We start from the raw sequence: 102436 nt of genomic DNA, 5'->3' as shown, positions 1-102436 counted from the left end.
CCGCGTGCGCGGGCACGACGGAGGTTATTTGAAGGTGGGTTGTAGCGGTTAGCTCCGAACGTTGAGGCGGGCTCGGCAGCAAGTGTTCCACAACCCCCAAAACGTGTCGCCCTTGCGAATGCGAGGGGCCAGTGTCTTTGGTTCTGCTGCGTGCCCAAAAGCTGTTAAAGCATCGGGTGGGGCCTTAGGTAACGGGCGAAGCGGGGCAGGCCGGCGTCGGTGGTGCCGTTGTAGCGGTAGGTGATGACGGTGCCGATGGCGGGAGGGTTCTGGCGTTCGGCATCGCTGAAACCACTGCCGATGCGAAAGCGGCGTCCATCCTGGGTTTCTACCTCTACCGCGCCCAGCATGCCTTGGTATTTGCCTTTGCCTTCCTGGTGGGCCACCACTACCGCCTCGGCATCCTGATAGCTCTTGTATTTCAGCAGTTGGCTGGAACGGCCGGGCAGGTACAGGTTGTCTTTGTGGTGCAGCATCAGTCCCTCGCCCCCTAACTCGGTTACCAGTTGCAGTTGTTGCTGTAATGCTTCGGGGCTGCTGATCGGTCGCTGCTCAACAACCTCAATGAAGGAACGGTCGATGCCTCGAGCAATGGCTTGAAGCCGTTGATAGCGCAGTTGAAACGGTTCGGTGCCCATGGGCAGATCAAACAGGTACAACCCCACCTGACGCCACTGTTTTTCGTCGGGTTGCTGGTCGCGCACGATGGACATCAGGGTCTGAAAGCGACCCCGGCCCATCCACAGTTCGCCTTCCAGTTCGATGGCCGGCAGCGGGGCGGTAAACCAGCTTGGGGCGTGGATGCGTTCTCCGCTGCGACTCCATAGGGTGCTGCCATCCCAATAGGCTCGAATGCCATCGAGCTTTTCGCTGACCAGGTACTGACTTAAGTCCAGGGACTGTGGGTAGTCAGAAGCCAGCATCAGTGTCGGGGCCTGGGCGGTGGCGGTGAAGGGGTAGTGACTGAACGTCAGGCTCAGGCTGACAGCCAAAGCCAGAGAGTGGCGATTCATAGGGTACCTCCTTGTACACCTAAGCGTGATGTTGCTGGCCTCGAGTCGAGGTGTCTTACCGAATCAGTGTAGTCGCTTTTACTCCGTCCGCTTACGCGTCAATGGCAAAGGGGTCGTTGTTTGGGTCGTCGTTCCACTGATACTCGGCCAGGGTGGCAATGCGGTCTGCTTCGGCACGGCCACGGTATTGGCTGATCAGGGCCAGGGCCGCGTCGGTGCCGGCAGAAACCCCCGAGGAGGTGATGAATTGGCGATCATCGACCCAGCGGGCCCGGGTTTGCCACTGTACCTTGTGGTTGAGGCTACGCACCCACTCAAACGCCTGCTTGTTGCTGGTGGCCTTGTAACCTTCCAACAGCGGAGTGGAGGCCAGCAGTGCCGAACCGGTGCACACCGAGAAGACCTTGTTGGAGACATGACACTGCCGGGTCATCCACTCCAGAAACACTTCATCTTTTACCAGGGCACGGGTCCCCATACCGCCGGGAATAATAAACAGATCGCAGTGATGCACCTGGTTGGTGTCCAGGTCGGCCACGACCTTTGGCCCCTGATAGCTGCGAATGATGCTGCGGGAGCCGACCAGCTCAATGTTGACCCCTTTCATGTGGCCCAGCATCTCGATGGGGCCGTGCAAGTCCAGGGTTTCATAGTCATCAAACACCAGGGCGACAATGCGAAATGTGTCGTGATTGCTGCTGGCATAGAGAGGCAGGGAAGCGGCGGCCATTGAGGCGGAGGTCGCCATAAGGAATTGTCGTCGGTTCATGCTGATGTCCTGGTTGGGTACGATGTGCCCCTGTATTCAGGGTGTTGTCAGCGAAGAGAGTAGCCTAGTGCGTTCAGCCTGGGTACAGGCGTGGGCAAAAAACACGCGGTTTTTCAGGCGCCAAAGCGTTAGTGAATGTGTCGAATTGAGGGGATGTTTCACAAATGTAGGCGGATAACTCCATTTGTTCCGCCTTTGGGGGGTTAATCGTTACTGCAGTTGTCTCGGCTGACAAAGCTCTGCAGAACCAGAGGGCCGAACTGATCACCGGTATTCAGAGGCACTGAGCAGGAGGTATGCAAATCCAGAGTCTGCTGCAGGCCATCGGCAGTCAGCAACAGCTTGGTCTGAGCCGGCAGGCGTCCTGCTCGGCCACCGGTACCGTTCGCAACCACCACCAGGTTACCGCCCTTGGCGACGCTGGGGGTTAGCACCAGGATGTCACGCTGCGGCTGATCGAGGCGGAACTTGTGTTGGAAAGTGGCCACATTGATGTTGTCGACGTTGTTGAGATCGCCGGTGCACTTGAAGTCGTCCCCTTGGTCATTGTCTGAGGCCGCACAACTGCCACCGACGTAGGTAAAGGTAAGTTGCTTTGGCCGACACTCACAGGCGTTTTGCTGCTCCTGAGGCGTTGACAAACCCGCGGCCACCCAGACAAATGACGCCGGATCGATGGTTTTGCTGCCGTCCGGGTTCAACACGGCGAGGGGATCTACATAGGGATCGGTTTCCGACAGAATCTCAATCTCGATGAAATCGACGCCGGCGGGAATGGGCACGTTACGAATGTAATCGTCCCACTCGTCGCCTTGGTTGCTCATCAGAGCGTCGGCGTCACGAATTTCGTTGGCCGGATTGTCTCCCACGCGAATCACGACCACCGAGGGGCGATCGTTACCGGTCTGGCCGTCACCTTCTACGCTGGCGACGAACATCGACAGGTTGGCGAAACGTTCGCTGCCGCTGGGGGCGAACTCAAACCGCACTGGAACGGTTGAGCCCAGCGTCTCGGAGAACTTGTCGGTGCCCGGGTAGTTGCGTTCCCACCACGCGGCGTCGTGGCCATCTTTCAGTTGCAGGGCATTGGATGAGCTATCGCTGTAAATCAGCATGATGCCTGCACCATTTTTACCGTCATCACCAAAATCCGGATTGGGTAGAGCGATGTCGTCCAGGCCAGAGATCAGCAGGGTATTACTGCCCGGCTGTACCAGGTTCAATGCGGTAATGTCGGCTCGAATGGTGGCGCTGTAGGCGTTGTAGAACGAGATGCTGGGGCTGCCGCCAAACCCTTCGACATACTCACCAATCACCTCACCGGTGACCATGGTTGGGGCGCCGGAGCCGACCCGCTCCACATCAATATCAAGATCATAGCCGGTGTCTTCATCGAACACTTGCCAGTACAACAGAACCCGTTCGATGGTTTCGCCGCTGTTGACGGTAATGCTGATGCTGCCGGGAGTTTCCGGCAGCGAGTGCAGCCCGGTGCCGGCGATGCGGATCTTGCTGCCCCGTTGCAGGGCCTCTATTAACATCTGATTACCGGCGGTGTTGGCCACATCCCCCAGCATCTCATTGCCTTCTGAGAAGCTGGACGGGGAGAGAAGCAGAGTGGAAGAGAGTAGTAGGGCTGATATGGACCCTTTAGATAAGCGATAAAGGGTTGAATTCATAACATACTCCTTTCAATGCGTGACGTTGGTACGTCTGAAAAGACCCAAGGAGTATAGTCATTGTCTTACTTTTGGCGAGGTGAATGGCTTACTTTTTTGTGGGCGTGAATTTCGGGCTCGGCAAGGATGTGTCGCAGCACGCTGGCGCTCGGCAAAATACCAATTGCTGATATTGGATTATTTAATATCAACCTGAAAATACTGCACTCCATTGGAATTATTGAAAGCGGATTTTTGATGTAATTTTCGTCGTGAGCAAGATCACTAATTGTTTTTTATCCGACCATAGAATGAACTCAACACTTAAAACAGGGTTGGGAAATAAAATGAAAAAACTCATTGTCGCATTATCCATGGTTATGGCGTTTGGTGCTTCTGCCGCTAATTATAAAGAGGGGGTTCATTATCAGGTTTTAAAATCGGAGTCTTTTAATGCGCCTGATTCCGTTGTCAAAATCTATTCTGTAAATTGCCCATTTTGTTATAAATATGAATTGGGCGTTATTCCAAACATGGTTAAAAACCTGCCTGAAGGAATGACTTACGACGCTTATCACATCACCACTAAACCGCCCTTTGGCAAAGAGAAAGCCAGTGTGATTGCGGTGGCCAAAACACTGGGCCAGGAGCAGTACAAGAAAGTGAAGATGGCCTACTACGCCCGTTATCACGATCAGAAGCTCAAGTTCGACACCGCCGGCGAAGTGATCGACTTCGGCATTAACTTGCTGGGCATCAGCCACAGTGAGTTCGACGCCAAACTGGCTTCAGACTCGGTGGTGGCGCTGCTCAAGCAGTGGGACCAAGGGGTGGAGATTGCCAAGATTCAGGGCATTCCTGCTCTGGTGGTGGATGGCAAATACCTGATTAACACCAAGTCCATTACCTCGCTGACCATGTTGGACGACCTGGTTGCCGAGCTGGCCCAGAAATAGGAGGCGGTATGGAACTCATTAAACAAGGCTTTTCTGACTTGAAAGCCTCTCCAATGGACACCCTGATGCTGTGGCAGCGACAGCGATGGATATGGCTGTTGATGAGCTCGGCGGCGGCGTTTCTGATTCTTTCGGCCATGTTCTATTTCCAGTGGTTTTTGGAGATGGACCCGTGCGAAATCTGCGTCTACATCCGTTTCAGCCAGTTTTGCATCTTCTTTGCTGGCTTGCTGATTGCCATTAAGCCCGACAACCAGATTCTAAAGGCGTTGGGGCTGCTGCTGGCCTGGTACGGGGTGGTGCGAGGCATGGCCTGGTCCATTGAGCTGCAACAACTGCATATTACCGCCCACGCCCTGGCGGATGCCATTAGCCAGGGGGGCGACCTGTTTGCCGCCGGTGGTGGCGGTGCCGCTTGCTCTACCGAGCCAACGTTCCCACTGGGACTGCCGCTTAATGAATGGTTCCCGTATGAATTCCAGCCTTCCGGTATTTGCGGTGAAGACGACTGGAGTCTGCTGGGCATGAATATGGCTGACTACTGCGTTATTGCCTATAGCGTGTTTATGGTGGCGCTGGCCTCGGTATCGGTTGCCTGGATTAAAAGCATCATCAAAAAACAACAATAAGCTCGTCCCTGCACTGCTTGGCGGGTCCGCCCGTCCTTTTTATACCCGCTGTCGATGACTGTTCTTTGTCTCACTGTGCCATTCAGTGGGGCTGGATAAGTGCGGCCGGTCGACAGCAACAGACTCAATATTAAAACTGGATGACTATTATGAAAAAACACTTAATTTCACTTTCTGTTGTGGCGGCATTGGGAATGTCGACGTTGGCCACCACGGTGAATGCGGCAGGGTTTAAACCTGCCCCGGCGGCGGGCAATCTGGGCGCCATGCTGGTCAACCCTTATGGAAACTCACCGCTGACCGCCATCCTGGATCTGGGTGGCAAGTTCCCCACCGACGTTAAGGTTGAGGTACAGGGCAAAGGCAAAAACGGCGTGGCGATTCGCTATCCGGTCGGGCCTCAGACCATCAACACCTACGACGGCATTCCGGTGTTTGGCCTGTATGCTAACTTTCAAAACACCGTGACCGTGTCTTACCAGCTGCAGGGCAAGCCGGTGTCGGAGACCTATCAGGTACTGACCGGCGCCATCAGCAACGACTACCTGGACAACCGCAACATCACCGCCATGCAGGAAGTGAAGGTGAAAACCGTGGCCAAGGGTTTTGAAGACCGGCTGTACATGGTGAACTCGCACACCTACAACCAGCAGGGCTCCGACATTCACTGGGCCGGGGAAAAGGGCAAGAGCGCCGACATGTTCCAGTCCTCGCCCGCCAAAGGCGCACTGCCGTTTGAAAACCCGCCGATGACCTACGTGGTCGACACCCAGGGTGAGGTGCGCTGGTGGCTCAACCAGGATGCGGTATACAACGCCGCCGACATCGACATCAATAAGCGCGGTTACCTGATGGGGTTCCACGACACCGGCCATGGTGGTTACTCCTTCGTGCAGGGTCAGCGTTATGGCTCCTTTACCCTGCTGGGTAACGTTAACTCCCGCCGTTTGCCTCGCGGTTACATCGATGCGTCTCACGAGCACAACCTGATGCCTAACGGCCATTCACTGGTGCGGGCGGCCAAGTCGAACTACGTCAACCAACAGGGCGACCTGGTGCACACCGTGCGTGACCACATCCTGGAGTTGGACAAGGACGGTAACCTGGTGGACGTATGGGTGCTGCCACAGATTCTCGACCCCTACCGTGATGCGCTGTTAGAAGCGCTGGACATGGGCGCGGTGTGCCTGAACGTCGACATGGACCATCAGGGTGAAACCGCCGAGATGAAGATCGATGCCCCCTATGGCGACATTCCCGGCGTTGGCGCCGGTCGCAACTGGGCCCACGTCAACTCGGTGGATTACGACCCTGCGGACGATTCCATCATCGTGTCACTGCGACACCAGGGGGTGATGAAGATTGGCCGCGACAAGCAGGTGAAGTGGATCCTGTCGCCGTCTGAAGGCTGGAACAAGGCGCTGGCGCCGAAGCTGCTGACGCCAGTGAATCACAAGGGCAAGGCGATCTCCTGCACGCCTAAGGGTAAGTGTGAGCAAGGCTTTGACTTTACCTACACCCAGCATACCGCTTGGCTGAACCGCGACAAGCATCGCCTGACGGTATTCGATAACGGTGACGGCCGCGGTCTGGAGCAGCCGGCACTGCCCAGCATGAAGTACAGCCGCTTCGTCGAATACAAGATTGACGAAGCCAAGGGCACGGTGGAGCAGACCTGGTCTTACGGTAAAGACCGCGGTTACGAGTGGTACAGCCCGATCACCTCCAACGTGGAGTACCGCAAAGACCACAACACCATCTTCGGTTTTGGTGGCTCCATCAACCTGTACTCTCCGGGGGAGCGCACCGTGGGTAAGATCAACGAAATCGATTACGACACCAAAAAGGTCAAGGTCGAGATCGACGTGCTGTCAGACAAGCCCAATACCCCGCACTACCGGGCATTGATTGTGAACCCCACCAGCCAGTTTGGTCAGTAACCGTCGGAGAGTCACCCCGAGGGTCTGCGACGGCCCTCGGGGGCTAGAACAACAATGAAAAAAACAACTGCACTGTGTATTGCACTGGCGTCGACCGCCTTGATGAACGCTTCGGCCCAGGCTGAGGTGTTGTACCAGGAAAACAGCGTACGGGTGGGGTATCAAACCCTGCTGGATGCCGAAGACAAAAATGCCAACCGTTATGACCAGGGTTACCTGGCCTATTACCACACCACCCTGGCCGACTGGGGCAGCGCCCTGGGCTGGTTGTGGCTGGAAAACCCGCTGGATAACGCCGACAACCAGCAAGGCGACGATGCCGGCGCCACCACCAAAGGCTGGCTGAAAATCGATTACGCCCTCGGCGACACCCCGTTTAACCTGTGGCTGCAATCGTTCTTTATGGGTAACACCACCTGTATGGAACAGAACCTCTACTTTGGCGGCTCCTACTCGATTCGGGCCGACAACCTCAACGGTACCTTTGGCCTGGGGGCCAACTACTCCTATGGCTCGTTCCGCCCGGCCAACAGCAGCTTCAACGGTGCCAATGGCTATGCGGCCGTGGTGGCGCTGGCCTACAACCTGACGCCGTCACTGGTGGCCCGAGGCTACTACGAGGCCCAGTTCGACCGCGACGACGAGTTTCAGACCGCCCTGGGCTACGACCAGTTTGGCTACCAGGTGCAACTGGGAGTGGACTACCACATCAACAGCAGGCTGATGCTCAGCTCCTCCTACATGTATCTCGACAGCTGGGGCGCCACCAAGCGTGACGGCGGCGAGATGCTGTTTGAACTGGGCGTGAAGTTTTAAGGTCGCAAATAGGGAGAGAGACGATGCGAATCAATACAGTACGCAGTGGGCTGGCCCTGGCGATGGGGCTACTGCTGGCGCAGCCGGCGCTGGCCGATGTGAAGGTGCAACGCACCAGCGTCAAGGTGGGTTACGACACCCTGCTGTCGGCAGACAAAAATAAGAACCTCGGCGACCAGGGCTATCTGGTGGTCAACCACATGACGGTCTCAGACTGGGGCAGCTTCATTGGCTGGTTCCGGTTTGAGAACCCGCTCGACAGCGCCGAAAACCAGTTGGGTAAGGATCTGGGACCGGCCACCAAAACCTGGATGAAACTGGATTATGGTTTGGGCGAGTCGCCGTTCAACCTGTGGCTGCAGTCGTTTACCCTGGCCAAGTCCACGGCGGTGGAGGAGAACTTCTACCTGGGTCTGTCTTACGATTTGTCTTATGGCAAGTTGCTCGGCACCGTGAGTATGGGGGCGCAATACGCCTACGGCTCGTTCTCGCCCACCAAGGAAAGCTTCTCTGGGATCAGTGGAATGGCAACATCGTTGATGCTGGGGTATAAGTTGACGCCAAAATTGATCGGTAAGTTTTATTATATAGGTCAATTTTTCCGGTCGGATGATCATCAAAATACCTTTGGCTATGACAGTTATGGGCATCAATTGATCACCGGAGTGGAGTATCACGTTAATAAAAGAGTCTTTGTCGGAACATCTTATAAACACAGAAAGAGCTGGGGCGGGGCATTAGAAGCCGGCGACGAACTGCTGTTCGAGGCTGGTTATAAGTTCTGATTATTACTGACTCATATTAACAGATGGAATCAGTCGCCGTATTTGGTTCATGGCGGTGGGCGAATAAGCCTCGATCACAACTGTGGGCCAAATACGCTCTTTATTAAAAAAGCGAATTGAATTAGAACTCAAATTAACCGTAATTTAGTTTCACCTGCCACCCAAATTAGTATTAATGGTTTGCCTATGAATATTAACCAGAATGTTAGAGATTTGTCGGTGGCTCATCTGCAGTTAATTCTGTGCCTGCTTAAGTGCGGCAACGCCAGCGTGGCCGCCGAACAGCTGGGCATGAGCCAGTCGTCGGTCAGCTATCAGCTGCGTCGCCTTCGGGTGATGTTTGAAGACGAGTTGTTTCTGCGCACCGGCAGCGGCCTAAAACCCACCGAGCGCTGCCAGCAGATTGGCTTCATTGCCGCCGATCTGGTGGTGCGCATTGAGGAAGACCTGCTGCACGCCGGCCACTTCGAGCCGATGGCGGTACGGCGGGACTTGTCGGTGGTGGCCGACGGTACCATTACCGGCTGGTTTGCGCCGCTGTTTCTGGAGTTTCAGAAGCAGATGCCCCGAGCCCGATTGTGTGCCCGCAACTGGCACCTGAATTCGTTCCAGGATCTGGACAAGGGCGAGGTGCACTTTGGGGTGCACGTGATGCCAGCCGACGGCGCCGGCGTGTGCGAAGTGGAGATGGACCCCTGCTACCGAGTGTTTGTGGTTCGAAAATACCACCCGCTGGCGCAAAAAGGCGCAGTGGCGCTGGAAGACCTGGCCATGTACCCGGTGCTGCTGCACGACCTGTGCGGCATGAACAGCCACGGCAATTCGCTGATGGAGCGGGTGATGAGCGATCGCGACCAGAAACTGAACCTGGTGTCGAAGATAGGGGAGGTTCACAGCATCTTCGAGATGCTGCGCTACTCCAATGCCATTACCTATGCGGCGGTGGCCAGCCTGCCCCGGGACCTGAGCGACTTCACCCTGCTGAAGGCGCCGGACTGCTTCAGCGCCATTCAGGGCTTCTATCGCTTGTATGTGTGCCGCTCACGCTACGGCTCTCAGGAGACCAACTGGCTGATCGAGTTTCTGCGCGACTCATTTTGCCGCTACATTCAGCTCAAGCACAGCCGCCCGGAGCTGGCGGGGCTGATTCCCGATGATGCACGGCGGTTGTCGACCGAAGCCAGCAGTGCCCTGTGAGCGCCATCGGTTCCCGGCAGGGATCAGGCGTAAATCTTACTGCTGAGGCGATCTTCGCTGCGGCGGCCGGACAGATGACGGCGATCGGCCTTATCCTCTTCGAAGCGCACTTCACCGCGACGCTCTTTGTGGCTGCGGCGGTCGTGATCTCGGCGTTCGGTAGTGGGTGATTTCATGGCGGCTCTCTCCCGGTGGCTGATGATTTAGTTATAGGAGAGGTTGTCGGGGCTAGCCAGTCTGCGCCGTGATTGGTCTGAGCAGTACGGCGATGGTGAGGGTGGGCGCGGCCTGGGGCCGGGCTTTCTTGACCGCAGCTGACAAATGATCGCGATAAGATCGATACAATGCTATACAAGTGAAGAAAGTGTGTTACCATCTGCCTCGGCCTGAAATCAGACCTATTTATATGAAACGCAATATTATGCTTTAGAACGCTTCGTCCGGACGCTTACGCATCCAGCATCATGAAGTTTTTCCTATCATAAGTTTTAGCTCACATAAGTAATTCATTTCTTGGCTATATCTGCGCATAATGCGAATTATTTTTTGAAAAATTAGGATTAATCATGTCTAAGTCTACTGGTATCGTTAAGTGGTTCAACGAAGAGAAAGGTTTCGGTTTCATCACTCCAGACAACGGCGGTGCTGACGTATTCGTTCACTTCCGTGCCATCGCTTCTGAAGGTTTCAAGACCCTGGCTGAAGGTCAGCAGGTTTCTTTCGAAACTGAGCAAGGCCAGAAAGGCCCTCAAGCTGCTAACGTAGTAGCTCTGTAAGTCAAAGCCTCGCTTTGAACTTCAAAAATGCTGGCTGAGGCCGGCATTTTTTGTGCCTGGCGTTTGCCGCCAGGCCAGCCAGACAAAGGCGCAGCGGTGGTTACCGGCTGCGCCTTTTTGGTTTCTCTCCCCGCCGTTTTTCGAATCCCCTTCAGCTGATCCGCCTCAGTAAAGCGTCACCTTAACGGTGTAACTCATTGGTATTTATGGTGATATGCCGTAGATTAGTTAGCAATGACAGGCCAATACAGCCCTTTAGGTTCGCCCCATGCATTCCCCGACTGCCGAGTTTTATCGCGACAATGCTCAGTCGCTGGCTGACAGCTACAACGCCTTGCCGTTCACCGAGGTGCATCGGTCGTGGGCGAAGTTCTGGCCTCAGGAGCCGGCAGACAACTTGACGGTACTGGACGTAGGCGCCGGCAGTGGTCGCGATGCCCACTGGTTGGCTCGGCGCGGTGCCCAGGTGGTTGCGGTAGAGCCCAGCCCGGGATTGCGGATGGTCGGCCAGGCGTTCACCAAAGGCATGGCCGTGAACTGGCTCGACGATACACTGCCAAAGCTGAGCACCACCATCGAACTGGCGATGCGCTTCGACCTGATTCTGGTCAGTGCGGTGTGGATGCACATCGCCGCCGGTGAACGGGAACGCGCTTTTCGTAAGCTCGCTCATCAGCTAAAAGCCGGTGGTCATCTGGTGATTACCTTGCGCCACGGCTCCTTTGATGATGTGCGTAAGGCTTATGGCGTATCGGCCGAGGAGCTGGAACAGCTGGCGGGCCGCTATGGCCTAGTGGTCAGCCTAAGATCAGACCCTCAGGTTGATGCCATGGGTCGCGACGGTGTGCAGTGGCAGACCGTGGTGCTGACCAAGCCAAAAGACGGTAGCAATAACCTCGTTTTTATTGCGCCTAAAGTATTGAGTAGTTAAATTCTAACTATTCAGGTGGCACATACACTTATGACAATTTCTACCGGACAGTTTATGAACGAAACACCTCAAAAGGAACGTGGACACACGTTCCTTGAAGCATTGAGTGTGATGTCGAAATCATCACCATATGCAGTCTCGACAGAACGAAAAGAAGCTCTCTCTCAAGCTCTCGATGAAGTCAAAAAGTACTTGTACATCAAAACCGAGATCGAGCTTGAGTTTGAGCGCATCCTAAAGGGGATCTCGACTCAAGGCGAAAAAAAGCTCATTTTTCTGTGTGGCAGTAGTGGTGACGGCAAATCCGAGATCCTAACCAAATATAATCTTACGTTTGCACAGAGAGCCGACTTCCACCTAGATGCGACACACAGCTTCCGACCAACAGACAGTGCAATTCAAACCTTGGACGAACTCTTTTCCAATTTTGAGCAGGAAGAAAAATCGCTGGTTGTCGGTATCAATGTTGGGATGATGGGCAACTATGCAGAAGAAGGTGATGTAACTTCAGTTCGGACTTCGATAAAGAACTATCTAGAGCGAAAAGCTACGCCGGATAGCCACATCTATCTCAACTTTGAAGACTACCCAAGATTTACCTTCAAAGACGAAGGACATTGCTCTCAGTTTGTCAGCGACTTGCTAGCAAAAATCACAGCGCCAGAAGACAACTTGATTCGCCAGTACTTTGATAAAGAACTGCAATCAGTAAAGCCGAATCGACGCCTAGTATCTAATTATCAGCTCCTTAGCCGAGCAGAGGTTCAGGCAGTCATTATCGACGTGCTGTTCAAAGCCAGATTGATGAAAGATCAGTTCTTAACTGCACGCTCTTTGCTCGATTTTATCTTCCACTTACTGGCCGGTCCCGGCCCACTTCAAGACAACCTGTTTGCATCCCAAGAAAACGAACTTACCAGTAAGATTGCAGATTTTGACCCGGCTAACATTCGTTCTAAAGAGCTGGATGCCTTCGTCCTGGCCCGCAACCTAAGACTGGAAGACTCAGAATTCGACGCCTTTCGTGCGGAACTGGTGGAGCTAGGGACACAAAGCAATATCAATGCAAGTTCCTATGTCAGGTTGTTCTATCTATTGCGCCATGCTCATTTAAGCAACAACTATCATCATCAGTTTTCCAATGACTTTGACGAGCCTCTCTTGTCGCAGTACTCGAATCTTTGGCAAACCCATGTGAATTACAGCAATGAGGGAGCTGAGCGTAAGATGCTGCGTGAGTTCTATCGAGATACTGCTGTCGCAGCCATTCACAAGTACATCAACCGTAATGCGCCAGAACTGAGCAAAGGTGAATACTTTGTTTCTAGCCATAACGGTATTCAGCTAGCCGCTGAATTGGACATAAAACCATCATTTGAAAAAATTCAGGCTGATGGCGAAAACAATACCGGGCATTTTAATGCGTACTTCAAGATCGGTGAGGCGACCATTGTAATGCCGATAAGCATCAACCTGTTGAGCTTGATGCAGCGCATCCTCCAGGGTTACATGCCCAACAAACACGATAAAACAACTGTAGTTATGTTGGACGAAGTAACCGACCACATCGCTGAGGTTGCCAGTAAGGCGAAGTCTCTCCATGTTTTGGTTAATGGAAAGAAAGTAAAAGTCAGCAATATCGAAGATGAAGATTTTGAGGTAAGTGGACTATGACGGTTGCAGCAATCAGGGCGGATCTCCCTCAGACAGGTGAAGACGTGAGCCCAAGCAACTCCTTAAACAGTTACTTTCCTATCCGGACAAGTGACAGGAAAAACAAAGATATTTTTGATTGGGATGCCGTACTTGGATTCACAGTAAAAAATGCTTATCGCAAGCCCCAAGAGCTCGATATTGAGGCCTTTAAAGCCGAAGTGGAAGCCCGTTTTGTCGACAAGCTCGATGAAGCGGAATTTTGGCAAGTTCTCGAACAAATGTACTTCGAATGTGAAGGATTTTACAAAATTGCACCTGAATTTTTGTTGTTCAAAGCAAATAAGAAGTCAGGAGCAACCGCCAGCTCCCGTCTGGGTGACATGTACTCAAGTTTGATGCAGGACTTTATTCCAACTGAGAAGCTTAACGTGTCGATGAACTTTCTCGAACGGCAGCTTTACGAAGTGTTGCAAGAACAACTTAATAAGCCTCTAAAAAGCAAGAAAAATGGTCAAGTTTATGGCAATAATGAGCACCCGTACCTGCCCTTCTTGACTAAGCAGTTCCAACAAGATCTTCACTTTCTCGAAGAACACCCCAAGTACCTTCTTTCTACTTTTACGGATTTTCTGCGCCTGTATGCTGCGCTCTATACCTCTCAACTGGCATTAAATTTAGGCAGCTGGCGAGACGGTGAGCCTAAACCTAAGCCTTGCTACTTCATTTTAGACAGTGAAAAAGCCAGTGAAGAGCGGATCAAAGTGAAGGATTTTGGCTTTGGCCAGTTGAATCGTGCAATGCACAATATCTTCCCCTACTTGGCGATGAACGATAGTTTGCAGATGCCAAAAGAGCGCAAGCAACCTATCTGGAGGCTCGCGCAGCAGCTTCAGGAGTTTCCGGGTTTTACCGAAAAATTGAATAATTACGCAGAAGCTTTCAACGAACGCCGAGGCCTCAACCAGCAACTAGTGCAAACGGAAGATCCCTTGGCCGCCTTGCAACAATTGCTCAAATTATCGAAAGATGAGTTTGGTCGAACCATGTCCAAACACTCAATTAACATTGAGTATGTCCGAACGATTCAAAAAGAGCTGTGTTCAAACTTTATCTATACCCGAGGACGTATCGGTAAAGTTTTAGTGATCAATCAAGATTATTTGATGCTGCTAACCAACCTTGCCATCGGCAGCCAAGATAAAGTGCGTTTCCACGAGCTGGTTTTAGCATTTGAGTCTCGTGGTGTGTTTTTCGATAAACAAAGCCATGCCGCATTAATCGCGTTCTATGAGCGCATTGGGAATGTAGAGAGAATGAGCGACAGTGGAGACGCAGTTTATGTCCGTAAAACCGTTTGAAGAGTTCCTGGCAAAGCTGTTTCTAGCGGACAGCAAATCGACCATAAAAGCCGGGTTTCGCTATCAGTTTCAATCGCCGAATAGTGAAAATAGCGCCCACCTATACGAAGCATTGTTAGCAAAATCGACAAGCAACATTGAAGCATTTGACGTTCGTTTGCCCGTGCTAGATTGCGGAGCAGTAAAACTGGTGCCAGTGTTGCACCGAGATGAAACGGTCGAACGGCAAGGTAAAGAGGAAGTCGAATCAAAGCCTGCAATCAATTTGGATCAACAGAGCAGCTTTTCAGAGAACTTCATCTCTCGCCTGCGGGACGATATTGCTGGTCAAAATGGCATCTTTAGAGGCTGTGCTCTGCTGGTTATCCACAACAGTATGCTCGATACACTCATCAACTCAGCCGAAGACATCGCACAGCCCGGAGCAATCTGGTGCCCGGAACGAATCAAAAAAGCACTGTCAGACCTGATTGATGTCGACTGTGAGTCTCGTAAGGTTTCAGAGTGTTTGCTAGAGCAGCGCTTCGCACAGATCACCGAAGATGGCGCAACCATGTTTGGCTTCGAGGAGCTGTATAAAGTTATCGAAGATGGTGACCTACAGTTCCGAGAGTTGAACCTGTTGAATGATCCCAAAATATTAGATTGGCAAGACAACCCAAAACAAATCGAAGAGCGGCTAGAACAAAACCGAAAGCTACACGACCGGATTGACGCCATCACTCAGTACTACCCGACTGAGCTGAAAGATAAACTCGCTGAACTCGACTTTAGCGACAAGTTTATTACTGACCACTTTGGTGGCAATGATACCTCTAGCTGGAGAGACAGTCTAACTCTTGGAGAGTGCTTTCAAGAGCAACAAAAAAACAAACAGAATGTGCTGGAGCTGGAAACCGAAAGTCTTGCCTTGGGTGAACTCATCCCAAGGAGCAAAGCGGATACCAAAGCGGGACAACGTGAACGCCACCTCATCCTGCTACTGGAAGATGAACAGCAAACCTTCAATCTCGAATTAAGCTTCTTAAATGGCCGGGTGGAGAAGAAACAATGCTTAATCCAGCATGATTACGATGACGCTGTTGAATTCACCGACATCATCAATGCTGGTGGTAAACGCAGTCGGGTTCTATTAAAAGGGGCTTACACTGGCAAGCCCGTTTTCTTTACCCTGTCATTAAAGCGAGACAAAACCGCAGAGCGTTTTAAATTTAAAGTTCTAGCTATCCGTGCAAGCGATTTCCATGTTGATGCGTTTCGTACCAACTTCTTAATTCAGCCAGCAACTTCAGCAAAGAAAACACCTCAGGTAGTGCTGCAGACTGGAGAGCACTCCTTAGTTATTGCAGAACAAGGCTCAAAAGTCGTACTAGACACAATTGGGCAGGTTTTCGACCGTACCGAGGTTGGAGCCGTTGACTTTCAAAAGGTCGCGAACGAATCCGATGAGCTTCATTTCACTGTCAGCAGCGGTGAAGCTTCTCTTACCTTCAATATCGAGGGAGCCATCGCAACCGACTCGCTAACACTACCTTTAATGCTCGATCAAAGCCGACACGTCAAGCTGTTTAAGCACGATGATTACTTTGGCCAATTCCGAGCAAACACCAAGGTTGTACTCGATAACAAAGAGACCTCCCCGAAGGGCCGCCGCTTAACTCTATTACAGTGGGAAGCCCAGCTGGTTGATCAGCGCTTGCTTAGTGGTGAGATTGTCGATGGGAGCCGAGAGAGAGAACGGCTCAGCGTTTTAGACCTTGAAGCCAGTTATCCCTATTTGCATCTGGCCTACCGTGAGCTGTTCGATTACTGCGAGGACAACCGCACCCTGATTAGCTTGGCTGGATGGGGGCCTGAATTCCGTGAGCTAGTGAAAGCGGTCGTCCAACACTACTATGACGCACTTGAGACCATCGATAATGATGTGTTGCTGACCAAGCAGCAAAAGCAGCTGATCGCGATCGGTTTTGTCAACGCGGAAGGGCGAGAGTTTATCTCACCATTTAGCCCGCTAGTCCTCGCTCATTCGCTTGAATTAGCTCAACGAATCGAAGCTGATAGTGCAGATAGTTTTAAGGAGCTACCACCGGTTACCGTCGAACGATTGAATGCCCGTGGCCTATTGCCCTACCTCTATGATGCACGCAATGGTTTTGCATTTAGCCAAGAAGAAAAGGACAACGCCTTCTGGATGGCACTGATGCCACAACAGGAAACTAGCTACGCCTTTGTCCGACGCCTGGTGAAAGATAAGGTGACTGAGTTTAAAGAGGCATTTTCTGCACTGTTCTCTGCGGGCTCGCAATCGACCCTGATCATCAACTCCGTCAACAACCATAAGAACCGTGAATTGTTCTTGGGCTTGGTCGATTACGTTAAAAGTCAGAAAGACAAAGTCTGTCAGATCCACGTAAACCTGTATGACGATAAATTGCTCTATAGCGAATTCGACCGGTTTGCCGAAACCGGTAGTTATGACGAACTGAAAGCTCTGTACGATCTGGATAAGGGCAGCGCTAAAGCCCGTGAGCAGGCCGATATGGTGGTCGACTTACTCCGCTCTCGCATCACTTACAGCAAGTTCGAAAATGGTAAAGTCGATGGTGAACAGGCCTATGCTCACCTAAGCTTTTTCCGCAACAACAGTAAGGTTGAAGCCCGCGATGTTAACGTTGAAAAGCAGCTTAGCGGCATTGTGTGCCATGGCCTGATGGCTGGCGAAGCCTCCGAGTCAGAGGAAGGCAGTTACAACACCGCCTTTGGTCTGCGTGGGGTAGATTGCGCCAATCAACCACATTTACAAATAGCACAAAAACTAAATAGCCTGATCAAACCGGCTCGACGCTCTGGCGAAAAAACCAGTAACGCCAAGTCGATGAGTTTGATGGTCAGTGATGACTTCAAGACGTTGCTAGACCGTTCTTATCAGAACTCTATTTGGACTACCATCATCGATCCAAAAGTCACTTTGGACTTCTTTGATGCCTCCAAGGACATCGTGCTTATCCATTACTCGGATAATTATACGAACTCCACCAATTACGATGCCATCACCGTCACTAAGCAAACCGAGCTCTATAAAAAGGTCTTAGAACAAGGGGAAGGCGGTATCATCGAAGAGTTCAATGCCTTCAATGGTGAGTGGCTACTGAAGATGGTTGCAGCAACGGGCAATCCAACGGCAATAGCCAACAGCCGCAAAGAGAAACGCGGCATCATTGGTGCCTACAAATTTGTAAACTGCCTATTGGCGCAGTCTGACATTACGTGGGTACCAATGTCTGTCGCCGAGATGCTACGTGTCGCCGGTAACATAGGCCTCAACATGTCGGACAGTGACTTTTCTCGTAAAGCACAAGGCTATAAGTCTGGTGCCATTTCAGACGATGTGCTGTTTGTTGGCTTTAAAGATCAACAAATGTATTTGCTACCACTTGAGGTAAAAGCAGGCCAAAAGCAAACTCATAGCAAAGGGGTGAAGCAAGCGCTTGAGCTGAAACGCTACTTATCGGAAGACATTCTCGGCAGAGATGACTTAGCCGGTAACCTCTATCGTGGCTTGTTTGTCCGCCAAGTGCTGATGCAGGTAGATAAGTACCAGCTTTACGATCTGTACCAAGACAATTACTTCGACCCATTCCTCAGTCAACGCGAATGGTGGCTTCAAGGTGATTATGACCTAACGGACATTGCTGAGTACCCGAAAGGCTTCTTGGTCTCAATGGTTGAAAATGACACCTTCATCTGTGAAAGCTTTGAAGAAGTAGATGAGATTCTTAAGATCGAACTGCCCGTCAGTGACGTGACCAAGTTTATTGTCACGCCATTACAGACACTCATCAACGACATCCGCCCGGAAAAGCTGTGTGCGATACCGGAGCAGTACATCCTAAAAGGAAAAACTTCCAGCAATTCTGCGGATTCAAAGTGTAGCAGCGCAACGCCGGATGCTTCTGAAGCTCAACATGAGCCAGGGTCTGCCACCGAAGTCGACACAATTGATCCAGCTCTGCCTGCCACAACAAATCCAACACCCTCAGTCGATGTTCAGCCGATGATTAAAGACGGCGCGGAATCGCTAAAAGTATTGGTTGGTCACGACGTTCGTAATCAAGAGCCGATGTTGTGGGAGCCGACCAATACTGCCAAGTTCATGAATACCAACACCGGCATTATTGGCACCATGGGTACGGGCAAAACTCAGTGCACTAAGTCTGTGGTGACCCAATTGCATCGCAATCAGCACTTAAACGTGGATGGCAAGCCAATTGGCCTGCTGATCTTTGACTACAAATCCGACTACGTTGATGACAAGTTCCTTAATGCCACAAACGGTAAAAAATTCAATCTGTACAAGCTGCCCTACAACCCGCTAAGCCTGTTTGGTGATATGCCGATGCTGCCGGTACACACTGCACGTGGTTTTGCTGAAACTATGACCAAGGCCTTTGGTCTCGGCAAAGTCCAGCAAAACAAGCTGCAGCGGTTAGTGGGTGAAGCGTATGAACTTGCAGGGATTAAGAAGGCCGATAAATCAACCTGGAGCCGACCAGCCCCAACCATTGCTGATATTTGGGCCTTGTTTGAAGCCAGTGAGCCTGCTGAGGATTCGCTCTATGCCGCTCTGATGAGCCTGCAAGAGTTTGAGATTTTTGAAGACGATATCACCAAGTGCACCAGCCTCTATGAGTTGGTCGAAGGCATTACCGTTATCGAGTTAGCCGGATACCCTGGCGAGATCCAGAATCTGATTGTGGCACTGACCATGGACTTGTTCTATTCGCAAATGCAGAAGATGGGCAAACCAGAGGTTCGTGGTGACTTCCGCCAGATGACCAAGATGATTCTTGTGGATGAAGCCGACAACTTCATGTCGCAGAACTTCCCAAGCCTGCGTAAAGTACTTAAAGAAGGGCGAGAATATGGCGTCGGTGTAATCCTCTCGACACAGGACATTACCCACTTTAAGACCAGCGAGAACGATTACTCATCTTACGTCTTAACTTGGATTGTTCACCGGGTCTCGCAGATCAAGAATCAGGACATCAAATCGATATTCAATATCGATGCGAAAGCTGAACAAGATGCCTTGATGAAGAGCATTGGTGTGCTTGAAAAGCACCACAGCCTCTATGTAGATGGGGATAAAAGGGTCAAGAAGATTAAAGATAAGGCGTTTTGGGAAATCACATAACTTAATTTTTAGACTAATGGCTTATGAAAACAAGCCATTAACACTTGATAAAAATCCAATAGGTAAAAAATGTCCCATCAAAAGATAGATTTCATTAGCTTGAGTAAGCTAGAGTTAGACAAAGATAATCCAAGGCTTCCATCTCAATTTAGGAAAGGAAGAGTAACTCAGGAAAAAATTGTTAATTGGATGCTTGAGGACGCATCTATTATTGAATTGATGCTTGCTATTGGTCAACAAGGCTTTTTTATTGGCGAGAGTCTCCTTGTAATAGAAGAAAAAAATAAATATGTGGTCATTGAAGGAAACCGAAGACTAACTTCAACCATTTTGTTAAGTAATCCAGATATTGCTAAAGTACACAAGAAGAAGATTTCAAAGGTTTTAAGCGAGACCCCCCATAGACCACAAGAAATTCCTTGCATTGTGTTCAAAAATCGAGCCGAAATCACTAAATATCTTGGTTATCGACATGTAACAGGAATAAAGTCCTGGGGGATCTTACCAAAAGCCAGATATCTAAATCAGCTAAAGTCAGAGCTTGATGCTCAAGATTTTATTGACCAGTGTAGGGAGCTGGCAAAATCTATAGGGAGTCGAAGTGACTATGTTAGAAAACTATTAGTAGCATATGCTATATATGAAATAGTGGAGGATGAAGCATTTTTCAGAATTAGAGGGCTAGATGAAACAACAATTTACTTCAATTATTACTCTGATTCACTCTCCAGAGACAATATTAGAAATTTTATAAATGTTGATATGGCATCTTCAGACCCAACTGCCAATGTTAACGTTGAAAATCTAAAACTTCTAACAACATGGTTTTTTGAAAAAAATGAGAATCAAAGAACTCGATTGCTAGGTGATAGTAAGCATTTATCAATGCTTGATAAGGTACTATCCGATGAATGTGCAACTGAATACTTCAAAACCGGTAGCGGCAGTATTCAAGATGCTTACGATACAATTTCTGTAACAACAGATTCTTTTAATCAAAAAATTGATATTGCCTTATCGACGCTAAAACAAGCAAATGACATTATTCACAAAGTGGATAAGCACCACGAATCAGTAAATGGAAAATTAAAGGAGATTTTCCGACTAGCCAAAAACATGAAGGTTGCAATTGAATCTATGGCTGATGGTGAATGGGATGATTGAGCTAAAATCATTATCTAATACGCCAGACTATCCTTACTGTAATACACATTATTATTGTGACTACATTGAGCTACTAGCACTTGTTGATGGTGATGATGGCACATCTCAACATGACGTATATGACCGATTTTATGAGAACGAAAAAGTTACACAAATTGGAGAGGCCGATGGGGCCTCATCAATAGAAGATTGGCGTACCAGGATACAACTGTGGTTCACTGAGTTAGAAGTGAGATCAAATAACTATCTAGAGTATTACCCTTTTTATTTGGAAAGTTCTAGAATAAAGTTGAAGTCAGACCTTACTGTTGGTCAAAAATTATATTTGGGGTTACTGTTGTGCTCATCTCTTTCTTATATATCCAAAGGAAGAAATATCTTTACTGACTCTTTTGAATTAGTGTCTTACTTTGCAATGAAGGCTTATTTGCCAGAAACCTCTGAGGTTCATATTTTTGGTACTTCTAGTTTTTCAAACAAAAAATTTATAGGTAGCTTAAAAGATAAAGTTACATCACTATCGATTGAACTGAATTGCAAGATAAAATGTGAAGATAAAACATTCATCCAGTATGACAATGGAGATGGTGGAGTTGATATCGTTGCTTGGGTACCATTTAAAGGCGATATGAACCAGAACAGGAAACAGATATTTTTTGGTCAAAGTGCTATAGGTAAAAATTGGTCCAATAAACAAGGAAGTGTTGACAGGATGGATAACTATTTAACACTTCCAAAAAAAGTACAAAATGTACTCTATATTTCATATGACCTAAGGGATTCCGATAGGGATTTTTCTGAAGATGGAAAAATCACAACAGATATTATATTTGACCGACAAAGAATATTAGAATTAGTAGATGCTGATGCGATATTCGATACAGCTTCTGGAAGCAATCTTATGAAAGCTGTCGAATTTTCTATTCTAGAAGAAGAGGATATTATTTGATTATTCAATTTATAGGGGCAATTAATGCCCCTATCGATTACAGCTTTTGGAAAATGTAATTAACAAATATCTCTGAGTTACCCTTTTGACTGTTAGTTTCCCAAGACTCCACATGCTTTAAACTTAATTTGTTTTCAAATATTTCTGAAATCTCACTTCTCGAGTAAGTATAAAACGTTCTACCATCAAAGTTTGAAGGCTCCTGTTTTTTCAATGAGAAATAAAGGTAACCTCTAGGCTTCAATGACCTATGTAACTTATGGCCTGCACTGATCATCTGCTCTTTACTTAGATGGAGCAAAGATGCACATGCCCAAACTAAATCAAACTTCGGAGGAAACTTTATACTTCCGAATGTTTCATTTATGCAATATGAAAAAGGATATTCATTACATAGTTCAACCATTCTTTTTGAGGCATCAAAAGAAACAACCTTGAATCCGTGTTGGATAAAATAACGCGTATCTCTTCCTGTACCACAACCAGCGTCCAAAATATGCGAACCATTTTTCACATACTTCCTAACTTTATCATAAACTTCTTTCATATCTAGTTCATGAGTTTTGTAGTAGTAATCTAGATGATTTCTATCGTAAAAACTGACTGTATTATTAAGAGAGAACTCACTTTGTTTGGCGCCCGAAATGATATCCAACAACCGGTTTATCTCACTTTCGATTGCACCATTAATCTCTAATGGGAAAACAATATCCTCAAGCTCTTTACCTAGTCCATCAAGTCCACCCTGATGCGCTAACGCTAGTGTTCGATAATGAGCCGACAGCTTTCCTAATAAGCTATGTAGAGATGGGTTGTCGACATAACCACTTTTTTCTTCAATAAGCACTCTAACTTTTTCTGATATTTCAACTATTTGTCCCAGCAACTTTTGATCGTATTCACTTAGCTTGCTTGACCCCTTAAGTCCGTCATGAGTATTTTCGGTTAGAAAACGTAAGGTTCTAAAGTAACCACCATTTTTACGTTGTTCTTTTTTTTCTTTTAAAGCAAAAAACTCATATATCGTAGCCGATTCTTCTAATAAAGCCTTGCAAGGACCAAAGAAATTTTCAATCTTCTCTTTCGCAAAACGAATCCTTGAGTCTGCTAATTCCTTCTCATGTGATTTCTGCTGCATTTTGTAATCCCGCGAATATTTTCTAATTGTGTGGGCAGTTAGAATAATAGATCCTAAAACTGCTAATATAGATCCTATCGCTGTGATCTCTGAAGCATGCAGCCCTCCAAAGGACTTCGGAACATCAGGCTTTGAAGTATTGGAATTTATTTCGATATAGCATTTATCTGAACGAATCTCAGAATTACTACTCTGCATATCAATAAATTTAACTTTATCCTTAGAAGTTGATTCAAAAATTTCAACGTGCTCACATAATAAAGGCGAGAAACAAGAACCCTTATCAATTTGGCTCATACCAGCCTCACCGAAAGTTCTACTATTGATTTGCTGCTCCTGATCGAAGATATTCCATCTTCAACATGTGCTGACCAAGCTTTCATACTCTCTTTGTCATCCAGCTCAGGATACTCTAACTGAAGCATCAGCTCGGTGACTTGACTGGTTTCCCCCAGCCAAGTCACTTTATCGAGAACTAAAGCTCCGTCTAGCTTTCGGCCATCATCATGATAACGGAAGCCGGACTCAATTGAGCGGAAAAAAGCAATACGGGCGGCTACGTTGGGGGTCACGCCTGTATATTGTTTTAGCCTTTTCAACTGCTCTTCCACTTGCTTGGGAAGGTTCATGCGATTGGGTAGCATCTTAGTTGGCTCCTACAGCTTGAGCGTTATCACGCTCCCAAAAGTAGCCTTCACGAAGGCTAGAGGACTTAGTCTTGGCATCAAAGACGATCTCAAATGCATGTGAGATATCGTCTTTCAAGTAACTATCACCAAAGTAGGTTTCATCGATCTCAGTATCTGTAGACAAGATAATGACCTGATGACTGGCTTCTGGGAAGTAATGTTCAATCAACTTGTCACGGTGCTTCGAATCCAGTCGACCCAATGGGGTATCGATAATAATCGGCAGTTTTTTACCGGACGTCTTAGCTAGTGCCTCAAGAATGGAGATAGCATAAATCTGCTTTTCGCCTGCTGATAGGGCCTTACGGTTAATGACGCGCTCATGTTCATCGATTAACTCCACATCAAAGGTGGTGGTATTAATACGGGCAGAGAGCTGTAGATCTTCTTTGCGTGCAAGCTTCTGGTAGCTCTTAATGAACTCTGATTCCAGCTGCTTTACTCGAACCTGAGTTAGGCTGTCGCTGAACTCCGCCAGCATCGCATGAGTATTCTGTGCATTAACTAGTGATGATTCGGCATTGGCCGCAACCTTATGCTTATCATGTAGTCGCTGAATCTTACGAGCTAACTCAACAGCAACACGATACTGCTTTTTCGCTTCTTCGGTCTTGGCTTGGTGCTCCAACAATATTTCAGCGCGCTTTGCATTAAGCGCTTGCAAAGCGTCCACTTTGTCCTGAATCTGCTCTTGCTCCGGAGCTCGAGCAATGTTTACCGACAGCTCTGCAATAAGTGCTTCCACTTCGGATAGTCGCTTGCGAGCTTCATCAAATCGCTGAAAAGAGCCTTTCGCCGAAACGTTAATTTGAGCATCTAGCTGGCTAAATTCTCGGTCAGACAAGTCCAATTTAATGTCATTACGGCTAAGACCTTTTGCTTGCTCAGTGGCCAGTAAACGAGCGGCTTTAAGCGTACTCAAATCGTCAGTTTTTGCTTCCAGTTGACTCAAAAAGCCATCCAATTCCGCTTGAAACGTTAACTTTTGCTTCAATGCTTGCTCAGCTTCCAACTGCGATAACAGTTTTGCCATTGCCTTTGGAGCCAAGGCCAAAGGCAAACTGCCATCCATTTCAGCTCTGAGGGTTTTCTCCAGTTCTTTGCGTTCGGCTTCAAGCTCTAGCTGGCGCTTTTGCTCTTGCTCACGACTTTGCGCCCAGGCACCGCCTCGAGCGGAAAGCTCATGCTCAGCCTTATGAATTTCTGCTGCAACCAGATCAATACGAGCTCGACTCATGGCCACATCGTTTTTCATAGACTCAGCTTTCTGAGCGGCGTCCTGATGCTCAACTTCCAATTTTTCGATCTGTGCTTTAATGCTGTCGGGCATTGCCGCAGCATCATGGCGTTTAAGGTAGAGCGCCAAATCATTACGCAAGCGCTCTGCGACGTCGATACCCAACAAACGACGCACAGCCGTTTGCAAGACCTGCCCTGACTCATCCTCAGCCAACTCAGCTATCTTCTCACCGTCAAAGAAGAACAATTCAGAGATCCCTGTTGGAACCAATTCATTCAAGAAGCTTTGACACTGTTCAGGTGACATATTGGATAACTCGTTACCATCTTGGATAAGCAATAACTTATCTTTGTGGTTGCGTTTCCATCCACGTACAACACGATATTCACTCTCAACTCCATTTTGGCTGTGGGTGAACAATAGCTCAATTGAGGTTTTCCCTTCACTGATGCCAACACCTTTGTGGATTAGGGCATTGAGCTGCTCCTGATAATCGGCATTATTCAGGCCTCGACCGAATGCGGCGCGGCCATATAAGGCAACCCGTACGGCTGTCAAAATTGACGTTTTACCTGCACCATTTAGACCGCCAAAAAGCACGATTGGTGCAGCTTTAGACTGTCGTACGCTCGCTTTTCTCGGCTCAAGATCGATCTCATGGACACCACGAAAAACACGAAAGTTATTTAGCACTAAGCTTTTGATAATCATATTACAGCTCCACCGTCGCTTGCTTATTTAGCTCCGCAATGGCGTTTTCATATTCTTCAATCTGACCTTTAAAGGCATCAAACTCAGACTTACCCTGAACTTGGCTGGTTCGCGCTTTGATCTGTTCATACGAACCCCAGTCTTGCCGTAACAAAGTGCCAATTCGCTCAAAGACACCGGTACGACGGCTCAAGCCTTCCATAGAGACTTCTAAGTCCAACAGTTTCTGTACCATCTCTGGTGCCACAGCGTATTTTTCGCCCAGCTCTTCAAGGATCTGAACCTCGATTTCACCGAAGGCAGCGTTATCGTTAACGACCCAGTCTAAGTCTCTGCCATACACCTCTCGGTAGATTTTTGGTAACGAATCTGCCCAATCTGGCTCGTTTGGGTCGTTCAACCACTCTTGGCGAATGGCATGCAACTCAGGCTCTGTAATTAGCGCTACTTGGTAGCCATCTTCATTGAAGGCCTTTTCTTTCTCCAATAGTTCTTTCAGCCATGCTTTGCGGTATTTCAGCCAGTAAGGACCTGGAATATATCGGAATAACTCCCAGATCTTTTTCTCGCTATTGCGTTGAACCATCGCAATAGTCGTTTCGCCATCTTTCAGCTCAGCAATGTCACCATTTTCAGCTAACTCAAATTGTTGAGTTGGTAAAAGCTCCAGATAGTCATTTCCAGCTTTGCGTAGAAGCGCTTCAACTTGCTCTGACGATTTAATGTCCTTTGGAAGCGCTTTACGCTGCTCATGAACTTTACCAGTGCGGCGCTTAAAGTTCCGGTAGGTATCTTTGTTCTTGGTTTCGTTGGTTGCAGCCAGTTTATTGCGGAACGTCAACAGAGGCTGCATCCAGCCTTCGCCATTTTGGATCAAGCTTTCCATGGCGCGATCCTTGGTTACAACGGTACAGGTCCAACAGCCGAAACGTGAATTACCACAGGAAGGTGTACTGTCATCGATAACCAGTGGGCACTCGCCTTGATCTGATGAATCTTTATAAAGATTCCATAAGGTTAGGTTTTTAGAACCCCACGGGTTTTCCCACTCTAGGTCGTAGTCATTTTTCCATTTCTTACCAATGCCCATTGGTGAAATTGTCACGTCAAGGCTGCACTGACGAATTACCTTCCAAACGTCATCCATGCTCCAAGTATCAATTGGGGTATAGATAAATGCGTTTGGCAATGTGGTATGGCGAGCCAAGCGAGAGTTTTCAATCTTGTGTTTCGCAATTACCTGAGCACGCGACGCACTTTCTTGGCTACGAGAACCAAGAACAACAATCACCTCATCGTGGCGAGAGATCTTGTCTTTGATGAAGTCACTTACAGGATCGATCTTCATCCGCTCAGTACACCAACGAAAGCTTTGGGTTGGCGCAGGGTAGCCTTTCCCCAACAAGCAAGACCAAAATGTCTGGTTGGGTTTAGGTAATACCTTGTGGGTCGTCATTGGCAAGTTATCGCGCTTCGCTTGAGTGCCGATTGCATCCAATGAACGGTTTACATGGTCAACCACTAATGGAGTTTCAACCAGTGTGTCCGAGGCAACTACGTATACTGGCTTGGTACGTTTTTTTTCATCAAGCGCCTGCAGCGCTAGGTAAACCAGAATCACCACCGCAGTAGAGTCTTTTCCGCCACTGTAGCCAATCACCCAAGGGCGATTGTCAGCGCTATACACAGCTTGAACATCATCAATAAAATGACGAAGTGGTTTACCTTCTACTGCGCTCTCGCGAGCAAGTTCACGACTCAAGGCGATACTATTTGGGTGCTTCAGATCCTCACCAAGGTTATCGAACCCTTGAAGAGCAGAAGGAAGCTTTAGATGGTTGCCGTAACGTTTAAAACCAGCAAAGAACTCATTTTGAATGTATTGATACTGTTCTTCGTCCAGCGCCTCGGCCTGAAATAACTCAGCCATGGAATGCCTCGCTGTTTAGAATGTGTTGCTGCTCTAACGCACGCTCATCTGGCGATAGCGGAAGAGAGAGAATTTGTTTTAATGCGTTGGTAGTCAACGCAATGTTTGTCGAGGCCTTGCTCAGCTTTCCGTGAAGCATACTGCGGTTGGCCCATAGAGGGTTTGCCTTACGCCAATCAACTTTCCGAAGCTGCTTGATAGTGTCTTGCCACGAGTCTGGCTGGGCGGTAATCAAGGCACACCCGAGGGCGCCAAGGGCGTGAAGACCAACGCCGTGTGCATGGATAAATTCTTGCCGTAATTGATATGGCGAGAGCTCTTTGTTCAAGACCATTTGCCATTCTGGCGTCGCATCAAACACCGCTTGCCAGTACTCTGCAGCGAGAGCTCTTTCCTCATCAGTAAAACCATCTTTGGCACCTTTACCGAGTAGGGCACGATTTGCTTGCTTTAAGCTACTCAAAGTGAACAACTTACCGCTTTTCGAGCTAATACTGGATTTCTCCATCTCCGTGAAACCCTTAAATGGCATCACATTACTTGCAAGGTGGCGGGCAAGTTCTGCACTCTCATCTCGGTGGTCATACAATGCCGACAAGGATGGACTTGGCTTGACTGCGTACTTATTTAGGTCCGCAAACATCTGCTGGCTGCGCTCTAGCCCCTCATCAACGAAAAACAGGACAGGAATGTTGTCGTGCCCTAGCTCAGGCTTTTCTCTGAGCGCGGCTTCAATCGCTGCCCGACGATGTTGCCCATCATTGATAAGAATCTGCGCATCCATAGGCACCTTTAAGGTACCTAGGTTTGGCATGTCTCCTTGCGATGCTTCCTCGAAGTCTACTCCAGTACCAACAGATACGGTTAATGCAGAAAAAACGTAATCTTTGGGGTTTTCTACAAGATAACGTACCATATCGGGAATTCGTGATTTATTTAACGTACGTTGTGCACGTAACTCTGGTGGCACTTCATATTCGTTGAACATGAATATTTTGGGAATAGTGCTGAGTGGGCAAGTCGCTATGTAGAAGGGCTTTCCTGCTTGAAGGCCTTTAACAGCAGGGAATGAATAGCAGTAGCCGTCTTTTGCGGAGGTCATCTTAGAAGCACCGTTAATCAAACGTGACCATAGTTATGGTTCGTTATCTTGATAATGTCAAATGACGTTCATTACGTTATCGGAATGACGTAGGGGATTGTTTCATTCTACGTTGATGCCGAACAATTCGAAAGAGAAATTTGACTAGCTTTGTAACCTACTGAACTACCTTCCTAATTCAAATCGTAAAACCGGCTCGTCCTCACATAGTTTCCTGCCTGATTGAGCCTGAAGACGTCTTTTGAAGTTGCACTATTCAGTTATGTTTGATGCCTGTTAACCCAAGGCCTGTGCATTCGCAGCACAAACTAAAAAGGCGCAGCGGTTACTAACCGGCTGCGCCTTCCTGTATATGGTGGCCCCTGGGGGACTTGAACCCACGACCAAGCGATTATGAGTCGCCTGCTCTAACCAACTGAGCTAAGGGGCCTTATCTGTTTAGCGAGCTTAGAGGCCCACTGAGCTGCTGAGTATATCCAAGCCAAATCCCGTTGTCATCCGCTCTGTGGGCGTGAAAAGCCGTTGCCAGTGGCGTTTGCTTAAGAAAACGCCAGTGAGGGCGAATTGGGGTTCGAACATGGGTAAAAACCAGCTGTGTTTGTGGTGGCCAAGTAGCGGCGCCGGCGTTGATTAGGATCATGGTTTGCCAGCGGTCACTGTGGTGCTATGGCGGTGAGGGCAGGGTCTGCGAAGGAGTGTGTTAGCTTAGGCATTTACTTCGTACCGTTTCACTAACCGATGGAGAATCAGGATGAACGCATACAAAAAGGTATTGATGCCACTGGATTTTCACAGTGATAACGATCAGATCATGGCCAAGGGCCGGCAGATGGCCGAAGCCAATGACGCTGAGATGTACCTGCTGCACGTCAACGAACCCATGGCCGGGGTCTATACCTTCGAGGCGGTCAGCTTTGGCGATCAGATGGAAGAGTTCAAAGAGCGAATCCGCAGTGAAGCCAGAGAGCGTCTGAACCAGTTTGCCGGCGATCTGGGCATTGCCCCGGAACGGCAACTGATTCGTGAAGGCAAGGCGTCGCGCGAGATTGAAGAGGTGGTCAACGACTTTGGCATCGATCTGGTCGTTATGGGCACCCATGGTCACTCCGGCCTGCAGCGGCTGCTGGGCTCCACCGCCAACAGCGTGCTTAACCACGTCGATTGCGACGTGCTGACGGTGCGCATTAAAGAGTAAGCGTCAGGCGCGCTTCGAGCGCGGATTCGGCGGTGAATGGCAGGGGAAGTGGGCGTTGGCTCTCGGCCCCTTTAGCGCCACCGGTTTGCCGCCATCTAAGGCTGTTTTCTCAATCCCCTTTGTTTGTTGATTGCGCCGCTGTCGATTCAATCACCTACAATTAATGGGGATTAACAGGGTTTTCGCTGTTGCCGTGGTCAGGCTAGGGCTGTTGTCTGGCCAAAGCCGACACTGGCGCCGCCGAAGCCAGCCATCGCGGGAGGTTTGAAATGAGCGTTTACAGCAAGGTTTTAATACCGCTCGATTTTCATGGTGACAATGAGTGGATCGTTGCCAAGGGCATGAAGGTGGCGGCCGATCATGGCGCCGAATTGTTTCTGCTGCATGTGGATGAGACGCTGGCGGAGCGCTACCTGTTTGAGTCGGCCAGTTTCAGTGGCCACCTGAAGGGGTTTAAGCAGGAGATCTGCCAGGAGTCGCAGCAGCGAATGCGGGCACTGGCTAAGGATATGCAACTGGACGACGACCACGTGCTGGTGCGAGAAGGCAAGGCTGCCAAGGCGATTGAGGCCACGGTCACCGAGCTGGGCATCGACCTGGTTGTGATGGGCACCCATGGCCACTCCGGCCTGCAGCGGCTGCTGGGCTCCACCGCCAACCGGGTGCTGCACAGCGTCGACTGCGACGTGCTGACGGTGCGTAGCAAAGAGTAACGGCCGGTGCTGGCTCAGTAAGCGGTTAGAGCATTGGTTCAGGGGCTGGGGTGTCGGCTCAGGAGGCGGTGCGCGCGACCCGAGTTACCAGTTGCAGCTTGTGTGCCAGCAGCACGATCAGCGCGTAGCAGCCGAGGCTGGTGGCCACCACCAGGTGCCAGCCGCCGTATTCCCAAATCGGCAACAGCACAAAGCCACCGAGGCTGGCGCCCAGGTAGTAATGCACCAAATACAGGGAGCTGGCCTTGGCCCGCTCTTTGACCGCGTTTTTGCCCACCCAGCTGTAGGCCAGGCTGTGAATCTGGAAAAAACCCACCGAACACAACAGCAAGCCAACAATGATGATGCGCAGGTCCGCCGACAGGGTGATCACCGTGCCCATGATCAGGAACAGGGCGCCGGTCTGCATCCCCGCCGGGGCGGTGTAGTAGCGCAGCCAGCGGCCCGACAGCTGGGCCGAGATGCTGCCGGCCAGGTAGGTCAAAAACAGCAGTGACAGCTGAAAGGTGGTCAGGCTCCACGGGGTCTGAGACAGCTGGAACGTCAGCACGGTAAACAGGTTAACGAAGGTGCCGAAGGTCAGCCCGGCAATCAGGAACGCCGGTTGCAGCTGCGGGTTTTTCAGGTGGGCTATCAGCCCCTTGGCGGCGTGGCGCAGCGAGGTGGTGCTGGGCTGAAAGTTGCGTTGTTGCGGCAGCATTGTACTGAGCATCAGTGCGGCAGCGCAGCTGAGCACCACCAGGGTAATAAACGGCACCTGCCAGTCGTCGAAGTAGCTGGCCATGCCGCCGATCAACCGGCCGCTAAGGCCACCGATGGCGTTGGCGGCCACGTAGCTGCCCATGGCGGCGGGCAGGCGCTGGGCGCCAATCTCTTCCGACATCCAGGCGGCGGCCACCGCCACAAAGCCGGCCAGCATAATGCCGTGAACAATGCGCAGCACAATGAACCACTCGACGCTGCTGGTGTTGAGCAGCGCCAGGTTGATCAGCGGCAGGCTGGTGAGCGACAACAGCATAATGGGGCGGCGACCGATGGCGTCGGAGACCATGGCCCAGGGGATCAGGAATATTGCCAGCGCCAGCGGCGCCCCGGCGTGCAGCCAGTTGGCGGTGGCGGCGTCCAGCTCAAAGGCTTCGGCCAGCATCGGCAGCATTGGCTGTGCCACGTACAGGTTGCAGAACACCACCATCGCCGCCAGGGTGAGGGCGGTCAGGGCTTTGAGGTAGTTGCGGCCGGCGAGGGTTGCCATCTATGGGTTACTCTGTGCTGTCAGTGTCCACAGAATACTCTCGTTTCAGAGTGTGGAATAATACAAATCATCAATGAAGTCTTAGATTTGACCTTATCCGGTAAACGCGGTAGAGCGCGCAGAAATCCTGCTGAGGGTTGCCGATAATGGCGTCATCTCTGTGGTATTGCCTTCGGGCAGAAGAATAAAAAACGAGTCTACTATGTCGCAAAAGATTATTTTTGATACCGATCCGGGCATCGATGATGCCATGGCCCTGCTGTTTGCCCACGCCCACGACAACGTCGATATGGTGGCGATCACCACGGTGTACGGCAACGGCGTTATCGAAGATTGCACCCGTAATGCCTGTTACATCAACGACACCTTTAACATGGGCGCCACGGTGGTGCAGGGCGCGGCTGGTCCGCTGACCCGCGAGCCAGTTGGCCCTACGGTGGTGGTGCACGGTGAGCATGGCCTGGGTACGGTGGAGGTGCCGCTGGATTACCCCATCAACATCGACCCTCGCCCGGCCCACGAATACATGTGCGATATGGCTCGCGAGAACCCCGGTGAGATCACCCTGGTGGCGGTGGGTCCGCTGACCAACCTGGCGCTGGCGCTGCAGCACGACCCGGAGATCGTCAACAACGTTAAAGAGGTGGTGATCATGGGGGCGGCCTTTGGCGAAGGCGGCCATCGCGGTAACGTGTCACCGGTGGCCGAGGCCAACATTCACGACGACCCTCACGCCGCCGATCAGGTGTTCTGCGCCGACTGGCCGGTGACCATTGTCGGTCTGGACGTAACCCACCAGACCTTCTTTACCGGCGACTACCTGGATAAGCTGCGCCACAGTGCCGGCGAGGTGGGGGAGTTCATCTGGCAGGTGAGCCGCTTCTACCTCAAGTTCTACTCCGAGAAAGTGGGCGTCGATGGCTGCCATGTGCACGATCCATCGGCGGTGGCCTACGTGGCCGATCCGAGCCTGTTCGGGGTGCGCAAAGGCCCGGTACGGGTGGTCACCGAAGGTCCGGCCATCGGCATGACCATCCAGAAGAGCGACGAGCGTTTCTACCATCACGACGAGTGGTCTTGCTTCCGGGCGCAGCAGGTGTGCGTCGAGGTCGACAACCAGCGTCTGCTGCAGATGTACCAAGACAGCATCAACTCGCTGGCGTAAATTCGTGCGATAGAATCGGTTGGCTTAAAGTTTGCCTTTTCGGGGTCGCTTTAAGCCAACTATTGCTGGAGATCCCATTACCGGATGCGGTATTTTAGGTGGGTGTCACAATAGGTTTTTGAAAAGGCAGTTTATTTGAGGCGGAGATTACAAGGACTCATGGTATGTCGCATCGCCTGATCCAGTTGAGTCTGGCGCTGTTTCTGGCGGCCAGTGTGCTGTTTCTACCCTCCTGGCTGGTGTCGTCCAGCAATGAAATTCAATGGTTGATGCAAAACCTGCCCTGGGTGCTGCTGACCAGTGCCTGGATCGTCAGTCGCATCTATCGCCTGCAAAAACTCAGCTTCATGGTGCTGGTGTCGCTGGCCAGTTATTTGGTGATCCAGTGGAAGCTGCAGGTGCCGCTGCCGCAGGGCAACACCGAGCTTATTTTCTGGGGCCTGTGCCTGCTGGCGCCGCTGCTGGTGTTCCTGTTTGATGTGATGCCGGAGAAGTGGATCGCCACCGGTCATAACGGTTTCGCTTACGCACTGCTGCTGGCTCCGGTTGCCCTGTTCTCGATGCTGCTCAGCTCCAGTGCCGAGGCCACTCACCAATGGCTGGCGTCCTGGGTAACGGCGCTGGGTGGCTACCCGCTGCCCTGGGTGCTGACCCTGATGATGGCCTGCTATTTTGTCATCTCCACCCTGATTCAGACCCGCCGCCGCGATAAAGGCGACTCGGCGGCGCTGCTGTGCCTGATGGCACTGGGCCTGACCTGCTATCAGTTCGACACCCCTGGGGTGTCCTCCTCCATGTTCACCATTTTGGGGCTGTGCCTGCTGGTGTTGCTGGTACTGCACAGCTACCGGCTGGCGTTCTTCGACTTGCTGACCGGGGTGCGCAACCGCCGCAGCCTGGATGCGCTGATGCAGGGGTTGTCCGGCCGTTATCAACTGGCGATGGTCGATATCGACCACTTCAAGAAATTCAACGACACCTTTGGCCACGACGTCGGCGATGACGTATTGCGACTGGTGGCGCAGATGCTGACTCGAGTAAAGGCTGGCGGCACCGTTTACCGCTATGGCGGCGAGGAGTTCACCATCGTGTTCCGCAGCCGCGAGCGCAAACGCTGCCTGGCGGCGCTGGACGCCATTCGTGAAGAGATTGCCGCCTACCCGTTTTACGTGCGCAGCCCGCAAAGTGCCGGGGTGGCCCGCCGAGGCCGCAGCCAGGCGCCTAAGGTGGCACCGCAAACCATCACCGTTAGCATGGGGCTGGCACAGCCCCGGGCCGACGATGCCAGTGTCGACCAGGTGGTGAAGCGCGCCGACGAGGCCTTATACCAGGCCAAGCAAGCCGGTCGCAACTGCATCAAGGCCGATCGCCTGCTCAACCGGCGTCCCAGCCGTCGCCGGGTGGCGGCGTAAGCCATTACCCCTGATTTTTATATGCCTTTGCCTACTCCTTAGGCGATAGTCGACTACCCTTTACTGATTGGATACAAAACGCGGCCCATCAGAACCGCGACAATCGGATAGGATGTCCTTATGGTTTTTCGTTCAGTGCAGCTGCTGTTGCCTGTGCTGTTGGGTGCATTGGCGGCGCTTTTGCCGGCGCTGGTGGCTCAGGCACAGCCGCTGGTGCATCAGGGGGTGCTACTGCTGCCGTGGCTGCTGCTGCCCATCGCTTGGGTGGTCAGTCGCCTGTACCGCCAACCTAAAGTCAGTTTTCTCATTCTCATCAGTCTGTTGACCTACTCATTGTTGCAAAGTCAGCGGCTGCACCCTGAGCTGGCGATCAATACTGAGGTGGCATTCTGGTTGTTGTGCCTGCTGGGGCCGCTGTTGATCATGGTATTCAGCTGGCTGCCGGAGGAGATGACCGGTGAAGCCAATAACTGGCAGTGTTACCTGATCATCGCCACCATCGGGGTGGTGTCTCTCAACCTGTTGCAGCAGTTTCCGCAGCAAACCTCGTACTGGATGCAACAACTGCTGGCGTTGGAGCCGGGCATGCCCCCGGTGGTGCCACTGCTGCTGCTGACCCTGTACTTGCTGGTCACCGGGTTGTCGCTGATTCGCCGCCAGGAAACCAGTGACGGCGTGGCGCTGCTGGCGTTGCTGAGCATGGGGTTTGGCTTCTGTGGTTTTAATACCGAGTGTGGGCCCGAGGTCAGCTTCGGCTTGTTTGCCCTGATGGTGGTCACCATGCAGGTGCTGCACAGTTACCGATTGGCATTTTTCGATCCGCTCACCGGTTTGCGCAACCGCCGCAGCCTGTTAAGCATGCTGCTGGACCATCCGAAAGGCTACCACCTGGCGATGGTCGACATTGATCATTTCAAACACTTCAACGACGCCTTTGGTCACGACGTCGGGGACGAGGTGCTGCGGGCGGTGGCCAAGGTGCTGGAGCGAGTTGGTGCTGGCGGCAAGGTGTTTCGTCTCGGCGGTGAGGAGTTCGTGGTGGTGTTCGTCAGCCGTGACCGTAACGCCTGTATCGGCGCGCTGCAGGCGGTGCGGGAGATGGTGGCCCATTATCCGTTTACGGTGCGCCAGCCGCTGAATGCGCCAGCGCAGCAAGCGGCGACGCCGTTGCAGCCCCAGCAGATTACCGTCACCATCGGTCTGGCTCAGCACAGCCCTCAGGACGACAGCGTCGATGCGGTGCTGGCTCGGGCCGATAAGGCGCTGTATCGGGGTAAAAGTCGCGGCCGCAACTGTCTGGTGGTGGACGATGGCAAGCCGGTGCCTTGGGTCACCATCGGCGGCGAAAAGCGGCTGGTGTAGTCGCGTTACCAGATTCCTTTCGATTTCACTTTACTGGCCAGCGCCAGTTGGGTATCCAGGCTGGGCGCCTCGGCATCGGCTTGCACCGATGCCGAGCTGCCACTGCTGATCTGGCTGCGCAGTGCTTTCAGTTGGGTCATCAACTTATCCTGCCCCTGCTTCAGTGCCACAAACTGGCTGCCAAGGTCGACATGCGCATCCGGTTGAGCCGTCGGTGTGTTGTTACTCTGGCTGGCCAACTGCTGTAGCTGGGCCAGAATCTGCTGCTGTTGCTGCTCCAACTGGGCCAGTGCGCCGGACAGGTCGCTGCCGGATTGTGCCGGTTGCGGCCGGTTAACCAGCTGCTCCAGCTGTTGCTGCAGCGGTGCCAGGTTGACCTCGGCGCTGGCCTTGGGGGCCGCCATGGAGGTCTTGAGCATCGAGGTCAGCTTGGTCCACTGGCCCTCAGACAGGCCGGCGCCGCTGTCGCTATCGACACTGACGCCGCTGGCGGCCAGCAGTTGAGTCAGGGTCTGCCCCTGCAACCGCTCTTCCACCAACGCCTGGGCCAGCATCGCCGGCAACTGCGGCGACAACTGCTGCAGAAACAGGCCAGACAGATACAGGTCGCGATGGAAGCCATTGCGGCGCAGCTGTGCCACCTCATTGCTGTCGCCGCGCCCCTTCTCCTGCTGCTGCCATTGGCGCAGGGTATCCACGGCGTACTGGTGTGAGCCGTGGAGCTCAGGTTCCAGGGTAAAGCTGCATCGAATGCGCATGGGCTGCCCTTATTAAACCGCTTCGGCCGGCTCGGCGGCGTGGTAGCAGCAGATCTCCCGAGACAGGGCTTCCTGCGGCTCCTGAACCAGCACAATCTTGTCGCCCAGGGTCGGGTAGGCGGCGCGAATGGCGGTTTCGATCAGCATGGCGCCACCGCCCACCAGGTAGATGCGGTTGGGGTTGCGGGTGAAGGTTTTGGCTTCGTAAGCAACGGCGGCGCCCAGTTCGGTGATCTTGTCTTCGATGCGCTCCAGTACCCAGTCAACTTTGGACAGGTCGTTGATCACCTCGTTGACGAAGTCGCGGTCGTGGCGGCGCTTAATCAGTTCGTTGGCGACCAGGTAACTGGCGTCGCTGTCGGCGGCGGCCAGTGCCTTACGGGCGGCATTGGTGACCATGGACACGCCAATTTCGGCATTGCCGTACACCGCCGACACGTCATCGAATTCACCGACGATCACGCCCATGTCCAGGGTGGTGCCGCCGCAGTCGATGACCAGTGATTTGGTGAATTCGTTGACGCCGGAATCCATCAGGGTGGTCAGTACCGCCGGCAGGCTTTCTGGCAGCACTTCGACGTCGACAATTTCAAACAGCTCGCCCTTGTTGAGGCTGATGTCGCGCATCAGGTTGGCTTTCTTACGAGCGATGTTGTCTTCGTTCTTCTGACAATCATCAGCTTTGTAGTACTCGGTGATTGGCAGGGTCACCAGAATGCTGACCGGGCCGGGTTTTACGCCGGTTTGCAGCAGAGCGTGGTGTACCGACAGCAGGTTCAGATCGTCGTACTGAAAGGCCACGTGAGTGGTGGACAGGGCTTTGTCGGAGGTGGCGTCGTAGGTGTATTTGGTGGCACCAATCTGGTAGTTGAAGACCTTGCGGTCGCTCAGCAGCGCGGCGCTTTTCCAGTCTTTTCTAAAGGAGTTGGGGGAGGTGACACTGCGCACCAGGCCCTTTTCGATCCAGCTGATTTTAACGTTGGTGGAGCCATCATCGATGGCGAATTTCATGTTGGCTGACTGCATCCCAGTTCCTGTAAAAAAAGCCCACTACCGTGGGCTAATGCGACCCCTGAATCCACAAACTTAAATCGAATTTTGAAAAAAGTGAGGTTGATGCGCCGGAGAAGAGGGCTGATTGCGGATGCGAGAGGTCAGTGTCTCCACCCCGTCGCCCTTGCGAACGCGAGGGTCCAGTGACTTTGGTTTTGGGTTGGAGTAACAAAGCAACTGGGTACCCGCGTACGCGGGCACGACGGAGGGATGGTTGGAGTACGTGGGTAACGTCAACACCGAGCGCTGCCGAAACCGCAATAACTGCTCAGTTAGTACCAGCCCTGCCCATGAGCACCGTCGCCCTTGCGAACGCGAGGGGCCAGTGTCTTCATCCCGTCGCCCTTGCGAACGCGAGGGTCCAGTGTCTTCGGTTTTGGGTTGGGCGCAACAAAGCCACTGGATACTCGCGTGCGCGGGCACGACGGAGGGATGGTTGGGGTACGTGGGTAACGATAAGCGCCGAACTCTGCCGAAACCGCAATAACTGCTCAGTTAGTACCAGCCCTGCCCATGAGCACCGTCGCCCTTGCGAACGCGAGGGGCCAGTGTCTTTGGTTTTGGTTGGGCGCAACAAAGCCACTGGGTACCCGCGTGCGCGGGCACGACGGAGGGATGGTTGGGGTACGTGGGTATCGGTCAGCACCGAGCGCTACCGATACTGCAAGAACTGCTTACTTAGCAGAAACCCTGCCGATGAGCACTGTCGCCCTTACGAACGTGAGGGCCCAGTGTCTTCATCCCGTCGCCCTTGCGAACGCGAGGGCTCAGTGTCTTCATCCCGTCGCCCTTGCGAACGCGAGGGCCCAGTGTCTTTGGTTCTGGTTTAGTGCAACAAAGCCGCTGGGTACCCGCGTGCGCGGGCACGACGGAGGGATGGTTGGGGCACGTGGGTAACGAACTGCACCGAGCTCTGCCGATACCGCAATAACTGTTCAGTTAGCACCAGCCCTGCCCATGAGCACTGTCGCCCTTGCGAAGGCGAGGGGCCAGTGTCTTCGGTTTTGGGTTGGGTGCAACAAAGCCACTGGGTACCCTCGTGCGCGGGCACGACGGAAGGGATGGTTGGGGTACGTGGGTAACCATCAGTACCGTGCTTTGCCGAAACCGCAATAACAGCTCATTTAGCACCAACCCTGCCCATGAGCACCGTCGCCCTTGCGAACGCGAGGGGCCAGTGTCTTTGGTTTTGGGTTGGAGCAACAAAGCCACTGGGTACCCGCGTGCGCGGGCACGACGGAGGGATGGTTGAGGTACGTGGGTAACGATCAACACCGAGCTCTGCCGAAACCGGAATAACTGCAGGTTTACTACCAATTCATCCAATTCGCACCGTCGCCCTTGCGAACGCGAGGGGCCAGTGTCTTAGGTTTTAAGGCGTTAAAGCCGCTGGATTCTCGCTTGCGCAAGAATGACGAGAGGCACAGCCACTGGATACCCGCGGGCACGACGGAGGAGCGGGCACAAAAAAAGCCACCGCATGCGGTGGCTTTTTGGTCTCTGCAGTCAGAGTTTACAGCGCTTTGAGCTGCTCTTTCTGCTCTTCCAGCTTGCTGATGTCGCGCTTGGCTTCATCCAGCTTGGCTTGTTCCTTGGCCACCACCGCTTCCGGTGCCTTGGCCAGGAAGCCCTGGTTGGAGAGTTTCTTCTCCACTCGCTCGGCGTCCTGGGCCAGCTTGGCGATCTGCTTGTCGATGCGGGCCACTTCGGCAGCCACGTCGATGAGGCCGGCCATGGGGATCAACAGCTCCATTTCGCCAATCAGCTGGGTGGTGCACATCGGCGCGTCGCCGGACAGCACCTCGATGGACTCCAGGTTCGCCAGACGGTTGAGGAAGGTGCGGTTGGTTTCCACTCGGGCCAGATCCTGCTCGCTGGCGTGCTTCAGCAGCACGTTCAGCGGCTTGGAGGGGGCCACGTTCAGTTCACCGCGGATGTTACGAACCGCGACGATGAACTGCTTCACCCACTCCAGGTCCGCTTGCGCGTCGGCGTCCACCAGGGCGGCGTCGAAGCTTGGGAATTCCTGCAGCATGATGGTGTCGGCCTCGATGCCCACCAGCTTAGAGACGGTCAGCCAGATCTCTTCGGTGATGTACGGCATCAGTGGGTGCAGCATCCGCAGCATCCCTTCCAGAACGGTCAGCAGAGTGTGGCGGGTGCCACGCTGCTGGGCGTCGCTGCCGGAGCTCAGAACCGGCTTGGTCAGCTCCAGGTACCAGTCACAGAACTGGTTCCAGGTGAACTCGTAGGCGATGTTGGCGGCGATGTCGAAGCGGTAGCCTTCCATCGCTTCGCGGATGTTTTTCACGGTGTCGTTGTACTGGGCCAGGATCCAGCGATCCGCCAGAGACAGCTCCAGTTCGCCACCGCCAAAGCCACAGTCGTGCTCTTCGGTGTTCATCAGCACGTAGCGGCTGGCGTTCCACAGCTTGTTAGCGAAGTTGCGGTAACCTTCCAGGCGGTTCATGTCCCAGTTGATGTCACGACCGGTAGAGGCCATGGCGGCCAGGGTGAAGCGCAGGGCGTCGGTGCCGTGAGGGGCGATGCCGTCAGGGAACTGCTTGCGGGTGCTCTTCTCAATCTTGGCGGCCAGTTGCGGCTGCATCATGTTGCCGGTGCGCTTTTCAACCAGGGCTTCCAGATCGATGCCGTCGATCATGTCCAGCGGGTCCAGGACGTTGCCCTTGGACTTGGACATCTTGTCGCCGTTCTCGTCGCGGATCAGACCGGTGACGTACACGGTTTTGAATGGAACCTGAGGCTTGCCGTCTTCATCTTTGATGAAGTGCATGGTCATCATGATCATCCGGGCAACCCAGAAGAAGATGATGTCGAAACCGGTGACCAGCACGTCGGTGGGGTGGAAGGTCTTCAGATCTTCCAGGTTGTCCGGCCAACCCAGGGTGGAGAAGGTCCACAGGGCGGAGGAGAACCAGGTATCCAGCACGTCGTCGTCCTGGCGCAGCACGGCGTCGGCGGCGATGTCGTTGTTGGCACGCACTTCGGCTTCGTTGCGGCCGACGTACACCTTACCGGATTCGTCGTACCAGGCCGGAATGCGGTGGCCCCACCACAGCTGGCGGGAGATGCACCAGTCCTGAATGTCGCGCATCCAGCTGAAGTACATGTTTTCGTACTGTTTTGGCACGAACTCGATGTCGCCGTTCTCCACCGCTTCGGTGGCGGTTTTGGCCAGCGGCGCGGCGCGCACGTACCATTGGTCGGTCAGCATCGGTTCGATCACCACACCGCCACGGTCGCCGTAAGGCACCTGCAGCACGTGGTCTTTGATCTCTTCCAGCAGACCCAGCTCTTCAAACTCGGCAACCACGGCGCGGCGGGCGGCAAAGCGCTCCATGCCGTGGTATTTGGCCGGCAGCTCGTCGCTGTAGACGTCGGAGGCTTCACCGTTGAAGTCGAACACTTCGGCGGCGTCACGAATGTCGCCGTTGAAGGTCAGGATGTTGATCATCGGCAGCTTGTTGCGCTTACCCACTTCGTAATCGTTGAAGTCGTGGGCCGGGGTGATCTTCACACAACCGGTGCCCTTTTCCATGTCGGCGTGTTCGTCGGCGACAATCGGGATGCGACGGCCAACGATGGGCAGTAGCAGCTCTTTGCCGATCAGATCTTTGTAGCGCGGATCTTCCGGATTCACCGCCACACCGGTGTCGCCCAGCATGGTTTCCGGACGGGTGGTGGCTACCACGATGTAGTCTTTGCCATCGGCGGTTGTAACGCCGTCGGCCAGCGGGTAGCGGAAGTGCCACATGAAGCCTTTCTTTTCCTTGTTTTCCACTTCAAGGTCAGAGATGGCGGTGTGCAGTTTCGGATCCCAGTTAACCAGGCGCTTGCCGCGGTAGATCAAGTCGTCTTCGTACAGGCGCACGAACACTTCCTGAACTGCTTTGGACAGGCCTTCGTCCATGGTGAAGCGCTCACGATCCCAGTCCACAGAGGCGCCGAGGCGACGCAGCTGCTTGGTGATGGTGCCGCCGGACTCGGCTTTCCAATCCCACACCTTGTCGATGAAGGCGTCACGACCCAGCTGCTGGCGAGTCTGGCCCTGAGCAGCCAGTTGGCGCTCTACCACCATCTGGGTGGCGATGCCGGCGTGGTCGGTACCTACCTGCCACAGGGTGTTTTTGCCCTGCATCCGCTGGAACCGAATCATGGTGTCCATGATGGTGTCCTGGAAGGCGTGACCCATGTGCAGGCTGCCGGTGACGTTCGGCGGCGGGATCATGATGCTGTAGGCGTCTTTGCTGGTGTCGCCGTGAGGCTTGAAGTAACCCGCATCTTCCCAACGCTGATAATGGCGCTGTTCAATCGAGTTAGGATTGTAAGTCTTATCCATGGGTGTTCCGAAATCAGTTAAAACGAAAGCGGCTGCTTGGCCAGGTCATGGGTGGTTAGGGCCACCTTAAGCTGTCGGTAGGCGCGAAAGCGCTCCCGAGCCTGAACCTTGGCATCGTCTGCAGCCGGCACAAAATCGAAAATTTGGGCAAATTCTACCGCAAATTGCGGCACAGTGGCGGACAGGTTTATTAAAACTGGCCGTTTTTTTGAGCTGAACTGGTCATTATGACCGATTTCCACCGGAGCGCCACCCCTGGGGCCCTCGCCAACCAGGTTGTGGGGCACGAATCGCTGTGGGTCAAATTGCCATAACTTCTCGTCGATCTCATGGCTCTGGCCTTGATCCTGGCAGTGAATGTACACCGGCTGGCCGCGGCGGTAGCAGTCGGATGCCAGCAGGCAGGCCAGGGTCAGGTGATCCGGCTCGGCGTCGGGCGCCATTACATAGAAGGTGGCATTGGCCATGTTCGCGGGGCTTCCTCTGGTGGTGAAGGCGTTATTCTACCCGGTTCATGCGGCCAGGGACAGGCAGTCGCACCGGGGTGGTGTGGCGATAAAAAAAGGGCGCCCAACGGCGCCCTGATTCGGTGTCGAGACCAATTACTCGGCGTCGAGTTCGCCTGCCTTGGACAGCAGGAACTGGGTCAACAGCGGTACCGGACGACCGGTAGACCCCTTGTTGGCGCCACTTTCCCAGGCCGTACCGGCGATGTCCAGGTGAGCCCAGCTGTACTTCTTGGTAAAGCGGGACAGGAACGCGGCGGCGGTAATGGTACCGGCCGGGCGGCCACCCAGGTTGGTCATGTCGGCAAACGGGCTCTTCAGCTGCTCCTGGTAGTCGTCCCACAGCGGCATGCGCCAGCAGCGGTCACCGGCTTGATCGCCGGCGTGTTGCAGGTCGTGGGCCAGGGAGTTCTGGTTGGACAGCAGGCCGGAAGCATGCTTACCCAGGGCGATGACGCAGGCACCGGTGAGGGTGGCGGTGTCGATCACCAGCTCAGGGTCGAAGCGCTCGACGTAGGTGAGGGCATCACACAATACCAGGCGGCCTTCGGCGTCGGTGTTGAGCACCTCCACGGTCTGGCCGGACATGGTGGTGAGGATGTCACCGGGGCGATAGCTCTTGCCGTCGGGCATGTTTTCGCAGCCGGCCAGTACGAACACGATGTTGATGTTCAGGCCCAGTGCGCACACTGCCTTCATGGTGCCCAGGACACCGGCGGCGCCGCCCATGTCGTACTTCATCTCATCCATGCCTTCCCCGGGTTTCAGGGAGATACCGCCGGAATCGAAGGTCAGGCCTTTGCCCACCAGCACGATGGGGCGCTGTTCGTCGCTGCCGCCGCGGTAGTGACACACGGTCATCAGCGATTCGTTTTCACTGCCACGGCCCACGGCCAGGTAGCTGTTCATGCCCAGTTCGGCCATCTGCTCTTCGCCGATCACTTCCACCCGCAGGCGGTCGTATTGCTCCGCCAGTTGGCGGGCCTGGCTGGCCAGGTAGGCCGGGTTGCAGATGTTCGGTGGCATGTTGGCCACGTCGCGGCACATCTTGCTGCCGGCGGCCACACCCAAACCATGGGTGATCGCCTTTTCGCCGATGGTCAGCTCGCGGCGGGTTGGTACGTTGAATACCATCTTGCGCAGGGGCCGACGGGTTTCGTCCTTTTTGCTCTTCAGAGCGTCAAAGGTGTACAGGGTGGACTGAGTGGTCTCAATCGCCTGGCGCACCTTCCAGTAGGTGTCGCGGCCCTTAACGTGCAGTTCGGTCAGGAAGCACACCGCTTCCATGGAGCCGGTCTCGTTGAGGGTGTTGATGGTTTTTGCGATGATCTGCTTGTACTGGCGCTCGTCCAGCTCCCGCTCCTTGCCACAGCCAACCAACAAGACCCGCTCGGACAGCACATTAGGTACATGATGCAACAGCAGCATCTGACCGGGTTTTCCCTCCAGGTCGCCCCGACGCAGCAGGTTGCTGATGTAGCCGTCGCTGATGCGATCCAGCTGCTCACCTACGGCGGACAACCTGCGCGGTTCAAATACGCCTACGACGATGCACGCGCTACGTTGCTTCTCTGGGCTACCGCTTTTTACACTGAACTCCATGCCATCTCCCGGTTTCGTAAAGACAAAGCGTGTTAATTGTTAGATAATGGTCCCTTTATCGGCTTCTGAAAGCTTCATTGCAAGGTGGGTTTTGCTAAACTCCCTGCGGTATTGCTTGTTCCCTTCACTGGGATCAGAAGGCCCGGGCTGGTTACAAAAACATCTGAAAGTAACCAGTTTACTTAAATAACTTCTCGTTTCCAGAGAAATTACAAGTTTGCAAGTTGAGCTCCGACTTTGATTATCTTTCGCTACTTGTTGAAGGAAGCGTTTAGAGCACAGATTGCCGTATTGGCTGTGCTGGTTTCCATTTTTGTTAGTCAACAATTTGTCCGCATTCTGGCGGATGCCGCCGAAGGCCAGTTGCCAGGGAAGCTGATCGCTACTCTGGTGGCCTTAAACATGCCTGAATTGTTGTCATTAATCCTGCCTTTATCGCTGTTTTTGGGCATTTTGCTCGCTCATGGGCGTTTGTACGCCGACAGCGAGATGACCGTGCTGCACGCGGTGGGGGTGTCCGAGTGGTACGTGACTCGGGTGACCCTGGTGCTGGCGGTGATCATGGCCATACTCTCCGGAGTGATCGCCATTAACGTGGCGCCCTGGGCCAAAGAGACCGAATACCAGGTGTTGGAGAAGGCGGAATCGGAAGCGGGGCTGGCGGCACTGGTTCAGGGCCGGTTCCAGCAGGCGTCCAACGGCAAGGCGGTGATCTACGTCGAAGGCCTGTCCAAGGGCAAGCTGGAGAACGTGTTCGTGGCCATGCTGCCGCCGAACGACAAGCCCGACAGTGAAACTTCCATCGTGATCGCCGAGGCCGGTTCCATGGTGGAGGAGCGCAATGGTTCGCAGCGGCTGCAGCTAAGCCAGGGCACCCGCTACAACATGTTCTCGGGCACGCCGGAGTCCAACCAGATCACCTTTGATACCTACCAGATGGAGATCAAAGAGCAGGAGGTGGACAAGAAACGGCGCAAGCTGTCGGCCTATTCCATGACTCAGTTGCTGGAAGAGGGCACCCCCCACGCCTGGGCGGAGATCCACTGGCGACTGGCGGTGCCGCTGGCGATTCCACTGCTGACGTTGATCGCGGTGCCCATGGCCCGAACCAATGTGCGTCAGGGTAAGTTTGCCAAGATGATGCCGGCGATCCTGATGTATCTGGGGTACTTTGCCCTGATGATGGCCGGGCGTAAGGCCATCGAAGATGAGGTGATTCCCGCCACCTTCGGCATGTGGGGCATCCATCTGGCGGCGCTGGTGATCGGGGTCATTCTCGTCGGTAAGGGACGCCCAACCGGTAAGAAGATTGCCGCCAAACTGGTGAGGACCAAGTGATGCTGAAGATCCTCGACCTCTACATTGGCCGTACCATCATCAGTACCTCGGCCCTGTGCCTGTTGGTGCTGACCGGGCTGTCCGGTTTGATCAAGTTTGTCGACCAGTTGCGCTACGTCGGCCGTGGTGATTTCGACATCTTCGATGTCGGCCTGTACGTGCTGTTCCTGGTGCCGCGAGACATCGAGATGTTCTTCCCCATTGCCGCCATGCTGGGGGCGCTGATCGGCGTTGGTATGCTGGCCTCCAGCTCCGAGCTGGTGGTGATGCAGGCGGCGGGAATGTCCAAGTTTGAGATCACCATGTCGGTGATGAAGACCGCCATTCCGCTGATGCTGACCATCATGCTGGTGGGTGAGTATGTGGCGCCGGCGTCAGAGGCCACCGCCCGTGAGATGAAGGCGCAGAAGATCTCCGGCGGTGATCTGATTGGCGGTGCCCGGGGCTCCTGGGCCAAAGACGGCGACAGCTTCGTCAACATCGGCCGGGTTCAGGACACCGGCCATCTGGCCAACATCACCATCTACCACTTCGGCAAAGACAAGCACCTGGATGAGGTGACCTTCGCCAAGCAGGCGGTGTTTGACGGCGATGCCTGGCGCATCATCGACATCACAGATACTCGGCTGACCAAGCCGCAGGTGACCGTGACCCATCGCGAACAGGGCCGCTGGAAGTCGACTTTGACCCCAGACAAACTGCAGGTGGTGACGGTGCATCCGGAATCGTTGTCCATCAGCGGCCTGCTGGATTACCTGGATTACCTCAAGGTAAATCAGCAGGACCCGACCCGCTACGAGCTGGCGCTGTGGCGCAAGGTGGGGCAGCCGGTGACGGTGGCGGTGATGATGCTGTTGGCGTTGTCGTTTATCTTCGGTCCGCTGCGCTCCGTGACCATGGGCGCCCGGATTCTGCTGGGGGTGATCACCGGTTTTGGATTCTACCTGACCAGTGAGATCTTCGGCCCCATGAGCCTGGTGGCCAACCTGCCGCCGTTTTTGGGGGCCTTCCTGCCGGCGATGCTGTTCGCGGCGGTGGCCATCTATTTGCTGCAGAAACGCTAGCTGTATGGTCCATCAAAAAAGGCGCCCTGAGGCGCCTTTTTTGATGATGGTCTACTTCATTTTGTTGTAGATAAACAGCACCAGCAAGGCCCCCAGGGTGGCCACCACCAGGCTGCTGATGTTGAAGCCGGTGACGGCGCCAAAACCCATCAGGGTCGCCAGGTAGCCGCCGACCACGGCGCCGACGATCCCCAGCAGAGTAGTCATGATAAAGCCGCCGCCGTCTTTGCCCGGCATGATCCATTTGGCCAGAATTCCCACCGCCAATCCCAGCACAATCCAGGTCAGTATGCCCATGGTGTTTTGCCTCTTTGCGTTGATTTTCCAACACTAAGCGTAGCCGAGTGGCGTCAGGGCAAGCGGGAAATTGTGGCGTTGGGTTACTGCCCCAGGCGGGCGCGGTTCTGCTCGATGCTCAGCTCCACCAGCTCGGTGTGGCTCCACTTATCGTGCAGGCTGCGCTTGTCGTCGCTGAAGACCATGGTCAGGGCCATCAGCCCGAAGCCGGAGGTGATGAGGCGGATCAGTGCCTGGTGCCAGCTGATCAAACTGCCGTCGATGTTCTGCAGTTTCAGCCGCCAGGCACGCATGCCGATGGTCTGGCCGCTTTTCTGCCAGAAGTAGCTGAAAAACAACATCACACCACCCCATTTGAAGCCTTCGTTGGCCAGAGTCCAGCCGGGGCTGCTCTGTAGGATATCGATGGCATGCTGCTGCTCGGGATTGCTGATGATCCCCTGTGACACCAGGGCACCGAACAGCATAAAGAACACCGCCCCAAAGGCCATGTACACCGCCAGGCCCAGCAGGCTGTCGTAGAGCAAGGTGGCCAGTCGACGCTTTAGGCTGGCCCGGGGGGCATTGGCGTGAGGGTGCATGAACAACTTCCTTATTACTGAATTGGCAGCAGTGTATCAGAGATAGAGGCGGAGGCTGAAGTTGTGGCGCCGATCACGCGGACTGGCAATCTGGTGTGCGCCGAAAGCACAGAACGCCAAGGTTCTGTGAGTAGGGTTACAAGTCACTGGTGATTTTGAGAGATTCGCTTCAGTAGGTGGCTGTTTTGTGACAAATTACACTCGCTTCGGTTTCGGGTCGCTTTGAGAAGTAGATAGCTTCTTATGGCCATTTTTTTGAGTCTTTTAGTCGTACTTGACTCGAATCGGTGATCTGGGATTTATTTCTTTATTATCAATGTATTGAGTTTTAATCGGCGATGCTGACCAGGAACCGGGCAGCCGTTTACGGTCGAACAGGCCGAATCTGTATCAAGTTCAGTGCTTGCCAGCCGATAACAGGGCTATAACCGGGGCAGGAGATCCGGGCGTCAGAATCACAAGGTTGTGAAGTTCAGTCACCTCGAACACGTTTTTGTGATCGGGGAGGGGCAATGGTTGCCATCTAAGGGCGTAGACCCGCACAACATAACTATGTGGTTAATGGAGAAAGTGTATGAAACGACTCGGATTAATGGGCAAGATGTTGTTATTGGCGGCGTTGCCGTTAATCATGACCATCGTGGTCGTTTCGGGCAGCTCGGTGTACTTCAAGACTCAGACGCTGGAAGAGCAGGTCGCCACTTTCACCCAGGATCTTCGCGACCAGAAGATCAAGCAGGTGGAAGATGCGGTGACCATCGCCGTTGGCGTGGTCCGCAACCAGATTGCCGCTCAGCCCGGTCGTGATCCGCTGGAAGTGGTGAGCGAAACCCTGGCCAAAATTGAGTTTGGTGATGGCGGCTATTTCTTTGTGTACGACATGGCCGGGACCAACCTGTTCCATGGCCTCAAGCCGGAGGTGGAAGGTAAGAACCTCATCCACCTTAAAGATCCCAACGGCACCGCCTTTATTGTGGATCTGATCAACGCCGCCAAGCGTGGCGGTGGCACCTCCTCCTATTTCTATCAGAAGCCCGGCGTTGCCAACCTGGTTGAGAAGATCAGCTACGTGAAACCGCTGGATGAATTCGGCTGGTGGCTGGGCACCGGTGTTTACGTGGATGAAATCGATGCCGCGGTGGCGTCATTCAAGTCCGATGCCGAAGCCATGGCTCAGAAAGAGACCACCACCAACATCCTGGTGTCCATCGTGATCATGGCGCTGGCGGTGGTGGGCATCATCATCATCTCCCGCCGCACCGTGCGGCCGGTGAACGACATGCTGGAGAACCTGCAGGAGATTGCCCAGGGTGAAGGGGATCTGACCAAGCGGCTGGTAGTGACCGGTGAGGATGAGATTGCCCAGTTGGGGCAGGCCTTCAACCAGTTTACCTCCAAGCTGCAGGAGACCATCAGCCAGGTGGCCGATGCCACCGAGCAGGTGGGCATGGCGGTGGACAACATCAACAGCCAGACCTCCACCATTACTCAGCAGTTGGCGGTGCACAACGACGAAACCGAGCAGGTGGTGACCGCGGTCACCGAGATGAGCACGGCGGCGGCACAGATTGCCGGCAACGCCAACCAGGTGGCCGATGCCACCCAGGCTGCCACCGATGACGCCAACACCGCCCAGGACAAGCTGGGCAACTCGGTCAACTCCATCAACGAGCTGGTGGGTGAAGTGGACCTGGCGGCTCAGCATATCGACCGCCTCAGCGAGCAGTCGTCCAAGATTCACAGTGTGCTTGGGGTGATTGGCGACATTGCCGATCAGACCAACCTGCTGGCGCTGAACGCCGCCATCGAAGCGGCCCGCGCCGGCGATCAGGGCCGTGGCTTCGCGGTGGTGGCCGATGAGGTGCGTGGCCTCGCCAGTCGCACCCAGACCAGCACCCACGAAATTAAAGAGATGCTGGATGAGCTGCATCAGTCGGTGTCCAAGGCGGTGGTAACCATGGGCAACAGCCAGTCCAACTGCGAAACCACGGTGCAGTCGTCGTCGGAGATCACCACCAGCCTGAACGCGGTGTCCGGGGCGGTGACTGAGATCAACGACATGACCAGCCAGATCGCCACGGCGGCCACCGAGCAGAGCTCGGTGACCGAGGAGATCAACCGCAACATGGTTTCCATCCGCGACATCGTGACTGAACTGGTGCACGCCAGTGAAGAGTCGGCGCAGATCTCCGAGCAGCTGGGTCACTCCGGCAATCAGCTGCGGCAGTTGGTGGGTCAGTTCAAGGTTTAATGCCGACAGGACCGGGGCGTTGGCCCCGGTTCGGCGGATTTCTATGCAATTGAATCAGCAAGGGGTTGCGCTCAACGCTGAGCTGTCTATAATGCAACTCCACTAAGCCGAGGTGGCGGAATTGGTAGACGCAGCGGATTCAAAATCCGCCGGTGGTGACACCTTGAGGGTTCAAGTCCCTCTCTCGGTACCAAATTAAGAGAAAGGCCCAGTCGAAAGACTGGGCCTTTTTCGTTTGTGGCATTTGTGCCGCTAGGCGGGCGACGCTTCTCCCTAGCGGCGACACCTTTGACACACTCCTTCCTGTTTGCCCCCTGTTTTCATCAAGCCGTTAAAAATTGCTCAAGAAATAGGGAATCATCAGTGCGTTGGCCAGATCGATGAAGAAGGCGCACACCAGCGGTACCACAATGAAGGCCAGTTGCGAGTTGCCGTACTTGTGCGACACCGCCGACATGTTGGCCATGGCGGTGGGGGTGGAGCCCAGCGAGATGCCGCCGAAGCCGGCACACACCACCGCGGCGTCGTAGTTTTTGCCCATGGCGGGGAACACCACCAGCAGGTTGATGGCGATGGCCACCAGGAACTGCGCGCTCAGAATGGCGAAGATCGGCCCGGCCAGATCCACCAGTGTCCACAACTGCATGCTCATCAGCGACATCGCTAGGAAGGTGCCCAGAGAGATGTCGGCGATCAGCGCCAGGGCGGGCTTGCGCGCCGGCCACTGAGTTCCGGTGATGCGGGGAAAGCCGTTGGGCATGATGTTGGTGATCAGGATGCCGGCAAACAGGCAAGTGACAAACAGAGGCAGCTGCAGACCCAGTTGCTCAACCCCTTCGTTGAGCAGGAAACCGACGATGATGCACATGTGGATGGCGAAGATGGCGTCCAGAAAATCGAAGGCGTTGATGGTGCTGTCGTCGTCGTTGGCCAGGCCGACATTGGGTTGATCATGTTTGGCTGGCTTAAGGTCATGCTTGTTGATCAGATACTTGGCGATGGGGCCGCCCATCAGGCTGGCGAGGATCAGGCCAAAGGTGGCGCTGGCGATGCCGATCTCCATGGCGTTGCTGATGCCGAACTGTTCGCCAATGGAGGGGGCCCAGGCGATGGCGGTGCCGTGGCCACCGATCAGAGAGACGCTGCCGCCCAGCAGGCCAACCGGGGTGCCTAAATCAAACAGGCCGGCGACGCCGATGCCGGTGAGGTTCTGCAGCACCATGTAGCCGATGGTCACCGCCAGCAGAATCAGCAGTGGTTTTCCGCCTTTAAGCAGATCGCCCAGGCTGGCGTTGATGCCGATGGTGGTGAAAAAGTACACCAGCAACACGTCGCGGGCGTTGAGGGTAAACTCGATCTCGACGGCGGTCAGCAGGTACACCAGGGTCAGCAGCAGAGAGACCAGCAGGCCGCCGGTTACCGGCTCGGGAATGCTGAACTCCCGCAAAAAACCGACGCTGGCGTTGAGGCGTCGCCCCAGAAACAGCACAAAAATGCCTATGGTGATGGTAAAAAATGGGCTGATGGTCAGGACGTTGTTGTCCAGAATGAGATCCATAGGCTGTGCTCCGACTCCTTGGGGACAGTGGTTATTTTGCAAGCTAACACAAATTGTATTGAAGTGAAGCTTGTCGCAGCATGAATCAGTTTCACAATAAATATCATATCGATATCGCCGATTAAGGTGGCGCTTGTTGCCCTCGGTTGTGCGTTGATTGGTACTCTGCGGCGTTAGAATGCGGTTTCGAAGCGGTGGCAGGTCTTCGTCGGGTACGGGTGAAGCCTGAATCTAACTCATGCTTCAGGTCACAGATTCGACATAAGCCTGTGCAGAAACTGCGCCATTAAATTGTATGAAGATTTTCGTAAGAGTAATATTTTCTCCAGTAACCCTGATACTGGATTGTGTTGATGAACCGCTTTTCTCGTACCCTGCTGGCCGCGCTGGCGCTGATCTCTTGTTCTACTTCGGCCCATTTTCAGGAGCTGATTCCCTCGTCGAGCCTGGTCACCGACCAGGGACCGGCTGAGTTGGAGCTGGCCCTGACCTTTACCCACCCGATGGAGCGTGGCCCGGCCATGGCCATGGGCCAGCCGGTGCAGTTCGGCGTACTGGGTCCGGCAGGGCATCAGGACCTGCGTGATCGGCTGGTGCCGCACCAGGTCGACGGTCAACCTAACTACCTGGCCCGCTACCGGGTTACCCGCCCCGGTGACTACCTGTTCTATGTCGAGCCGGCGCCTTACTGGGAGCCGGGTGAGGGCAAGATGATCGTCCATTACACCAAGGTGGTGGTCGATGCCTATGGCTATCAGGAGGGCTGGGACGCCGACGTGGGTTTCCCGGTGGAGATTGAGCCCCTGGTGCGGCCGTTCGGGTTGTGGACCGGCAACCTGTTCCAGGGCATCGTCAAGCAGGATGGCCAGCCGGTGCCGTTCGCCGAGGTTGAGGTGGAGTGGAAAAACGACGGCAGCGTTGAGGCCCCGGCCGACGCCTTTGTGACCCAGGTGATTCGTGCCGACGCCAATGGCCTATTCAGTTACGCCATGCCTCGTGGCGGCTGGTGGGGCTTTGCTGCCTTGCTGGAATCCGAAACACCGATGACCAACCCGGAAGGGGATAAGGTACCGGTGGAACTGGGGGCGCTGATCTGGGTCAATGCCCGTGACATGAAGTAGGAGCAAACCATGGCACACATCCCTGACGGAGTGTTGTCGCTGCCGGTGCTGATCACCGGTGCGGTAGTGACCGCAGCCACGGTGGCGGTGGCGACCCGGCGCATGGATTACGATCGCATTCCTCAGGCGGCGGTGTTGGCGGCGGCGTTTTTCGTGGCGTCGCTGGTCACGGTGCCGGTGGGGCCCTCCAGTGTGCACCTGATCTTGAATGGCCTGATGGGGGTGCTGCTGGGCTGGGCGGCGGTGCCGGCGGTGCTGATTGCGCTGTTGATGCAGGCGATGTTCTTTGGTTATGGCGGCCTGATGGTGTTGGGGGTCAATACCGCCAACATCGCCCTGCCGGCGCTGTTGTGCGGGGCGCTGATCGCGCCCAGGTTGCACGCCAGCGAAGGCCGGGCCACCCTGATGTGGGGGGCGCTGGCCGGAGGGCTGGCGGTGGCCCTGACCGCGGTGATGGTGAGCCTGTCGCTGCTGCTCAGCGGACCGGAATACCTGCCGGCAGGCAAGGTGGTGGCGCTCACCTATCTGCCGTTGATGGTGGCCGAGGCGGCGGTGACCGCGGCGGCGCTGAGTTTTATGCAGCGGGTAGCACCTGAGTTGCTGCTGGCTGGGAGAGTATGATGAAACGACGAATTTCGATGATGGCCGCACTGTTGATGCTGGTCAGTGGTGCCTGTCAGGCCCACCTGCTGAAGGTGTTTGCCTACGTGGAGGGCGAGGCCCTGCACGGCAACGCCTATTTTGCCGGCGGCGGCCCGGCCACCGGCGCCCGCATTGAACTGCATAATGGCAGCGGTGAGTCGGTGGCGACACTGGTGCCCGATGCCAACGGTGAGTTTGCCCAGATGTCGTTGCCCGCCGAGGTCACCGAAGTGGTGGCGGTGATTGGTGATGGCCATCAGGCTCGCTGGCCATTGCAGCGGACTGCGGCGCCGACGGTGTCGGCGCCACAACCTGTGACCCCGGTGAATGCGGCCCTGGATGCGGATGCGTTGGCCAAGTTGGTGGAGCAGGCCGTCGCCCGCCAGGTGGGGCCGCTGCGCCAGGAGTTGCAGGCCAGTGAGGCCCGGGCGCGTCTGTCTGACATTGTCGGCGGCCTGGGAATGATCTTTGGCATCGCCTTTGGCCTGATGTGGTGGCGCGGGCGCCGATGAGTCTGCTGCCCGCGACCGGGGCATCGAGCTGGCCCGCCTGGGCCGCGGCGCGGGATCCGCGCCTGCCGACCCTGTGCGCGCTGCTGGCGGCGGTTACCGCCGTGTGTCTGAGCCAGTTGCCAGCGCTGCTGTTGCAGTTGGCGTTGATGCTGGCCCTGGCCGCCCTGCTGGGCACCAACTGGCGCACTCTGGGACGGCGGCTGTTGGCGCTGGAAGGCTTGATGATCATGCTGCTGCTGACGCTGCCATTTACCGTGCCTGGCGACCCGCTGTGGCAATGGCACAGCCTGACGCTGAGTCTGCAAGGGCTGGAACGGGCGGCGGTGGTGGCCTTGCGGGCCAACATTGTGGTGATCGCCATGGTGGTGTTGCTGGGGGCATTGGCGCCGGAGCAGCTCGGTCATGCTCTGGGTCGACTGCGGTTGCCGGATAAACTGGTGCACCTGTTTCTGTTTACTGCTCGTTACCTGGTGGTACTGCAGGAGGAGTATCGGCGCCTGCGTACGGCGATGCGGGCGCGCGGGTTTGTGGCCCGATCCAATCGCCATAGCTGGCGCAGCCTGGGATGGTTGGTGGGCATGCTGTTGGTGCGCTCGATGGAGCGGTCGCAGCGAGTCACTCAGGCGATGAAGTGTCGTGGCTTCAAGGGCCGGTTTTACCTGCTGAATCCGCAATCCTGGTGCCCGGCTGAGACCGGATTGTTGTTGTCCTTTGGTGGCCTGATGTCGCTGCCGCTGTTGCTGGAGTACCTGTTATGAGCGAGCCGTTGATCCAACTTGAGGAGATCGCCTTTGGTTACGCCGGACGGCCGGTTTTCTCCGGCGTGAACCTGAGCCTGCAGGCCGGGGAGCGACTGGCACTGGTGGGTGGTAACGGCGCCGGCAAGTCGACTTTGCTGGAGTTGATGGTGGGGCTGCGTCAGCCCAGTTTCGGTTCGGTACAGCTGCTGGGGCAGCGCTGCAGCAGCGAAGCGGAGTTTCAGCCGATGCGTGGCCAGGTGGGGCTGCTGTTTCAGGATTCCGATGATCAGTTGTTCTGCCCGACGGTGCTGGAAGATGTGGCCTTCGGGCCGCTGAATCAGGGCCTGGATGAGACCCAGGCCAAGGCGGTGGCGATGCGCACCCTGGCCAGCCTGGGGATGGAAGCTTTCGCCATGCGCATTACTCACCGCCTCTCCGGTGGCGAGAAACGCCTGGTGGCCCTGGCCTCGGTGCTGGCGATGCAGCCTAAGGTGCTGCTGCTGGATGAGCCCACCAATGGCCTGGACGACAACGCCCGCCAACGGTTGCTGGCCCACCTGCTGAGCCTGCCCCAGGCGATGATTCTGGTGTCTCACGACTCCGGCGTCATCGGTACCCTGGCGACCCGGGCGGTGTTGCTGCAGGAGGGCACCCTGACCGAAGGGGTGTTGCACCGTCACCCCTATCAACACAGCCACAATCAGCTGCACATTCACCCCACTTCCTGAGATCGCAATGGCCCGGCGCTGAGCCAGGTTCGTGGCGGCGATCACTAAACTCACTTTATAACTGGCATATGCCAATAACTGGGCGTAGAGTAATTGGCAAATGCCAACTACGAGGTGGTTATGCCAAGACCAAAACTGACCCGCAATGTGCGTTGCCGTGCTCCCTACAGCCTGTATAAGCCCAACGGCGTTCCCGGTAAGCAGCTGCAGAAAATCGATCTGGGTGCCGATGAGCTGGAAGCGATGCGACTGGCGGACATGGAGGGGATGAGTCAACAGCAGGCCGCCAACGAGATGGGCGTTTCACGACAAACGTTAGGCAACATACTGGCTTCAGCGAGAAAGAAAGTGGTCTGCGCCCTGGTGCAGGGTCACGCCCTGGAGATGGAGTCGTCGTTGCCCTACCCACAAGATTCAAGTGAGGAATAACATGACTCTAGCGATTGCTGTAACCCCGGATTTCCGGGTTGCCGGCCACTTTGCCAAGGCCCCCGGGTTCGCCATTTACGACGCCAGCGGCGCCCTGGTGGACACTCTGGATAACGACGCCAACGCCAGCGGCTGTCAGCAGAAGAAAAAGATGATGGCGCAGTTTCGTCACCTGGGGGTGTCCCGGGTGGTACTGAAGAACATCGGTGAACGTTCCCTGGCCAGACTGCTGGGCGCCGGCATTCAGGTGGACAGTGTCCGCGGCCGGGCGACGGTGTCTGACGTGCTGGCCGGAGCGGTGTCGGTCTCGACCCTGACCGAGGCGTCTCAGGGCCGCCCCTGCAAACCCAAGTCGTCGTCGCACAAGTGCTGTGGCAGCCACAGTCACGACAATAAGATCATCAGCGGTGGCCTGGCCAAGGGCGACGCCAAACTGAAGCGGGTCAGCCTGAGCTTCTAACTCTCCCCGATCGGTTGGCACCAGGACGGTGCCGGCCGATCAATCCACCCTGACGTCGTCACGCACCAGCTTTTTCAGTATCCCCATTAATTGCTGCTGTTCCTGCGGAGTGACGCCGGCAAAGAACTCCTCTGACATCGCCTGAATCACCGGGGTACAAGCCTCATTGATACGATGACCCTCGGCGGTCAGCGATAGCATGCGCGCCTTCTTGTTGGTGTCGCTCTTACTGGCTTCAATCAACCCTCGTTTAATGCCATTGTCCACCAACCGTTTGGCCACCGAGCGGTTGCGCTTCAGTACGTCTGCCAACTGTTGCTGAGGAATGCAGCCCAGCTGTTGCAGCGCCCGCATTGCCCCTACCATCTCCAGGCTAATATCGAATTCCGCCATCAGTCGCTGAGTGCACAGGGCCCGGTATTGCTTCTGGGCCAGGCTCATCAGAAAGGTCATGCTGTTATCCAGCGCGGTGATTGAGGTGATGCTCTGTGTCATGGTGTGTGCGTCCGTAAATCAGCCCGCTGAGGGCCAGTAGCAAAAACAGGGTCACCGACAATTGCCAGCCGCGCAGGAAGGTGTCCTGCAGGCCGATGTCGGAGGTGCCCATGTACAGCTGAATGGGTAAGGCTATCCCAAGCAGGGCGTCGCCGTGAAGATCTTTTTCTGCGCCTTGGCTGCGGCCGATGAGCCAGGCCAGGGCCAACACCAGCAGAAAAACGCTCAGGCTGTAAAACAGCACCAGTTGTTGGTGCCACAACAGCAGCAGCTGAAACAGCATGGCCAGGGCGCAGCCTCCAACCTGGGCGGTGAAGCGGGCCCGAATCACCGCCAGGTAGCCAGGCTTGCGGGTCTGGGCGGCGGCGATGATCACCGGCACCATGCAGAAGGTGGCCGAGATCAGATCGACAATCATCAGAAACGCCAGCCCGGCTCCCAGTAACAGCAGGTACCAGAGTCGATCCCGATAGCTGACCGGCTGCGGCGGCGGTGCGCAAGCGGCCGCTTGGCTGGTGCGGGGAAACAGGCCGTTCATCGCTTTCATCACCACTATGGTGATCACCAGGCTCAGGGCGATCTCTCGAATTCGATCCGCCATGACGAAGCTGGGCTGCTGAGCAAAGACCACGATCATCATCCAGTTAAAGGTCGGCAGAATCAGGCCGCCGAGCTTGGCCGGGGTGGTGGCCCGGCGCCGAAGCTGATCGAACCCCACCAGGCTCAGGCTCCAGACGATGAAGGGGTGATCGCTGAACAGCTCTACGGTCAACAGGGCCAGGGTGGCGGCAACCACCACCGGCAGAAACATCTTGATCAAACCGGACCAACGGTAATCGCGGGCCTTGGTCACCGACAGGATCGGAAACAGGGCCAGGTACACCGGAGAGCTCAGGTGCAGGTAGCGGCCGGCCAGCATACACAGGGTGACCGTACCGGCAATGCGGCCCACTTCGTTCCAGTCGGTAGTGCGTTTCATTCGGGGCTCCCCTTAGTACAGATAGCGCAAATTGCTGACTACTTGCATCCACAGCCGGGCGCCGCTTCCCCACAGGCTGTCGGAGCGATGAATCATAATGCTGGCTCGGGAGCCGGAGAACAGGCGCGGATCCAGCTGTGGCACCTGGATGCGGGTGCGCACCTTCTGTTGTTCGCGGATCCAGCGGCTGTCGTTGGTGATGTTTGCCAGGCCACTGGTCTCGGAAGAGGCGTCGTAGATGGCCTGTTCGCGGCTGGTGATGGCCCCTTCAAACAGTTTCCCGGGAATGGCATCGAAGGCCACCAGCACTTTGGCCCCCGGTTGCAGCAACGCCAGGCCTTTCTCGTTGAAGTCGGCGTTGATCCAGCTGTCGTTGTCGTTAACCAGAAACAGCACCGCGGTGCCGCTGCCGACGTAGGTGCCCGGGCGCAACTGCAGGTTGGTGATGGTGCCATCGGTGGGGGCGGTGATGCGGGTGCGGATCAGGTCCAGCCGGGCAGTTTCAAGTTTGGCTTCGGCCAGGGCAACGGCGGCGTTGCCGTCGTGTTCGGCCAGCTGTACCCGCAGCCGCTGAATGTCAGCCTGTGCGGCGACCACGGCCGAGTCGGCCACCGCAGCCGCGTTAAGGCTGTCGTCGACACTTTCTTGAGTGACCAGGCCCTGGGTGACCAGAGTCTGGTGACGATCCAGTTTCAGGTGGGCATTACTGGCCTGTTGCTGCTTCTGCACCAGGGTGGCTTCGGCGACGTGCAGTTCTTCAAATTTGGCCTGATGATCCTGGCGAGCCTGCTTCAGCTCGGCCTGGGCTTGCTTGAAGGCCAGTTGGTAGCGGCTGTCATCGAGCTGCATCAGCAACTGGCCCTGGTGGACATGGTCACCGTTGTTGACTGCGATGGCGGTGATCTCCGCCGACACTTCCGGGGCGATTTCGGCGATGGATTTTCGGACTTCTGCCTGTGTGGTAAAGGGAGCCTGGTTATCGGAGCTGATCAGAAACAGCGAAAAAGTCAGGGCGCTCCCCAGCACCAGGTACAGGCCCCATTGATAGATGTATTTGCTCATTATGTTTCACCTGCAACAATATTGGCAGTAAGGATAGCAGATTTTGTTTCATTAGCAACAAAAATTGAATTGAGCAGGACGTCAGCCCGGGATTCGGCTATGGTGAAGTTTTCACCAGCAGGGAATCGCGACATGAAGACAGCCCTTATCTGGGGGGCATTGCTGTTGGCGGGATGCAGCAACCTCAATACCACCTTTAATCGCCCCTATGCGCAGCCGGAGTCGGTTGCGGCTTCGGCCGCGGAACCGCCGCCCGAGCCGTTGTCGCAGACTCGTGCCGAGGCCGGAGAGGTGCAGGTGGTGGCCGTGTTGGGGATGACACCGCAGCGGCAGATGCGGTTGCAGCTGGCGTCATCGGCGACGGAGCAGTGGGTGACTCTGACGGATGTGGACTTGCCCGGGCTCAGTGACCGCTGTCCGCTGGAGAGGAATCTGGCCCGGGGACTGAGCTACTGGCTGCAGCAGCAGTTGGACCAGGGCGCTCGGCTGGTGCTGAGCCAGCAGCGCCGCAGTGGCGATCGCAGCGTGCTGGCTCAGGCCCACCTCGATGGCCACCAGCTCGGGCCGCTGTTGCTGGCCGAAGGGCTGGCGCAGCCGTTCGGCAGCGGCCGCTGGTGCCCAGAGTCAGCGCCCTAGGCCCATTGCAGCTGGAAGCGGAATTCGGTGCCCTGCTGTACCTGACTGGAAACCTCAATCTGGCTGCGGTGCAGGGCCAGCAGTCGCTTGGTAATGGCCAGTCCCAGGCCACTGTGGGCGCTGTCGCCGCGAATGCTGTTGGCGGCTTTGTAGTGGGCATCGAAGATGTGGGGCAGGTCTGAGGCGGGGATGCCGATGCCGCTGTCGCTGACCGACACCTCCAGGGCGTCGCTGGCGGCCACAAAGCGGACGGTGATGGTGTCGCCGGCCTGGCAGTGGCGCAAGGCGTTATCCACCAGATTGGTGAATACTCGCTCCAGCTTTTCGATGTCGGCCACCACCTGCAGGCCGGGATCCTTGGGGTGCAGATCCAGCAGCACCTGTTTGGCCTCGGCGGCGGGGCGGTATTTCTGCAGCACATCCTGAACCAGCTCGGCGATGCCGACGGACTCCATCTGCATCGGTACCTGGTCGCTTTCCAGTCGCGCCAGCTCCATCAGTTGGTCCACCATCTTATGGATCTTACCGGCATTCTGGTGGGCGATATCGATGTAGGTGGGATCGGGCTGTTGGCCCTGTCGGTGCTGCATCATCCAGGTTTCCAGGTAGCCCTGCAGCGATGCCAGCGGCGTGCGCAGATCGTGGCTGACGTGGGCCAGCAATTCCCGCCGCATCTCATCGACGCTTTTGACCTTCTTATATTGTTTCTGCAGTCGCTGCGACAGGGTATTGAACGCCTGTTCCAGTTGCTGAATCTCCCGCGCCGGGGCGCGGCTGTCCAGCTGCAGCGCCGGGGCGTGGAAGCCCTGGCGCTGCAGCTGGCTGATGGCGCCACTGAGCCGACTCAGGGGCCGGGTCAGCCAGGCAAACAGCCCCAGGGTGGTCAGCAGCAGAAACAGGGCACCGCTGATCAGCATCAGCATTGCCAGTGGCAGCCAGCCACTGGCTTCCACCTCCGAGGCCAGCGAATCGTAGATCTCGCCGTTGATGATGATGTACAGGTAGCCCTGCAGGCGCTCGTCCATCACCACCGGCGCCACCGAAAAGATCTTGTTGCGATCGCCAGAGCGGGGATCCGGTCCCCGCAGCGGCAACCTGGCCTGGCCGGACAGCGCCTCATGAATGGCGGTCATCGGTAGGGTAAAGCGTTGAATCTTCTCCTTGGGGGCCGAGTAGTTCAGCACCTTTCCGCTGGGAGAAAGCAGGTAGAACTCAAACCCCTTGCCGAGAATCATCATGTTGTGGAACGCCTTTTCCACCGCCACCGGGTCCGGCTCATCGCCTTTAAACAGCGGCCCTTCATGGACAATGTGTTCGGACAGGGAGAAGTGCAGCCTTTGGGTAACCTCATCCTGAAAGTTGTTGTCCAACTGGCGGCTGAACCATACCAGCATCAGCGCCAGCAGCAGGAAACTGCTCAGCAGTACCAGTGCCAGTCGGGAAAACAGCGAGTTAAATCGAAAGCCTGTCATTGAATTTGTACCCTATGCCCCACACGGTGAGGACGTACCTGGGGTTGCCGGGATCGTGCTCCAGCTTGGCCCTGAGTCGGTTGATGTGGGAGTTGACGGTGTGCTGATAGCCGTTGTGCTGATAGCCCCAGACCGCTTCCAGCAACTGATCCCGGCGGTATACCCGGCCCGGGTGTTGCGCCAGGTACCACAGCAGGTCAAATTCGGTGCTGGTGAGATCCACCGGCTTACCTTGCAACTGCAGTTCGCGCCGCTCCGGATCCAGCTGCAGATCGCCGTGGTTGACCAGGCTGGTGCTGGGGGGCGCCTGGGTCAGTTGGGCCCGCCTCAGGTGGGATTTGACCCGGGCCTGCAGCTCGCGAACGCTGAAGGGCTTGCTGAGGTAGTCGTCGGCGCCGCTCTCCAGCCCCACCACCCGGTCGGTCTCGCTGTTGCGGGCGGTCAGCATCAGGATCGGGGTGTTGCAGCCTTCCCGGCGCAGGGTTTGACACAGGGTCAGACCGTCCATCCCCGGTAACATCAGGTCCAGAACAATCAGGTCGAAATCGCCACGGCGGGCTTGCTGATAGCCGTCGTGGCCATCGTGACAGCGGTGGATATCGTGATTCAGCGCTTGCAGATGCAGGGACACCAATGCGTTGATGTCGGCATCGTCTTCAATCACCAGTAATCGTGCCATACGGCCTCCCTTGCCAGTCGGTTGCCGTTGCCCCGGGCGCGGCGCCGGGGCAACAGCAGAGTAGACCGGGGTTACTGGCTTCGCATTACAGTCAATCTTGCTACCGGGGCGTCGAAGCTATGGCGGCCGTCCAGAGCCGAGTCGGCGGCGCCGTCCTGATTACCGACCACGCCGGGGTGACGGGCGACGAAGTCGACGTCATCGCGGCTGCTGTCGAACCCGGCGCCACCGCCTGCCGGACCGGGAATGGTGGCCGCCAATTCCGAGTTGGCTTCGGTGCCGGCGTCGTACACCGGCAGGGTGACGGTCATGCTGTCACCCACCGCCAGATCGGTGAGGTCCCAGCCGTTGATGCCGGCAAAGGCATCATTGGTATTAACCAGCATGGTGGCGCTGGTCAGCATCAGGGTGTTGCCGGTCTCCAGGGTCAGGCTCAGGGTCTGGCTGGCCCCGGGCATCAGGATGCCGTCACCGCTGGCCGTGGCGAAGGCGCCGTTGTCAGTGGCACGGCTGAGCCAACCACTGCCGTCACCGGCTTCCGCCAGTTGCTCCAGTTCGACGCTGGCGGCTTGACCGAAGCGCCAGCCACTGGCGGTGCCGTTGTGCAGGTAGGCGGCCACCGGCGACATCGGTTGAGCCGCGGTCAGGTTGATCACCGTGACCTCGAAGGTGGCCATCTCGGGCTCCTGCGGCTCGGGAATGATGGCGTTGCTGTCATTGTCGCTGCAACCGGCCAGCAGGCTGGCGGCGGTCAGGGTGAGGATGGGGAGCGAGCGATTCATGCCGACCTCCTTACTGTACGGTAACAGTGATGCGGGCGACGGGGTTCAGCCAGCGATGAATGCGGCTGTCGACGTCGCTGATGCCACCACTGGCATTGCTGTCACCGAGGTTGCCGCGGTGAATGTGCACCTTGGTGTTGGGTTCTTCGGTGGTGACGCCGCTGGCACCGCTGCCGCCATTGGTGCCGGGAATGGCGGGCATTCCCGGTGTGCCGGGTGCGCCACCGGCGCCGGCGACCAGCACCTCATCATTGGCTTCGGTACCGGCATCGTAGGCGTTGAGGTTGATGGTGTAGGTGCCGGGCTCGGAGGGAATCGGCCAGCTGTCCAGGCCGACAAAGCCGTCGTTGCTGGGCAGGATCATGGCGGTGACCGACAGCACCATGCCGCTGTCCACCTCCAGGCTGGCATTGGTGCTGGCCGCCGGCGCCAGCAGGCCCTGAGCCGGATTGGCCGCGGAAACGGCGCCGATGCTGTCGGCCAGGGTCACCAGTCCGGTAATGTCTCCGCCCTCGGCCATGGCGGTCAACTCGGCAGAGGCGTCGGTACCGGATTGAAACAGGTGGTATTGGGCGTCGTGGGCACTGACGAGCAGTGGGGTAAAGTAGATGCCCTGAGTCAGGTTGGTGATTTCAACGTTGACGGTCTGGGCGCCGGCGGCCGGTACGGCCAGCAGGGCGGCCAATGCGAGGGGTTTGAGGGTCATGGTTTTCCGTCTCCTGGGTTAAGGTTCACTCCAGTCTAGGAGGGGGATCTCAACAAGGTTTCACGGATTTATCACAATTTGGTCACGATTTGTCGGGGCGGGCGAGGGCGGCGGAGGAGCGTGCACTGTCGCCGATATATTATTGCCAGCGACACTGGACAAGTTGTCGAATTATCCTCGTAATACAGTAATTAATCATTGTGAGAATAAAAGCGAGCGCCTGAATCTGGCCGAAAAAAACAAATTGGTTGTCATTTGATAATTGCAGATAATTAGTTTTGCTCTTGGTTAAGAAACGGGAAAAATTGTTAATGACTGCGGTTATTTCCTATTTTCACCGTCTCTCGGCCACCGCAGTGGCAGGCCCCTGGCCGGTGGTCGCAGACTGGGATCGACCGCATGCCGGTGTCTGAGTGGGATGTGACGTGGCCCCGTTTCGGGCCCGCAAAGCGGCGCCAGGCGGCGGATGGCGGGGCTGAGTCGGTTGCCCTTCGGCGGTTTCATTTTGTCGTTGAGGGCGAATTGTTGTTATTGAATGTGCGGGCCTTCAAAATTTTCGTTACTGGCTTTCATTAAACGTGGTGTAGCTAACATTCGGTTTCAGTTTAGAGGCGTACAGTTGCTTTAGATTCAAAAATTAAGGAGTTCTAGTATATGGAGCAGGAAGCCAAGTCAGGGCTTAACTCGAGCCATTGGGCTTCGCCTGTGCATGCGCGTTTCCGGCAACGGGACCAGGCACTGCTGAGATTGGGAGAAAGCCTGGTTAAAGAACAGGGCATTGTTTCATTTCGTTTCTCCGAATTGGCACCCCGCGCGGGATGCAGTGCCGGCACTCTGTACAAACATTTCAACTGCAAAGAAGATTTGCTGGTGGCGATCTTCGCCAAGCACGTTGAGTTGTTAACAGAGCGTCAGCCCGAGCTGATGAGTGCCGACCTCAACCATGCCGAGCGTTGGCTGGCGATGCACCTGTACGGTGCCATGGCCGTCAAACAAACCAGCTGGACCCTGGGGTTCAATGCGCTGGCTGGGGCGCACGGCATTGTCGATAAGGTCAGTGACTATCGGCTGCAGGAGATGCAGATGTTCGTTGAGCAAGCGTGCTCGACGGCGAAACGAGTAGTGGAAGCGGCGCGAATCGAAGGGCAACTGGTGTCCGACGATTCGGAAATCGAGGTGGCCCATGCCACCATGGTGGCCTGTCAGCGCGGTGCGACCACCATGATCAACAATCCAATGATCGCCAAGAATCTGAATTTTGATGAGATGGCGAAGCTGTATCAGAGTCTGGCTCTGATCACCAACACCTTGAACTGGCGGGTCGGCTTGACCAGCGAGTCCCGAGAGCGGGTCATCAAGGCGGTGGAAGAGCAGCTATTGGCGCTGGAACAGGAGCATGAACTGGCCGCAGCCTTTTAAGCGGCGTGGCGGCCACTGCGATTGAGGTTCGCCGCAAATTCCGGTCGACTGGCCAGCAGCCGTTCCCGCTGCTGGTCGCTCAACTGCCCTTCCGGTAGCCGCAGTACTTTGCGGGTCAACTTGGTGCGTGCCGCCGCGGTGATCTTCAGCGGAGCCACCGGTCCTTCGATGGCGTACTCTTCTACTGCACCCGCCCGGGTGAGAATGCCAGATTCGATCAACTCGTTGACGCCGTGATGGTTCAGCGGCATGGCAATGCTGCCTTTTCCTTGCAGGACGAACTCACGCAGGATGGCCCGTTCGGTGTTGTCCAGGGTGAGGATTTTCTCCGCCACTTTCTGTCGAATCTGTCCCTGATAGCGCTGGTTGAGTACCTGACCGAACACCAGTCGCAGTCCCAGGGTGGCCAGGTAGGCACCACTGGCGACGGCGGTCAGGCCAATCCAGGAGGCGTAGCTGCTTATCCACTGTTGCAGAAACAGCGACTGGGCCAGGTTCAGGGGTAACCACAACAGGGCGCAACTGGTGATCAGCAGCCATAAGGCCAGGGTGTGGCTCGAGGCGAATCGGGTTGGCGAGTGAAGCAGGGTGTTGCGGCTTCCCATGTCAGGGTCCTTGTGTCGAAATTTTGGCGGAGTGGATCGATACCAGTGTAAAGCAATTCCGGTGCCAGCTGAAAACCGTCACACCGGAACTGAGGCCTAGCTTCTTGGCTAGCTGGTAATGGCGTCGATTTTCAGATGGTTGCCATCGTTGCTGACCTTAGAGGGGCCGTACTCCCGATCGGTGGTCAGGCTCTGCAGGCCGATCTCCATCTCCACTTGCGGGAACAGACTGTGGCTGGCACTGATGCTGACCCGAGAGAAAAATGACTCGATGCGCTCCTCGGTTTCCGCCAGCAGCAATTGGGCTTCGCTGAGTTTGGCGCTGTTTTGCTGCTGGGCCAGGGTAAACTGCTCCACCAGCTTTTTGCGCTCTTCGTCGCTCTTGTCGTTGGCCATGGTGGCCTTGTTGATCGCCTGCCTGAGCTTGTAACTCTGGGCCAGCAGTGCCTGTTCGCGTTGCTGATACTCTTTGGCGGCGTGGCGCAGGCGGGTGATGCCGGCACCGGCGCGAACGCTGCTCTGAGTGGCGGCCCGGGAGCCGAGGTTGATGCTGCTGAGGGAGTGAATCACCACGGCGCGCCCGCCCACCAGATCCCCTTTCTTGCCATTGGCCACGCCGACGGTGAGGTTGTCACCACAGTGGGTGTGGCAATGAATCAGCTGGGTCTGGACGTGGATGTCGCCGGCCGATTTCAGGGTGGCGTACTGGGCGAAGCTGACGTGAATCTGCCCTTGGGCTTCCAGGGTGGTGGTCAGGGACTCATCCGGGCGCTGACGGCCGATGACCCCTTTGGCGACGATGATGTCGCCACCGGCTTTGAGGGTGGCGTTGTCGACAAAACCATTGACGGTGATGTCGCCACCGGCGGTCACTTCCATGTCTTCTTCGATGTTGCCCTGAATGACGATGGCGCCGTGGTATTGGATGTGGCCGGTGCCGACGTCGACGTTTTTCAGGGTCAGTACTTCGACAATCTCCAACCCGTCTTTGGTTTCTTTGGGCTGGCCGTCGGTGGTGGCCAGCAGCAGGTTGTGATCCTGCTGGGCGGCGATGGTGCCTTTGCCGGCTTTGAGTTTACGGTCTTTGCCGGGTTTGGCTTTGAGTACTTCGCCGATGACGTTGTAGCCGTCAACGCCCGGGCGGGGTTCGTGTTTGCGCATCACTTCATCGCCGTTGCTGACGGTGATGATCTCGCCCAGATCGCGCATGTTGACCTTGCCGTTGTCGAGCACCTTGGGTTTGAGCAGCCGTTCCCGTGACAGCTTGACCAGCCGCTCCAGTTTGGCGTCTTTGCCGTGAACCGGCGGTTTGCCCTTGGCAATGGTGGCACTGATGCTCTCGCCCGGGGTGCCGTGCTCGGCTTTGGCCAGTAGCGCATTGATGTTGTTGCTCAGAAGACCGTTTTTGATTGCCAGGCGCTGCAGTTCCTGTACCAGTTCGGCGAAGCCGATTTTGCTGCCGCCCTGAGGGCAGGTGAGGGTGGCGGTGACCTGCATCTTGTCGGTGGACAGGCTCAGCTGACAGCTGCCGTCAATCTGTTGGGCGATGGGGATTCGCTGCGACTGGCCCTTGTTGGCGCCTTTGGCCTGATGCTTGAGCAGCTGCAGGGCTTTGCGCACGTCGTGGTCCAGAAACGCGAATTCGCGGTACTGGGATGAGAGGTGCAGCTGCTGCAGTTCATGCAACTCAACCAGCGCGTGACGTTCGGGAATCAAGTCCACGCACAGCAGTTGATGCTCATGATCAAAATAGAGTAAATCGGTTGCTATCATCGCGCCGGTACTTATGATTATTTGGCGAGTCTAGGGAGTATACCGGATTGAATTAAAACGGGAATAGCAAAAAGCCCCGACCAAAAGGTCAGGGCTTCGAAATTTGGTGCAGATGGAGAGACTTGAACTCTCACGTCCTTGCGGACACTAGCACCTGAAGCTAGCGCGTCTACCAATTCCGCCACATCTGCGTATTACATTTTTTGCTCGCTGTCAGAGATCATAGCTGAACTCTCACCGGTTGCGATACCGAATTAAGACTTCGGTGGGCCTATTAACCACTCAAAAAAGAGTGGTGCAGAAAGAGAGACTTGAACTCTCACGTCCTTGCGGACACTAGCACCTGAAGCTAGCGCGTCTACCAATTCCGCCACTTCTGCATCGTGACATCAATGAGTGGTGCAGATGGAGAGACTTGAACTCTCACGTCCTTGCGGACACTAGCACCTGAAGCTAGCGCGTCTACCAATTCCGCCACATCTGCTCTGCATTTACTCATTGGTACGGGGGCGCATTATAGAGAGATTCCGTTGGCCGTCAACAGCAATATTCAAATCATTTTCCGTTCGGCCAAAATTTAAGCTTAAACTCTGCGATCCGCGTAGATTTTGAACTTTTTGTCCTGGGCAACGATGTTGACCCGGCCAAAGGCCGCCTGCAGCGCATCGCCATAGGGCAGATGATGATTGGCGACAAACACCAGTTGGCCGCCGGGCTTCAGGTGGCGACGGGCGTGGGCAATGAAATGCTCGGCGGTGGCGAAGGTCTGTTTGCCGGCGTGGTGGAACGGCGGGTTGGACACAATCAGGTCGAATTCACCGTCGATGTCGCTGAAACCGTCGGACGGGTAGACCTTGGCTTCCAGGTTGCTGGCGGCCAGAGTGGCCTGGGTGCAGGCCAGGGCAAAGGCGTTGATGTCCACCATCTCCACCTTTGTCTGTGGCGCCCGCTGTTTAATCAGGGCGCCGATCACGCCGGCGCCACAACCAAAGTCCAGCACTCGGCCGGTTAACGGCGGCAGGTGCTGAAGCAGCAGTTCGGTACCGGCGTCCAGTTCGCCCTGGCTGAAGACGCCCGGCAGGGCGCACAGGGGCAACTGGCCCAGCTGGGTATCGATGACCCGAGGCTGGTCAGCGGTCAGGGCCGGTGCCTCGCACGGTTGGCTTAGGCCGGCGATCATCTGGCAATGGGCGCCACTGGCAAATTTACTCACCTGATCGAACTGCACCGCCATCGCCTTGGTGGCGCTTTTGATGCCGCCCTTGTTGTCGCCCACCAGGTAGGTGGGGGTGTGAGCGGGCAGCACGCTGGCCAGCCATTGCATCAGGTGAGCGGCCAGGGCCTTGGCCTGGGGCAGCACCAGGATGGCGGCGTCGATTCGACTCAGGTCGCCGAGTTGAGGCTGGCAACCAAAATGCAGCGGTGACACCTGCAACTGTTGCAGGTGGCGCTGCACCAGGTAGTCGTGACTGCAGGCGATGACCTCGATGCCGTCGCGATTCAGCTCGGGGATCAGGCCGTCGGCCATGGGGTTTACAATCAACAGGCGGTGGCCGAAGTCGTCGGCGTACTTACGAATTAAGCGGCTGGGGTTGGTCAGAGTCATGGCAGGGGTCCAAAAAGCGATGCTGGCAGTATACCAATCCCGGCAAGCCCTTGACCAACTTTCCCATTCGCGTCGATCGATCCGGTGTCGGGTCTCAGCTGTTCTACACTTGAAGTGACTTGGACGTTTTCAATTGCAGGTACAGTTATGGAACAGCGAAAAAGCCTGCGAGCTGGGCTGGGAATGGGTCTACTTTTTCCGGGGGGACGGTGATGGCGTCACTCCCTTTGCCTTTTGTCAGCTTGCGCTGGAAGTTTGTCATGGCCTTGATGGTGATGATGGTGGTGCTCAGTGGCTTCCTCGGCCATCTGGCGTTGCAGCGCTTCGATCGCCAGATGGATGCCATGCTGGTGCAGCGGGCGGAGTTTTTAAAACAGGATTACGAGGAGACCCTGAGCATCATCGAGCGGCGGCTGGGGGTGGTGGCTCAGGAGCTGGCCCAGAGCTTGAATGGGTCTGCGGGACAGCCGCTGGAGTCCTCGTTGCGGGCCCAGTGGGTGGAATTGAAACCGCTGTGGGGACTGGCCGGGCTGTCGCTGTACGACATGGAGCTGAATGCGGTGGCCCGGGTCGGCAGCCACCCGCTGCCCGCCGACGGTTGGCTGGCGGCCATTGAAACGCCGGAGCAGCGCCTGAGTCGACAACGCTGCCGCCAGAGCTGCGTGCTGGATGCGGCGTTTCCTGTGGTGCTCGGTGGCCAGTTGCACCTGCTGGTGCTGGTAACGCCGCTGGAAGAGGTGCTGACCATCATCAATGAACACCATGATTCGGAGATGGCGATTCTCGGCCAGGTCCAGCCTAGTAACCTCAACCCCTGGGGACGCTCGATCCTGAGCCTGACCAACCGTGATGCCAACTACCCGAGGCTGCTGGCGGCCTCCGGGCAACTGGAGTTCGAGCAGATGCTGCAGGGGCCGCAGGCGGTGGCCCTGGGCGACCGCCACTGGAGCTTTGTGGTGTGGCCGGTTGATCCGTTTCACAGCCTGCTGCTGTTTTCCGATGTCACTGAGCTGGAGCAGGGCCAACAGGCTTACCTGAGGGATCTGGCCGGGCTGGTGTTTATCTGCATCGTGGTGGCCGGGCTGGTGGGTGGGGTGCTGTTCTGGCGGCCTCTGGGGCGGATTCAGCAACTGCAGAAACTGCTGCCGCTGTTGCCAAGCCGGGAGTTTTCCCAGCTCAAAGCGCAACTGAAACGACCGCATATCGGCTTTCCCGATGAGGTGGATCAACTGGAACAGGCGGCCGAGGATGCCGCCAATCAGCTGGAGCAGTTGCACGAAGAGGTGGATCGCTATACCCATGAGCTGGAGCGGCTGGCGATGATGGACACCCTAACCGGTCTGCCCAACCGCACCATGATGCACCATGAACTGAGCAAGTCTCTCAGCAGCCTGGGGCGCACCGATGACAAGATTGCCCTGCTGTTCCTGGATCTGGATGAGTTTAAGCGCATCAATGACACCCTGGGCCACGATGTCGGCGACGAGTTGCTCAAGACCGTAGCCAACCGCTTGAAGAAGAGCGTCCGCTCCATGGATACCGTCTGCCGCCTTGGCGGCGATGAGTTCACCATCATCATCCGTGGTCTGGGGGAAGGCACCAACATTCACCGCATCATCCATCAGATCTTTGTGTCGCTGCAGCAACCGGTGCAGCTGGGACGCCATACCCTGATCGTCACCACCAGCATCGGGGTGGTGTTCTGTGATAACCCGATGCTGCGACCGGAGGAGTTGCTGAAGCGGGCGGACCTGGCCATGTACCAGGCCAAACAGGCGGGCCGTTCCAACTACCGGGTGTTTGATGAGCAGATGCTGGAACTGGCCAGTCGTAAGCTGATGCTGGAGGCGGATCTTCGGGTGGCGCTGGAGGAGGGGCAGATCGCCATCAGCCTGCAGCCGATTCTGTCCATTAAAGATCAGCGGGTGGTGGGGTTCGAGTCGCTGGTGCGCTGGTACCACCCCAGCCGTGGTTTGTTGATGCCGTCGGAGTTTATTAATGACCTGGAGGGCAGCAGCGAGATTCTGGCCCTCAGCGACTGGGTGATTCAGAAAAGCATGCAGTTGATGCTGAAGCTGAGCAAGCTGGCAGGCAATCAGGAGTTTTACATCGCGGTGAACCTGTCGCCGCACCAGTACCTGCATGCCAGCCTGGGGCATCGCATTGAGCAGTTGCTGAATGAGCTGCAGGTGCCGCCGAACCGATTGTTGCTGGAGCTTACCGAGGAGAGCCTGATTAAGAACCTGGACCAGGCGCTCAGCACCATGGAGCGCCTCAAGGGGATGGGGGTGAAGATCGCCATCGATGACTTCGGTACCGGCTACTCATCGCTGAGCTACCTGAAACAGTTGCCGTTCGACATCCTCAAGATCGACCGCAGTTTTGTTCGTGATCTGGACAGTTCCGACGTCGACCGCAACATCGTCAGTTCGGTGATCGATCTGGCTCACAACCTGCGTCGCACGGTGATCGCCGAAGGGGTAGAGAGTCATGACCAGCTGCAGTACCTGATCAAGTCTGGTTGTGATCATGCCCAGGGCTACCTGTTTTCGCCGGCTCTGGACGAGCAGCAGGTGATGGAGTTGATACGGCAGATGGGGCCGCAGCTGGAGTGGGCCAACATCGAGTCGTTGCAGGCGGTGTTCCACCCCTTAAGTGGCAATCGCAGCTAAGGTTTGCTGACCCATAACCACACAGGCCGCCCTGGGGCGGCCTGTGTGGTTATGGGCGGTTTACGCCCTGGCCAAGCGGGCCTCGATGGCGTCGTACAGCATGGCGGTGATGTCCACCTCGAACTCGGCTTCGATCTCGCGAATGCAGGTAGGGCTGGTGACGTTGATCTCGGTGACCTTGTCGCCGATGACATCCAGGCCAACGAAGATCAGGCCGCGGCGTTTCAGCTCCGGACCGATGGCCCGGGCGATGGCCCAATCGCTGTCAGACAGGGGCCGGGCTTCGCCACGGCCGCCGGCGGCCAGGTTGCCGCGGGTCTCGCCTCCCTGGGGAATTCGGGCCAGGCAGTAGGGCACCGGTTCGCCGTCGATGATCAGGATGCGCTTGTCACCCTGTTTGATCGCCGGCAGGTAGTCCTGAACCATGGTGTACTGGTTGCCGAGGTTGGTGAGGGTTTCGATGATCACCCCCAGGTTGTCGCCATCGGCCTTGACCCGAAAGATGGAAGCGCCGCCCATGCCGTCCAGCGGCTTGATGATGATGTCACCGTGCTGGCGGTGGAACTCGCGGATCTTGTCGGCCCGACGGGTCACCAGGGTATTGGCGGTGTAGTCGCTGAACCAGGCGGTGAACAGCTTTTCGTTGCAGTCCCGCAGGCTCTGGGGCTTGTTGACGATCAGGGTGCCGAGTTCCTCGGCCCGCTCCAGCATGTAGGTGGCGTAGATGTATTCGGTGTCAAACGGTGGGTCTTTGCGCATCAGCACCACGTCCAGATCCGCCAGCGGCCGCTCCTGCGGCTCTGCCAGGGTGAAGTGGTTGCCCGCCTCGTTGCGCACCGTCAGAGGCTGCATGCGGGCCATGGCCTGGCCCTGTTCCATATAGAGATCGCTCATCTCCATGTAGTGCAGCTCATAGCCGCGCTGCTGAGCGGCCATGAGCATGGCAAAGCTGCTGTCTTTTTTTATGTTAATGGACTCGATGGGATCCATTACGATGCCGAGTTTGATCACGGGTTTCTCCTTTTAGCCCAGATCGCCGAAGCGGGTTTGCAGGGCGGTAATGGCGGTCAGGGAAGCGGTTTCGGTACGCAGTACCCTGGGCCCCAACAGTATGTCGACAAAATGGTGGTCGCGGGCGGCGGCAATCTCGTCGCCGCTGAGGCCACCTTCGGGACCGATCAACAGTCGGGCTCGGGTCATGGGCTGCGGCAGGGTCTGAATGCTGTAATCGGCCCTGGGGTGCAGGTTGAGCTTGGTGGCCTCGGTGGCTTCACCCATCCATTGCTGCAGTTTCATTACCGGCCGAATCAGCGGTACGCGGTTGCGGCCACACTGCTCGCAGGCACTGATGGCAATCTTCTGCCACTGAGCCAGCTTCTTATCCAGCCGATCCCCCTGCAGCTTGACGCCGCAGCGCTCCGACCACAGCGGGGTGATGGTGTTGACGCCCAGTTCCACCGATTTCTGAATGGTGAACTCCATCTTGTCGCCGCGGGAGATCACCTGTCCCAGGTGCAGATTCAGTGGCGATTCCCGGCTGATCTGCTGTTGGGTCAGCAGCTCCACCAGCACCTGTTTCTTGCCGCTGTCACGAATGATGGCGTCGAATTGGCTGCCGTCGCCGTTGAACATCTCCAGTGCCTGGCCGGCCTGCATTCGCAGCACCCGGCCAACGTGATTGGCACCGTCGGCGTCCAGCGCCACGGTGGTGCCGGCCGCTAGAGGACCGGGCTGATAGATTCTTGGGACTCGCATGAGGCTCCGTTTATTGACATTGCTGGGCCACGTAGGGGTTGGGCCACCCTTGCAGCTGACTCACCTGCCGGTGCCGCTGGCATTCCAGTTCGGTGACCGGGTAGAGGCGGTTCCAGCTTTGCATTAACTGTAACTGAGATCGGGATAGCTTAACCTGATATTGCTGCTGCATATAGAGGTAAGTGCGGGCGATGGCACCACGGGCGCGATTGGGCGGCTGCACCTGCTTGGCTTTGAAATCCACCACCATCTGGCATTGACCATATTGATAGGGGGTCTGGCCCATGTCGGAGAAGCGGTAGTTGGAGCGGTCCCCGTTGACCTCGCCGATGGCCGGCACCAGGTTGTGCAGATCCGCTTCCATTCGTTTAAAGGTCGGATCTTTGCGGCAGTGTTTGCGGCCGCCTTGCTGCCAGCACTGCAGCTGGTGACCAAAGGCCCAGGCGGGCATCACGTGCTCCCATTCGATGCGCTGGGCCCGGGGCGCCTGTTTACGCACCTGGTAGCCGCAACTGGCCAGGGAGGGGATCAGTTTCTTGCCGTTCTGCTGATAGTCGCAGCCGCAATAGAAGGTCTGAGCCGGCAGGTTGGCATAGAGGGTAACCAGTTGTTTTTTGGCGGCCCGAAAGCTGCTGGGGGCAGCCAGGGCAGTGTGGCTGATTAACAGCAACAGGAGCAGTTTTTTCATTACTTTTTTTCTTATACGAGCGGGAGTGAGCGATGGTAATCCGTTGGTGACGACGGGGCAACGATCAGGCCGGGGTCAACGTCTGGCCGCAGCGGCGACACTGGTAGTTGGCCTGGCCCCGCTGCACCTTGTTGTGGCGCCTCAGGGTCAGTGGGTGGCTCTGGCAGCCACAGCGGTAGGCAAAGGTGGCCGGCTTTACCGAACTGACGTCGAAGCTGTGGCGGGTTCGGGGTGGGCAGTCAAACACCTCGGCCATCAGCCGTTGCCACTGCGGGCCATGGGGGCGAACCCGGCCATGCAGTTGCCACACCAGCAGGTGCGCCACCTCGTGGGGCACCACTTCGTCGACAAAGGCCTGGGGGTTTTCCTGCAGCAGCACCGGGTTAAAGCGCAGCCGGTTGTCGGCCAGGTGAGCGGCCCCGGCGCTCATCCCCCGCAGGGTGAAGCCGACCTCGGGGTAGGGGAAGCGGCGGCCAAGGCGGGCTTCGGCCTGGCGATAGCACCACTGCAGCTTGGCGTCGATTGCCTGGGTCAGTGCCTCCATCAGACCTGCTCTTCCAGTTGGGTGCCGCAGTGGTTGCAGAACAGGGCATCGTTGTCATGGCCGCTGCGGTCGCAGTTTTCACAGCGGCGCAGATCCCGGTGCAGGTTCATCTCCTGGCTGATCTGGGCGGTAAAGATGCCGGTGGGGACGGCGATCACCGAGTAACCGATGATCATGGTTACCGAGGCGATGAACTGACCCAGGGGCGTTTGCGGGCTGATGTCGCCATAGCCGACGGTGGTGATGGTAACGATGGCCCAGTACACCCCTTTTGGGATGCTGGTAAAGCCACTGGCCGGGCCTTCGAGGGCGTACATGATCGAGCCCATGATGCAGGCCAACAGCAGCACGAAGGTGAAAAAGACGGTGATCTTTCTCAGCGAGGCCTTGATGGAACGCCACAGCATGTTGGCTTCCGCCAGATAGCGAATCGCCTTGATGATTCGAAACACCCGCATCACCCGCAGCAGCCTCAGCACCAGCAGGTACTGACTGCCAGGCAGCAGCAGTTGCAGGTAGCTGGGCAGAATCGCCAGCAGATCGATGATGCCGTAGAAGCTCTTGGCGTAGTGGCCGGGTTTCGGCGAGGCCCACAATCGCAGCAGGTACTCGAAGGAGAACAGCAGGGTGAAGCCCCACTCGGCATAGCGGAACCAGGGGCCCCACTGGGCCTTGAGGGCATCGATGGAGTCGAGCATCACCACCACCACGCTCAGGCCGATGGTCAGCAGCAGCGCTATGTCGAAGCGCTTGCCCGCCGGGGTGTCGGTGCCGAAGATGACGTCGAAGACTCGCTCTTTTAAGCTGTTGTATTGCATGGAACAGGGGGTCTCAAGGTTAAAGGGCGGCAATGGCCTGGGTTAGCATCGCCTCAATTTGGCGGACGATGGCGGTTTCGGTTTCCCGGTCGTACTTGGCGATGCGCGGGGTGTGGATGTGGCCCACACGCGTCGGGCTGCCCAGTTGATTGGCCAGTAACACGGCGCGGTAGCTGATCTCATTGGACAGGTAGCCGCCACCGGAACCGGACACTGAGGTTTGGCCATCCAGTTGCGCCAGGGAGTCCGGTTGCCACTGGCCTTTCTCCAGGGTGGCGATGTGGCGATTGTCGTTGATGGCCCAGGGGCCGTCGGCTTTTTGCATGGCGCTGACCGGCAGGGAGAACTCCACAAATTCCGGTCCGTTCAGCGGCTGGTCCAACAGCCGTGGCGGCAACGGTGCCTCTTTAGTGGCGCCGGTGAGCACATTGCGGTTGCCCGGCGCGGCGGCACTGCGGTTGCGACCGGGAAAGCGCTCAAGATCGAAATCGTCCCGGCCCATGGAGACCGTGGCCACCATGTCGACGTGCGGGTGGCGCAGATAGGGGGTCAGCAGCGATTCGATCATGCCCTGGTCGAAGTCCTCGAACCGTACCGGAATCATCGCCGTCTGAATCTGTGCCTTACGGCCGTTGAGCGTCAGGGTGCGGCCATCCAGCGCCAGCGCTGCCAGGCCGGAGGGGTTGGACTGATTCAGGTGGCGGTCGAGGAAAAAGGGATCGAAGCCGGTCACCAGGATTTTTACCTCGGCGTCGTCGTCGAAGTGGATGTCGCCGAAGCCTCGGGAGCTGCGCTCAAAGCCGTCGATTGCCGCCTGCGTTTGGGCGTCGCTGGCGCGGAAGGCCGGCGCTTGCTGCTTGATGTCCCTGCGAAGTTGCAACCGGCTCCAGTACAGGGGCCGGTCATCCATGTGGCCGGACTGCACCAGTGTTACCGCCTGTCGCCACAACCTCTGGCCGGAGTCGGCTGCCGCCTGGCTCAGGCTGGCTTCGTTGCGGCTGCTGCGGTGTTGTACCACGCCGGCATCCAAGCTGGTCGCCAGTGGCGTTAATAGCTGCGGCAGCTGTTGGGCCACATCGGCCACTCGTTGCTCCTCTACATCCAGGGGCAGGGCAGACAAGGGCAGGCTGGTGCAGAGGGTCAGCAGGGTGGTGAGCAGGCGCATTGGGGACTCCGTGTCGGGGTGAGAACTGAGCAGTAAGGGTATCCTAGTTTGCCCTGAAAACGAAAAAGCCCCGGCTGTGGCCGGGGCTTGTTGTTTGTCGGGGCGGATTACAGGCCGGCGTCGGCGCGCAGGGCTTCCGCTTTGTCGGTTTGCTCCCAAGGGAACTCGACACGGCCGAAGTGACCGTAGGCTGCGGTCGGCGCGTAGATAGGACGCTCCAGCTTCAGCATCTCGATCAGGCCGTATGGGCGCAGGTCGAAGTGGCGACGAACCAGCTCGATCAGCTTCTCTTCTGGCAGCTTGCCAGTGCCGAAGGTTTCGATGCTGATGGAGGTGGGCTCTGCCACACCGATGGCGTAGGACACCTGAATTTCGCAGCGATCGGCCAGGCCAGCGGCAACGATGTTCTTGGCCACATAGCGAGTGGCGTAAGCAGCAGAACGGTCTACCTTGGATGGATCTTTACCGGAGAAGGCACCGCCACCGTGACGCGCCATGCCGCCGTAGGTATCGACGATGATCTTACGACCAGTCAGGCCACAGTCACCCATGGGGCCACCGATAACGAAACGGCCGGTTGGGTTGATGTGGAACTTGGTGTCTTTGGTGATCCACTCGGTAGGCAGAACGGGCTTGATGATGGTGTCCATCACCCCGTCACGCAGATCGGCAGTGGAAACGCTGTCGCAGTGCTGAGTAGACAGTACTACGGCATCGATGCCAGCTACAGTGCCGTCGGCGTTGTAGGCGAAGGTCACCTGGGATTTGGCGTCAGGACGCAACCAAGGCAGAGTGCCGTTCTTGCGAACTTCGGCCTGGCGCTTCACCAGACGGTGAGAGTAGGTGATAGGCGCTGGCATCAGTACGTCAGTTTCGTTGCTGGCGTAGCCGAACATCAGGCCCTGATCACCGGCACCCTGCTCACGTGGGTCAGCTTTATCAACACCTTGGTTGATGTCTGGCGACTGTTTACCGATGGCAGACAGCACCGCACAGGAGTTGGCGTCGAAACCCATATCGGAATGGGTGTAGCCGATGTCACGGATGGTCTGACGGGTCACTTCTTCGATATCAACCCAGGCAGACGTGGTGATCTCGCCACCCACCATGACCATGCCGGTTTTAACATAGGTTTCGCAGGCGACGCGCGCTTTGGCGTCCTGAGCCAGGATGGCATCCAATACGGCATCAGAGATCTGGTCCGCGATTTTATCCGGATGGCCTTCAGAGACAGACTCTGAGGTAAATAGGTGACGTGCCATGGCAATCAACTCTCAAATTAGAAACAGGGGGCAGATGCTGGAAAGTGACGTTGCGACGCCTTGGTTTCAAGCTCGCAACATTAGACGCATCTACATCTAGACGGCTATTTTATGTGTTTGGATTTCAAAATCCAGTGAAGTACAGCATATTTTTTGCCGAATCTTGGTGGGCTTGTCAGTTTAACTTGCCAGTTGTGCCGAATTGGCCGGGGTTGTGGCCCGGTTCGATGGGGCTCGATGAGGGCCGGAAAAATTGCCGGGCGGGGTATGGTGCAAATGGAAAAATGGGAGTATAAAGCGCTCAGTGGCAACAGCCCCAATACTTACGATTAACTGACTGAGGTTTTATGGTTCTCGTGGCGTAAGCCGCTCAACCCTGATTGGCGTTGAAGCGGCATCCCGTAGGATAGGAATACATCTATGATCATCTCCCCTGTTTCAGGGCCTGTTCCGGCCCGCTCGCGACCCGTCACCTCTGTTGTATCTACACTGTCTTTGTTTCTGTGCCCCGGCGTGGGAGCATGGATGTTATCTGGTTCGGAGAGAGCGTCATGAGTGACACCCAATACCTAGAGACCCTGTACCCGGGGTATGGCCAACAGTTTGCTATGGACACGGTGTTGTTCCGTGCGCCGACTGAGCACCAAGAGTTGATCATCTTTGATAATGAACGCTTTGGTCGGGTGATGGCGCTGGACGGCATCATTCAGACCACCGAAGCCGATGAGTTTATCTATCACGAGATGCTGACCCATGTGCCGATTCTGGCCCATGGCAGTGCCAAGAAGGTGCTGATCATCGGCGGCGGCGATGGCGGCATGTTGCGCGAGGTGATCAAACACCAGGCGGTGGAGCGAGTGGTGCAGGTGGAGATCGATCATACGGTAATCGAGATGTGCAAGCAGCACCTGCCTAACCACAGCCAGGGCGCGTTTGACGATCCTCGGGTGGAGATCGTTATCGATGACGGCAAGGCGTTCGTGCTGGGCTGCCAGGAACAGTTCGACGTGATCATCTCCGACTGCACCGATCCCATCGGTCCCGGCGAAGCATTGTTTGAGTCCGATTTCTATAAAGGCTGTAAGCAGTGCCTGACCGAAGGCGGCATTTTTGTGGCTCAGAACGGCGTGCCCTTTATGCAACAGGGCGAAGCCGAGACCACCTACCAGCGCCTGGCGCCCTATTTTGCGGATCGTCACTTCTACGTGGCGGCGGTGCCCACCTACATCGGTGGCGCCATGAGTTTTGCCTGGGCCAGCGACAATGCCGCGGCCCGGCAGGTGGATGTGGAGGTTCTGAGCCAGCGATTTGCGGCGGCGAAGCTCGACACCCGTTACTACAACCCGGCCATTCATGTGGGCAGCTTTGCACTGCCACAATACCTGGTCGACCGTCTGGCTAAAGTCAGTTAGTTGGAGAGCGCCCGTGAGCTGGAGCGTCCAAGATGCGCAGCATCTTTATAATGTGCCCTATTGGGGGCGTGGTTATTTTCAGATAAACGACGACGGACAGGTTGAGGTGCGCCCCAACCCCGCCGAACCCGAGTGTAAGGTAGCGCTGACCCGATTGGCGGAGCAGCTGGCGACGGAGCGTGGCGCTCAGTTGCCGATGCTGGTGCGTTTTCCGCAGATTCTGCACTCCCAGGTGCAGGGGTTGTGCAGTGCCTTTACCACCGCCATCGACGATTATGGCTATCAGGGCCATTATCTGGCGGTGTACCCGATCAAGGTGAATCAGCAGCGCACCGTGGTGCAGGGGCTGCTGGCCGGTGGTGGCCAGTCTCTGGGGCTGGAAGCCGGTTCCAAACCGGAGTTGCTGGCGGTGCTGGCGATGGCCCAGGACAGCGCCCAGGTGATCGTCTGTAACGGTTACAAGGACCGCGAATACGTGCGCCTGGCCTTGCGCGGACAGCAGTTGGGTTACCAGGTGTTCCTGGTGATCGAGAAGATGTCGGAGCTGAAGCTGGTGCTGGAGGAAGCCCGCGAGCTGGGGGTGACTCCGCTGCTGGGGGTGCGGGCCCGCCTGGCGTCCCAGGGCAAGGGCAAGTGGCAGGCGTCCGGGGGCGAAAAGTCCAAGTTCGGCCTGTCGGCGGCGCAGATTCTGAAGCTGGTGGAGACCCTGCGTGAGGCCAATCGCCTCGATTGCCTGCAGTTGCTGCACTTCCATCTCGGCTCTCAGATTGCCAGCATTCGCGACATTCAGAAGGGGCTGACCGAGTGCGGCCGCTTCTATATGGAGCTGCGCAAACTGGGGGCGCCGATCACCACGGTGGACGTGGGTGGCGGCCTCGGGGTGGATTACGAAGGAACTCGCAGCCAGAGCAACTGCTCGGTGAACTACTCGCTGCAGGAGTACGCCAACAACGTGGTGTACGCCATCGGCGACGTCTGCCGCCAGTACCATCTGCCACACCCCAGGCTGATCTCCGAGTCCGGCCGGGCCATGACCGCGCACCATGCGGTGCTGATTGCCGATGTGATCGGGGTCGAGGCCTATGAGCCGGAGACGCTGCCAGCGCCGGGTACCGGCGCACCGCTGGTGCTGAAGAACATGTGGCAGACCCTGGAGGACGTTCGTGAGCACACCGATGCTCGGGCCCTGGGGGAGATTTACCACGATACGGTGAATGATCTGGCGGATGTGCACGCCAAGTACAACTACGGGCTGCTGGATCTGTCCCAGCGGGCGTGGGCGGAGCAGGTGCACCTGCAGGTGTGCTATCAGGTGTCGCGGGAGTTGTCGCCCAAGAACCGCTCTCACCGGCCGATCATCGACGAGCTGAACGAGAAGCTGGCGGATAAGTTCTTCGTTAACTTTTCCCTGTTTCAGTCGTTGCCGGATGCCTGGGGTATCGACCAGGTGTTTCCGGTGTTGCCGCTGTCGGGGCTGGACACCAAGCCGGACCGGCGGGCGGTGATACTGGACATCACCTGTGATTCCGATGGCACCATCGATCAGTATGTGGATGGTCAGGGGATTGAAACCACTCTGCCGATGCCCACCTGGAGTGCCGAGCACCCGTACCACGTGGCGTTTTTCATGGTGGGGGCCTACCAGGAGATCCTGGGGGACATGCATAACCTGTTTGCCGATACCGACGTGGTGGACATCAAACTGGATGAGCAGGGCAATGCCGAGGTGGTGGAGTACCTGCAGGGCACCCAGGTCAATGAGGTGCTGGAGTACGTCAACCTGGATCCCCAGTGGATGTTGACCCGCTATCAGCAGCGACTGGAGCAGTGTCGGCTTGCCGAGGACGTGCGTGAGCAGGCGCTTATGGAGCTGGAACAGGGGCTGATTGGCTATACCTATCTGGAATCCTGAGTGAATTTGCTCGAGTGACTCGCTGAAATAGCACTATAAACGGCCGAAAGGCCGTTTTTTTATGGGAATGATTTGCTAAGGCGGTCACAAATGGCGAAAATATGCCCCCAGAATTACAGAGCATAACCACCTAGATAGAAGTTGGAGCCAAGATGTCATCTCGTAAAGAGCTAGCTAATGCTATCCGTGCCCTCTCCATGGATGCTGTACAGAAAGCCAATTCCGGCCACCCCGGTGCCCCTATGGGGATGGCAGACATTGCCGAAGTACTGTGGCGTGATTTTCTGAAGCACAATCCAGGCAACCCTGAATGGGCCGATCGTGACCGCTTCGTGCTGTCCAATGGCCATGGCTCCATGCTGCTGTACTCTCTGCTGAACCTCAGCGGTTATGATCTGTCCATCGACGATCTGAAGAACTTCCGTCAGCTGCACTCCAAGACTCCGGGCCACCCTGAGTACGGTTATGCCCCTGGCGTTGAGACCACCACTGGCCCGCTGGGTCAGGGCATCACCAACGGCGTGGGCATGGCCCTGGCCGAAAAGGTGCTGGCGTCGCAGTTTAACCGTACCGGTCACGACATCGTCGATCACCACACCTACGTGTTCATGGGCGACGGCTGCCTGATGGAAGGCATCTCCCACGAAGCCTGCTCCCTGGCTGGCACCCTGAAGCTGGGTAAGCTGGTGGCGTTCTGGGATGACAACGGCATCTCCATCGACGGCGAAGTGGAAGGCTGGTTCACCGACGACACCGCTGCCCGTTTCGAAGCCTACGGCTGGCACGTGATTCGTGACGTCGACGGTCACAACCCGGAGCAGATCAAGACCGCCATCGAAGCGGCCAAGGCGGAAAGCGACAAGCCGACCCTGATCTGCACCCGCACCATCATCGGCTTTGGTTCGCCAAACAAGTCCGGTTCTCACGACTGCCACGGTGCCCCTCTGGGCGACGCCGAAATCGCCGCCGCCCGCGAGTTCCTGAACTGGCCACACGCGCCGTTCGAGATTCCGGCCGAAGTGAAGCAAGCCTGGGATGCCAACGAAGTGGGCAGTGCCCGTGAGTCCGACTGGAACAGCCGTTTCGACGCTTACGCCGCCGCTCACCCTGAGCTGGCCGCCGAGCTCAAGCGCCGCCTGGCCGGCGACATGCCCGCCGACTGGGATGCCAAGGTGGCCGAGTACATCGCCGACCTGCAGGCCAACTCCACCAAGGTGGCGACCCGTAAAGCGTCTCAGAACTGCCTGAATGCCTTCGGCCCGATGCTGCCGGAATTCCTGGGTGGCTCTGCCGACCTGGCACCGTCCAACCTGACCATCTGGAGTGGTTCCAAGTCCATCACCCCTGATGACGCCTCCGGCAACTACGTTCACTACGGTGTGCGCGAGTTCGGCATGAGTGCCATCATGAACGGCGTCACCCTGCACGGCGGTTTCAAGCCTTACGGTGCCACCTTCCTGATGTTCATGGAGTACGCTCGTAACGCGGTGCGTATGGCGGCGCTGATGAAGCAGCCTTCCATCTTTGTCTACACCCACGACTCCATCGGTCTGGGTGAAGATGGCCCGACTCACCAGCCGGTTGAGCAGATTGCCTCCATGCGTCTGACCCCGAACCTGAGCACCTGGCGCCCTTGTGACTCGGTGGAGTCCGCCTACGCCTGGAAGCACGCCGCCGAGCGTAAAGATGGCCCGACCGCGTTGGTGTTCTCCCGTCAGGGACTGGCGCCGATGGCTCGCGATGCCGAGCAGTTGGCCAATGTCGCCAAGGGCGGTTACGTGCTGAAGGACAGCGCCGGTGCGCCAGAGCTGATCCTGATTGCCACTGGCTCCGAAGTGGAGCTGGCCATGAACGCCGCCGCCGAACTGGAAGCCCAGGGCAAAGCGGTACGGGTGGTGTCGCTGCCGGCCACCGACGTGTTCGAAGCCCAGAGCGCCGAATACAAAGAGTCGGTACTGCCTGCGGCAGTGACCAAGCGAGTGGCCATCGAAGCCGGCATCGCCGACTACTGGTACAAGTACGTGGGCCTGAACGGCAAGGTTGTGGGCATGACCACCTTTGGTGAGTCGGCGCCTGCGGATCAGCTGTTTGAGATGTTTGGCTTTACCGTCGCCAATGTGGTTGAGGTGGCCAACTCACTGTAACGGTGAGCGTCAGCTAAGAAAAAACCGGCCTCGGCCGGTTTTTTTGTGTCTGACTGTCGGCAGCGTCCTAGCTGGGGCGGTTGCCGATGCGCAGCAGGGTGTCGTCGACAAAGAACAGCGCCTGCTGGCGGCGCTTGCCGATCACCAGCGCCGCTTCGTCGGCAAACAGGAAGCACTTCCAGTTGCGGCGGAACACCCGCCAGTTGGTTTCCAGCACGTGGTCGCTGCCGTAACAGATCCACACCACGGTATTGGGATCCCACTCCAGCTGCTCGTCGACCGCCTCGGGCAGGGCGTGGTCGTCGGCCTCAAAGGCACTGTCCCACCGGGTCTCGGTGGTCCAGGTGTTCTGGTTTTTGGCCCAGTCGCCTTTTCTCAGGTCGGTGCAGTGGTTGCCATTTTTACTGATTTGCGCTTGCCAGAGCTCGTCCGCCGCCCTGGGGGTGAGCGGCTTGATCTGGTCCATATCCACGGGGTCCACGCCCATGTCGTCGCGTTTGAAAACCCATAGGTAGGGGTAGAGGCTGAAGTCGCTGTATTTCATCTTTGAGGTCCGCAAATCTAATCCCGCTAACTTTACCAGATGGGCTACTCTTATTCAGCAAACTTGAAATTCAAAGTCCTCTACATTTTTGGCTTGTTTTGTAATTTAATTTCACAAAAGCATGCTCTGTGTCACAAAATTCGTCCGCTTGTCGGTGTAACTTTAAGCATCACTTGTAAGGGAGCAACGAAACATGGCAACTAAGAAAGAAATTGGTGCACTAAAAAAACTGGTGCGCGCAAGCAACTTTCTGTCTGTAGCACAAATTTACCTGAAGCAGAACGTTCTGCTTCAACGTGACCTGCAACACGACGACATTAAGCCTCGTCTGCTGGGTCACTGGGGTACCTGCCCGGGCATCGCGTTTGTTTACGCCCACATCAACCGTCTTATCTGTAAACACAACCGCCCATTCCTGTACCTGGTCGGCCCTGGCCACGGCTTCCCTGCCGTACAAGCCAACCTGTTTATCGAAGGTTCCCTGTCTCACTTCTACCCTGACACCATCCCGTACAAAGAAGCGGGCATGAAGCAGATTTGTGAGAAGTTCTCTGCCGCTTACGGCTACCCATCCCACGCTAACCCTGAAGCCCCTGGCCAGATTCTGGAAGGTGGTGAGCTGGGTTACTCCCTGGCTGTCGGCTACGGTGCCGCCCTGGATAACCCAGACCTGATCAACGTGGTTCTGGTGGGTGACGGTGAGTCCGAAACCGGCCCTCTGGCGGCTTCCTGGTACGCCAACCGCCTGATCGATCCTAAGAGCTCCGGTGCGGTACTGCCGATTCTGCACATCAACGGCTACAAGATCTCCGGTCCTACCCGTCTGGGTCGTATGGACGACGAAGAGATTCGCATGGAGTTCACCGGCCTGGGCTACGAAGTGCTGTTTGTCGATGACGAGAAAGAGCAGGACGTGTACGAGCAGATGGCCGATGCCATGGATCGTGCCTACGAGATCATCACCGACATTCAGACCCGCGCTCGCAACGGCGAAGACGTGTGCAAGCCGCGTTGGCCTGTTATCGCCATGCGCACTGCCAAAGGCTGGACCGGTACCAAAGAAGCCGATGGCAAGAAGCTGGAAGGCAACTGCGACTCGCACCAGGTAATCATCAACAACTGCGCCAAAGATCCTAAGCATCTGAGCATGCTGAACGAGTGGCTGGCCAGCTACGAATTCGACGAGCTGTACAGCATCGGCGAAGATGGCGCCCTCAAGTTTGACGCGGAAATCGAAGGCCTGATCCCACGTGAAGATCTGCGCATCGGTCGTCAGATTCTGTCTTACGGTGGTGAGGTGGTTCGTCCGCTGAACAAACCTGACCTGAAAGCCCTGAGCTACGGCTCCGAGACCCCTCGTGGTCAGCGTGGTGTGTCCATGCAGAAGATGGGTCAGTGGATGCGTGATGCCTTCCGCCTCAACGCCGAGCAGAAGAACCTGCGTATCTTCTCCCCGGATGAGACCTACTCCAACCAGCTGCAGGCGGTATTCGAAGAAACCAGCCGTGCCTGGCAGTGGCCTATCAAAGAGTGGGACCAGGACATGAGCCGCGATGGCCGCGTCATGGAACTGCTGTCCGAGAACCTGCTGTTCGGTATGCTGCACGGCTACACCGTGACCGGCCGTCACGGCATGTTCCCGACCTACGAAGCGTTCGCGCAAGTCGTGTCCTCTATGTGTGACCAGTACTGTAAGTACGTGTACGCCTCTCAGGGTGTACCGTTCCGCAAGCCGGTACCGGCGTGCAACGTGGTACTGTCTTCGCTGTTGGAGCGTCAGGATCACAACGGTTACTCTCACCAGAACCCGTCCCTGCTGGGCGCGATGCTGGAGAAGCACCCGACCATCATCTCGGCATACCTGCCTGCCGACGGCAACAGCACCCTGTGCTACACCGAGAAGGCGTTTGACGATCGCGACAAGCTGAACGTGATTGTGGCCGGTAAGAAAGATCTGCCTCAGTGGCTGACTCTGGATGAAGCCAAGAAGCAGTGTGACGAAGGCATCATGACCTGGGACTTCGCCTCTGACGAAAACCCGGATGTGGTTCTGGCGTCTTGCGGTGACTACGTGACCCAGGAGTGTATGGCTGCTCTGGTTATTACTCGTGAGCTGCTGCCTACCCTGAAGATTCGTTTCGTGAACATCTCCGAGCTGACTTCGGACGGCATCGGTAGCCTGAAGTACGGTCAGAACCCGACTCTGCTGGATGAGTACTTCACCGCCGATAAGGGTGTGGTCATCAACTACCACGGCTACCCGAACACCATCCACAAGTTGCTGTTCAACTACCCAGGCATTCAGCGTTGCCGCGTTAAGGGCTACGTGGAAGAGGGTTCCACCACCACTCCATTCGATATGGGTGTTCGTAACGGTACTTCCCGTTACCACCTGGTGATCGACATGGCGTACAAGGCCTTCCAGCAGGGCGTGATCACCGATGCTCAACACGTCGAGATCACTACCGACATGCTGCAGCGCCTGGTTGACCATCGCAACTACATCAAAGAGTTCGGTGTGGATCCTAAGGAAATCACCGATTGGGTTTGGTCTCGCTAATCCCGGTTTGATGCACAGAGAGGGCCCCGAGGGCCCTCTTTTTTTATTTTCGCTGTACTACTATTTTGTTTTTTTATTACGAATTTGATGGCTGATGTTGAGACTGTCGACCCGTTATGGCGATTTGGTGTTATTGCCTTTCGTTTTGCTGGGGTAAACTGGTGCCGGGTTTCTTGATTTTGGGTCGGATGGCGGCGGTCTGAGTGCCGGGAGCCGCTTAAGCCTTTGGGTGCGGGGCGGTTCTGAGCTAAAATGGCGTCCGCTCAGCATCAACATTAAGTGAATAATGACAATACGGGTCGCCATTAACGGGTTTGGCCGCATCGGCCGTTCCACCTTGCGAGCGCTCTACGAGAGCGGTTTACGTGAACAGATCGAGGTTGTGGCCATCAATGAGTTGGCCTCGCCGGAAGCCATCGCCCACTTGACTCAGTTTGATACGACCCACGGCCGTTTCGGCCAGCGCGTCAGTCTGGGGCAGGACTGCCTCCATGTGGGGGCCGATTGCATCGCGCTGTATCACTGCGACGACCCGGCCGCCTTGCCCTGGCGGCAACTGGCGGTAGACATTGTGCTGGAATGTACCGGCAAGCTCAGCAGCCGCGACGACGCCGGATTGCATCTGAATGCCGGCGCCGGCAAGGTGCTGTTTTCCCATCCGGCGGCACCGGATGTGGACGCCACCGTGGTGTTTGGCATCAACGAATCCAGCCTTCGGCCTGAACACCGGATTGTGTCGAACGCCTCCTGCACCACCAACTGTTCGGTGCCGGTGATTACCCTGTTGGATGAAGCCTTTGGCATAGAACGTGGCGCACTGACCACCATCCATTCGGCGATGCACGATCAACAGGTGATCGACGCCTACCACAGTGATTTGCGCCGCACCCGTGCCGCCAGTCAATCCATCATTCCGGTGGACACCAAACTGGCCCGGGGCATTGAGCGCATCCTGCCGCATCTGGCAGACAAATTTGAGGCCATTGCCGTTCGCGTTCCCACCATCAACGTAACGGCGATGGACCTGTCGCTGACCTTAAAGCAGCGAGTCGACATAGCGACCATTAACCGTACCCTGGCCGAAGCCGCCAGCGGCAGATTACGGGGGATTCTGGACTATACTGAATCGCCATTGGTCTCCAGTGATTTTAATCACGATGCGCACTCCAGCATCGTCGATGGCACCCAGACCCGGGTGGCCGATGGCCATCTGGTGAAGTTGTTGCTCTGGTGCGACAACGAGTGGGGGTTTGCCAATCGAATGCTGGACACCTGCCTGGCAATGTCGGCACAGAAGTAGATTTTGATTATGAACTTTACGAGGAAATAAAATGAGCGTTATCAAGATGAAAGAGCTGGCCCTGGCCGGCAAACGAGTTCTGATTCGCCAAGATCTGAATGTGCCGGTGAAAGAGGGTAAAGTGACCTCGGACGCCCGCATTCGCGCGTCTCTGCCGACCATCAAGCTGGCCCTGGAGCAGGGTGCCAAGGTGATGGTGATGTCTCACCTGGGTCGTCCCACCGAAGGCGAGTTTGCCGCCGAATTCTCCCTGCAACCTGTGGTGGATTACCTCAAGGCCGAGCTGGATTGTCCGGTGCGTCTGGCCGTCGACTACCTGGATGGGGTTGAGGTTGCCGAAGGCGAGCTGGTGATCCTGGAAAACGTTCGTTTTAACCCAGGCGAAAAGAAAGACGACGAGACGCTGTCCAAGGCCTACGCGGCTTTGTGTGACGTGTTCGTGATGGACGCCTTTGGTACCGCCCACCGCGCCCAGGCGTCTACCCATGGTGTGGCTAAGTACGCCCCGGTTGCCTGCGCCGGCCCACTGCTGGCCGGTGAACTGGAAGCCCTGGGCAAGGCCCTGGACAACCCGGCCCGGCCGATGGTGGCCATTGTTGGTGGCTCCAAGGTGTCTACCAAGCTGACGGTTCTGGAATCCCTGGCCGGCATCGTTGACCAGCTGGTGGTGGGGGGCGGCATCGCCAATACCTTCATCGCTGCCGCCGGTCACCCGGTAGGCAAATCGCTGTTTGAGGCGGATCTGGTCGAGGAAGCCAAGAAGCTGACCAGCGAAGCCCAGAGCCGTGGCGGTGACATTCCGGTACCGACCGACGTGGTGTGTGCCGACAAGTTTGCCGAAGACGCCACCGCGACCCTGAAGCCGGTGGCCGAGGTCTCCGACGAAGACATGATTTTCGATATCGGCCCCGACAGTGCCGCGGCCCTGGCGGAGATTCTGAAGTCTGCCGGTACCATCGTCTGGAACGGCCCGGTAGGGGTATTCGAGTTCGATCAGTTCGGTAAGGGCACCGAAGCCATTGCTCGTGCCATCGCCGAGTCCAAGGCATTCTCCATTGCCGGCGGTGGCGACACCCTGGCGGCGGTCGACAAGTACGGCATTGCCGATCAGGTGTCCTACATCTCTACCGGTGGCGGTGCTTTCCTGGAGTTCCTGGAAGGCAAGACCCTGCCGGCGGTTGCCATGCTGGAGCAGCGGGCGAAAGCGTAATCTCGCCGCTGCCATACAATAAATATAATCAGGCGCGCAGGAACGCGCGCCTTTAAAAACCTTACATCTATAACAGGAGCCCTTCCATGGCACTAATCTCTTTGCGCCAAATGCTGGATCACGCCGCCGAACACAACTACGGTGTGCCTGCCTTTAACGTTAACAACCTGGAGCAGATGCGTGCCATCATGCAGGCCGCTGAAGCCACCGACAGCCCGGTGATTGTGCAGGCGTCTGCCGGTGCCCGTAAGTACGCCCGTCCTCAGTTCCTGCGTTACCTGATGAACGCAGCACTGGAGCAGTACCCGGACGTGCCTGTGTGCATTCACCAGGATCACGGTACCTCTCCGGACGTGTGTCAGCGCTCCATTCAGATGGGCTTCAGCTCGGTAATGATGGACGGCTCCCTGCGGGAAGACGGTAAAACTCCGGCGGACTACGGTTACAACGTTCAGGTGACTCAGCGTACCGTCGCCTTCGCACACGCCTGTGGTGTGTCTGTCGAAGGGGAAATCGGTTGCCTGGGCAGCCTGGAAACCGGCATGGCCGGTGAAGAGGACGGTGTCGGTGCCGAGGGCATTCTGAGCCACGACCAACTGCTGACCGATCCGGAAGAAGCGGCGCGCTTTGTGGCTGCCACCAAGGTGGACGCCCTGGCCATCGCCATCGGCACCAGCCACGGTGCCTACAAGTTCTCCAAGAAGCCGACCGGTGACGTGCTGCGCATCGACCGCATCAAGGAGATTCACGCCCGCATTCCTGACACTCACCTGGTGATGCACGGCTCCTCCTCGGTTCCTCAGGAGTGGCTGGAAGTGATCAACATGTACGGCGGTGCCATTCCGGAAACCTACGGGGTACCGGTGGAAGAGATTGTTGAAGGCATTAAGCACGGCGTACGCAAGGTCAACATCGATACCGACCTGCGCCTGGCCTCTACCGGTGCGGTGCGTAAGTTCCTGGCGGAAAACCCGTCTGAGTTTGACCCGCGCAAATTCCTGAAGGCGTCCATGGAGGCGATGGCGCAGATTTGTACCGATCGCTTCGAAGCCTTTGGCTGTGCCGGCCAGGGTTCCAAGATGAAGCCACTGTCGCTGCAGGCGATGTACAAGCGCTACCAGACCGGTGAGCTGGACCCTAAAGTCCACATCTAAGTCTCTGAACGACTCGATTGAAGAAGCGTCCTGCCTGGCAGGGCGCTTTTTTTTATGCCGCAATCAGAAAAGGCGCCGACAAAGCCATCATTTGCCGAGGCGTTTGCCCCAAGTTGTGATAAATTTGTTGCCATTGAGGCCGGTGGACACGTTCGGCCTCGTATTTAGGGAAGCAGTAAAAAAGGAATGCGTGATGAAACAGCTATTTTTGGCCACCGCAATGGCGGCCGTGTCTTGCGGTGTCTGCGCCGCCGATGAGGCCATTGCGCCGTCAGGAAACGTCGAGTTTGGTTTTTCCAGCACCACCGGGAACAGTGAAGTCACCACGGTAAAAGGCAAAGCCGAGTACACCCATTGGCTGGGGCAGTTTGAAAACCGCTACCTTCTGGAAACCCTGTACACCGAAGATGAGGACCAGGTCTCCAAAGAGCGCTATTACGGTGAGGCGCAAACCAACAACCGCTTCAGCGAAACCTCTTACCTGTTTGGCTTCCTGTCTAACGACATCGATAAGTTCTCCGGCTACCGTTACGTGGCGACCGTCGCCGCCGGTTACGGTCATCGTCTCTACCAGGGCGATAAGATGCACCTGGATGGTGAACTTGGCCCGGGTTACAGCTACAAGCGGGTGGATACGGCCCAGGCCCCGGATGCGGACAACGAGTCCTCGGTCATCGCCCGTGCCAACCTGGATTTCTGGTGGGCGTTTTCCGACAATGCCGAGTTTCGACAGAAACTGTCGTCGGACGTGAGCCTGTCCGGCAACGCCACCATCAGCAAGGCGGAATCGTCAATTACCGCCAACCTGGTAGGGGCGCTGGCGATGAAGTTTGCATTTAATATCAAACACACCACCAAGCCAGTAGACGACAAAGAGTCTCTGGATACCGAAACCTCTATGACTCTGCTGTATAAGTTCTAGCGTCATTGGGCGGCTGGCGGTCCCCCACCCAACTGATGGGGTGGCCGCTGGGCAGTCGCTTGTTGGCGTCATCCAATTGGGCCAACCCTTCCCGCAGGGAGCGGCCCGTCGCCAGCCAGGTGGCGCTGATGCGCAGCTCCACCGGGGTGTCCTCGAAGCGCTCATTGAGCCCCTGCGCCAGGGTTTCTGCCTGACTGGTGCTGCTCTGGCTCAGCAGTACCACCAACTCTTCGCCAAACTGGGCAATGCAGCTATGACGGGGGGCCAACTCCTTGAGGTGCTGCACCACGATGCGTTGGTTGATGGCCCAGCTTTGCGGCTGCTGATGGCGGGCGCGGAACTGGCGTAGGTTCAACAACGCTTCCGGCCCGCTGGCGTCCTGATGCATCAACTGCATCTCCCGGAACCCGGCCAGTGGCGGATTGCTGGCGTCATCGCTGCCCTGCCGATCTTGCAGGGTGAGTATCCACTGACTCTTATCGTCCCCCTGGTTGACGCTGGCCAGGCGCGGCTGCATGCCGTGGTGATGAGTCTTGAGCCATACCGGCTGTTGCCACAGACCGTCGCGAGCGACACTTTGCTGCAGATCGCTGAACTCCATTCCCTCCGGCAGGCTGATCAGCCGGTCGAGTGGCAGCGGCCGGTTGTCATCCGCATCCCGCCCCAGCCACTCCCTCAGGCTGGCATTGCACAGTTGCAGATTCAGTTCATTGTCCATCAGTGCCAGCCCGACCTGGGACTGGGTCAGGGAGCGGTAGGCATTCTCATCATCGGTAACCGGCTGCAGGTTGGCGATCACCAGTGGGAACAGGTTGTTGCTGCTGCTGTGACGCAGCTCTATCGCCAGAGAGCGGTCCTGACCGCCTGGCGACAACTGCCCCTGCCATTGGCCCTTCTCCAGGGTGTGCTCCCAGCCGCGCTGAGCACGATCGCTGCCAAATAACTGGTGGAACCACAATCCCTGGTTGCCGCTGGCTTTCAGGCCCAGTAGGCGATGGGCCGACGGGTTGGCCAGAATCAGCTTGCCCGAGGGGGAGAACAGCAGCGTGCTGCCGGCGTGTTGATACAGCTGCTCTGCCACATCCATCGCCAGTTGGAAGTGGCCCTGCTGTTTCTGTAGTCCGTGCTTTTGAATGGTGAGCCAGCACAGGAACAGAATCAGCACCAGTCCCAGGGAGCCGACGATGCGGCGATGATCCCGGGCCAGCAACAGCAGTTCATGGTCATCGAAGTAGCTGACCAGATAGAAGGGTTCAAAATGGCCAGCCTTGACCCGCAGGAACAAAAAGTTGCGGTCTTCAATGTTGAGCTGACCGAACTCCTGCCCCTGAATCTGCGGCCACAGGGCGGCCATCCGCTGCTGATCTTGCTCGCTGAGGCGGTCGTTGCCACCGGTGTGGCTGAGCTTAAAGGCTTTGCCCTCGATATCGAACAGCATCAGCGGAATCTCTCCCATCTGGTCGACACGATAGAAGGCGCTGAGCACCGGAGTCAGATCGGCATAAATGGCGGAGTATTTGACCCCATGGGGGTTGGCGGGTACGGGCACTCGCTGCCAGTGAGAGACCCGGTGCTGGCCGGTGTCGATCAGCAGCGGTGAGTAGCGGGCCTGGCCCTCTCCCTGGGTTTCCCGATTGTCTGCCTGGCCTTCATAGTGCGGCGAGGGCGTGAGGGTACTGGCCACCACCTGGTTGTTGCTGTCGTACAGCTCGATGCGTTCTATCGCTTCCAGTTTGTCGGTCAACCCCTGCAGATAGCTCTGTAGCTGTTCGGTGTCCAGTTCCGGCGCATTGAGCAGGAACCGCAGCACGCCGATCTGCGAGATGACCTGGCCGCGGCTCTGCAGTGACAGCAAACGATCGGTGATGCGATCACTGTACAACTGAATCTCGGAAAAACGGTGGTTACCCAGCTGCTCTTTCTGAAGCTTGAGGTTGACGCCAAAGGCCCAGCCCAAGGCGACTGCGGTCAGACAGATGATGATCGCAATCTGTGGCCAGAGCATGTCGAACTTGCGGTTGGAGCCGCGCAGTTCCGGCATCGAGTCCAGAAAGGTGGTCAGCTTATGGTTCATCGTTGCGTGTTATTCACTGAAGGTAGCTCACTGTATCACCAGAAGGTGCCGTCGGCTATGGAGCCTGGGGCGCTAACCGACCACGTCCAGGTGGCGGTGTTTGAATTCCACACCGGCGTCGTCACAGATGCGCTGGCAGGCGGCGATATCCACGCCTTCGAGGCCGTCAATGGCGGACACCGAAACCGAATCGATGTAGCTCGGCGCCAGGCGAATAAACTCACGGACGGCGTCGTAGCTGCCTTTGAGTTTGGGCTGGCAATGACGTTCATAGGTGGCCTGATCCTGGGCGTTGAGGGAGATCGACAGGCTGTCGATGCACTCTCCCAGTTCCGGCAGGATGTTGCGCCGGTGGAACAGGTTGCCCAGGCCATCGGTGTTGATGCGGGTGTTGCCGCCCTGGGCCTTGACGTGGCGGGCGATGGCCAGCAGCGGTGCCAGGTTGAGGGTGGGCTCACCGTAGCCGCAGAACACAATCTCGTCGAAGTCGGTCACTGTGCCGAGCAGGGGGATGATCTCCTCCGCTGTCGGCTGTTTATCCAGCTTCAGCTGATACTGATGCACCTCGGTGCTGCCGTTGTGCTTGGGGCAGAACTGGCATCTCAGGGTGCAGCGGCCGGTCAGGTTGATGTAGCGGCTGTTGCGAATGTCGTAGACCAATTGGCTCATGGCAGGACCTCAGTCGCCCACCGGGGTGGGCGACAACGATGGGACATTATTTTTTCTTGGCTTTTTTGGCTTTCTTCGCCTTGGTGGCCGGCTTTTTCTTCTTCGGTGCGCTGGGCTCTTTGGTCTGAGGCTTCAGATCCTGAATCACCCGGCGGCGAATGGGCTCGCCAACGTAGCGCTCGATCTTACCCAGGTAAGGGTGATCGTGGGCCTCCACCAACGAAATGGCACAGCCTTTGGCGCCGGCGCGGGCGGTGCGGCCGATGCGGTGCACGTAGGTGTCGGCGTGGCGGGGCAGATCGTAGTTGAACACATGGGTGATGCCATTGATGTCCAGCCCCCGGGCGGCGACGTCGGTGGCGATCAGCACGCGAATGCCGCCGTCTTTGAAGCGAGCCACGGCGGCGTCGCGTTTGGCCTGGGGCATTTCACCCTTGAGGCAGTTGGTGCGGATTTTGGCCCGATCCATCTGTGCCACCAGCTTTTCGACCCGTTCCCGAGTGCGAACAAACACCACTGCCTTGGTGCACTCTTCATCCGCCAGCAGCCGCTTTAGCAGCGCCAGCTTGTGCTGGGCATCGTCGGCGCGGTAGTAGTACTGGATGATCTTCTTGCGTTCTCGGCGCGACGGTTCGGCGTCGACTCGCATCGGTTCGTCCAGCAGTTCGCGGGCAAAGCCCTCGATCCCTTTGCCTTCCAGGGTGGCGGAGAACAGCATCGATTGCTTCCGCCAGCGGGCTTCGGCGGCGATGCGGTCCACATTGGGGCCAAAGCCCATGTCCAGCATGCGGTCGGCTTCATCGATGATCAGAATCTCGATGTCGCGGCAGGCCACCTTCTCTTTCTCGATGTAGTCCAGCAACCGCCCCGGGGTGGCCACCAGCAGATCCAGGTTCTTGGCCAGCATCTGGTTGTCTTGATCGAAGTCGACACCGCCGGTCAGGGTGCCGGTAGTAATGCCCAGATCGCCGATCAGCTTGTCGGCGTACTCTTTGACCTGGGTGGCCAGCTCCCGGGTCGGGGTCAGGATCAGCACCCGAGGGTGGCCGGGCTCCCGGCGGGGAAAGTCCAGCATGTGCTGCAGTGCCGGCAGCAGGAAGGCGGCGGTTTTACCGGTGCCGGTGGGGGCATTGGCAAGAATGTCTTTCTGTTCCATCGCCGCCGGAATCACCTCTGCCTGAACGGCGGTCGGCTCGGTATAACCGGATTTGGTCAGCGCCCGAATCAGGCGATTGTCGAGCTCTAGGGTGTCGAAACTCATGTTATTTATCCATTCAGATAGAAGTTGGCCGTCAGGTGTTTGAACTCATCGCTGTACACCCCCTGATGGTGGTGGATGACCAGCTGTGTCTGCTCACAGGTGACGGCCTGGCGAGCAAGTTCAAGTAGATACAGTTTATCAGGCTTACGGGCGACGGTTTTGACCGCCGTCAGCCGACTCAGGTGCAGCGCGTGTTCAGCCCGGGCCTGTTGCAGTGAGGCGAGGGCCGTCGCCGGAATCACCAGGCTGATTCGTCCCTGCGGGTGCAAGCGCGTTACCAGAGCGTCGAGCAACTGGTTAAAGGGCAATCCGTGCCTGGCCCTGGCCCGCTGGGGACAGGGGGCAACCACTCCGGCTTCAAAGTAGGGAGGGTTGCTGATCACATGGTGATAGCCATGTGTCTGGGTGCGGGCAAATGCACCGAGTTCCTGCCGAATTACCTCGATCTGGTCTGACCAGGGGCTGCGTCTGACGTTGCTGGTGGCCTGATCGCAGGCGGCCGGGTCCAGCTCTACCGCATCGATGTGGGCCTCACTGCGCTGAGCGCACATCAGCGCCAGCAGTCCGCTGCCGCTTCCCGCATCCAATATTCGCCCTTGTTGGGGCAGCCTGGCCCAGCAGCCCAGCAGGACGGAGTCGGTACTGACCTTCATGCCGCAGCGGTCGTCATCAACATGAAACTGTTTAAAGGTAAAGCCCATCTCTATGCCCGCCGCAGAACAGGGGGCGAATTCTACCAGATTTGTGGGTAAAAACCCTGCGCTTGTGCGCACAATGAATGTTAACAGCTTGGTGTTACTTGGTTTCATTTCATGGTGGGGCTATTGCGCTCACCGATGGCGCATGGTATTAGTTGCGCTGTGATTTGATGGTGACTTGAATCGCGATTTCGAAAAAAGAACGAGAAAACAACCAGGGATACTCGCTTTTACCAAACGATTGGTTAGAAAAGCCTCAATGACTGAGGCAATAAGAGAAAATTGGCTGTAATCGAAAGTTTACACGTGAAGGCTTTCGAGCAGAAAGTTTAAAGAGAGAAGAAGAGGCAAGTTTGGAAAAGCGATTGACAGTAATGGACACCCTGAGTGTCGGCTTTATGACCTTCGCGTTCTTTTTGGGCGCAGGTAACATGATTTTCCCTCCCATGGCCGGGTTCCTGGCCGGGGACAACTATTTCCCAGCCATGATTGGCTTTCTGTGCACCGCAGTGGGACTGCCACTGCTGGGCCTGATCGCGGTCGCCAAGGCCGGCGGCAGCATTCCGGTGATCACCGCCAAACTGCCCGCCTGGATTGGTGCCACCATCGCCTGTGCCATCTTCATTATTATTGGTCCGGCGTTTGCTGCTCCCCGTGCCGGGTTGGTGGCTTATGAAATGGGGGCGGTGCCCTTTCTCAACGGCGACAACGCCACCACTCAGGCGCTGTACTCGGTGATTTTCTTTGGCATCGCCATGCTGCTGGCGTTGTTCCCGGGCAAGCTGGTGGACAGTGTGGGCAAGGTGCTGACTCCGGCGCTGATCGTGCTGTTTGCCATTCTGGCGCTGGCGGCATTTGTTTTCCCTCAGGATCCCATCGTGGCGGCCCAGGGCGGCTATGAAAGCGGCGCCTTTACCAAGGGCTTCCTCGAGGGCTACGGCACCATGGACGCGCTGGCATCGCTGGTGTTCGGCATGCTGATCGTGGACCTGCTGCGCAAGAAGGGCATCACTGAAAGCGGTCAGCAGGCCAAGTACCTGGGTATTGCCGCCATCATCGCCGCCGTCGGCCTCAGCTTTGTGTACGTGCCGCTGTTCTATCTGGGCGCCACCAGCTCGGTGCTGGGGGCGGGCGCCGATACCGGCGGTGCCATTCTGACCACCTTTGTCAATCAGGTGTTCGGCGCCTATGGCGTGGTGATGTTGGGTGCGGTTGTGACCCTGGCTTGCTTGACCACGGTGATCGGCCTGTTGTCGGCCTGCTCCGATTACTTCGGTGAGTTGCTGCCGAAGATTGGCTACCGGGGCTTTGTGGTCATCAATGCGCTGTTTTGCGCGGTGGTGGCCAACGTGGGCCTGAGCCAGCTGATCACCATCAGCATTCCGGTATTGATGGCGGTCTACCCCATTGCCATGGCGCTGATTGCCTTCTGCTTCGTGCGTCCGTACCTGCAGAATGAGCGTGCCGGCCTGATCATGATGGTGGCGGTATCGACCCTGTTTGGTGTCATTGATGGGGTCAAGGCGGCCGGTGTCAACACCGACGCCCTGAACTTCCTGCCGTTCTATGATGTGGGCATGGCCTGGTTGCTGCCCACTCTGCTGGCAACCTTCGTGGCCCTGTTTGCCAAAGCCAGCCCGCAGCCGGCGATGCGTTAATTGGCACTATGGCTGAGAACGCGCCACGGTTTACCGTGGCGCGTTTTTTTATGCCGCTGTTTTACGCCGGTACCCCGGCTTCCCGAGCCAGTTTGAGCGGACTGAACAGTTCCTGGCGGCAGATGGCCTCGATGTCGGCGTCATCGACGACCTCTGCCATGGCCTCAACCAGGGTGTTCCACTGGGATTCATTCATGGTCTCGATCAGGCTGGCAAACTCATCGGATATCGGCTGCGCTGGCACGTAGAAACGGTACATCTTGACGATGGATTTCAGCATCGGCAGATAAGGGGACAGCTCGGAGGTGGTGGAGAGGGCATCGCTGTCGATCCAGCCAACCGCCACCTTGCCGATGCGGTGCGGGCTGAGTAACTGTGACTTCAGCAGCAGTTCCATGTCAAAGGCAAATTTGGTTTCCATCATCTCCCGGGTCAGCGGGGTGACGAACTCGCTGCGGAACATCTTGAAGCCACACTGGGTGTCGATGATGTTGTGCAGTTGCGGCAGCAGGCGTTTCCACAAGTAGATAAACAGCTTGCCCCTGTGGTTGCGCATCCCCTGTTTGACCACCACCGAGGTGGGTTCGCGACGTGAGCCGCAGGCGATGATGTTGTCGTGGTGGCTCAGGTTGTCCACCAGCAGTCCCAGTTGTCCCAGGTGGGTCGACAGATCGGCGTCGGTGTAGGCGATGAAGTGGTTCTTGGTTGGCCCGGTGCGGGCGGCGTGCCACATACCATAGGCGATGGAACCGCCTTTCTGGCTGTCGGCGGTGGAGGTCAGAGAGGCCGCCGGCCCCTCTTTGGCAGCGATGGCTCGACTGAGGAAGCGAACCTCAATCTTGTGTCCCTGCTCCAACTCCTCGACCTGCTCCTGGGCGCACTGGCCACTGCGCTCCGGGCAGCCGTCGTCCACCAGAATCATGCGCCAGTCGACGTTAGGCAGATCCTTGCATAGCCACTGCAGTTGCTCGCTCTTGCGGCGAATAAAGTCTTCACCATGGGGGTGCTCCATGGGGCTGAGCATTCGTTGATGTTCTTTATACATGGCAAAAACCACACTTATCAGCGTGTTAGGTCTACACTTCTGTAAGCAGAGTTTGGATATGGCTAGCTTGACGGCCATCTTGGCGGCCAGGGCCTGATGCAGGATAAGTTCCTGCTCCATGGCTTTAAGCTGAAACAGATCCATGCCGGAGTCGAGTAACAGTTCTGCCATGGCGGTCAGCTTGGCCAGGTGCTGACCATTGGTGAGATTGAGTTGGTGGGTCAGTTCGCCCTGCTCGACCATGAGCGCCGTCAAAGTCTCCCTCATAACCCCTCCCTGGGTTGTGGCTAGGTTGTTACTTTAACGCTAGGACAGGATTCTGATTTGTACCAAAAAATTAGCCGGAATATTTAGGCCCTAGGGATTAGGGGGAGCATTCAGTGTGAAAGTGCCGATATGCCAGGGATTGGCGTTAGGGCTGTGGTTGGCCCTGAGTTCAGCTTGCGTGGTGGCGGGCGAAGGCGAGTTTTACCAGCAGGCCGCCAAGGCGGCACCGCCATCGTCGTCGTCGCCACTGACGCCGGCGATGGCGTCGGAGGCTGAGACTCAGGCTGCGCCCGCGTCGGAGAGCTGGAATGGCGTCTGGACCGGGGTGTCCAGCTCTTTTGCTCTGCCCTTTGGCGAGTGGCTGGATGAGCAACGCCCCTGGTACAGCGGCTGGTCTGGTGGTCTGGCGGCCTATTACCCACTGAAAGACAGCGTGATGGCGGCCGACCCTGACAACAATGTCGGCGGCATCGAAGGTACCAACCCGTCGCTGACCGCGACTTTCAAGTACAGCCCCATCGGCAACTGGTTTGCCACCGTCAGCCTGTATCACTACTTTGATGGGGATCTGCAACAGCCCTGGGAGCCGGACTACACCTATGTGTTTGGCTACAGCGACTGGCGCCCCTATACCTTGAGCTTGATCTACTCCAACTACGGCGGCAACCGATTTAGCCCGGAGCCCGGGGAAAGCAGCACCTATTTCCGTCGTGGCACCTGGTCATTGGGGTGGAAATTTCCGGTGCCGACGCCCTGGTTGCGGCCGTTTTCGATATTTGACGATGCCGCCATGGGCTGTCAGACCGACTTTCACTATACCCCGGAGTATTTTGATCTCGAAGGGGACGCTTATCTTGAGCACGGCCGCAGCCTGAGCCTGGGATGCAAGTACACCATCACCGGCAACTGGTATTTGAATTTCTCGTTGTTCTACTACCCGGACAGTGCCCAGAAGCAGCCCTGGAGTCCGGATTTCACCTATGGCTTTGGCTATTTCGACTGGCGACCGTTTACCTTCTCTTTGCAGTACAACAACTACTCAGGTAACCGTTACCCCTGGAACCCGTCAGTCGATGACACAGGTCGACTCAAAGATGGCGCTTTGATGCTGGCCTGGAGTTGGGCCCTGTAGGGCATCGACGGGACTGAGGCTGATGCAGTAGCGATTGGACAGCGGCTTGAGGTCCAGCCAGCGATTGCTGGTGTTGAAGCCGGTGGCGGAGACTTGCACCAGGTAGCGGCCACTGGGCAGGGCCAGTCCCTGAACGAAACGGGGGCTGATATTCAGAATCTCGATGCGGGCGTGGGCGGGCTCGGTCTTGATGTACAGCGGCACGACGCTGATTTCGTCACTGTGCTGCTGCTCCTGTTGCTGCTGCCAGCGGGCATCGAACTGCTGCTGACGTTCGCTCAGACTGCTCAGTTGTCGTTGCTGTCGGTGCTGCTGCTGTTGCAGTTGACGCTGTTGCTGTTGCAATTGACGCTGTTGTTGACTGACTTGAGTCAATGCCTGCTGCAGTGCCGGATCCGCAGTCAGCGATGGAGGTGGCGGTGGTGCCGGGGTGTCGACACTCAGCGGCTGTAGCAGCGGCGCTAGGGTGACCAGATACAGCACCAGAAACTCATCGAGGTCCACCTCTTCGGTACGGTAGCCGTAACGGCTGAGCCGCTCCAGCTCGGCCCAGGGCAATTGAGGCTGATCGCGCCACTGCTCGAGCCGATGCTCAATCAGACGGTTGATCAGCAGTCGCTGATGCAATTGCTGTTGCTGGTGTTGCAACTGCTGTGATGAGATCGACAGCCGCCAGATCACCAATACCAGGATCAATGCCAGTCCCAGCCACACCCAGGTTCGTACCCGGGAAACTCCACTCGCCTTATCCATGGCAGTGTTCCTACTCCCTGTTCTAGTTAGCTATTTAAGTGTAGTTCAAAATGCAATCAGGTTTGCCGACTGTGGTTTTGTCGACTAGCGTTAGTTAAGCACAGCGAAAAAATGCTGACAGGGATGTGGGGCGTTATGAAGCTATTGATTGTTGAGGATGCCATGGATGTTCGCATGGTGTTGGCTGCCGCGTTGCGCCGGTTTGGCTACGAGGTGCACCAGGCCGCCGACGGTGCCGAAGGGCTGGCGATCCTTAAAAACGATACCAGCATACAGCTGGTGATCTCTGACTGGTCGATGCCGGTCATGGACGGGTTCGAATTGTGCCGACGCCTGAAGCAGGAGCAGCAGGTCGAGCGCTTCGTGTACTTCATTATGTTCTCCTCCAATGACGATGAAGAGCGAATCATCGCCGGCCTGGAGGTGGGCGCCGACGACTTTATTGCCAAACAAGCCCCCAAGGCAGAGCTCAATGCCCGCATCCGCGCCGGCGGCAGGCTTATCGATCTGCACAATGAGCTGCAGCGCAAACAGGAGAAGCTGGAGAAGGCCTATGCCAGCATCGAAAACGACGTGATGCTGGCGGCGGAGATGCACCACAAGCTGTTGCCGACGGTAAAGGAGTTGCCCGGCGTGCAGTTTTCCTGGCTGGCCACCAGTTCGGCCTTTCTCGGGGGAGACATGTTTGACTACCGCCGCCTGGATGAGCATCACATCTCGTTTTACTTGCTGGATGTGTCCGGCCATGGGCTGCCATCGGCGTTGCTGTCGTTTACCCTGAAACACGTGATGTCGCCGTCGCAGAAGGGCTTCAGTGTCATGAAGCGACACCTGCCCCAGCCTCCCTTCTATGAGATCGTCGATCCCGCCGAGGTGGTGGCGACCCTCAATGATCGCTTCCAGTCTCAGGGGGACAACAGCCAGTATTTCACCATGGTCAATGCGGTACTGAATGTGCAGACCGGCTTGCTGAAACTGTGCCAGGCCGGTCATCCCGGCCCGCTGCATCAGACCTCTTCCGAGGTGATTGAACACACGCAAAATGGGTTTCCAGTGGGGATGTTGCCGGACCTGGAGTACAGCTCCTATGAAGTGCAGCTGGCCCCGGGGGATCGCATCTATCTGTACTCCGATGGTGTCACCGAGTGTTTCAATGCCACCAAAGAGGAGTTTGGTGTGAGCCGCTTCATTCAGTCTCTGCAGCAGCAGCGCGACTCGAGCATGGATACCCAGCTGCAGAGCCTCAAGACCCAGCTGGATCGATGGAATGTCGGTCCGGATTTTGACGACGACGTATCAATTCTGGCCATTGAATGGCAGGGACAATAGAGGAAGTAAGCGATGGACATGCGAACTGAAAAACGAGATGGATACTTGGTGATTAGCCTGGAGCAGAGCCGGTTGGATGCGGCCTCGGCCCCGGGGTTTCGCAGCGGGGTGGAGACGGCAATTTCCGAGGGTAATCAGCGGATTGTGCTGGACTTGTCCAAGGTGAACTTCATGGATTCCAGTGGCCTGGGAGCGGTGGTGGCCGTGTTGAAGACCCCCAACTGCGGGGAGCTGAGGATCGTGGGGTTGCAGCGGGCGGTGCAGGAGCTGTTCCGGTTGACCCGCATGGACCGAATCTTTGAGTGTCATGACGATGTGCCCGCCGCCTTGAAGGCGGTGAAGGCCTAGGAGGGAAAGCCGTGCAAGGTATGATTTTAGGAGCGGGAAAGGGCACCCGGGTGCGGCCGATCACCGAGATGATCCCCAAGCCGATGATCCCGATTCTGCGCCGGCCGGTGATGGAGTCCATCGTGCAGCACTTTAAGTTGCACGGTATCGATGAAATCGTGGTGAACACCTGCTATCTGGCGGCCAAGATCGAGGACTACTTCCGCGACGGTTATCAGTACGGTGTCGACCTGTGTTACTCCTACGAGGGGGAGATGCAGGGGGGCAAACTGGTGGGCAAGGCCCTGGGCAGCGCCGGTGGCATGCGTCGAGTACAGCAGAACTCCGGCTTCTTTCATGACACCTTCGTGGTGGTGTGCGGCGATGCCTGGATCGACCTGGATTTTACTGCGGCGGTGGCCTGGCATAAACAAAAGGGCGGCCTGGCGACCATCATCACCAAACGGATGGCGGCCGACACCCTGCACCGCTATGGGGTGGTACAGACCGATGATCAGGGGCAGGTACTGGCGTTTCAGGAGAAGCCGGCTACCGGGACGGCGGTCAGTGACATGGTCAATACCGGCATCTACATCTTCGAACCGGAGATCTTCAACTACATTCCCGCCGAAGGGGAGTACGACATCGGTTCGCAGCTGTTCCCGGAGCTGGTGCGGCAGAAGATTCCATTCTATGCCACCGCGTTTGAATTTCAGTGGGTCGACGTGGGCCAGTTGAGCGACATCTGGCAGGTCACCAGCAGCATCCTCAAAGGCGAGGTGGAGAACTACCCGATTCCCGGCCGGGAGGTGGCACCGGGGATCCACATGGGCATCAACTGCGTGGTGGATCTGGAGATGCTGGATATTAAAGGACCGGTGGTGATCGGCAATGGCTGTCGCATTGAAACCGGCGCCAAGCTGCGCGGACCGCTGGTGATCGGCCACAACTGCATCATCGAAAAGGGCGCGGTACTGGAGAACAGCTCGGTGGACGATTACACCTACGTCAGCGGTATCGCCGCCATCGTCGATCGCATGATCTTTCAGGATCACTGCATCGATCATTTTGGCAACCACTTTACCCTCAAAGAGATTGGGGCCCACGAATTGCTGTGTGACAGTCGAATTCAGAATCGTCAGCGCTGGCAGTCGCCCCCTTGCCTGATCAGCGCCAAATGACAACCTAGGGAGCAAGGCAATGGAATGCTGCATCACCCTGAAAGGCACCGCCAGTTACGACGTGGT

Annotated in this window: 87 protein-coding genes and 5 tRNA genes (1 of these 92 only partly in view); 46 read left to right on the top strand and 46 right to left on the bottom strand. The window is 56.4% G+C overall.

Annotation, left to right across the window (positions count from 1 at the left end):
* Nucleotides 1-164: 164 nt before the first annotated feature.
* The 3 genes from H598_RS0118740 to H598_RS0118730 all read right to left on the bottom strand — a co-directional run bounded on the left by H598_RS0118740 (nucleotide 165) and on the right by H598_RS0118730 (nucleotide 3461).
* Nucleotides 165-1013 carry a DNA ligase gene (locus H598_RS0118740; RefSeq protein ID WP_028114368.1) on the bottom strand — a complete coding sequence of 283 codons (849 nt, stop codon included), beginning with the start codon at nucleotides 1011-1013 and terminating at the stop codon, nucleotides 165-167.
* A gap of 91 nt (nucleotides 1014-1104) precedes the next feature.
* Entirely contained in the window at nucleotides 1105-1782 is a 678-nt protein-coding gene (locus H598_RS0118735; RefSeq protein ID WP_051252868.1) for a DJ-1/PfpI family protein, read from the bottom strand.
* A 203-nt stretch (nucleotides 1783-1985) separates the two neighbouring features.
* On the bottom strand, nucleotides 1986-3461 hold the full coding sequence (locus H598_RS0118730; RefSeq protein WP_156897107.1) for a DUF7467 domain-containing protein: 1476 nt from the start codon (nucleotides 3459-3461) through the stop codon (nucleotides 1986-1988).
* 290 nt (nucleotides 3462-3751) lie between these two features.
* Between H598_RS0118730 and H598_RS0118725 the strand changes: the two genes are divergently transcribed.
* From H598_RS0118725 to H598_RS24980, 6 genes are all read left to right on the top strand, one after another.
* Nucleotides 3752-4396: a thiol:disulfide interchange protein DsbA/DsbL gene (locus H598_RS0118725; protein WP_342663242.1), complete on the top strand. Its 645-nt coding sequence runs from the start codon at nucleotides 3752-3754 to the stop codon at nucleotides 4394-4396.
* Nucleotides 4397-4404: 8 nt separating this feature from the next.
* A complete protein-coding gene (locus H598_RS0118720; RefSeq protein WP_028114364.1) occupies nucleotides 4405-5025 on the top strand; it encodes a disulfide bond formation protein B in 621 nt (206 codons plus the stop codon).
* Between the two features lie 149 nt (nucleotides 5026-5174).
* Entirely contained in the window at nucleotides 5175-6965 is a 1791-nt protein-coding gene (locus H598_RS0118715; RefSeq protein ID WP_028114363.1) for an aryl-sulfate sulfotransferase, read from the top strand.
* A 54-nt stretch (nucleotides 6966-7019) separates the two neighbouring features.
* On the top strand, nucleotides 7020-7781 hold the full coding sequence (locus H598_RS0118710; RefSeq protein WP_028114362.1) for an outer membrane protein OmpK: 762 nt from the start codon (nucleotides 7020-7022) through the stop codon (nucleotides 7779-7781).
* A gap of 23 nt (nucleotides 7782-7804) precedes the next feature.
* Nucleotides 7805-8566 (top strand): outer membrane protein OmpK, encoded by a 762-nt coding sequence (locus H598_RS0118705; RefSeq protein WP_035416229.1) that lies wholly within the window; start codon nucleotides 7805-7807, stop codon nucleotides 8564-8566.
* A gap of 186 nt (nucleotides 8567-8752) precedes the next feature.
* Nucleotides 8753-9763, top strand: a complete 1011-nt coding sequence (locus tag H598_RS24980) for a LysR family transcriptional regulator (protein ID WP_051252867.1) — start codon at nucleotides 8753-8755, stop codon at nucleotides 9761-9763.
* Nucleotides 9764-9786: 23 nt separating this feature from the next.
* Here H598_RS24980 and H598_RS26640 read toward each other — a convergent pair whose 3' ends face one another.
* Entirely contained in the window at nucleotides 9787-9939 is a 153-nt protein-coding gene (locus H598_RS26640) for a hypothetical protein (protein WP_156897106.1), read from the bottom strand.
* A 390-nt stretch (nucleotides 9940-10329) separates the two neighbouring features.
* On the opposite strand from H598_RS26640, the gene cspE reads away from it, so the two are divergent.
* The 7 genes from cspE to H598_RS26165 all read left to right on the top strand — a co-directional run bounded on the left by cspE (nucleotide 10330) and on the right by H598_RS26165 (nucleotide 21791).
* Nucleotides 10330-10539 carry a transcription antiterminator/RNA stability regulator CspE gene (gene cspE / locus H598_RS0118690; RefSeq protein ID WP_028114360.1) on the top strand — a complete coding sequence of 70 codons (210 nt, stop codon included), beginning with the start codon at nucleotides 10330-10332 and terminating at the stop codon, nucleotides 10537-10539.
* 268 nt (nucleotides 10540-10807) lie between these two features.
* Complete coding sequence (locus H598_RS24975) at nucleotides 10808-11470, top strand: class I SAM-dependent methyltransferase (RefSeq protein ID WP_051252866.1); 663 nt, start codon at nucleotides 10808-10810, stop codon at nucleotides 11468-11470.
* A 54-nt stretch (nucleotides 11471-11524) separates the two neighbouring features.
* On the top strand, nucleotides 11525-13144 hold the full coding sequence (gene dptF / locus H598_RS0118680; RefSeq protein WP_051252865.1) for a DNA phosphorothioation-dependent restriction protein DptF: 1620 nt from the start codon (nucleotides 11525-11527) through the stop codon (nucleotides 13142-13144).
* On the top strand, nucleotides 13141-14484 hold the full coding sequence (gene dptG / locus H598_RS0118675; protein ID WP_051252864.1) for a DNA phosphorothioation-dependent restriction protein DptG: 1344 nt from the start codon (nucleotides 13141-13143) through the stop codon (nucleotides 14482-14484). Before dptF ends, dptG begins: the two co-directional genes overlap by 4 nt.
* Nucleotides 14465-19678, top strand: a complete 5214-nt coding sequence (dptH, locus tag H598_RS0118670) for a DNA phosphorothioation-dependent restriction protein DptH (protein ID WP_028114358.1) — start codon at nucleotides 14465-14467, stop codon at nucleotides 19676-19678. The genes dptG and dptH overlap by 20 nt, the downstream gene beginning before the upstream one ends.
* A gap of 69 nt (nucleotides 19679-19747) precedes the next feature.
* Nucleotides 19748-20842 carry a hypothetical protein gene (locus H598_RS0118665; RefSeq protein ID WP_028114357.1) on the top strand — a complete coding sequence of 365 codons (1095 nt, stop codon included), beginning with the start codon at nucleotides 19748-19750 and terminating at the stop codon, nucleotides 20840-20842.
* Nucleotides 20835-21791: a hypothetical protein gene (locus H598_RS26165; RefSeq protein WP_028114356.1), complete on the top strand. Its 957-nt coding sequence runs from the start codon at nucleotides 20835-20837 to the stop codon at nucleotides 21789-21791. The genes H598_RS0118665 and H598_RS26165 overlap by 8 nt, the downstream gene beginning before the upstream one ends.
* A gap of 37 nt (nucleotides 21792-21828) precedes the next feature.
* Here the strand turns inward: H598_RS26165 and H598_RS0118655 are convergent, their stop codons facing one another.
* From H598_RS0118655 to H598_RS0118630, 6 genes are all read right to left on the bottom strand, one after another.
* A complete protein-coding gene (locus tag H598_RS0118655; RefSeq protein ID WP_211227328.1) occupies nucleotides 21829-23226 on the bottom strand; it encodes a class I SAM-dependent methyltransferase in 1398 nt (465 codons plus the stop codon).
* Nucleotides 23223-23573, bottom strand: coding sequence for a DNA sulfur modification protein DndE (gene dndE / locus H598_RS0118650; protein WP_028114354.1), 351 nt, complete (start codon nucleotides 23571-23573; stop codon nucleotides 23223-23225). The genes H598_RS0118655 and dndE overlap by 4 nt, the downstream gene beginning before the upstream one ends.
* A gap of 1 nt (nucleotide 23574) precedes the next feature.
* A complete protein-coding gene (gene dndD / locus H598_RS0118645) occupies nucleotides 23575-25569 on the bottom strand; it encodes a DNA sulfur modification protein DndD (RefSeq protein ID WP_028114353.1) in 1995 nt (664 codons plus the stop codon).
* A gap of 1 nt (nucleotide 25570) precedes the next feature.
* Entirely contained in the window at nucleotides 25571-27499 is a 1929-nt protein-coding gene (dndC, locus tag H598_RS0118640) for a DNA phosphorothioation system sulfurtransferase DndC (RefSeq protein ID WP_028114352.1), read from the bottom strand.
* Complete coding sequence (dndB, locus tag H598_RS0118635; RefSeq protein WP_028114351.1) at nucleotides 27492-28601, bottom strand: DNA sulfur modification protein DndB; 1110 nt, start codon at nucleotides 28599-28601, stop codon at nucleotides 27492-27494. The genes dndC and dndB overlap by 8 nt, the downstream gene beginning before the upstream one ends.
* A 353-nt stretch (nucleotides 28602-28954) precedes the next feature.
* Nucleotides 28955-29031, bottom strand: a tRNA-Ile gene (locus H598_RS0118630).
* 321 nt (nucleotides 29032-29352) lie between these two features.
* Here H598_RS0118630 and H598_RS0118625 point away from each other — a divergent pair.
* Together H598_RS0118625 and H598_RS25775 are read left to right on the top strand one after the other, a co-directional pair.
* A complete protein-coding gene (locus H598_RS0118625; RefSeq protein WP_028114350.1) occupies nucleotides 29353-29796 on the top strand; it encodes a universal stress protein in 444 nt (147 codons plus the stop codon).
* Between the two features lie 269 nt (nucleotides 29797-30065).
* Entirely contained in the window at nucleotides 30066-30509 is a 444-nt protein-coding gene (locus H598_RS25775; RefSeq protein ID WP_051252861.1) for a universal stress protein, read from the top strand.
* Nucleotides 30510-30567: 58 nt separating this feature from the next.
* On the opposite strand, the gene H598_RS0118615 is transcribed toward H598_RS25775, so the two are convergent.
* Nucleotides 30568-31761, bottom strand: a complete 1194-nt coding sequence (locus tag H598_RS0118615; protein ID WP_028114349.1) for an MFS transporter — start codon at nucleotides 31759-31761, stop codon at nucleotides 30568-30570.
* 202 nt (nucleotides 31762-31963) lie between these two features.
* Here H598_RS0118615 and H598_RS0118610 point away from each other — a divergent pair, with 202 nt between their 5' ends.
* The 3 genes from H598_RS0118610 to H598_RS0118600 all read left to right on the top strand — a co-directional run bounded on the left by H598_RS0118610 (nucleotide 31964) and on the right by H598_RS0118600 (nucleotide 35700).
* On the top strand, nucleotides 31964-32926 hold the full coding sequence (locus tag H598_RS0118610) for a nucleoside hydrolase (RefSeq protein ID WP_028114348.1): 963 nt from the start codon (nucleotides 31964-31966) through the stop codon (nucleotides 32924-32926).
* Between the two features lie 164 nt (nucleotides 32927-33090).
* Nucleotides 33091-34338 carry a GGDEF domain-containing protein gene (locus H598_RS0118605; protein ID WP_028114347.1) on the top strand — a complete coding sequence of 416 codons (1248 nt, stop codon included), beginning with the start codon at nucleotides 33091-33093 and terminating at the stop codon, nucleotides 34336-34338.
* Nucleotides 34339-34458: 120 nt separating this feature from the next.
* The gene (locus H598_RS0118600) at nucleotides 34459-35700 is read left to right on the top strand and encodes a GGDEF domain-containing protein (protein ID WP_028114346.1); all 1242 of its coding nucleotides are present in this window, start codon (nucleotides 34459-34461) and stop codon (nucleotides 35698-35700) included.
* A gap of 5 nt (nucleotides 35701-35705) precedes the next feature.
* Here the strand turns inward: H598_RS0118600 and H598_RS0118595 are convergent, their stop codons facing one another.
* The 5 genes from H598_RS0118595 to pepA all read right to left on the bottom strand — a co-directional run bounded on the left by H598_RS0118595 (nucleotide 35706) and on the right by pepA (nucleotide 43979).
* Nucleotides 35706-36458: a hypothetical protein gene (locus tag H598_RS0118595; RefSeq protein ID WP_028114345.1), complete on the bottom strand. Its 753-nt coding sequence runs from the start codon at nucleotides 36456-36458 to the stop codon at nucleotides 35706-35708.
* Nucleotides 36459-36470: 12 nt separating this feature from the next.
* Entirely contained in the window at nucleotides 36471-37484 is a 1014-nt protein-coding gene (parM, locus tag H598_RS0118590; RefSeq protein ID WP_028114344.1) for a plasmid segregation protein ParM domain-containing protein, read from the bottom strand.
* A gap of 1540 nt (nucleotides 37485-39024) precedes the next feature.
* Nucleotides 39025-41871 carry a valine--tRNA ligase gene (locus tag H598_RS0118585; protein ID WP_028114343.1) on the bottom strand — a complete coding sequence of 949 codons (2847 nt, stop codon included), beginning with the start codon at nucleotides 41869-41871 and terminating at the stop codon, nucleotides 39025-39027.
* A gap of 17 nt (nucleotides 41872-41888) precedes the next feature.
* Nucleotides 41889-42338 carry a DNA polymerase III subunit chi gene (locus H598_RS0118580; protein ID WP_028114342.1) on the bottom strand — a complete coding sequence of 150 codons (450 nt, stop codon included), beginning with the start codon at nucleotides 42336-42338 and terminating at the stop codon, nucleotides 41889-41891.
* A 135-nt stretch (nucleotides 42339-42473) separates the two neighbouring features.
* The gene (gene pepA, locus H598_RS0118575; RefSeq protein ID WP_028114341.1) at nucleotides 42474-43979 is read right to left on the bottom strand and encodes a leucyl aminopeptidase; all 1506 of its coding nucleotides are present in this window, start codon (nucleotides 43977-43979) and stop codon (nucleotides 42474-42476) included.
* A gap of 237 nt (nucleotides 43980-44216) precedes the next feature.
* Between pepA and lptF the strand changes: the two genes are divergently transcribed.
* Together lptF and lptG are read left to right on the top strand one after the other, a co-directional pair.
* Nucleotides 44217-45317, top strand: a complete 1101-nt coding sequence (gene lptF, locus H598_RS0118570; RefSeq protein ID WP_028114340.1) for an LPS export ABC transporter permease LptF — start codon at nucleotides 44217-44219, stop codon at nucleotides 45315-45317.
* A gap of 2 nt (nucleotides 45318-45319) precedes the next feature.
* Nucleotides 45320-46381 (top strand): LPS export ABC transporter permease LptG, encoded by a 1062-nt coding sequence (gene lptG, locus H598_RS0118565; RefSeq protein ID WP_028114339.1) that lies wholly within the window; start codon nucleotides 45320-45322, stop codon nucleotides 46379-46381.
* A 51-nt stretch (nucleotides 46382-46432) separates the two neighbouring features.
* Here the strand turns inward: lptG and H598_RS0118560 are convergent, their stop codons facing one another.
* Both H598_RS0118560 and H598_RS0118555 read right to left on the bottom strand, forming a co-directional pair.
* On the bottom strand, nucleotides 46433-46678 hold the full coding sequence (locus H598_RS0118560; RefSeq protein WP_028114338.1) for a GlsB/YeaQ/YmgE family stress response membrane protein: 246 nt from the start codon (nucleotides 46676-46678) through the stop codon (nucleotides 46433-46435).
* An 83-nt stretch (nucleotides 46679-46761) separates the two neighbouring features.
* Nucleotides 46762-47259 carry an RDD family protein gene (locus H598_RS0118555; RefSeq protein WP_028114337.1) on the bottom strand — a complete coding sequence of 166 codons (498 nt, stop codon included), beginning with the start codon at nucleotides 47257-47259 and terminating at the stop codon, nucleotides 46762-46764.
* A gap of 574 nt (nucleotides 47260-47833) precedes the next feature.
* On the opposite strand from H598_RS0118555, the gene H598_RS0118550 reads away from it, so the two are divergent.
* Both H598_RS0118550 and H598_RS0118545 read left to right on the top strand, forming a co-directional pair.
* The gene (locus H598_RS0118550) at nucleotides 47834-49510 is read left to right on the top strand and encodes a methyl-accepting chemotaxis protein (protein WP_028114336.1); all 1677 of its coding nucleotides are present in this window, start codon (nucleotides 47834-47836) and stop codon (nucleotides 49508-49510) included.
* 106 nt (nucleotides 49511-49616) lie between these two features.
* Nucleotides 49617-49703: transfer RNA gene (locus tag H598_RS0118545), tRNA-Leu, on the top strand.
* A gap of 138 nt (nucleotides 49704-49841) precedes the next feature.
* Here H598_RS0118545 and gltS read toward each other — a convergent pair.
* On the bottom strand, nucleotides 49842-51068 hold the full coding sequence (gene gltS / locus H598_RS0118540) for a sodium/glutamate symporter (RefSeq protein ID WP_028114335.1): 1227 nt from the start codon (nucleotides 51066-51068) through the stop codon (nucleotides 49842-49844).
* Nucleotides 51069-51421: 353 nt separating this feature from the next.
* Between gltS and H598_RS0118535 the strand changes: the two genes are divergently transcribed.
* The 7 genes from H598_RS0118535 to H598_RS24965 all read left to right on the top strand — a co-directional run bounded on the left by H598_RS0118535 (nucleotide 51422) and on the right by H598_RS24965 (nucleotide 55700).
* The gene (locus H598_RS0118535; RefSeq protein WP_028114334.1) at nucleotides 51422-52189 is read left to right on the top strand and encodes a DUF4198 domain-containing protein; all 768 of its coding nucleotides are present in this window, start codon (nucleotides 51422-51424) and stop codon (nucleotides 52187-52189) included.
* A 9-nt stretch (nucleotides 52190-52198) separates the two neighbouring features.
* Entirely contained in the window at nucleotides 52199-52810 is a 612-nt protein-coding gene (cbiM, locus tag H598_RS0118530; protein ID WP_028114333.1) for a cobalt transporter CbiM, read from the top strand.
* Nucleotides 52810-53343, top strand: coding sequence for a hypothetical protein (locus tag H598_RS0118525; RefSeq protein ID WP_051252860.1), 534 nt, complete (start codon nucleotides 52810-52812; stop codon nucleotides 53341-53343). Before cbiM ends, H598_RS0118525 begins: the two co-directional genes overlap by 1 nt.
* Nucleotides 53340-54101 carry a cobalt ECF transporter T component CbiQ gene (gene cbiQ / locus H598_RS0118520; protein WP_051252872.1) on the top strand — a complete coding sequence of 254 codons (762 nt, stop codon included), beginning with the start codon at nucleotides 53340-53342 and terminating at the stop codon, nucleotides 54099-54101. The genes H598_RS0118525 and cbiQ overlap by 4 nt, the downstream gene beginning before the upstream one ends.
* Nucleotides 54098-54811 carry an energy-coupling factor ABC transporter ATP-binding protein gene (locus tag H598_RS0118515; protein ID WP_028114330.1) on the top strand — a complete coding sequence of 238 codons (714 nt, stop codon included), beginning with the start codon at nucleotides 54098-54100 and terminating at the stop codon, nucleotides 54809-54811. Before cbiQ ends, H598_RS0118515 begins: the two co-directional genes overlap by 4 nt.
* A 120-nt stretch (nucleotides 54812-54931) precedes the next feature.
* Nucleotides 54932-55240 (top strand): DUF134 domain-containing protein, encoded by a 309-nt coding sequence (locus H598_RS0118510; protein ID WP_028114329.1) that lies wholly within the window; start codon nucleotides 54932-54934, stop codon nucleotides 55238-55240.
* 1 nt (nucleotide 55241) lies between these two features.
* Complete coding sequence (locus tag H598_RS24965; RefSeq protein ID WP_051252859.1) at nucleotides 55242-55700, top strand: NifB/NifX family molybdenum-iron cluster-binding protein; 459 nt, start codon at nucleotides 55242-55244, stop codon at nucleotides 55698-55700.
* A 39-nt stretch (nucleotides 55701-55739) separates the two neighbouring features.
* On the opposite strand, the gene H598_RS0118500 is transcribed toward H598_RS24965, so the two are convergent.
* From H598_RS0118500 to H598_RS0118490, 3 genes are read right to left on the bottom strand one after another with little or no spacing between them, the layout of a single operon-like run.
* Nucleotides 55740-56195, bottom strand: coding sequence for a MarR family winged helix-turn-helix transcriptional regulator (locus H598_RS0118500; RefSeq protein ID WP_028114328.1), 456 nt, complete (start codon nucleotides 56193-56195; stop codon nucleotides 55740-55742).
* Nucleotides 56158-57174: a DUF2955 domain-containing protein gene (locus tag H598_RS0118495; RefSeq protein ID WP_028114327.1), complete on the bottom strand. Its 1017-nt coding sequence runs from the start codon at nucleotides 57172-57174 to the stop codon at nucleotides 56158-56160. Before H598_RS0118495 ends, H598_RS0118500 begins: the two co-directional genes overlap by 38 nt.
* A 12-nt stretch (nucleotides 57175-57186) precedes the next feature.
* Entirely contained in the window at nucleotides 57187-58236 is a 1050-nt protein-coding gene (locus H598_RS0118490; RefSeq protein ID WP_028114326.1) for an HlyD family secretion protein, read from the bottom strand.
* 132 nt (nucleotides 58237-58368) lie between these two features.
* On the opposite strand from H598_RS0118490, the gene H598_RS0118485 reads away from it, so the two are divergent.
* Nucleotides 58369-58872 (top strand): hypothetical protein, encoded by a 504-nt coding sequence (locus tag H598_RS0118485; protein WP_028114325.1) that lies wholly within the window; start codon nucleotides 58369-58371, stop codon nucleotides 58870-58872.
* Here the strand turns inward: H598_RS0118485 and H598_RS0118480 are convergent.
* From H598_RS0118480 to H598_RS0118465, 4 genes are all read right to left on the bottom strand, one after another.
* Nucleotides 58869-60344 (bottom strand): sensor histidine kinase, encoded by a 1476-nt coding sequence (locus H598_RS0118480; protein ID WP_028114324.1) that lies wholly within the window; start codon nucleotides 60342-60344, stop codon nucleotides 58869-58871. The genes H598_RS0118485 and H598_RS0118480 overlap by 4 nt on opposite strands.
* Nucleotides 60325-61023 carry a response regulator transcription factor gene (locus tag H598_RS0118475; protein ID WP_028114323.1) on the bottom strand — a complete coding sequence of 233 codons (699 nt, stop codon included), beginning with the start codon at nucleotides 61021-61023 and terminating at the stop codon, nucleotides 60325-60327. The genes H598_RS0118480 and H598_RS0118475 overlap by 20 nt, the downstream gene beginning before the upstream one ends.
* A gap of 71 nt (nucleotides 61024-61094) precedes the next feature.
* Nucleotides 61095-61805, bottom strand: a complete 711-nt coding sequence (locus tag H598_RS0118470) for a spondin domain-containing protein (protein WP_028114322.1) — start codon at nucleotides 61803-61805, stop codon at nucleotides 61095-61097.
* Between the two features lie 10 nt (nucleotides 61806-61815).
* Complete coding sequence (locus tag H598_RS0118465) at nucleotides 61816-62511, bottom strand: spondin domain-containing protein (RefSeq protein ID WP_028114321.1); 696 nt, start codon at nucleotides 62509-62511, stop codon at nucleotides 61816-61818.
* 654 nt (nucleotides 62512-63165) lie between these two features.
* On the opposite strand from H598_RS0118465, the gene H598_RS25770 reads away from it, so the two are divergent.
* The gene (locus tag H598_RS25770) at nucleotides 63166-63930 is read left to right on the top strand and encodes a TetR/AcrR family transcriptional regulator (RefSeq protein ID WP_028114320.1); all 765 of its coding nucleotides are present in this window, start codon (nucleotides 63166-63168) and stop codon (nucleotides 63928-63930) included.
* Here H598_RS25770 and H598_RS0118450 read toward each other — a convergent pair.
* From H598_RS0118450 to H598_RS0118425, 6 genes are all read right to left on the bottom strand, one after another.
* Nucleotides 63927-64535 carry a superinfection exclusion B family protein gene (locus H598_RS0118450; protein ID WP_028114319.1) on the bottom strand — a complete coding sequence of 203 codons (609 nt, stop codon included), beginning with the start codon at nucleotides 64533-64535 and terminating at the stop codon, nucleotides 63927-63929. The genes H598_RS25770 and H598_RS0118450 overlap by 4 nt on opposite strands.
* Before the next feature lie 108 nt (nucleotides 64536-64643).
* Nucleotides 64644-66308, bottom strand: coding sequence for a flagellar assembly protein A (locus H598_RS0118445; protein ID WP_028114318.1), 1665 nt, complete (start codon nucleotides 66306-66308; stop codon nucleotides 64644-64646).
* Between the two features lie 104 nt (nucleotides 66309-66412).
* Nucleotides 66413-66499: transfer RNA gene (locus tag H598_RS0118440), tRNA-Leu, on the bottom strand.
* A 102-nt stretch (nucleotides 66500-66601) separates the two neighbouring features.
* Nucleotides 66602-66688 (bottom strand) — tRNA-Leu (locus tag H598_RS0118435).
* Between the two features lie 17 nt (nucleotides 66689-66705).
* Nucleotides 66706-66792: transfer RNA gene (locus H598_RS0118430), tRNA-Leu, on the bottom strand.
* 99 nt (nucleotides 66793-66891) lie between these two features.
* Complete coding sequence (locus tag H598_RS0118425; protein ID WP_035416225.1) at nucleotides 66892-67914, bottom strand: methyltransferase; 1023 nt, start codon at nucleotides 67912-67914, stop codon at nucleotides 66892-66894.
* A gap of 212 nt (nucleotides 67915-68126) precedes the next feature.
* On the opposite strand from H598_RS0118425, the gene H598_RS24955 reads away from it, so the two are divergent.
* Nucleotides 68127-70586, top strand: coding sequence for a putative bifunctional diguanylate cyclase/phosphodiesterase (locus H598_RS24955; protein WP_156897105.1), 2460 nt, complete (start codon nucleotides 68127-68129; stop codon nucleotides 70584-70586).
* Between the two features lie 60 nt (nucleotides 70587-70646).
* Here H598_RS24955 and gshB read toward each other — a convergent pair whose 3' ends face one another.
* From gshB to metK, 7 genes are all read right to left on the bottom strand, one after another.
* Nucleotides 70647-71597 carry a glutathione synthase gene (gene gshB, locus H598_RS0118415; protein WP_028114316.1) on the bottom strand — a complete coding sequence of 317 codons (951 nt, stop codon included), beginning with the start codon at nucleotides 71595-71597 and terminating at the stop codon, nucleotides 70647-70649.
* Nucleotides 71598-71609: 12 nt separating this feature from the next.
* Nucleotides 71610-72341: a 16S rRNA (uracil(1498)-N(3))-methyltransferase gene (rsmE, locus tag H598_RS0118410; RefSeq protein WP_028114315.1), complete on the bottom strand. Its 732-nt coding sequence runs from the start codon at nucleotides 72339-72341 to the stop codon at nucleotides 71610-71612.
* Nucleotides 72342-72351: 10 nt separating this feature from the next.
* Nucleotides 72352-73029, bottom strand: coding sequence for an endonuclease (locus H598_RS0118405; protein WP_028114314.1), 678 nt, complete (start codon nucleotides 73027-73029; stop codon nucleotides 72352-72354).
* A 64-nt stretch (nucleotides 73030-73093) separates the two neighbouring features.
* Complete coding sequence (locus H598_RS0118400; RefSeq protein ID WP_028114313.1) at nucleotides 73094-73573, bottom strand: SprT family zinc-dependent metalloprotease; 480 nt, start codon at nucleotides 73571-73573, stop codon at nucleotides 73094-73096.
* Nucleotides 73573-74391, bottom strand: a complete 819-nt coding sequence (locus tag H598_RS0118395) for an ion transporter (protein ID WP_028114312.1) — start codon at nucleotides 74389-74391, stop codon at nucleotides 73573-73575. Before H598_RS0118395 ends, H598_RS0118400 begins: the two co-directional genes overlap by 1 nt.
* Before the next feature lie 19 nt (nucleotides 74392-74410).
* Nucleotides 74411-75556, bottom strand: coding sequence for a C15 family peptidase (locus H598_RS0118390; protein ID WP_028114311.1), 1146 nt, complete (start codon nucleotides 75554-75556; stop codon nucleotides 74411-74413).
* Nucleotides 75557-75663: 107 nt separating this feature from the next.
* Nucleotides 75664-76818 (bottom strand): methionine adenosyltransferase, encoded by a 1155-nt coding sequence (gene metK, locus H598_RS0118385; protein WP_028114310.1) that lies wholly within the window; start codon nucleotides 76816-76818, stop codon nucleotides 75664-75666.
* A gap of 551 nt (nucleotides 76819-77369) precedes the next feature.
* Here metK and speE point away from each other — a divergent pair.
* From speE to tkt, 3 genes are all read left to right on the top strand, one after another.
* Entirely contained in the window at nucleotides 77370-78230 is an 861-nt protein-coding gene (gene speE / locus H598_RS0118380; protein ID WP_028114309.1) for a polyamine aminopropyltransferase, read from the top strand.
* Between the two features lie 13 nt (nucleotides 78231-78243).
* Nucleotides 78244-80142 carry a biosynthetic arginine decarboxylase gene (gene speA, locus H598_RS0118375; protein WP_028114308.1) on the top strand — a complete coding sequence of 633 codons (1899 nt, stop codon included), beginning with the start codon at nucleotides 78244-78246 and terminating at the stop codon, nucleotides 80140-80142.
* Between the two features lie 152 nt (nucleotides 80143-80294).
* Complete coding sequence (gene tkt / locus H598_RS0118370) at nucleotides 80295-82286, top strand: transketolase (RefSeq protein WP_028114307.1); 1992 nt, start codon at nucleotides 80295-80297, stop codon at nucleotides 82284-82286.
* A 67-nt stretch (nucleotides 82287-82353) separates the two neighbouring features.
* Here the strand turns inward: tkt and H598_RS0118365 are convergent, their stop codons facing one another.
* Nucleotides 82354-82830, bottom strand: a complete 477-nt coding sequence (locus H598_RS0118365; protein WP_028114306.1) for a DUF2947 family protein — start codon at nucleotides 82828-82830, stop codon at nucleotides 82354-82356.
* 193 nt (nucleotides 82831-83023) lie between these two features.
* On the opposite strand from H598_RS0118365, the gene H598_RS0118360 reads away from it, so the two are divergent.
* The 5 genes from H598_RS0118360 (at nucleotide 83024) to H598_RS0118340 (ending at nucleotide 89976) form a co-directional block, all read left to right on the top strand.
* Nucleotides 83024-85390, top strand: coding sequence for a phosphoketolase family protein (locus H598_RS0118360; RefSeq protein WP_028114305.1), 2367 nt, complete (start codon nucleotides 83024-83026; stop codon nucleotides 85388-85390).
* A gap of 286 nt (nucleotides 85391-85676) precedes the next feature.
* Entirely contained in the window at nucleotides 85677-86690 is a 1014-nt protein-coding gene (epd, locus tag H598_RS0118355) for an erythrose-4-phosphate dehydrogenase (RefSeq protein ID WP_028114304.1), read from the top strand.
* 31 nt (nucleotides 86691-86721) lie between these two features.
* Complete coding sequence (locus H598_RS0118350; RefSeq protein WP_028114303.1) at nucleotides 86722-87900, top strand: phosphoglycerate kinase; 1179 nt, start codon at nucleotides 86722-86724, stop codon at nucleotides 87898-87900.
* Nucleotides 87901-87986: 86 nt separating this feature from the next.
* Nucleotides 87987-89054, top strand: coding sequence for a class II fructose-bisphosphate aldolase (gene fba, locus H598_RS0118345; protein WP_028114302.1), 1068 nt, complete (start codon nucleotides 87987-87989; stop codon nucleotides 89052-89054).
* 193 nt (nucleotides 89055-89247) lie between these two features.
* The gene (locus H598_RS0118340; RefSeq protein WP_028114301.1) at nucleotides 89248-89976 is read left to right on the top strand and encodes a DUF481 domain-containing protein; all 729 of its coding nucleotides are present in this window, start codon (nucleotides 89248-89250) and stop codon (nucleotides 89974-89976) included.
* Here the strand turns inward: H598_RS0118340 and H598_RS0118335 are convergent.
* The 4 genes from H598_RS0118335 to H598_RS0118320 all read right to left on the bottom strand — a co-directional run bounded on the left by H598_RS0118335 (nucleotide 89951) and on the right by H598_RS0118320 (nucleotide 94681).
* Nucleotides 89951-92050 (bottom strand): nucleotidyl cyclase domain-containing protein, encoded by a 2100-nt coding sequence (locus tag H598_RS0118335; RefSeq protein ID WP_028114300.1) that lies wholly within the window; start codon nucleotides 92048-92050, stop codon nucleotides 89951-89953. The two genes, H598_RS0118340 and H598_RS0118335, sit on opposite strands and share 26 nt — an antisense overlap.
* Nucleotides 92051-92122: 72 nt before the next feature.
* Nucleotides 92123-92719, bottom strand: coding sequence for a TatD family nuclease-associated radical SAM protein (locus H598_RS0118330; protein ID WP_028114299.1), 597 nt, complete (start codon nucleotides 92717-92719; stop codon nucleotides 92123-92125).
* A 46-nt stretch (nucleotides 92720-92765) separates the two neighbouring features.
* The gene (gene srmB / locus H598_RS0118325; protein WP_028114298.1) at nucleotides 92766-93980 is read right to left on the bottom strand and encodes an ATP-dependent RNA helicase SrmB; all 1215 of its coding nucleotides are present in this window, start codon (nucleotides 93978-93980) and stop codon (nucleotides 92766-92768) included.
* Between the two features lie 5 nt (nucleotides 93981-93985).
* Nucleotides 93986-94681 carry a tRNA1(Val) (adenine(37)-N6)-methyltransferase gene (locus H598_RS0118320; protein ID WP_028114297.1) on the bottom strand — a complete coding sequence of 232 codons (696 nt, stop codon included), beginning with the start codon at nucleotides 94679-94681 and terminating at the stop codon, nucleotides 93986-93988.
* A 350-nt stretch (nucleotides 94682-95031) separates the two neighbouring features.
* Here H598_RS0118320 and brnQ point away from each other — a divergent pair, with 350 nt between their 5' ends.
* Nucleotides 95032-96336, top strand: coding sequence for a branched-chain amino acid transport system II carrier protein (gene brnQ / locus H598_RS0118315; protein ID WP_028114296.1), 1305 nt, complete (start codon nucleotides 95032-95034; stop codon nucleotides 96334-96336).
* Between the two features lie 61 nt (nucleotides 96337-96397).
* Here brnQ and H598_RS25765 read toward each other — a convergent pair whose 3' ends face one another.
* Complete coding sequence (locus H598_RS25765; protein WP_156897103.1) at nucleotides 96398-97648, bottom strand: glycosyltransferase family protein; 1251 nt, start codon at nucleotides 97646-97648, stop codon at nucleotides 96398-96400.
* Nucleotides 97649-97763: 115 nt separating this feature from the next.
* Between H598_RS25765 and H598_RS24940 the strand changes: the two genes are divergently transcribed.
* Nucleotides 97764-98780, top strand: a complete 1017-nt coding sequence (locus tag H598_RS24940; RefSeq protein ID WP_035416217.1) for a hypothetical protein — start codon at nucleotides 97764-97766, stop codon at nucleotides 98778-98780.
* On the opposite strand, the gene H598_RS0118300 is transcribed toward H598_RS24940, so the two are convergent.
* On the bottom strand, nucleotides 98715-99533 hold the full coding sequence (locus tag H598_RS0118300) for a hypothetical protein (RefSeq protein ID WP_028114295.1): 819 nt from the start codon (nucleotides 99531-99533) through the stop codon (nucleotides 98715-98717). The genes H598_RS24940 and H598_RS0118300 overlap by 66 nt on opposite strands.
* A 135-nt stretch (nucleotides 99534-99668) precedes the next feature.
* On the opposite strand from H598_RS0118300, the gene H598_RS0118295 reads away from it, so the two are divergent.
* The 4 genes in view from H598_RS0118295 to H598_RS0118280 are tightly spaced (at most 20 nt apart) and all read left to right on the top strand, a layout consistent with a single transcriptional unit that may run on beyond the window.
* Nucleotides 99669-100862, top strand: a complete 1194-nt coding sequence (locus H598_RS0118295; RefSeq protein ID WP_051252856.1) for a PP2C family protein-serine/threonine phosphatase — start codon at nucleotides 99669-99671, stop codon at nucleotides 100860-100862.
* Between the two features lie 12 nt (nucleotides 100863-100874).
* Nucleotides 100875-101210: an STAS domain-containing protein gene (locus H598_RS0118290; RefSeq protein WP_028114293.1), complete on the top strand. Its 336-nt coding sequence runs from the start codon at nucleotides 100875-100877 to the stop codon at nucleotides 101208-101210.
* A 20-nt stretch (nucleotides 101211-101230) separates the two neighbouring features.
* Nucleotides 101231-102370 (top strand): nucleotidyltransferase family protein, encoded by a 1140-nt coding sequence (locus H598_RS24935; RefSeq protein ID WP_245595621.1) that lies wholly within the window; start codon nucleotides 101231-101233, stop codon nucleotides 102368-102370.
* Between the two features lie 19 nt (nucleotides 102371-102389).
* Nucleotides 102390-102436 carry the start of an ATP-binding protein gene (locus tag H598_RS0118280; protein WP_028114292.1) on the top strand. 388 nt of this gene lie beyond the right edge of the window, so only the first 47 of its 435 coding nucleotides appear in the window; it begins with the start codon at nucleotides 102390-102392; its stop codon lies off the right edge, out of view.

Origin of the sequence: Ferrimonas kyonanensis DSM 18153, from assembly GCF_000425405.1 — a bacterium.
Lineage (GTDB): Bacteria > Pseudomonadota > Gammaproteobacteria > Enterobacterales > Shewanellaceae > Ferrimonas > Ferrimonas kyonanensis.
Note: the sequence above shows the minus strand (reverse complement) of the source record. Positions and strands in the feature narration are given on the sequence as shown.

What these genes read in the sequence shown, in the direction of transcription:
- H598_RS0118740 (WP_028114368.1), bottom strand. Translation starts at nt 1,013, where the DNA reads ATGAATCGCCACTCTCTGGCTTTGGCTGTCAGCCTGAGCCTGACGTTC.
- H598_RS0118735 (WP_051252868.1), bottom strand. Translation starts at nt 1,782, where the DNA reads ATGAACCGACGACAATTCCTTATGGCGACCTCCGCCTCAATGGCCGCC.
- H598_RS0118730 (WP_156897107.1), bottom strand. Translation starts at nt 3,461, where the DNA reads ATGAATTCAACCCTTTATCGCTTATCTAAAGGGTCCATATCAGCCCTA.
- H598_RS0118725 (WP_342663242.1), top strand. Translation starts at nt 3,752, where the DNA reads ATGAACTCAACACTTAAAACAGGGTTGGGAAATAAAATGAAAAAACTC.
- H598_RS0118720 (WP_028114364.1), top strand. Translation starts at nt 4,405, where the DNA reads ATGGAACTCATTAAACAAGGCTTTTCTGACTTGAAAGCCTCTCCAATG.
- H598_RS0118715 (WP_028114363.1), top strand. Translation starts at nt 5,175, where the DNA reads ATGAAAAAACACTTAATTTCACTTTCTGTTGTGGCGGCATTGGGAATG.
- H598_RS0118710 (WP_028114362.1), top strand. Translation starts at nt 7,020, where the DNA reads ATGAAAAAAACAACTGCACTGTGTATTGCACTGGCGTCGACCGCCTTG.
- H598_RS0118705 (WP_035416229.1), top strand. Translation starts at nt 7,805, where the DNA reads ATGCGAATCAATACAGTACGCAGTGGGCTGGCCCTGGCGATGGGGCTA.
- H598_RS24980 (WP_051252867.1), top strand. Translation starts at nt 8,753, where the DNA reads ATGAATATTAACCAGAATGTTAGAGATTTGTCGGTGGCTCATCTGCAG.
- H598_RS26640 (WP_156897106.1), bottom strand. Translation starts at nt 9,939, where the DNA reads ATGAAATCACCCACTACCGAACGCCGAGATCACGACCGCCGCAGCCAC.
- cspE (WP_028114360.1), top strand. Translation starts at nt 10,330, where the DNA reads ATGTCTAAGTCTACTGGTATCGTTAAGTGGTTCAACGAAGAGAAAGGT.
- H598_RS24975 (WP_051252866.1), top strand. Translation starts at nt 10,808, where the DNA reads ATGCATTCCCCGACTGCCGAGTTTTATCGCGACAATGCTCAGTCGCTG.
- dptF (WP_051252865.1), top strand. Translation starts at nt 11,525, where the DNA reads ATGAACGAAACACCTCAAAAGGAACGTGGACACACGTTCCTTGAAGCA.
- dptG (WP_051252864.1), top strand. Translation starts at nt 13,141, where the DNA reads ATGACGGTTGCAGCAATCAGGGCGGATCTCCCTCAGACAGGTGAAGAC.
- dptH (WP_028114358.1), top strand. Translation starts at nt 14,465, where the DNA reads ATGTCCGTAAAACCGTTTGAAGAGTTCCTGGCAAAGCTGTTTCTAGCG.
- H598_RS0118665 (WP_028114357.1), top strand. Translation starts at nt 19,748, where the DNA reads ATGTCCCATCAAAAGATAGATTTCATTAGCTTGAGTAAGCTAGAGTTA.
- H598_RS26165 (WP_028114356.1), top strand. Translation starts at nt 20,835, where the DNA reads ATGATTGAGCTAAAATCATTATCTAATACGCCAGACTATCCTTACTGT.
- H598_RS0118655 (WP_211227328.1), bottom strand. Translation starts at nt 23,226, where the DNA reads ATGAGCCAAATTGATAAGGGTTCTTGTTTCTCGCCTTTATTATGTGAG.
- dndE (WP_028114354.1), bottom strand. Translation starts at nt 23,573, where the DNA reads ATGCTACCCAATCGCATGAACCTTCCCAAGCAAGTGGAAGAGCAGTTG.
- dndD (WP_028114353.1), bottom strand. Translation starts at nt 25,569, where the DNA reads ATGATTATCAAAAGCTTAGTGCTAAATAACTTTCGTGTTTTTCGTGGT.
- dndC (WP_028114352.1), bottom strand. Translation starts at nt 27,499, where the DNA reads ATGGCTGAGTTATTTCAGGCCGAGGCGCTGGACGAAGAACAGTATCAA.
- dndB (WP_028114351.1), bottom strand. Translation starts at nt 28,601, where the DNA reads ATGACCTCCGCAAAAGACGGCTACTGCTATTCATTCCCTGCTGTTAAA.
- H598_RS0118625 (WP_028114350.1), top strand. Translation starts at nt 29,353, where the DNA reads ATGAACGCATACAAAAAGGTATTGATGCCACTGGATTTTCACAGTGAT.
- H598_RS25775 (WP_051252861.1), top strand. Translation starts at nt 30,066, where the DNA reads ATGAGCGTTTACAGCAAGGTTTTAATACCGCTCGATTTTCATGGTGAC.
- H598_RS0118615 (WP_028114349.1), bottom strand. Translation starts at nt 31,761, where the DNA reads ATGGCAACCCTCGCCGGCCGCAACTACCTCAAAGCCCTGACCGCCCTC.
- H598_RS0118610 (WP_028114348.1), top strand. Translation starts at nt 31,964, where the DNA reads ATGTCGCAAAAGATTATTTTTGATACCGATCCGGGCATCGATGATGCC.
- H598_RS0118605 (WP_028114347.1), top strand. Translation starts at nt 33,091, where the DNA reads ATGTCGCATCGCCTGATCCAGTTGAGTCTGGCGCTGTTTCTGGCGGCC.
- H598_RS0118600 (WP_028114346.1), top strand. Translation starts at nt 34,459, where the DNA reads ATGGTTTTTCGTTCAGTGCAGCTGCTGTTGCCTGTGCTGTTGGGTGCA.
- H598_RS0118595 (WP_028114345.1), bottom strand. Translation starts at nt 36,458, where the DNA reads ATGCGCATTCGATGCAGCTTTACCCTGGAACCTGAGCTCCACGGCTCA.
- parM (WP_028114344.1), bottom strand. Translation starts at nt 37,484, where the DNA reads ATGCAGTCAGCCAACATGAAATTCGCCATCGATGATGGCTCCACCAAC.
- H598_RS0118585 (WP_028114343.1), bottom strand. Translation starts at nt 41,871, where the DNA reads ATGGATAAGACTTACAATCCTAACTCGATTGAACAGCGCCATTATCAG.
- H598_RS0118580 (WP_028114342.1), bottom strand. Translation starts at nt 42,338, where the DNA reads ATGGCCAATGCCACCTTCTATGTAATGGCGCCCGACGCCGAGCCGGAT.
- pepA (WP_028114341.1), bottom strand. Translation starts at nt 43,979, where the DNA reads ATGGAGTTCAGTGTAAAAAGCGGTAGCCCAGAGAAGCAACGTAGCGCG.
- H598_RS0118560 (WP_028114338.1), bottom strand. Translation starts at nt 46,678, where the DNA reads ATGGGCATACTGACCTGGATTGTGCTGGGATTGGCGGTGGGAATTCTG.
- H598_RS0118555 (WP_028114337.1), bottom strand. Translation starts at nt 47,259, where the DNA reads ATGCACCCTCACGCCAATGCCCCCCGGGCCAGCCTAAAGCGTCGACTG.
- H598_RS0118550 (WP_028114336.1), top strand. Translation starts at nt 47,834, where the DNA reads ATGAAACGACTCGGATTAATGGGCAAGATGTTGTTATTGGCGGCGTTG.
- gltS (WP_028114335.1), bottom strand. Translation starts at nt 51,068, where the DNA reads ATGGATCTCATTCTGGACAACAACGTCCTGACCATCAGCCCATTTTTT.
- H598_RS0118535 (WP_028114334.1), top strand. Translation starts at nt 51,422, where the DNA reads ATGAACCGCTTTTCTCGTACCCTGCTGGCCGCGCTGGCGCTGATCTCT.
- cbiM (WP_028114333.1), top strand. Translation starts at nt 52,199, where the DNA reads ATGGCACACATCCCTGACGGAGTGTTGTCGCTGCCGGTGCTGATCACC.
- H598_RS0118525 (WP_051252860.1), top strand. Translation starts at nt 52,810, where the DNA reads ATGAAACGACGAATTTCGATGATGGCCGCACTGTTGATGCTGGTCAGT.
- cbiQ (WP_051252872.1), top strand. Translation starts at nt 53,340, where the DNA reads ATGAGTCTGCTGCCCGCGACCGGGGCATCGAGCTGGCCCGCCTGGGCC.
- H598_RS0118515 (WP_028114330.1), top strand. Translation starts at nt 54,098, where the DNA reads ATGAGCGAGCCGTTGATCCAACTTGAGGAGATCGCCTTTGGTTACGCC.
- H598_RS0118510 (WP_028114329.1), top strand. Translation starts at nt 54,932, where the DNA reads ATGCCAAGACCAAAACTGACCCGCAATGTGCGTTGCCGTGCTCCCTAC.
- H598_RS24965 (WP_051252859.1), top strand. Translation starts at nt 55,242, where the DNA reads ATGACTCTAGCGATTGCTGTAACCCCGGATTTCCGGGTTGCCGGCCAC.
- H598_RS0118500 (WP_028114328.1), bottom strand. Translation starts at nt 56,195, where the DNA reads ATGACACAGAGCATCACCTCAATCACCGCGCTGGATAACAGCATGACC.
- H598_RS0118495 (WP_028114327.1), bottom strand. Translation starts at nt 57,174, where the DNA reads ATGAAACGCACTACCGACTGGAACGAAGTGGGCCGCATTGCCGGTACG.
- H598_RS0118490 (WP_028114326.1), bottom strand. Translation starts at nt 58,236, where the DNA reads ATGAGCAAATACATCTATCAATGGGGCCTGTACCTGGTGCTGGGGAGC.
- H598_RS0118485 (WP_028114325.1), top strand. Translation starts at nt 58,369, where the DNA reads ATGAAGACAGCCCTTATCTGGGGGGCATTGCTGTTGGCGGGATGCAGC.
- H598_RS0118480 (WP_028114324.1), bottom strand. Translation starts at nt 60,344, where the DNA reads ATGACAGGCTTTCGATTTAACTCGCTGTTTTCCCGACTGGCACTGGTA.
- H598_RS0118475 (WP_028114323.1), bottom strand. Translation starts at nt 61,023, where the DNA reads ATGGCACGATTACTGGTGATTGAAGACGATGCCGACATCAACGCATTG.
- H598_RS0118470 (WP_028114322.1), bottom strand. Translation starts at nt 61,805, where the DNA reads ATGAATCGCTCGCTCCCCATCCTCACCCTGACCGCCGCCAGCCTGCTG.
- H598_RS0118465 (WP_028114321.1), bottom strand. Translation starts at nt 62,511, where the DNA reads ATGACCCTCAAACCCCTCGCATTGGCCGCCCTGCTGGCCGTACCGGCC.
- H598_RS25770 (WP_028114320.1), top strand. Translation starts at nt 63,166, where the DNA reads ATGGAGCAGGAAGCCAAGTCAGGGCTTAACTCGAGCCATTGGGCTTCG.
- H598_RS0118450 (WP_028114319.1), bottom strand. Translation starts at nt 64,535, where the DNA reads ATGGGAAGCCGCAACACCCTGCTTCACTCGCCAACCCGATTCGCCTCG.
- H598_RS0118445 (WP_028114318.1), bottom strand. Translation starts at nt 66,308, where the DNA reads ATGATAGCAACCGATTTACTCTATTTTGATCATGAGCATCAACTGCTG.
- H598_RS0118425 (WP_035416225.1), bottom strand. Translation starts at nt 67,914, where the DNA reads ATGACTCTGACCAACCCCAGCCGCTTAATTCGTAAGTACGCCGACGAC.
- H598_RS24955 (WP_156897105.1), top strand. Translation starts at nt 68,127, where the DNA reads ATGGCGTCACTCCCTTTGCCTTTTGTCAGCTTGCGCTGGAAGTTTGTC.
- rsmE (WP_028114315.1), bottom strand. Translation starts at nt 72,341, where the DNA reads ATGCGAGTCCCAAGAATCTATCAGCCCGGTCCTCTAGCGGCCGGCACC.
- H598_RS0118405 (WP_028114314.1), bottom strand. Translation starts at nt 73,029, where the DNA reads ATGAAAAAACTGCTCCTGTTGCTGTTAATCAGCCACACTGCCCTGGCT.
- H598_RS0118400 (WP_028114313.1), bottom strand. Translation starts at nt 73,573, where the DNA reads ATGGAGGCACTGACCCAGGCAATCGACGCCAAGCTGCAGTGGTGCTAT.
- H598_RS0118395 (WP_028114312.1), bottom strand. Translation starts at nt 74,391, where the DNA reads ATGCAATACAACAGCTTAAAAGAGCGAGTCTTCGACGTCATCTTCGGC.
- H598_RS0118390 (WP_028114311.1), bottom strand. Translation starts at nt 75,556, where the DNA reads ATGCGCCTGCTCACCACCCTGCTGACCCTCTGCACCAGCCTGCCCTTG.
- metK (WP_028114310.1), bottom strand. Translation starts at nt 76,818, where the DNA reads ATGGCACGTCACCTATTTACCTCAGAGTCTGTCTCTGAAGGCCATCCG.
- speE (WP_028114309.1), top strand. Translation starts at nt 77,370, where the DNA reads ATGAGTGACACCCAATACCTAGAGACCCTGTACCCGGGGTATGGCCAA.
- tkt (WP_028114307.1), top strand. Translation starts at nt 80,295, where the DNA reads ATGTCATCTCGTAAAGAGCTAGCTAATGCTATCCGTGCCCTCTCCATG.
- H598_RS0118365 (WP_028114306.1), bottom strand. Translation starts at nt 82,830, where the DNA reads ATGAAATACAGCGACTTCAGCCTCTACCCCTACCTATGGGTTTTCAAA.
- H598_RS0118360 (WP_028114305.1), top strand. Translation starts at nt 83,024, where the DNA reads ATGGCAACTAAGAAAGAAATTGGTGCACTAAAAAAACTGGTGCGCGCA.
- epd (WP_028114304.1), top strand. Translation starts at nt 85,677, where the DNA reads ATGACAATACGGGTCGCCATTAACGGGTTTGGCCGCATCGGCCGTTCC.
- H598_RS0118350 (WP_028114303.1), top strand. Translation starts at nt 86,722, where the DNA reads ATGAGCGTTATCAAGATGAAAGAGCTGGCCCTGGCCGGCAAACGAGTT.
- fba (WP_028114302.1), top strand. Translation starts at nt 87,987, where the DNA reads ATGGCACTAATCTCTTTGCGCCAAATGCTGGATCACGCCGCCGAACAC.
- H598_RS0118340 (WP_028114301.1), top strand. Translation starts at nt 89,248, where the DNA reads ATGAAACAGCTATTTTTGGCCACCGCAATGGCGGCCGTGTCTTGCGGT.
- H598_RS0118335 (WP_028114300.1), bottom strand. Translation starts at nt 92,050, where the DNA reads ATGAACCATAAGCTGACCACCTTTCTGGACTCGATGCCGGAACTGCGC.
- H598_RS0118330 (WP_028114299.1), bottom strand. Translation starts at nt 92,719, where the DNA reads ATGAGCCAATTGGTCTACGACATTCGCAACAGCCGCTACATCAACCTG.
- srmB (WP_028114298.1), bottom strand. Translation starts at nt 93,980, where the DNA reads ATGAGTTTCGACACCCTAGAGCTCGACAATCGCCTGATTCGGGCGCTG.
- H598_RS0118320 (WP_028114297.1), bottom strand. Translation starts at nt 94,681, where the DNA reads ATGGGCTTTACCTTTAAACAGTTTCATGTTGATGACGACCGCTGCGGC.
- H598_RS25765 (WP_156897103.1), bottom strand. Translation starts at nt 97,648, where the DNA reads ATGAGGGAGACTTTGACGGCGCTCATGGTCGAGCAGGGCGAACTGACC.
- H598_RS0118300 (WP_028114295.1), bottom strand. Translation starts at nt 99,533, where the DNA reads ATGGATAAGGCGAGTGGAGTTTCCCGGGTACGAACCTGGGTGTGGCTG.
- H598_RS0118295 (WP_051252856.1), top strand. Translation starts at nt 99,669, where the DNA reads ATGAAGCTATTGATTGTTGAGGATGCCATGGATGTTCGCATGGTGTTG.
- H598_RS0118290 (WP_028114293.1), top strand. Translation starts at nt 100,875, where the DNA reads ATGGACATGCGAACTGAAAAACGAGATGGATACTTGGTGATTAGCCTG.
- H598_RS24935 (WP_245595621.1), top strand. Translation starts at nt 101,231, where the DNA reads ATGATTTTAGGAGCGGGAAAGGGCACCCGGGTGCGGCCGATCACCGAG.